This window comes from Planococcus sp. FY231025 (genome assembly GCF_052078085.1).
Lineage (GTDB): Bacteria > Bacillota > Bacilli > Bacillales_A > Planococcaceae > Planococcus.
Map to the genome: position 1 here is coordinate 1 of NZ_JBQJJG010000006.1, position 92,798 is coordinate 92,798.

At 51.1% G+C, this 92,798-nt stretch carries 96 protein-coding genes, 1 tRNA gene, 1 rRNA gene and 1 riboswitch; of the genes, 79 read left to right on the forward strand and 19 right to left on the reverse strand.

Features of this window, described 5'->3' with window-relative positions:
- From rrf to tsaD, 6 genes are all read left to right on the forward strand, one after another.
- Positions 1 to 79: ribosomal RNA gene (gene rrf / locus ACTL32_RS09375) — 5S ribosomal RNA — on the forward strand; the annotation flags it as partial.
- Between the two features lie 11 nt (positions 80 to 90).
- Positions 91 to 163 (forward strand) — tRNA-Asp (locus ACTL32_RS09380).
- A gap of 149 nt (positions 164 to 312) precedes the next feature.
- Positions 313 to 765 carry a tRNA (adenosine(37)-N6)-threonylcarbamoyltransferase complex ATPase subunit type 1 TsaE gene (tsaE, locus tag ACTL32_RS09385; protein ID WP_441341216.1) on the forward strand — a complete coding sequence of 151 codons (453 nt, stop codon included), beginning with the start codon at positions 313 to 315 and terminating at the stop codon, positions 763 to 765.
- Complete coding sequence (gene tsaB / locus ACTL32_RS09390; RefSeq protein WP_441341217.1) at positions 762 to 1,457, forward strand: tRNA (adenosine(37)-N6)-threonylcarbamoyltransferase complex dimerization subunit type 1 TsaB; 696 nt, start codon at positions 762 to 764, stop codon at positions 1,455 to 1,457. Before tsaE ends, tsaB begins: the two co-directional genes overlap by 4 nt.
- Entirely contained in the window at positions 1,454 to 1,909 is a 456-nt protein-coding gene (gene rimI / locus ACTL32_RS09395; protein ID WP_441341218.1) for a ribosomal protein S18-alanine N-acetyltransferase, read from the forward strand. Before tsaB ends, rimI begins: the two co-directional genes overlap by 4 nt.
- Positions 1,902 to 2,921 (forward strand): tRNA (adenosine(37)-N6)-threonylcarbamoyltransferase complex transferase subunit TsaD, encoded by a 1,020-nt coding sequence (tsaD, locus tag ACTL32_RS09400; protein ID WP_441341219.1) that lies wholly within the window; start codon positions 1,902 to 1,904, stop codon positions 2,919 to 2,921. Before rimI ends, tsaD begins: the two co-directional genes overlap by 8 nt.
- 364 nt (positions 2,922 to 3,285) lie before the next feature.
- Here tsaD and ACTL32_RS09405 read toward each other — a convergent pair whose 3' ends face one another.
- A complete protein-coding gene (locus ACTL32_RS09405) occupies positions 3,286 to 5,226 on the reverse strand; it encodes an ABC-F family ATP-binding cassette domain-containing protein (RefSeq protein ID WP_441341220.1) in 1,941 nt (646 codons plus the stop codon).
- Positions 5,227 to 5,355: 129 nt separating this feature from the next.
- Here ACTL32_RS09405 and ACTL32_RS09410 point away from each other — a divergent pair, with 129 nt between their 5' ends.
- From ACTL32_RS09410 to tatC, 3 genes are all read left to right on the forward strand, one after another.
- Positions 5,356 to 5,988 (forward strand): redox-sensing transcriptional repressor Rex, encoded by a 633-nt coding sequence (locus tag ACTL32_RS09410; RefSeq protein ID WP_441341221.1) that lies wholly within the window; start codon positions 5,356 to 5,358, stop codon positions 5,986 to 5,988.
- Between the two features lie 90 nt (positions 5,989 to 6,078).
- Positions 6,079 to 6,273, forward strand: coding sequence for a twin-arginine translocase TatA/TatE family subunit (locus ACTL32_RS09415; RefSeq protein WP_441341222.1), 195 nt, complete (start codon positions 6,079 to 6,081; stop codon positions 6,271 to 6,273).
- A gap of 12 nt (positions 6,274 to 6,285) precedes the next feature.
- Complete coding sequence (tatC, locus tag ACTL32_RS09420; RefSeq protein WP_441341223.1) at positions 6,286 to 7,056, forward strand: twin-arginine translocase subunit TatC; 771 nt, start codon at positions 6,286 to 6,288, stop codon at positions 7,054 to 7,056.
- Between the two features lie 18 nt (positions 7,057 to 7,074).
- On the opposite strand, the gene ACTL32_RS09425 is transcribed toward tatC, so the two are convergent.
- On the reverse strand, positions 7,075 to 7,866 hold the full coding sequence (locus ACTL32_RS09425; RefSeq protein ID WP_441341224.1) for a CPBP family intramembrane glutamic endopeptidase: 792 nt from the start codon (positions 7,864 to 7,866) through the stop codon (positions 7,075 to 7,077).
- 195 nt (positions 7,867 to 8,061) lie between these two features.
- Between ACTL32_RS09425 and groES the strand changes: the two genes are divergently transcribed.
- On the forward strand, positions 8,062 to 8,346 hold the full coding sequence (gene groES / locus ACTL32_RS09430; RefSeq protein WP_204892118.1) for a co-chaperone GroES: 285 nt from the start codon (positions 8,062 to 8,064) through the stop codon (positions 8,344 to 8,346).
- A gap of 318 nt (positions 8,347 to 8,664) precedes the next feature.
- Positions 8,665 to 10,296 carry a chaperonin GroEL gene (groL, locus tag ACTL32_RS09435; RefSeq protein ID WP_441341225.1) on the forward strand — a complete coding sequence of 544 codons (1,632 nt, stop codon included), beginning with the start codon at positions 8,665 to 8,667 and terminating at the stop codon, positions 10,294 to 10,296.
- 93 nt (positions 10,297 to 10,389) lie between these two features.
- Here groL and ACTL32_RS09440 read toward each other — a convergent pair whose 3' ends face one another.
- Together ACTL32_RS09440 and ACTL32_RS09445 are read right to left on the reverse strand one after the other, a co-directional pair.
- Positions 10,390 to 11,559, reverse strand: coding sequence for a tyrosine-type recombinase/integrase (locus ACTL32_RS09440; RefSeq protein ID WP_441341226.1), 1,170 nt, complete (start codon positions 11,557 to 11,559; stop codon positions 10,390 to 10,392).
- Positions 11,560 to 11,572: 13 nt separating this feature from the next.
- On the reverse strand, positions 11,573 to 12,166 hold the full coding sequence (locus tag ACTL32_RS09445) for a helix-turn-helix domain-containing protein (protein WP_441341227.1): 594 nt from the start codon (positions 12,164 to 12,166) through the stop codon (positions 11,573 to 11,575).
- A 94-nt stretch (positions 12,167 to 12,260) separates the two neighbouring features.
- Between ACTL32_RS09445 and ACTL32_RS09450 the strand changes: the two genes are divergently transcribed.
- The 25 genes from ACTL32_RS09450 (at position 12,261) to ACTL32_RS09570 (ending at position 32,782) form a co-directional block, all read left to right on the forward strand.
- Positions 12,261 to 12,497, forward strand: a complete 237-nt coding sequence (locus ACTL32_RS09450) for a helix-turn-helix domain-containing protein (RefSeq protein WP_441341228.1) — start codon at positions 12,261 to 12,263, stop codon at positions 12,495 to 12,497.
- Positions 12,494 to 12,826: a hypothetical protein gene (locus ACTL32_RS09455; RefSeq protein WP_441341229.1), complete on the forward strand. Its 333-nt coding sequence runs from the start codon at positions 12,494 to 12,496 to the stop codon at positions 12,824 to 12,826. The genes ACTL32_RS09450 and ACTL32_RS09455 overlap by 4 nt, the downstream gene beginning before the upstream one ends.
- Before the next feature lie 25 nt (positions 12,827 to 12,851).
- Positions 12,852 to 13,334 carry a hypothetical protein gene (locus ACTL32_RS09460; RefSeq protein ID WP_441341230.1) on the forward strand — a complete coding sequence of 161 codons (483 nt, stop codon included), beginning with the start codon at positions 12,852 to 12,854 and terminating at the stop codon, positions 13,332 to 13,334.
- A gap of 106 nt (positions 13,335 to 13,440) precedes the next feature.
- On the forward strand, positions 13,441 to 15,963 hold the full coding sequence (locus ACTL32_RS09465) for a DUF927 domain-containing protein (protein WP_441341231.1): 2,523 nt from the start codon (positions 13,441 to 13,443) through the stop codon (positions 15,961 to 15,963).
- 335 nt (positions 15,964 to 16,298) lie between these two features.
- Positions 16,299 to 16,643 carry a hypothetical protein gene (locus tag ACTL32_RS09470; protein ID WP_441341232.1) on the forward strand — a complete coding sequence of 115 codons (345 nt, stop codon included), beginning with the start codon at positions 16,299 to 16,301 and terminating at the stop codon, positions 16,641 to 16,643.
- Between the two features lie 19 nt (positions 16,644 to 16,662).
- A complete protein-coding gene (locus ACTL32_RS09475; RefSeq protein WP_441341233.1) occupies positions 16,663 to 17,262 on the forward strand; it encodes a hypothetical protein in 600 nt (199 codons plus the stop codon).
- Between the two features lie 56 nt (positions 17,263 to 17,318).
- Positions 17,319 to 17,669 carry a YozE family protein gene (locus tag ACTL32_RS09480; RefSeq protein WP_441341234.1) on the forward strand — a complete coding sequence of 117 codons (351 nt, stop codon included), beginning with the start codon at positions 17,319 to 17,321 and terminating at the stop codon, positions 17,667 to 17,669.
- A 379-nt stretch (positions 17,670 to 18,048) separates the two neighbouring features.
- The gene (locus tag ACTL32_RS09485; protein ID WP_441341235.1) at positions 18,049 to 18,273 is read left to right on the forward strand and encodes a hypothetical protein; all 225 of its coding nucleotides are present in this window, start codon (positions 18,049 to 18,051) and stop codon (positions 18,271 to 18,273) included.
- Positions 18,274 to 18,302: 29 nt separating this feature from the next.
- On the forward strand, positions 18,303 to 18,923 hold the full coding sequence (locus tag ACTL32_RS09490; RefSeq protein WP_441341236.1) for a hypothetical protein: 621 nt from the start codon (positions 18,303 to 18,305) through the stop codon (positions 18,921 to 18,923).
- Between the two features lie 2 nt (positions 18,924 to 18,925).
- Entirely contained in the window at positions 18,926 to 19,321 is a 396-nt protein-coding gene (locus ACTL32_RS09495) for a hypothetical protein (protein WP_441341237.1), read from the forward strand.
- Positions 19,322 to 19,337: 16 nt separating this feature from the next.
- The gene (gpG, locus tag ACTL32_RS09500) at positions 19,338 to 19,694 is read left to right on the forward strand and encodes a phage tail assembly chaperone G (protein ID WP_441341238.1); all 357 of its coding nucleotides are present in this window, start codon (positions 19,338 to 19,340) and stop codon (positions 19,692 to 19,694) included.
- Positions 19,695 to 19,698: 4 nt separating this feature from the next.
- The gene (locus ACTL32_RS09505) at positions 19,699 to 19,788 is read left to right on the forward strand and encodes a hypothetical protein (protein ID WP_441341239.1); all 90 of its coding nucleotides are present in this window, start codon (positions 19,699 to 19,701) and stop codon (positions 19,786 to 19,788) included.
- Positions 19,789 to 19,924: 136 nt separating this feature from the next.
- Positions 19,925 to 24,346: a phage tail tape measure protein gene (locus ACTL32_RS09510; protein WP_441341240.1), complete on the forward strand. Its 4,422-nt coding sequence runs from the start codon at positions 19,925 to 19,927 to the stop codon at positions 24,344 to 24,346.
- A gap of 108 nt (positions 24,347 to 24,454) precedes the next feature.
- Complete coding sequence (locus tag ACTL32_RS09515) at positions 24,455 to 24,667, forward strand: hypothetical protein (RefSeq protein WP_441341241.1); 213 nt, start codon at positions 24,455 to 24,457, stop codon at positions 24,665 to 24,667.
- Entirely contained in the window at positions 24,636 to 24,956 is a 321-nt protein-coding gene (locus ACTL32_RS09520; protein ID WP_441341242.1) for a DUF771 domain-containing protein, read from the forward strand. Before ACTL32_RS09515 ends, ACTL32_RS09520 begins: the two co-directional genes overlap by 32 nt.
- A 9-nt stretch (positions 24,957 to 24,965) precedes the next feature.
- Positions 24,966 to 25,244 (forward strand): hypothetical protein, encoded by a 279-nt coding sequence (locus ACTL32_RS09525; protein WP_441341243.1) that lies wholly within the window; start codon positions 24,966 to 24,968, stop codon positions 25,242 to 25,244.
- Between the two features lie 353 nt (positions 25,245 to 25,597).
- The gene (locus ACTL32_RS09530; protein ID WP_441341244.1) at positions 25,598 to 25,918 is read left to right on the forward strand and encodes a DUF771 domain-containing protein; all 321 of its coding nucleotides are present in this window, start codon (positions 25,598 to 25,600) and stop codon (positions 25,916 to 25,918) included.
- A gap of 200 nt (positions 25,919 to 26,118) precedes the next feature.
- Positions 26,119 to 26,793: an NYN domain-containing protein gene (locus ACTL32_RS09535; RefSeq protein ID WP_441341245.1), complete on the forward strand. Its 675-nt coding sequence runs from the start codon at positions 26,119 to 26,121 to the stop codon at positions 26,791 to 26,793.
- Between the two features lie 366 nt (positions 26,794 to 27,159).
- Entirely contained in the window at positions 27,160 to 28,134 is a 975-nt protein-coding gene (locus ACTL32_RS09540; RefSeq protein WP_441341246.1) for a tRNA dihydrouridine synthase, read from the forward strand.
- A 226-nt stretch (positions 28,135 to 28,360) separates the two neighbouring features.
- On the forward strand, positions 28,361 to 29,206 hold the full coding sequence (locus ACTL32_RS09545) for a DegV family protein (protein WP_441341247.1): 846 nt from the start codon (positions 28,361 to 28,363) through the stop codon (positions 29,204 to 29,206).
- A gap of 205 nt (positions 29,207 to 29,411) precedes the next feature.
- On the forward strand, positions 29,412 to 30,353 hold the full coding sequence (locus tag ACTL32_RS09550) for a sensor domain-containing diguanylate cyclase (protein WP_441341248.1): 942 nt from the start codon (positions 29,412 to 29,414) through the stop codon (positions 30,351 to 30,353).
- A gap of 128 nt (positions 30,354 to 30,481) precedes the next feature.
- Positions 30,482 to 31,342 carry a glycerophosphodiester phosphodiesterase gene (locus ACTL32_RS09555; RefSeq protein WP_441341249.1) on the forward strand — a complete coding sequence of 287 codons (861 nt, stop codon included), beginning with the start codon at positions 30,482 to 30,484 and terminating at the stop codon, positions 31,340 to 31,342.
- 278 nt (positions 31,343 to 31,620) lie between these two features.
- A complete protein-coding gene (locus ACTL32_RS09560; RefSeq protein WP_441341250.1) occupies positions 31,621 to 31,782 on the forward strand; it encodes a hypothetical protein in 162 nt (53 codons plus the stop codon).
- Positions 31,783 to 31,945: 163 nt separating this feature from the next.
- Complete coding sequence (locus ACTL32_RS09565; protein ID WP_441341251.1) at positions 31,946 to 32,155, forward strand: hypothetical protein; 210 nt, start codon at positions 31,946 to 31,948, stop codon at positions 32,153 to 32,155.
- 192 nt (positions 32,156 to 32,347) lie between these two features.
- Entirely contained in the window at positions 32,348 to 32,782 is a 435-nt protein-coding gene (locus ACTL32_RS09570; protein ID WP_441341252.1) for an SRPBCC family protein, read from the forward strand.
- Between the two features lie 195 nt (positions 32,783 to 32,977).
- Here ACTL32_RS09570 and ACTL32_RS09575 read toward each other — a convergent pair whose 3' ends face one another.
- The gene (locus tag ACTL32_RS09575) at positions 32,978 to 33,460 is read right to left on the reverse strand and encodes a DUF1641 domain-containing protein (protein ID WP_441341253.1); all 483 of its coding nucleotides are present in this window, start codon (positions 33,458 to 33,460) and stop codon (positions 32,978 to 32,980) included.
- Positions 33,461 to 33,480: 20 nt separating this feature from the next.
- A complete protein-coding gene (gene fdhF / locus ACTL32_RS09580) occupies positions 33,481 to 36,402 on the reverse strand; it encodes a formate dehydrogenase subunit alpha (RefSeq protein ID WP_441341254.1) in 2,922 nt (973 codons plus the stop codon).
- A gap of 309 nt (positions 36,403 to 36,711) precedes the next feature.
- On the opposite strand from fdhF, the gene ACTL32_RS09585 reads away from it, so the two are divergent.
- The 13 genes from ACTL32_RS09585 to ACTL32_RS09645 all read left to right on the forward strand — a co-directional run bounded on the left by ACTL32_RS09585 (position 36,712) and on the right by ACTL32_RS09645 (position 47,756).
- Positions 36,712 to 37,095 (forward strand): DUF2294 domain-containing protein, encoded by a 384-nt coding sequence (locus ACTL32_RS09585; protein ID WP_441341255.1) that lies wholly within the window; start codon positions 36,712 to 36,714, stop codon positions 37,093 to 37,095.
- Positions 37,082 to 37,873, forward strand: coding sequence for a formate dehydrogenase accessory sulfurtransferase FdhD (fdhD, locus tag ACTL32_RS09590; RefSeq protein WP_441341256.1), 792 nt, complete (start codon positions 37,082 to 37,084; stop codon positions 37,871 to 37,873). The genes ACTL32_RS09585 and fdhD overlap by 14 nt, the downstream gene beginning before the upstream one ends.
- A gap of 255 nt (positions 37,874 to 38,128) precedes the next feature.
- On the forward strand, positions 38,129 to 39,415 hold the full coding sequence (locus tag ACTL32_RS09595; RefSeq protein WP_441341257.1) for an L-lactate MFS transporter: 1,287 nt from the start codon (positions 38,129 to 38,131) through the stop codon (positions 39,413 to 39,415).
- A gap of 267 nt (positions 39,416 to 39,682) precedes the next feature.
- Positions 39,683 to 40,702 (forward strand): ThiF family adenylyltransferase, encoded by a 1,020-nt coding sequence (locus ACTL32_RS09600; protein ID WP_441341258.1) that lies wholly within the window; start codon positions 39,683 to 39,685, stop codon positions 40,700 to 40,702.
- Positions 40,703 to 40,811: 109 nt separating this feature from the next.
- On the forward strand, positions 40,812 to 42,056 hold the full coding sequence (locus ACTL32_RS09605; RefSeq protein ID WP_441341259.1) for a molybdopterin molybdotransferase MoeA: 1,245 nt from the start codon (positions 40,812 to 40,814) through the stop codon (positions 42,054 to 42,056).
- On the forward strand, positions 42,044 to 42,547 hold the full coding sequence (gene mobB / locus ACTL32_RS09610; protein ID WP_441341260.1) for a molybdopterin-guanine dinucleotide biosynthesis protein B: 504 nt from the start codon (positions 42,044 to 42,046) through the stop codon (positions 42,545 to 42,547). Before ACTL32_RS09605 ends, mobB begins: the two co-directional genes overlap by 13 nt.
- 5 nt (positions 42,548 to 42,552) lie before the next feature.
- A complete protein-coding gene (locus ACTL32_RS09615) occupies positions 42,553 to 42,993 on the forward strand; it encodes a molybdenum cofactor biosynthesis protein MoaE (RefSeq protein WP_441341261.1) in 441 nt (146 codons plus the stop codon).
- Complete coding sequence (gene moaD, locus ACTL32_RS09620; protein ID WP_441341262.1) at positions 42,990 to 43,223, forward strand: molybdopterin converting factor subunit 1; 234 nt, start codon at positions 42,990 to 42,992, stop codon at positions 43,221 to 43,223. Before ACTL32_RS09615 ends, moaD begins: the two co-directional genes overlap by 4 nt.
- Complete coding sequence (locus tag ACTL32_RS09625; protein ID WP_441341263.1) at positions 43,220 to 43,831, forward strand: molybdenum cofactor guanylyltransferase; 612 nt, start codon at positions 43,220 to 43,222, stop codon at positions 43,829 to 43,831. The genes moaD and ACTL32_RS09625 overlap by 4 nt, the downstream gene beginning before the upstream one ends.
- Positions 43,800 to 44,816 carry a GTP 3',8-cyclase MoaA gene (moaA, locus tag ACTL32_RS09630; protein WP_441341264.1) on the forward strand — a complete coding sequence of 339 codons (1,017 nt, stop codon included), beginning with the start codon at positions 43,800 to 43,802 and terminating at the stop codon, positions 44,814 to 44,816. The genes ACTL32_RS09625 and moaA overlap by 32 nt, the downstream gene beginning before the upstream one ends.
- A 401-nt stretch (positions 44,817 to 45,217) precedes the next feature.
- Entirely contained in the window at positions 45,218 to 46,198 is a 981-nt protein-coding gene (locus ACTL32_RS09635; RefSeq protein WP_441341265.1) for an ATP-binding cassette domain-containing protein, read from the forward strand.
- Positions 46,195 to 47,037, forward strand: coding sequence for an ABC transporter permease (locus tag ACTL32_RS09640; protein WP_441341266.1), 843 nt, complete (start codon positions 46,195 to 46,197; stop codon positions 47,035 to 47,037). Before ACTL32_RS09635 ends, ACTL32_RS09640 begins: the two co-directional genes overlap by 4 nt.
- Before the next feature lie 200 nt (positions 47,038 to 47,237).
- On the forward strand, positions 47,238 to 47,756 hold the full coding sequence (locus tag ACTL32_RS09645; protein WP_441341267.1) for a DUF1456 family protein: 519 nt from the start codon (positions 47,238 to 47,240) through the stop codon (positions 47,754 to 47,756).
- A 57-nt stretch (positions 47,757 to 47,813) separates the two neighbouring features.
- Here ACTL32_RS09645 and ACTL32_RS09650 read toward each other — a convergent pair whose 3' ends face one another.
- Both ACTL32_RS09650 and ACTL32_RS09655 read right to left on the reverse strand, forming a co-directional pair.
- Positions 47,814 to 48,314, reverse strand: coding sequence for an SRPBCC family protein (locus tag ACTL32_RS09650; protein WP_441341268.1), 501 nt, complete (start codon positions 48,312 to 48,314; stop codon positions 47,814 to 47,816).
- Positions 48,315 to 48,366: 52 nt separating this feature from the next.
- Positions 48,367 to 48,699, reverse strand: coding sequence for an ArsR/SmtB family transcription factor (locus tag ACTL32_RS09655; protein ID WP_441341269.1), 333 nt, complete (start codon positions 48,697 to 48,699; stop codon positions 48,367 to 48,369).
- A gap of 329 nt (positions 48,700 to 49,028) precedes the next feature.
- Here ACTL32_RS09655 and ACTL32_RS09660 point away from each other — a divergent pair, with 329 nt between their 5' ends.
- From ACTL32_RS09660 to ACTL32_RS09680, 5 genes are all read left to right on the forward strand, one after another.
- On the forward strand, positions 49,029 to 49,874 hold the full coding sequence (locus ACTL32_RS09660) for a DUF6544 family protein (protein WP_441341270.1): 846 nt from the start codon (positions 49,029 to 49,031) through the stop codon (positions 49,872 to 49,874).
- A gap of 215 nt (positions 49,875 to 50,089) precedes the next feature.
- Positions 50,090 to 50,196: riboswitch (SAM riboswitch) on the forward strand.
- 73 nt (positions 50,197 to 50,269) lie between these two features.
- Complete coding sequence (locus ACTL32_RS09665) at positions 50,270 to 52,126, forward strand: bifunctional homocysteine S-methyltransferase/methylenetetrahydrofolate reductase (RefSeq protein WP_441341271.1); 1,857 nt, start codon at positions 50,270 to 50,272, stop codon at positions 52,124 to 52,126.
- On the forward strand, positions 52,107 to 55,547 hold the full coding sequence (gene metH / locus ACTL32_RS09670) for a methionine synthase (RefSeq protein ID WP_441341272.1): 3,441 nt from the start codon (positions 52,107 to 52,109) through the stop codon (positions 55,545 to 55,547). The genes ACTL32_RS09665 and metH overlap by 20 nt, the downstream gene beginning before the upstream one ends.
- 282 nt (positions 55,548 to 55,829) lie before the next feature.
- A complete protein-coding gene (locus ACTL32_RS09675) occupies positions 55,830 to 56,837 on the forward strand; it encodes an LLM class flavin-dependent oxidoreductase (RefSeq protein ID WP_441341273.1) in 1,008 nt (335 codons plus the stop codon).
- 48 nt (positions 56,838 to 56,885) lie between these two features.
- Positions 56,886 to 57,008, forward strand: coding sequence for a hypothetical protein (locus ACTL32_RS09680; RefSeq protein WP_441341274.1), 123 nt, complete (start codon positions 56,886 to 56,888; stop codon positions 57,006 to 57,008).
- A gap of 66 nt (positions 57,009 to 57,074) precedes the next feature.
- On the opposite strand, the gene ACTL32_RS09685 is transcribed toward ACTL32_RS09680, so the two are convergent.
- Positions 57,075 to 58,100 (reverse strand): NADP-dependent oxidoreductase, encoded by a 1,026-nt coding sequence (locus ACTL32_RS09685; protein ID WP_441341309.1) that lies wholly within the window; start codon positions 58,098 to 58,100, stop codon positions 57,075 to 57,077.
- Between the two features lie 154 nt (positions 58,101 to 58,254).
- Between ACTL32_RS09685 and ACTL32_RS09690 the strand changes: the two genes are divergently transcribed.
- Positions 58,255 to 59,376, forward strand: a complete 1,122-nt coding sequence (locus ACTL32_RS09690) for an NADH-dependent flavin oxidoreductase (RefSeq protein WP_441341275.1) — start codon at positions 58,255 to 58,257, stop codon at positions 59,374 to 59,376.
- A gap of 272 nt (positions 59,377 to 59,648) precedes the next feature.
- On the opposite strand, the gene ACTL32_RS09695 is transcribed toward ACTL32_RS09690, so the two are convergent.
- Both ACTL32_RS09695 and ACTL32_RS09700 read right to left on the reverse strand, forming a co-directional pair.
- A complete protein-coding gene (locus ACTL32_RS09695) occupies positions 59,649 to 60,050 on the reverse strand; it encodes a DNA-3-methyladenine glycosylase family protein (protein ID WP_441341310.1) in 402 nt (133 codons plus the stop codon).
- A 3-nt stretch (positions 60,051 to 60,053) separates the two neighbouring features.
- A complete protein-coding gene (locus tag ACTL32_RS09700) occupies positions 60,054 to 60,536 on the reverse strand; it encodes a DNA glycosylase (RefSeq protein WP_441341276.1) in 483 nt (160 codons plus the stop codon).
- 138 nt (positions 60,537 to 60,674) lie between these two features.
- Between ACTL32_RS09700 and ACTL32_RS09705 the strand changes: the two genes are divergently transcribed.
- The 4 genes from ACTL32_RS09705 (at position 60,675) to nagB (ending at position 64,821) form a co-directional block, all read left to right on the forward strand.
- Entirely contained in the window at positions 60,675 to 61,412 is a 738-nt protein-coding gene (locus tag ACTL32_RS09705; RefSeq protein WP_441341277.1) for an SDR family oxidoreductase, read from the forward strand.
- Positions 61,413 to 61,526: 114 nt separating this feature from the next.
- Positions 61,527 to 62,660 carry a M20 family metallopeptidase gene (locus tag ACTL32_RS09710; RefSeq protein ID WP_441341278.1) on the forward strand — a complete coding sequence of 378 codons (1,134 nt, stop codon included), beginning with the start codon at positions 61,527 to 61,529 and terminating at the stop codon, positions 62,658 to 62,660.
- 248 nt (positions 62,661 to 62,908) lie between these two features.
- On the forward strand, positions 62,909 to 64,078 hold the full coding sequence (gene nagA / locus ACTL32_RS09715) for an N-acetylglucosamine-6-phosphate deacetylase (protein WP_441341279.1): 1,170 nt from the start codon (positions 62,909 to 62,911) through the stop codon (positions 64,076 to 64,078).
- Entirely contained in the window at positions 64,075 to 64,821 is a 747-nt protein-coding gene (nagB, locus tag ACTL32_RS09720; RefSeq protein WP_441341280.1) for a glucosamine-6-phosphate deaminase, read from the forward strand. The genes nagA and nagB overlap by 4 nt, the downstream gene beginning before the upstream one ends.
- A 274-nt stretch (positions 64,822 to 65,095) precedes the next feature.
- On the opposite strand, the gene ACTL32_RS09725 is transcribed toward nagB, so the two are convergent.
- On the reverse strand, positions 65,096 to 65,686 hold the full coding sequence (locus ACTL32_RS09725) for a YdhK family protein (RefSeq protein ID WP_441341281.1): 591 nt from the start codon (positions 65,684 to 65,686) through the stop codon (positions 65,096 to 65,098).
- 139 nt (positions 65,687 to 65,825) lie between these two features.
- On the opposite strand from ACTL32_RS09725, the gene ACTL32_RS09730 reads away from it, so the two are divergent.
- From ACTL32_RS09730 to ACTL32_RS09780, 11 genes are all read left to right on the forward strand, one after another.
- Entirely contained in the window at positions 65,826 to 66,797 is a 972-nt protein-coding gene (locus ACTL32_RS09730) for a F510_1955 family glycosylhydrolase (RefSeq protein ID WP_441341282.1), read from the forward strand.
- A gap of 36 nt (positions 66,798 to 66,833) precedes the next feature.
- The gene (locus tag ACTL32_RS09735) at positions 66,834 to 68,240 is read left to right on the forward strand and encodes a sensor histidine kinase (protein WP_441341283.1); all 1,407 of its coding nucleotides are present in this window, start codon (positions 66,834 to 66,836) and stop codon (positions 68,238 to 68,240) included.
- Positions 68,209 to 68,898, forward strand: a complete 690-nt coding sequence (locus ACTL32_RS09740) for a response regulator transcription factor (RefSeq protein WP_441341284.1) — start codon at positions 68,209 to 68,211, stop codon at positions 68,896 to 68,898. Before ACTL32_RS09735 ends, ACTL32_RS09740 begins: the two co-directional genes overlap by 32 nt.
- A gap of 515 nt (positions 68,899 to 69,413) precedes the next feature.
- Positions 69,414 to 70,382 (forward strand): YncE family protein, encoded by a 969-nt coding sequence (locus tag ACTL32_RS09745; protein WP_441341285.1) that lies wholly within the window; start codon positions 69,414 to 69,416, stop codon positions 70,380 to 70,382.
- Positions 70,360 to 71,040 (forward strand): response regulator transcription factor, encoded by a 681-nt coding sequence (locus ACTL32_RS09750; RefSeq protein WP_441341286.1) that lies wholly within the window; start codon positions 70,360 to 70,362, stop codon positions 71,038 to 71,040. Before ACTL32_RS09745 ends, ACTL32_RS09750 begins: the two co-directional genes overlap by 23 nt.
- Positions 71,037 to 72,425 carry a sensor histidine kinase gene (locus tag ACTL32_RS09755; protein WP_441341287.1) on the forward strand — a complete coding sequence of 463 codons (1,389 nt, stop codon included), beginning with the start codon at positions 71,037 to 71,039 and terminating at the stop codon, positions 72,423 to 72,425. Before ACTL32_RS09750 ends, ACTL32_RS09755 begins: the two co-directional genes overlap by 4 nt.
- Before the next feature lie 168 nt (positions 72,426 to 72,593).
- The gene (locus ACTL32_RS09760; RefSeq protein WP_441341288.1) at positions 72,594 to 73,091 is read left to right on the forward strand and encodes a FixH family protein; all 498 of its coding nucleotides are present in this window, start codon (positions 72,594 to 72,596) and stop codon (positions 73,089 to 73,091) included.
- 145 nt (positions 73,092 to 73,236) lie between these two features.
- A complete protein-coding gene (locus ACTL32_RS09765; protein WP_441341289.1) occupies positions 73,237 to 73,854 on the forward strand; it encodes a TetR/AcrR family transcriptional regulator in 618 nt (205 codons plus the stop codon).
- Between the two features lie 135 nt (positions 73,855 to 73,989).
- A complete protein-coding gene (gene pdhA, locus ACTL32_RS09770; protein ID WP_441341290.1) occupies positions 73,990 to 75,057 on the forward strand; it encodes a pyruvate dehydrogenase (acetyl-transferring) E1 component subunit alpha in 1,068 nt (355 codons plus the stop codon).
- The gene (locus ACTL32_RS09775) at positions 75,048 to 76,028 is read left to right on the forward strand and encodes an alpha-ketoacid dehydrogenase subunit beta (protein ID WP_441341291.1); all 981 of its coding nucleotides are present in this window, start codon (positions 75,048 to 75,050) and stop codon (positions 76,026 to 76,028) included. Before pdhA ends, ACTL32_RS09775 begins: the two co-directional genes overlap by 10 nt.
- A gap of 22 nt (positions 76,029 to 76,050) precedes the next feature.
- Positions 76,051 to 77,277 carry a dihydrolipoamide acetyltransferase family protein gene (locus ACTL32_RS09780; RefSeq protein WP_441341292.1) on the forward strand — a complete coding sequence of 409 codons (1,227 nt, stop codon included), beginning with the start codon at positions 76,051 to 76,053 and terminating at the stop codon, positions 77,275 to 77,277.
- Positions 77,278 to 77,569: 292 nt separating this feature from the next.
- Here ACTL32_RS09780 and ACTL32_RS09785 read toward each other — a convergent pair whose 3' ends face one another.
- From ACTL32_RS09785 to ACTL32_RS09795, 3 genes are all read right to left on the reverse strand, one after another.
- Entirely contained in the window at positions 77,570 to 77,896 is a 327-nt protein-coding gene (locus tag ACTL32_RS09785) for a four-helix bundle copper-binding protein (RefSeq protein WP_441341293.1), read from the reverse strand.
- 131 nt (positions 77,897 to 78,027) lie between these two features.
- On the reverse strand, positions 78,028 to 78,288 hold the full coding sequence (locus ACTL32_RS09790) for an SHOCT domain-containing protein (RefSeq protein ID WP_441341294.1): 261 nt from the start codon (positions 78,286 to 78,288) through the stop codon (positions 78,028 to 78,030).
- A gap of 14 nt (positions 78,289 to 78,302) precedes the next feature.
- Positions 78,303 to 78,587: a hypothetical protein gene (locus tag ACTL32_RS09795; protein WP_441341295.1), complete on the reverse strand. Its 285-nt coding sequence runs from the start codon at positions 78,585 to 78,587 to the stop codon at positions 78,303 to 78,305.
- 183 nt (positions 78,588 to 78,770) lie between these two features.
- Between ACTL32_RS09795 and ACTL32_RS09800 the strand changes: the two genes are divergently transcribed.
- Positions 78,771 to 79,319, forward strand: coding sequence for a GNAT family N-acetyltransferase (locus tag ACTL32_RS09800; protein ID WP_441341296.1), 549 nt, complete (start codon positions 78,771 to 78,773; stop codon positions 79,317 to 79,319).
- Between the two features lie 47 nt (positions 79,320 to 79,366).
- On the opposite strand, the gene ACTL32_RS09805 is transcribed toward ACTL32_RS09800, so the two are convergent.
- Positions 79,367 to 79,552 (reverse strand): CsbD family protein, encoded by a 186-nt coding sequence (locus ACTL32_RS09805; protein ID WP_441341297.1) that lies wholly within the window; start codon positions 79,550 to 79,552, stop codon positions 79,367 to 79,369.
- Between the two features lie 104 nt (positions 79,553 to 79,656).
- Here ACTL32_RS09805 and ACTL32_RS09810 point away from each other — a divergent pair, with 104 nt between their 5' ends.
- A complete protein-coding gene (locus tag ACTL32_RS09810) occupies positions 79,657 to 80,268 on the forward strand; it encodes a 3'-5' exonuclease (RefSeq protein WP_441341298.1) in 612 nt (203 codons plus the stop codon).
- A 53-nt stretch (positions 80,269 to 80,321) separates the two neighbouring features.
- On the opposite strand, the gene ACTL32_RS09815 is transcribed toward ACTL32_RS09810, so the two are convergent.
- Complete coding sequence (locus ACTL32_RS09815; protein ID WP_441341299.1) at positions 80,322 to 81,128, reverse strand: metallophosphoesterase; 807 nt, start codon at positions 81,126 to 81,128, stop codon at positions 80,322 to 80,324.
- Positions 81,129 to 81,350: 222 nt separating this feature from the next.
- Here ACTL32_RS09815 and ACTL32_RS09820 point away from each other — a divergent pair, with 222 nt between their 5' ends.
- Genes ACTL32_RS09820 through ACTL32_RS09830 form a run of 3 tightly spaced genes read left to right on the forward strand, consistent with a single transcriptional unit; the run spans position 81,351 to position 83,933 of the window.
- Positions 81,351 to 82,076: an ABC transporter ATP-binding protein gene (locus ACTL32_RS09820; RefSeq protein WP_441341300.1), complete on the forward strand. Its 726-nt coding sequence runs from the start codon at positions 81,351 to 81,353 to the stop codon at positions 82,074 to 82,076.
- Positions 82,073 to 83,101, forward strand: coding sequence for an ABC transporter permease (locus ACTL32_RS09825; RefSeq protein WP_441341301.1), 1,029 nt, complete (start codon positions 82,073 to 82,075; stop codon positions 83,099 to 83,101). The genes ACTL32_RS09820 and ACTL32_RS09825 overlap by 4 nt, the downstream gene beginning before the upstream one ends.
- Before the next feature lie 22 nt (positions 83,102 to 83,123).
- Positions 83,124 to 83,933, forward strand: a complete 810-nt coding sequence (locus ACTL32_RS09830) for a class I SAM-dependent methyltransferase (protein WP_441341302.1) — start codon at positions 83,124 to 83,126, stop codon at positions 83,931 to 83,933.
- A 232-nt stretch (positions 83,934 to 84,165) separates the two neighbouring features.
- On the opposite strand, the gene ACTL32_RS09835 is transcribed toward ACTL32_RS09830, so the two are convergent.
- Entirely contained in the window at positions 84,166 to 84,522 is a 357-nt protein-coding gene (locus ACTL32_RS09835) for a DUF1801 domain-containing protein (protein ID WP_441341303.1), read from the reverse strand.
- Between the two features lie 12 nt (positions 84,523 to 84,534).
- The gene (locus ACTL32_RS09840; RefSeq protein ID WP_441341304.1) at positions 84,535 to 85,053 is read right to left on the reverse strand and encodes a helix-turn-helix domain-containing protein; all 519 of its coding nucleotides are present in this window, start codon (positions 85,051 to 85,053) and stop codon (positions 84,535 to 84,537) included.
- A 178-nt stretch (positions 85,054 to 85,231) separates the two neighbouring features.
- On the opposite strand from ACTL32_RS09840, the gene ACTL32_RS09845 reads away from it, so the two are divergent.
- The 4 genes from ACTL32_RS09845 to ACTL32_RS09860 all read left to right on the forward strand — a co-directional run bounded on the left by ACTL32_RS09845 (position 85,232) and on the right by ACTL32_RS09860 (position 92,752).
- Complete coding sequence (locus ACTL32_RS09845) at positions 85,232 to 86,536, forward strand: MFS transporter (protein ID WP_441341305.1); 1,305 nt, start codon at positions 85,232 to 85,234, stop codon at positions 86,534 to 86,536.
- 463 nt (positions 86,537 to 86,999) lie between these two features.
- Entirely contained in the window at positions 87,000 to 87,983 is a 984-nt protein-coding gene (locus ACTL32_RS09850) for an ornithine cyclodeaminase family protein (protein WP_441341306.1), read from the forward strand.
- Positions 87,984 to 88,173: 190 nt separating this feature from the next.
- On the forward strand, positions 88,174 to 90,930 hold the full coding sequence (locus tag ACTL32_RS09855) for an EAL domain-containing protein (RefSeq protein WP_441341307.1): 2,757 nt from the start codon (positions 88,174 to 88,176) through the stop codon (positions 90,928 to 90,930).
- A gap of 184 nt (positions 90,931 to 91,114) precedes the next feature.
- Positions 91,115 to 92,752, forward strand: coding sequence for a thiamine pyrophosphate-binding protein (locus ACTL32_RS09860; RefSeq protein WP_441341308.1), 1,638 nt, complete (start codon positions 91,115 to 91,117; stop codon positions 92,750 to 92,752).
- Positions 92,753 to 92,798 lie beyond the last annotated feature (46 nt).

Here is a 92,798-nt window from a genome sequence, read left to right on the forward strand (position 1 = left end):
TCCCGAACACGGAAGTTAAGCTCTTTTGCGCCGATGGTAGTTGGGGGTTTCCCCCTGTGAGAGTAGGACGTCGCTGGTCTGTTTTTTTTTGGTCCCGTGGTGTAGCGGTTAACATGCCTGCCTGTCACGCAGGAGATCGCCGGTTCGATCCCGGTCGGGACCGTATTTTTTTCAGAGTAAACACAGCGATCTGGCTGTGTTTATTTTTTTTGTATTGAAAAAACGCTCAATAGCACCGGCAAGCGGATTTTTTTGATTTAACGCTGCTTCTCCGCTACACTATGTACAGACTCTATAGAGGTGACGAAAAAAATGGATTATACAATTGAAGTGAATTCGCCGGAAGAAACGATGGCTTTTGCCGAAAAGCTGGCCGGATTTCTCAAGCCGCAGGATGTGCTGACGCTTGAAGGCGATCTAGGGGCAGGCAAGACGACATTCACAAAAGGCATTGCCAAGGGGCTCGGAATCAGCCGAATGGTCAATAGCCCGACGTTTACAATCGTAAAACAATACGAAGGCCATTTGAATTTGAATCATCTGGATGTGTACCGCTTAGAAGACAGCGACGAAGACATCGGTTTTGATGAGCTGTTTGAGAGCGATGCGGTATCGGTGGTGGAATGGGCGCAGTTCATCGAGGACTATTTGCCGAAAGAGCGTTTGGAAATCACGCTTACCCGGCAAGAAGAAGACCGCCGGTCCGTCCGGCTGCATCCGGTCGGCGCGCGCTACGAATTTTTGTGCAAGGAGCTAAACATATGATTTATCTGGGGATCGATACATCCAATTCACCGCTCGCGGTCGCATTGATGAAAGATGATACCGTATTGATAGAAGAAACAACGAATTTGAAAATCAATCATTCGCTGACGGCCATGCCGGCCATCGAAGAAATGATGAAAAAGGCAAAAGTGCCCCCGAAAGATTTGACGCATATAGCCGTTGCGGAAGGGCCGGGGTCTTATACAGGCGTCCGCATCGGATTGACGATTGCGAAAACGCTTGCCTGGTCACTGAAGATTCCTTTGCATACGGTTTCGAGCCTAAAAGTATTGGCAGCGAATGGACAGCATTTCGAAGGGCTCGTCTGTCCGGTTATGGATGCCCGGAGAGGCACGGCATTTCTTGGTTTGTACGAAGGCGTCGATCTGGCACCGGTTCTGGCCGACCAGCACAGCGACGTCCGCGAATTCCTTGGGAAAGTTAAGGAGTTTGGCCGTCCTGTCCTGTTTACCGGGATTGATGCTGCGGTCCATGAAGCAGTTATCCGGGAGACCCTCGGAGATCTGGCGCATTTCAGCGGTCCTCAAAACCGCTTGCCTCGGGCTTCCAATCTGATTTTATTGGCAAAGGGTTCGGAAGCGCAAAATATCCACCATGCCGTGCCGGAATATCAGCGGATCACGGAAGCGGAAGCGAATTATTTAAAAGGACAGGAAGGGCGGACGCCATGAGCAGCGATGTGACTTTCCGTAAAATGACGGAAGCGGATATCGATCAGGTTTACGAAATCGAGAAGCTGTCATTTGCGCTGCCTTGGACGAAAGAGTCTTTTTTTCATGAAATGAAATACAACGACCATGCCTATTATGTGGTGGCCGAAGTTGGCGGCCGGATTGTCGGCTACTGCGGGATGTGGCTGGTGCTTGATGAATGCCACATCACGAACGTGGCGGTCCTGCCGGAAGAGCGTGGGAAAAAGCTTGGGGAACGCTTGATGCGGGAAGCGATGGATGTCGCGAAAGCACAAGGGACGGTCCTCATGACGCTCGAAGCGCGTGTCAGCAACCATGTCGCACAAAATCTGTACCGGAAACTTGGATTTGAAAATGGTGGCATCCGGAAGCGGTATTATACCGACAACCAGGAAGATGCCATAGTAATGTGGGTGAAATTCGATGAGTGAAGATAAATACGTATTGGGAATTGAAACGAGTTGCGACGAAACAGCAGCTTCAGTGGTGAAAAACGGCGTGGAGATCATCTCGAACGTCGTTGCCTCCCAGATTGAAAGCCATAAACGGTTTGGCGGAGTCGTGCCGGAAATCGCTTCGCGGCACCACGTCGAACAGATTACGCTTGTTATTGAAGAAGCGTTGGCGCAAGCCGGAATGACGCCGGAAGGATTGAGTGCAGTTGCTGTAACGGAAGGACCAGGCCTAGTCGGCGCGCTGCTTGTCGGCGTCAATGCCGCAAAAGCGTTCGCGTTTGCGCATGGATTGCCAATCGTCGGCGTGCACCATATCGCCGGGCATATTTATGCCAACCGGCTGGAGCAGGAAATGGAGTTTCCGCTATTGGCGCTTGTCATTTCCGGAGGCCACACGGAGCTGGTCTATATGAAAGAACACGGCGATTTCGACGTCATTGGCGAAACCCGCGACGATGCAGCAGGGGAAGCCTACGATAAAGTTGCAAGAACGTTGGATCTGCCGTATCCGGGCGGTCCGCACATCGACCGTTTGGCGAATGAAAGCGACGGGGCGATCGACTTTCCGCGGATTTGGCTGGAAGAAGGATCATACGACTTCAGCTTCAGCGGATTGAAATCATCCGTCTTGAATTATATGCACAATGCCAAGCAGCGCGGGGAGACCGTATCTCCGGAACATGTAGCGGCGGGCTTCCAGAACAGCGTCGTTGAAGTCGTCACCGGCAAAGCGGTCCGGGCAGCCGAACAGTACAATGTCCGCCAAGTAATCGCCGCCGGCGGTGTGGCAGCGAACAAAGGCCTTCGGACATCGCTGGCCGCTGCGTTCGAGAAAAAGGGCATTCCGTTCTACATCCCTTCATTGCCGCTTTGCACCGATAATGCTGCGATGATTGCGGCTGCAGGAACTGTGATGTTCGAAAAAGGCATCACTGGGAACATGGCGATGAACGGCCGTCCCGGCATGGAATTAGGTTCTTGGAATTAAATGAAAAAGCCCGGATTTGCACCTTTAAAAGGTCAGCAAATTCGGGCTTTTTTGTATTTTACGGCATGCTTCGCAATACGAAGAATCTTTTATCTGTCAATAGAGAACATTTGTACTTATGCACAAATTGTGAATAAGCTGTTCATAACTATCGTGAAAACACTCTTATTTCTACATATTGTATGAATAGAATGGGAAAACTATGTGGATAACATTTTTCTTCTCTGTGGATATTGTGGAAAACCCTGTTGATAGTTGATTTAATCTTGCTTCTCTTGTTAGCAACTTTGTGGAAATAAATATTTTGCGAAAAGGTATTGACCTAGATGTAGAATAACAAAAAACCGCATACAAATGTATGCGGTCAGGCTTGCACTTTTTCCAATTGTTCTTGCAATTCGAGCCACTCGGCCATCTTTTCTTCATGGCTGGTCTTCAGCTTTTCAAGTTCGGTCTGGAGCGGAAGAACCCGTTCATGGTCCTGGAAAACTTCCGGGAGGCATAATTGCGCTTCGATTTCGGCTATCTGCGAATCGAGCCCTTCCATGGCCTGTTCGGTTTCTTCGCTTTGGCGCAGAAGTTGGCGTTCGAGCTTTTTCGCTTCCTTGTCGATCTGGGAAGTGGTCGCCACCGGAGCGGCTTTAACCGTAACAGAAGATTCAGCGGCTTCCAGCGCCTTCAGCTCGGCAATTTCAATCTTCTTTTCAATAAAGTAATCGTAATTGCCCAAGTACTCGGTTGCGCCTTCTTTCGTCAGCTCAATGACTTTTGTCGCCAGCCGGTTCATGAAGTAGCGGTCATGCGAGACGAACAGGATGGTGCCGGGATAGTCGATCAACGCATTCTCGAGCACTTCCTTGCTATCGAGGTCCAAATGGTTCGTCGGCTCATCGAGCAGCAGGACATTCGCTTTTTGCATCATCAGCTTGGCCAGCGCCACGCGGGCTTTCTCCCCGCCGGAAAGGGTGGAGATCGGCTTCAGCACATCGTCCCCTGAAAACAGGAAGCGGCCGAGTATGCCGCGGATGTCCTTTTCGTTGACGTGCGGGTAATCGTCCCATAATTCATTGAGCAGCACTTTATTGCCTTTCAGGTTGGCCTGCTCCTGGTCGTAATAGCCAAACTGGATGCCGGTGCCGTAGTGGATATCGCCGGCAAGCGGCTTCAGTTCCTTCATGATCGTCTTCAGCAGTGTGGACTTGCCGACGCCGTTCGGCCCGACAAGCGCCATGCTTTCCTGGCGGTACAGCTTCAAGGAGATGTTCTCGGAAACCGGCTCGCTGCCGTAGCCGATGGCTAGGTCCCGTACGTTCAGCACATCGTTGCCGCTCTGCTTGGCGATGGTGAAGCCGAAACGGGCGGATTTCTCGCTGCCGTCCGGCGCTTCCATCCAATCGGTTTTCTCCAGGACGCGCCGGCGGCTCTGCGCCATTTTCGTGGTCGAGGCGCGTACGAGGTTGCGCTGGACGTAGTCCTCAAGCTTCGCTTTCTCGCCTTGCTGCTTTTCGAATTGCTTCATGTCGAGTTCGTACTGCTTCGCTTTCTCGTCGAGGTAGCGGCTGTAGTTGCCGGTGAACTTCTTGACGCGGTGGCGGGACACTTCATAGACGAGCGTCACGACCTGGTCGAGGAAATAGCGGTCATGCGACACGATGAGGATGGCGCCAGGGTAGTTCTTCAGGTAATTCTCGAGCCAGCTCAGCGTTTCGATGTCGAGATGGTTTGTCGGCTCATCGAGTATGAGGAGCTGGGGTTTTGCCAGCAGCAGCTTGGCCAGCATCAGGCGCGTTTTTTGGCCGCCGGACAATGAAACCACTTTTTTGCCGTAGTCATCCGGGTAGAATTTCATGCCGTGGAGAATGGTGCGGGTATCGGCTTCGAACTGATAGCCGCCAGCGTCCTTGAAGCTATGCTGCAAGGCGTCGTATTCCTTCATGACCTTCCCGTACTGTTCGGCATCGTTGTAGACGCCAGGGTCCGCCATTTGCGCTTCAAGCCGGCGCAGCTGGGCTTCCTGTTCGCGGAAGTGGGTGAAGATGGTCATCATCTCGTCCCAAATCGTCGCATCGGACTCCAGGTCGGTCTGCTGTTCCAAATAGCCGATGGTCAGATCTTTCGGCATGATGATCTCGCCGCTGTCATAAGACATTTCACCGGATATGATTTTCAGTAGCGTCGATTTGCCCGCACCGTTGCGGCCGACGAGGGCAACGCGGTCGCGGTGCTGGACTTCCAGTTTGACGCCGGAGAGGATCTCGTCCGCTCCGAACGATTTATGGACTTGGTTTACTTGTAGCACTATCATGCAGGTCACCTCTATTCTCTATTAAGTGTAGCCGATGGGGCGCCCGTTCGCAATTGAGCCAGCTTTACATATGGGGGCGCCTAATGTAAGATAGTATCGATTTGAAAAGCTCCTCAGGAGGGACCTTGCATGCAACAAGAACCATCTAAAATTCCACAGGCCACCACCAAGCGCCTGCCGCTATATTACCGGTTTATCCAGAACTTCGCGAATGCGGGGCAGAAGCGGATTTCCTCCCAGGAACTGAGCGAAGCGATGAAAATCGATTCGGCGACGATCCGCCGGGATTTCTCGCACCTCGGCGCATTCGGCAAAAAGGGCTACGGCTATGACGTCCAGGACCTATTGGCGTTTTTCCGCAAGACGCTTGACCAGGATGAAGCGACGAATGTTGCCCTGATCGGCGTCGGGCATCTGGGAAGTGCGTTTTTGAAATATAATTTCCAGCGCAACCACAACACGAAGATCGTCCTGGCGTTTGATACGAACAGCCCGGCCGAAGGGGAGCAGATCAGCGGCATCGATACGTTCCATCCGGACCGCATCGAAGAGAAGATCGCCGAATACGGCATCGAAGTCGTCATCCTGACCGTCCCGTCGCGCTCCGCCCAGGAAGTGACCGACCGCCTTGCGAAGATGAACATCAAAGGGATCCTCAATTTCACGCCGGTCCGCATTTCGGTGCCGGACCATATCCGCGTCCAGACGATCGACCTTTCCGTCGAGCTGCAGACGCTGATCTATCAGATCAAGCAGCAATGACTTAAAACCTTCACATTTGAAGGGCTTCTCGAAATAGCCAAAAGAGCTCTAATGATGTAGAATAAAGCCATAATACAGGAGGTGCCTCGTATGCCAGGTCCAATGAGTATAATTGTTATTGGTATTGTTGCTTTACTAGTTTTCGGTCCTAAAAAGTTGCCGGAACTCGGGAAAGCTTTTGGTTCGTCTTTGCGTGAGTTTAAAAACGCTACAAAAGGACTTGTAGATGATGATGACGACAAAGTAGATCTGAAAAAGAAAGAAGAGCAAAAGGAAATACGTTAGGATGTTTGTCTGATGACAGAAAAAGAAATGACTTTAGTTGAACATATAGTAGAATTGCGAAAACGGCTCACCATTGTAGTCGTTTTCTTTGTATTAGCGTTGATTATCAGCTTTTTTCTTGCACAGCCATTGATCCAGTATCTGCAATATACGGAAGAAGCGAAAAATCTGACCTTGAACGCGTTCAAAATTACGGATCCGCTCAAGATCTTTATGCAAGTAACAATGATTTTAGCGTTGATCATCACTTCGCCCGTAATCATGTACCAGTTCTGGGCGTTTATCAGCCCTGGGCTTCTCGATAAGGAGCGGAGAGCGACGTTAAGCTATATTCCGTTTTCCTTACTGTTATTTTTAGGCGGAATCGCTTTTGCGTATTTGATCCTGTTCCCGTATGTAATCGGCTTTATGCTGAACATCTCTGACAATATGGATATCCAGGAAACGATTGGCATCAATGAATATTTCCAGTTCCTGTTCCAGATCACCCTGCCGTTCGGCCTGATTTTCCAGCTGCCCGTGTTGATGCTGTTTCTGACTCGGCTCGGCATCATCACGCCGATGCTGATGACGAAGTACCGCAAGTATTCATATCTTGGATTGGTGATCATTGCGGCATTCATCACGCCTCCAGACATCGTCTCGCATATGATTGTGACACTTCCGTTGATCGTCCTGTATGAGTTTAGTGGTGTCATTGCCAAAATCGGCTACCGCAAGTTTTTGAAAGCGGAACAACAACAACAAATTATCGAACAACAAGAAAGCCTTCCGCCGAATTGATTCGGGGAAGGCTTTTTTCTATTGGAGATTTTCCATCTGCTTAAGGAAGTTCTGGATTTTCTCCATATTCAGCTGGATAAGCATGACATAGCCGTTCAACAGGATATGCGCAATGATCGGCGTGATGATGCGCTTTGTCCGCTGGTACAAAAAGGCGAGAATCAGGCCAGTTGTGAAGTACAGCAGCAGGTGCGTGAATTCCATGTGGACGAGGCCGAAGACCAGTGCACTGATCAACGTCGCTATCCAGAAGTTTGTCGTCTGGTTGAGCGAGCCGAAAACGACGCGGCGGAAAACCAGCTCTTCAAGGACCGGCCCGAAAAGGACAACGGCCAGGATTGTCAATGGCACGGCTTCCGCAATCCGCACAAGCCCCATCGTGTTCTCGGAGCCCGGCTCGATGCCGATCGCAATCTCAATCATGGCAGCGAGCGATTGCCCGACTAAGAGCAGCAGGAAGCCGAGAAGCCCCCAGCCGACCGCCGCGAACGGGCCAGCTTTTTTGCCTTTCCAGATATCGAAAAAGCGTTTATCCCGCAGGATCAAGACGATAGCGGCAACGAACCCGATGCCCATCGAGGCCGCAATGAGCCAGCCGGAAGTGGAAAGCTTCGCCTCGGCGCGGGTCATGCCTTGGCCCATAAAATATTCCATGGTCGGTGTGATGAATAAAACCGGTGACAATTGGACGGCGATAAACAGCAGCAGAATGTAAAGCGGAGTTTTCTTCGTTCCGCGCTTCGCGCTGAGGCTCACTTTGCTTTTGCCGTAGCGGCCTGTATCTGCCTTAGCTTTAAAATTTATTTTCATTAAATTAAATTCCTCTCATAATAGCTTGCTCCCTCTATTGTAGAACTTTCATTTCCTTCACGCAAAGATTTAAAAAAGTAGAATGTTTTGACTTGCAAATGGCAGGTTATTTTATTAAACTGAGAAGTGGGTTAGCACTCAAAGAGTGAGAGTGCTAATGTAGAATATTTAGATAATCTGAGGAGGGTGTTTCAATTGTTAAGACCACTAGGAGATCGCGTAATCATCGAGCTTGTTGAAGCAGAAGAGAAAACTTCAAGCGGGATTGTACTGCCGGGTTCAGCGCAGGAAAAACCGCAGGAAGGCAAAGTGATCGCTGTAGGCAACGGAATCATCCGTGACAATGGACAGCGCACTGAGCTGGACGTCAAAGAAGGCGACCGGATCATCTTCTCGAAATATGCAGGTTCTGAACTTAAATACGAAGGCAAGGAATACTTGATCCTACGCGAAAACGATATCTTGGCTGTATTGGGCTAATAGTTTAATGCTGATATTCCGCAAAATAGCTGCGCTTGCCGCGGGCGAGCGCCGAGCCGCTTCGTCGCTTCGCGACTGTTTCTGCATCGCTACGCTAGCTTCGAAACATGAAAGAGCGTTGCAGGGTCTCGGCTTTCTCGCTATCCCGCAGGCAAGACTTACCCGAAGCTTGCGAGGGCAAGTCTTTGCGACGAAGTGCGCAGCACTGCAGGAGCAGTACGTACTTCTCCGCTATTTTGCTCCATATCTGCAAGCAAGATAGCCTTGCAGTAAACTCTTAAAATTATATTTTCCAATCGATAGAGGAGGAAACTTAACATGGCAAAAGAGATTTTATTCAGCGAAGATGCACGCAGCCAGATGCTGCGCGGTGTTGATAAATTGGCAGATGCAGTGAAAGTGACGCTTGGGCCGAAAGGGCGCAACGTGGTGCTTGAGAAGAAATTCGGTTCACCCCTCATCACAAATGACGGCGTAACGATCGCGAAAGAAATCGAGCTTGAAAACGCATTTGAAAACATGGGCGCGAAATTGGTGGCGGAAGTTGCTTCTAAAACCAACGACATCGCGGGTGACGGTACGACAACTGCAACGGTCCTTGCACAGGCAATGATCCGTGAAGGCTTGAAAAACGTTACAGCTGGCGCGAACCCTGTCGGCATCCGCCGCGGGATTGAAATGGCTGTAGATAGCGCTGTTGAAGGCTTGAAAGCTGTTTCCCAGCAAATCGAAGGCAAAGAATCGATTGCACAAGTAGCAGCGATTTCTTCCGGCGATGCTGAAGTGGGGAACTTGATCGCTGAAGCAATGGAGCGCGTCGGCAACGACGGCGTTATCACGCTTGAAGAATCACGCGGCTTCACAACGGAACTTGATGTGGTTGAAGGGATGCAATTCGACCGCGGCTACCAGTCTCCATACATGGTGACGGATTCAGATAAGATGGAAGCGGTTCTTGATAACCCGTTCATCCTTGTGACAGACAAGAAAATCGGCAACATCCAGGAAATCCTTCCAGTACTTGAGCAAGTGGTTCAGCAAAGCAAACCTTTGTTGATCGTTGCTGAAGACGTAGAAGGCGAAGCATTGGCAACACTTGTCGTGAACAAACTTCGTGGAACATTCAACGCAGTAGCTGTTAAAGCGCCTGGCTTCGGTGACCGCCGCAAAGCGATGCTTGAAGACATTGCAGCTTTGACTGGCGCTGAAGTGATCACGGAAGATCTTGGCCTTGAGCTGAAATCGACGAACATCGCTCAGCTTGGACGCGCAACGAAAGTGGTTGTTTCGAAAGAGAACACAACAATCGTTGAAGGCGCTGGCGACCAGGAGAAAATCGTTGCCCGCGTAACGCAGATCCGCAACCAATTGGAAGAATCAACTTCTGAATTCGACAAAGAGAAATTGCAGGAGCGCCTAGCGAAACTTGCTGGCGGCGTTGCAGTCATCAAAGTCGGAGCGGCTACTGAAACTGAGTTGAAAGAGCGCAAACTTCGCATCGAAGACGCTTTGAACGCAACTCGTGCAGCAGTTGAAGAAGGAATCGTAGCAGGCGGCGGTACAGCGCTTGTCAACGTATACAATAAAGTCGAAGAACTTCTGAACTCTACAGAAGGCGACGAAGCAACAGGCGTCAAAATCGTTCTTCGCGCTTTGGAAGAGCCAGTTCGCCAAATCGCAACAAACGCAGGCCTTGAAGGATCCATCATCGTTCACCGTCTGAAATCTGAAGAAGTCGGCATCGGCTTCAACGCAGCAAACGGCCAATGGGTCAACATGCTTGAGCAAGGAATCGTCGATCCAACAAAAGTAACGCGTTCAGCACTTCAAAACGCAGCTTCTGTTGCAGCGATGTTCCTGACAACTGAAGCAGTCGTAGCAGACATCCCGGAACCAGCTTCACCAATGGGCGGAATGCCTGATATGGGCGGCATGGGCGGCATGATGTAAAAATAACCCCGAAACCTTGATAACACAGGGTTTTCGGGGTTTTCTTTTTGTTTCGGGCAATAATCCGGCAATAATGGATTGCGCGGCAAGAATTTACTGGAGCTTTTCAGTCAAAGCTGAAAGGTGTTTGCTGAACAACTGTGAAGCCTGGCTCTTGGTATTTTTGGTCATGTGCGTGTAAATATTCATGGTGGTATTAATGTCCGTGTGGCCAACTCTGCGCTGGATCTCTCCAATAGGTACTTGAGCTTCAATAAGAAGGGAAATGTTCGTGTGCCTGAAGCTGTGAGGGGTTATGTGCTTTTCGGTATTCATCATCTTCATCAGTCGCTGCAGGCGAATGGCCACCTTTTTGATGGTTGGGGGATAGCCTTGCTCATCAGCAAAAATGAAGCCCTGATCATTATAAACTATTCGATTTTTCATTTTGATTTCTTTTTGCAGCTTCAGGTGTTCCTTGATCAAGCTGATGACGAATGGATCCAGGTCAAATTTTCGAACCGATCCTTTTGTCTTTGGCGTAAGGAGCTTGAAATCTTTTTTATTGTTGGTTGGGTTGTAGTAAGTTTTCGTCACGCTTATCTCATTTGTCAGTAAGTCCACATCAGTATCCTTCAAAGCCACTAGCTCTCCAGCCCGTAACCCGGAATAGGCCAGCGTGGCGAACATCATTAAATCTCCTGTGAGGCCTTTTTCTTTAGCAAGCAGTAACAGTTCGGCTAGCTCCTCGCGCTCCAAGAAGCTTTCGATTTCCTCTGAATCCTCCTGGACTTCATCACTTCTCATTCTTGGCTTCTCAAAATGCTCCGTTGGATTAAACTTAATCAGCTTCTTCTTGTGAGCATGGCTGAATATCATTCTCCCGGTAGAGTGGATGCTGTCCAGGTAGTTTTCACTGAACTTTAAGCTCAAGTCATCCAGTCTCTTCTGATATATGCTCATTGTAATGCTGCTGATCGGAAAGTATTCCCATTCATCCAGGAGGCGTTTGGCAGCAATACGGCGGGCCCGGACGCTGCTGATTTTCGCGCGCTTTTCATAATGGGAGAGCCATTGTGGGACGAAATCGCCGAATGTGGTCCGGGATTCTTTCACATAGGTGCCTTGCTTCAATTCCTCTTCAATCCGTCTAGCTTCATTCTTAGCAGCTGTCTTGGTGCGGAAACCAGATTTCCTGATCTGGGTATACTTCTTTGTTATTGGATCCTTGCCGGCACTGATAATGTATTCCCAGGAACCGTTCTTTTCTCGGAAATGGGCCATTGATGGATCACTCCTAATCTTTTTTAGCTGAAGGGAAAGTGAAGTTTTCATCAACTAGAATTTTAATCAAATGCCTATTATCCTCTTCTCCATTACTTAACTTCTGAATTAGGTAATTTTCAATTAAACTTTTTATTTTTGATCTGTCAGAATCACTTAAGATAATAGTTTTATACATTTTTTTATTATTCGCGTCCGTTAAATGAAAGAAAAGATCGTTTACAGGAAAATTAAAGTTCTTTGCATTTACCTTAATTCCGTTTTGTTCTTCGATAAATCCATTTAGTGAAGGTTTACCAAAATTGAACAGTTCAAAAAAAGAGTCTTTTTCTTCGAAATCCTCAATGGCCTCTTTATATTTTTCCGCTTTATATAACTCTTCATAGCCAGCTTCATGTAATAAAGTAGAATACTCTACCCCCAGTGCAGCAGCCAGTCTCTTTAAGATTTCAGGAGCCGGTTTTCTCACCTTATTACTTCTAGGATCAAAACCTCTTTCTAAAGTGCTTAAGTATGTGTGACTAATATCAGCCTCTTCAGCTAACTTTCTAATAGATTTCTTCTTTTCTTTCCTCAACTGTATTAAAAGTTTTGCAAAATCCTCCACATGCGCACCCTCTTTCAATATTTAAACTTATTGTAAATCAGGGTTGACAGAATTGCAATCTATACTTTACACTATGGAAAAGGAGGTGGAAATCGTGGTTTACAATAAGTTAAAACAAATTCGAATTCAACGAGGTATGTCAATAGCTGAACTTTCAAGAAGAACCAAAATAAGCAGGACAACAATTACGATATTAGAAAATGAAAAAAGCAATCCTACAGTAAAAACCATTCAAGCCATATCTAAAGCGCTTGAAAGTGATCCGGCGGATATTTTTTTTGCAGGTAGTGTAAATCATGAATTACATCGTGGATGGGGGACGCCTAAATGATCCAGGTGAGCATTGACGAAAAAGCTTTAGAGGAACTTTATCTCCAGAAGGTCGAAGAGCGTTTGAATCAGTTGGAAAGTCATCTTTTCTATATGAACTCAAAACAATTGCAGAACTATATGAATGTCAGCTGGTCAACCATTGAAAAACACTTTCTATATGATGAAAAGTTCGGGGCCATTAGGCTCGGCAGCCGGTGGCTTTTCAATAAGAAAATTGTAGACGAATATCTCGAGAACCATTACTGGCAAGTAAGGCAGAACGGCGGAGATATGCTGTCTTGGAAGGAAGTAAAAGACGGCAAAAGAAGAGAGAATTTACAATCGTAAAGAATGAAATCAAAGGGAGCGATAAATGATGACAATTAATAAATTCGAAGCATCAGCAGCGGTAGCAGCTAACGTAGAAAATACGACTTTCAAGCTGGAGATCATTGGGGTAGGAGCTGCCTTTCAAGCAACGATGACCGCTTTCGGTGACCAATTTCACGGGGTCAGCTATCAAGCAAAATCTGAAGAAGAAGTGAAAGCGGACTTCGAAAGTTTCAAAAACGGGTTTCTCAAGCTGCAGCGGTTAGTCGCAGAGGGTATTGATCGGAACGTTCCCGCTGAAAAGGCAATCACGTTAAAAGAAGCTCGGATTATGGCCGGCGTACATCCTGTGATTTTGGCAGAGCGTTTGGGAATCTCAGCTGGGTATTTAAAGCGTTTAGAAGAAGGGGAAGCAAAGCAAGGGCTTTCGTGGACTCAATCGTTAGTATGGTATCAATCAATTGCGCTTGAGGGTATGAAGATGGATTTTATCAATTGGGCCCTGGAGCAGCAAAAATGCACATAAAAAAAGCTCTTCACCCGACAGTGAAAAGCTGCAAACATTAACGATTACCTCTAAATTATAACTCGATTCTTCCATAAAGAGCAATAACAAAGGCGGTGAGGCATAGATGACAAAAATGCTTGAGGAAACTCGAAATAGAACCAATGAAATTCAAGAAATTCTTCCAGGTGCAAAAGCTATTCTCTTGACCGGCTACAAAGGAAATCAGGACTATACGCGAGCAAAGGCTCCAAAGAGTCGCGGCTGGGGGAAAAAGACCTTCTCAAGCTATGAGCCCCCAAGCGAAGAGAAGATTCAGACCCACCTAGGAGCAGCTGGATGGATTGGCGCCGCGCTATCTACGGCACACACCGTAGTAGACATTGATCCAATTAAGGATTTAGACGGCCGTATCCTAACAGCCGGGCATGACTTGGGGAATCGCCTATATGAGCTTTTGAAGGATACTGGGCACAGCTTCCATGCGATTCTAACACCTAACGGTATGCAATTTGTTTTCCACAGTGTTGAGGATAGCGGTATCAATAATGAAACCAAGGCTGTCACACCACTTGGCCTTTCGACCGACTACCGGACCGCAGGAGGGCAGATAGTATTTCCCACAGAACAAACTGCAGACCGCTATTTTATTCATAAGAGCGATCGAGAACTGGACGAGGTGCCTTTCTTCTTGTTGCCAATTGCACGTTCGCGTATTAATAAGCAGACCGGCGAAAGGAATTATCCGGTTTACCCGCTGCAGGACGGTCAGAGAAACAATGACATTAATCGCATGCTCTTTAACACCCGCCGAATGGCTGGGGAAAAGCTAAGCAAAGAACAACTTACACTCATCGGTGTTTATGTTAATCGCTACTTCACGGATCCGCCGATAGAGGATGAAAATGAACTTCATGCAACAATTCGCTCGGTACTTGGAGCGTCCATTGAAAAACGAAATCCAACGCAGCTATCAGCTGCAGAAGAATTTGACGAGTTGCCATCAGCGCCAACTACTCAGATTCCAAAACCTTTTAAGGTCATAAACGGAGCCCTCTTCCGGATTGTTGTTAAGGAAAAGCGCGGAGAGTTCATCCAGAGTGAAGAAATGGTATGCCGACAAGCGCCGATCATTACGAAAAGCTTCTCTAATGTTGAAATCAACCAGCTCTATTATGAACTTTCATGGTCTGAAAGAGGAAAAGTTTTTCAGGAGACAGTGCCGGCCGGAGAAATTGCGACTCGAAAAGAGCTGCTGAAACTAGCTGATAAAGGTCTTGGAGTAAATGACCTGAATGCAAAATTTCTAATCGACTACTTCGATAAGTACCTGACAGTCAACAATATTGATAAGCATAATCTAGTCAGCCGCTTAGGGCATATCAAAGGAGCATTTATCCACCCGCTGGATAGCCAAGGGTTGGAGATCCTTCCAGGGGATGTTGGAGAGCAACAGACACTCAGAGCTTTTCAGGCAGAAGGTACAAGCGCTGAATGGATTGAGAATGTATTCGACAAAATCAAGCCACACTCAAAAGCGACTTTGATGGTAATCGCTTCATTCGCATCAATTTTACTGAAAGATTTGAAGCTGAATCCGTTTATTATCGACCTGTCAGGCCAAACCAGTTTCGGGAAAACCTCTGCACTGCGCGTGGCTGCTAGTGTATGGGGGACAAGTTATCTCGTAAACGAGTGGAACTTAACCCGAATAGCAGCCGAAAGAAAAGCTGCCTTCCTCGGCAGTTTCCCCCTAATTCTGGATGATACAAGAAAAGCAGATGAGAGACACTTGAGGGACTTTATCTATAACTTCAGCGGCGGGCGGTCGAAAGGACGAGGATCGTTAGAAGGATCACAAGCAGAGGCTACATGGAATAATCTTATGCTTTCGACGGGGGAGGTACCTATTACCGTTTACGCGGATAAGGCAGGGGGAGCGGCGGCTCGAGTGCTTCCTATTACGGGGCTGCCGTTCGAAGGTGAGAATCACAGCTTCTTCACGGCACTTTATCAGTCCTTAGATCGCTTTTACGGTAGCATCGGCCTCGAGTTCTTGCGCCACTGGCAAAGTCAGAAAGCGGACTTGATTGAAGGGTATGAGAAATTCAATGTGTTCTTCCAGAAGAAAAGTAGTGGGAATGAGGTTCTTGCTAGAATATCCAGGCATTATGCGGCGTTGATTTTCACCGGAGAACTGCTTAATAAGTTTTTTGGAATGAATGTGGATTTGAAAGAGCTAGCTAATGTGCTTCTGGAGATCAGTGATGAGAACAAAGATACCGATAAGCCTATGCAATTGCTGGAAACAATCTTATCTGCGCTTGATGCAGACCGGAAATCTATCTCTGGAAGGTATGAACCGCTGAGGGACCTTAAAGCGATTTACAAGGATGAAACTATTTTTCTTCTTCCGGCATATGTGAAGGAAGTCTTACAAACCGAAACGCTCTCAATGCGCAAGGAGTGGAGAAGACGCGGGTTGACCTTAAGTAGCAGCCGTGAAGGAAAGGAAGTCGATTACAAAGTAATTTCCCATCTCGGTAAAACATATAAGGCAATTCCAGTAGATCCAAAGGTAGTCCAGGAGCTCGGGTTTGATTTCTCAGAAAGTGATAATGCTGAAGAGTTCTCAATCATCCCCCAATAGAATTACCATTATTCCCAAATGGGAAGAGTTCTAGTTAAAAAGGTAATGCCTTGAAAACCTTGAGGCTATTGGCTTCAAGAGAATATATTACCTTATTACCTTTATTACCTTTTTAAAACTATATGTATATCTTTAATGTACTTGTCTAATTAAAGATATAGACACCAACAATAACTGCTTATATGTATAGTGTTTTTTTAAAAAAATAAGGTAATTTGGTAATTCCACCACCGAAACCCTTGGCGCTCTAAGGCTGAAGCGGTTACCAGTGGTGGTAATCAGAGGTAATATCAACAGCTGAAAAAGGTAATGACGGCTGAAAAGGAGCGAAATAAATGAAACCCTCAACCGCATTGAGCAAGTACATCGATGAACTGATTACGAAAACGCCGGAGCTTTCGGCCATCGCAAGTGGTGAGAAGCAGCTAACTTGGGAAGATGGCACCGCGGTCCGCCGGCTGACGAAGTACGAAGAGACGGTTCGGATCGTCACTGCAATTCGAGAAGTCTATGACAGTCTGGACGGAAACTGCCAGCAATTCATGCAGGTCTACTACTGGCGTCCGGACAGATTGACCCTTGACCGTGCCAGTGTAGAAGTCAACAGCAGCCGAAGGACTGTTATCAAGTGGAAGGATGACATCGTCAGTGCGGTTGCCAAGAGGTTGGGCTGGCTTTAATCAAAGAGAGGTGAGGATTGTGAATAGATCAACTGAAGAAAATCAAGACGTTTTCACTGTGGATGAAAGCTTGGCTCTCTTTGCATGGGAATTAAGCAACTCGGCAAAGTCCCTGGAAGAGGCGAGCATTATGCGGAAGAATAGGGCCAGCTACTTCGCATCTCTCTATGATGACATCATCATCCACCAAAGCAGATACTCTGACGGATCCGATTCCTATTTTGGCAGTCCGTCGGTTGAACATAATGCGATGGACATCATGGATAAGAAAATGGCTTACGATACTCGGATAGCGAAACTGATGGACAAATATGGTCGCTTCCGTACATTTCTTCAACAGATCGACTCAGACGCTTCCCGGCTCTTCCGCAGCTACTTTGAGAAAGGGGATGTGTTGCCGGATGAAAATCTGAACGCGGCACTGAAGCGGTACTGTTCTTATTGGGATGAATACGACACGGACAGAGGCAGGATGTTGGATGAGGAAGCTTGGGATGACTTCCTGATCTATCGGCGGCAGCGGGCGGCGGAGGGAACTTTGGATAAGAAGAGGAAAGAGTTCTTTAGCTTTTCAAACACTTCAAGCTCGCAGGAAAGATGGGAGAACTCAACGCTTTAGAAGTAAATATTATACAAATTATTTTACTAATAAGTAATTAATAGGAGGCTAGAAGGATGGATTTTAAAGAGTGGTTGATCCAATACAAAGGACGCAATTCAAGGAGAGGCGACCTGGCCACCGATGTGGCGAACGACAGACGCTTTCCACGGGGATCAGACAGAGCTGTCCTGTATTACTATCTGAAGCGAGTACGTCATGCAATCCCTGAAGCTATAGCAGCATTCAATGAAGCATGGAGAGCTTACTCAGGCTGGCGTAAGCGGAACCTGGATGCTGTTGTGATCTCAGAGATTGCACGCTTAGAAGCGCGTATCCGTGAGCTTGAAGGTGTAGAGCAGGAGTGCAGAAGAGAGGAGTGGCCTGATGGATCCGAGGAAGTGGTTCGCGCAACAAAGAAAGCCTGAAAAGAAAGGCAAAGCGGAAGACAAGCGGGTCTCAAAGCTCGGACCGGTCGACATCTTCATCCAGGAGATTGAAGTCGGTCGAGAGGTTGTCATCCACTACACGGGAGTGGCCAAGCGGAATAGCTTCTCCGGCGTTCATGTCATGACGCTGCAAGACTATCAGGCGAACAACAATGTGGAATATCTGCAGGAGAGAATCGCTGAGAAAATATTTTTCACCTGGAGACCCCCCGTAAAAAGTTTTCAGCTTTAGAAAATTTCCAGGGACCGGGCAGGGGGTCGATATTTCAAATTTAACACCCGTTTTTTACATGAGGGGGGATTGGAAACAGATTCCAGTGAAAAAGCAAGGCGAAAACAACGAAAAGAGGTGAGAAAAATGGCAGCAGAAAACAATGGCGTGACACAAGAACAGTTGGATCAGGAGCATGCAAAACTGGTTGAATACCAGGAAACCCTTAATTTGATGTTATCCAAGGACGAAGTGACGGCGGAAGACTGGGAAACCCTGGACCTTATTTCGAAAGATCTGGAGCGAGTGCTTGAACTTTTAAATTCAACCGAGTCTACTCAAAATTCGGTACGAAATTTCTTCTTAAACTAACCAATAAACCATGAAAAGAGGTAGGGAAAATGGCTAAAAACAAAGGAATAAACCTTAATTTAGAAGAGGTATTTGTGGAAACAATCAAGGTAGTCAAGATTGCGCAACGACTTGAAGAAGAATCCCGGAAAGAAATTCCTGATGAGGAAAGACTAAGAATGGTCCTTAGAGAAAAGGAATTTGCAAGAACGGACGAAGAGCTAGATGAATTGGAAGCCGAGGAAATTCGGCTAAAAAGATGTCTACGCTTTAATACCTTTGAAAAAGTAGAGGTTCCTATAGAGAAAAGAGCCCTTGTGGAGAAGAATTATGAAATTGAAAAACAAATTGCTCACCAATTATTGCTAGAGCGTTATCAGAAGCTTGCAGAATACGCAAAGCAGTTTGAAGAAATGGAATCATTAATTGCAGAAATAATTGATCTCGAAGACAAAACGGCTGCAGCAAATTTTGTTCAACGTATTTTAGATGGCCACGTTGAAAAAGATCCAGGAGTTCGCAAAGGATTTGCTCCAGAACTGGGACGCTTAACGCGATTCTCTCATGGCTTTCCTCTAAAAAAAGTAAAAGAAAAAGTTTCAATTGCAAAAAAAGAAGTAAGTATTTATGCGGCAGCCGGTACTAAGCGGAATGAACAGGAGGCGAAGTAAGGATGAACCGTTACGAAAAAAAGAAAGCTCAAATTGAACGCAAGAAACTTTATAAAAAGTATGAAATGTGGGTGTATCCGCAGTCCGATCTAGGAGTAGACGTTTTGTCGGAAGCCGGTTTTTTCACAGAATATCATCTTTTTTATCAGGATGAATTTGAAACTGAAGAAGAGCGTTTGAAAAATGCTAAGGATTTAGCCAAGCAAGCTCTTGCTTATCAGTTTTCCCGTTTCTCCCATAGAAACGTTACGACAAAGACGTATAGAATCGTCTTAAATGGCTCAACCCCGGGATACGATCGAGATTTAGTAGAAAACCTTGATTACGCCATTCAAATTACAGAAGTACCAGTGGTGCAAGAGTCAGAATTGACCTTCGATGACATCAAAGCTTTATAAGAAATGAGGTAAGCGTATGAGAAAACTAGTTATCCGGCTTTATGTAGACGGCAAGGTAAGGAAATACACGGCCCCTCGTTATGTCAGCTGGAACACTTTCGATGAAACAATGGCGCTGCAGAAAGTATTCAATTCCAATATTTCAAATCAGGAACTGATTCTGAAATGCTTTTACCTTGTCTGCTCCATCTTCGGGCATCAATTCACTGTGGAACAGCTGCAGAAGGGCTATGACATCAAGGAAATTCTTAAGAAGACCAGCGAGGCCCTGGACTACGTAATCAGCACAGCCGACATTTCGAGAAAAGGAGAGGTGATCCCATTTGAAAACAGATCTAAAAGAAGCGCCAAAGCCAATTTTGAAAGAAGTTAGATGCATGAAATGCGATAAAAAGCTCGGAAAAATTAAAGGGAATGCAGAAATTAAATGTCCGAAATGCGCAAATTACAATCATTTCTCAAATTGATATCCCTTCAGAGGATCTAGAATCCCGTCAATAAATTAGAGACTCCAGAAGTCCTGCCGCTTTACTGTGGCCGGGCTTCTTTCTTTTTTGAAGCCAGTGAGTAAAGCGGCAACAAAAAAGAAAGAAGGTGAGAAGTATGGCAGCACCAATACAAGGGCTTTCCGTTTCCCTTGGCCTGGACACCAGCGGATTGGCGCAGGGGCTTAAACAAGCCAAAAGCAGTTTGCGCCTAGCGAATTCCGAAATGGCAGCCTCCATGAGCGCATTTGCTCAAGGGGAAAAGTCCGTGGCCAAGTACGAAACGCAAATCGGCTCATTAAGCCGAAAATTAGACGCTCAGAAAGCCGTTGTGAGCGCAGCACGGGCGCAGTTCGAGAGAATGGTCGCCACGCACGGAGAGGGTTCTGTACAAGCGCAGAGAGCCGCTACAGCGTTCAACACAGAAGCAGCTGCAGCAAACAACCTGGAGCGCCGTGTGGGAAGTTTAACCGATGAATTTCGGGATTTTGAACGGCAGCAGCAGAGCTCAAACTCTGCCCTCGGTCGGCTCGGCACTTCACTTGAGTCAATGGGCTCTCGCTTCACATCAGTAGGCGGCGGGCTGAAAAAAGCCGGTTCGGCTATGAGTATGTACATTACGGCACCGCTCGCGGGTATCGCCGTAGCCTCGGCCAAGACGGCCATGGACTTCGAGTCCCAGATGAGCCGTGTGGGCGCCATTGCAGGGGCGACCTCGGGAGAGCTCGAACAGCTTTCTCAATCGGCGCTCGATCTCGGAGCATCCACAAGCAAGTCAGCAAGTGAGGTAGCGGTCGCGCAGGAAGGTCTTGCTGCAATGGGCTTCACTACACAGGAGATTCTCGGGGCGATGCCGGGCGTTATTGCGGCAGCCGAATCTTCAGGGGCGGACATGGCCCAAACGGCGGACGTCATGGCTTCCGCGTTGAACGTTTTCGGATTGGAAGCATCTGAAGCGAACCGTGTGGCCGATATCCTGGCACAAACAGCCAACCAGTCGGCAGCGGATATCACGGACATGCAATACGCTTTGAAATATGCGGGCGGTCCTGCGGCGGCACTTGGCATTTCCTTAGAGGAGCTTTCCGGCAGTATCGGTCTTATGACAGATGCCGGGCTGACCGGAGAAAATGCCGGTACCGCATTACGAGGCGCGTTGCTGGGTCTTCTGGATCCATCAGAACAAAACTCCAAAATGATGCAGAAGATGGGCATAGCGATCACGGACAACGAAGGCAACTTTGTGGGCATCAGCAAATTGGTCGACAATCTCTCTAAATCAATGGAAGGTCAAACCGAAACGCAGAAAGCGGCTACCCTATCCAGCTTGGTCGGGAAAGAGGCCGTTTCCGGAATGCTCGCATTGATGTCAGCAGGACCGGCGCAGATCGACAAAATGACAACCTCTCTGGAGAACAGCGGCGGAGCGTCAGCAGAAGCAGCCGCCAAGATGAAAGACAACCTCAAAGGTGCGCTCGACGAACTCGGCGGAACTTTCGAGACAGCAGCCATCACGATCGGCACGATTCTGACCCCGGCCATCCACAAGGGTAGCGAAATGATTCAAGGGTTGGTCGAGAAATTCCAGAACGCTTCACCTGAAGCACAGAAAATGGTTCTCGCGGCTGGCGGTCTGGCTTTGGCTTTAGGTCCGGTCGCGCTGATCGCCGGCCAGGTAGGTCTTGCAGTCGGCGGGGTTATGTCCGTTGTGGGTCCACTTGCCACGGCCATGGCCGGAGCCGGCGGATTATCGGCATCCCTCGGCATCGCAGGAACCGCGCTGATGACTTTTGCTACAGGGCCGGTCGGCATTGCCCTTGCGGCTGTCGCAGGAATCAGTGTGGGTGTCGGACTACTGGCGAACCATTTACGGAAAGATGCTATTCCAGAGGTCGATCGATTCGGCAAAGGCGTATCTGAAAGTACACAAAAAGCTTTAACCAGCTTCTTTGAACTGTCCGATGGCGCTTCTCAGCAGCTTACGAATCTCAGAGTGAACGGCACACAAGTAACCGAATTGATGGCTGATGAAATTCTCACGAAGTATGAGGACATGAATGCGCAGATCCTCGAGGGGATGAAAAAACGTCACGCTGATGAGATTAAGGAAATGGAGACGCAGTTCCTGAACTCTTCTGTTTTGACCGCTGAACGAGAAGCGGAAATTCTTCGACAGCAAAATATCCGAAACGATGCCCAGGTGGTAGGTCAGCAGCATCTTGAGGACCGCATCCAGCAGATCATCGAGACAGCGGCCACAGAAAAGCGGGCCCTGACTGAATCGGAAGCATTGCAGATAGAAGAGATTCAGAAGCAGATGAACGAGAGCGCTGTACTCAATCTGACGCAGAACGAAAAGGATCAAAAAATCATCCTGGAACGCATGAAGAACCAGGCAAGCGAACTCAGTGCCTTGCAAGCGGCTGAAGTCGTAAAGAACTCTGCAAAACAGCGCGATGAAGTAATTGCGGACGCTGACAAGACCTACAACGATACAATCGCTTTCGCTATTCAGCAGCGCGATGAAACCGGGACAATCTCGGCGGAAGAAGCTCAGAAGATCATCAATGAAGCGCAGAAGAAACGCGATACGGTCGTTGGTCATGCCGAGGACATGCACGGCAAAGTCGTAGGCGAAGCTAAGAAGCAAGCCGAGGAACATGTCGATCAAGTGGACTGGGAAACCGGCGAGATCCTTTCGAAGTGGGATGTCTACAAAAATGGTGTTCTCAAGAAATTCAAGGACACGAATGAACAGTCGATGAAAGATTTCAGGAAGTGGGGCGAAGATTACAAGACCTGGTCCACAGGCGTACAAGCCACTTCAACTGCGTTCTGGAGAGGCTGGGCAGATGGCGTCAAGAAGAAATTCAAGGATACCAATGACAGCACAATGACAGACTTCCGCACATGGGGTCAGAATTACCAAACTTGGGCAGCAGACGTCAAAGCGAAAGCAAATGAAAACTGGCGCCAGTATGGTGAAGGAATCGTATCGAGGTTCCGGAAAACAAACTCTGATTCCCTCGCAGACTTCAAGCGTTGGGGCGGCAGCCTGAAAGAGTGGGCAGGAGATGCCAAAACAAGCGTCACGAAAACATTTGATTCGCTGGTTGAAGGGGCTAAGAAACTCCCAGGCCGCATCGGATCAGGTATCAAGTCAATGGCATCAAGTGTGGCAGATGGCGTGAATGCCGTCTCTAATAAACTGGCTTCCGGTCTTGGAAAAGGCGTCAACGGAGTCATCAGCGGAATCAACTGGGTGCTGAACAAAATCGGCTCTGACAGTCGCGTCAGCAGCTGGGTCGTTCCGAAATATGCACACGGCACTGACGGACACCCTGGCGGCCTAGCTGTCCTGGGGGACGGCAGAGGCTCGAATGCAGGCCGCGAATTGATTCACACGCCTAGCGGTGATCTTGCGTTAAGCCCGGCGAGAGATACGTTGATGAACCTGCCAAAAGGATCTCAAGTGCTCTCAGCGAAGAAGACGAAAGAGCTCCTCGGCAAAGTGCCGAAATATGCTACGGGCGTGGGCGATATGCTCGGCGACCTGTGGAAGGGCACGAAGAATCTCGGCAAGAAAGCGGTCGGCGCGGCCTTTGACGTTTGGGACTATGTGAAGAACCCGAAAGGACTTCTGAACTTGGCGCTCGGCGCACTCGGCATCAGCGCCCCGGCCGGCGGAACGCTTGCCGGAAACATGGCCAAAGCAGGCTACAACAAAACGAAAGATGCTGCAGTGGATTATGTAAAAGCTAAGCTGAAAGACTTCGGTTCTCAGAACGGGATTGGCTTCAAGCCACCTTTCCGGCTTTCTTCTAAACGCGGCATGCGTTTCCACCCGACTCTTAAAAGATGGCAGATGCACGAAGGGGATGACTGGGCGGCTCCGCTAGGAACATCGATTCCGGCACAAGCAGCAGGGACAGTTACCCAGTCTGCTTACCACTCCATTCGCGGCCGTTATGTGCGCGTCAAGAGCGGCAATATGGAACGACTATATCAGCACAATAGCCGCAACCTTGTAGGCGTTGGCGATACGGTAAGACCGGGACAGACCCTCGGAACAGTCGGATCAACGGGCCGTTCATCCGGACCACACTTGCACTATGAAGTATTGAAAAACGGGGTTCATGTGAATCCATACGGCTTAGAAACTGGTGGACTGGTTTCATCAGAACAAATGGTGAAAGTTGGCGAGAAGAATCGGGAAGAAATCATGATCCCGCTGCATCCATCGCGCAGAACCGATGCAATGAAACTCCTGGCGCTCGCAGGGAAGAAGATCCTCGGCCAAGATAAAGGCATTACGCGCCCGAGTCAATTGCCGAATGTAACCGGCGGAGAAACAGCGATGGAGAAATTCATGATGAAGAGTATCGAAATCTTGACTCAACAAAATCAATTGCTGATGCAGATACTTCAGAAGGATGCGAATTTGTATGTGGATGGAGATATACTGGCCGGCATCGTTGCACCAGGAGTAGACAACTACCAAGGTAGCAAACAAAGTCTGACCAGCATGATGAGAGGGTAATAAAGGTAAAGAGGGGCAGTCGTTCATTCGACTGCTTTTTCGTATGGAAAAAGGAGAATTCCATTGATAGGACGAATATAGAAACAACCAAACGTGAGGAGAGATGTCATGCAGCATTTCTGCAATACAAAAGATGTAAAGAAAGGAAGAGCAATTGTTCAAAAACACGTTGTTCCTCCAGAAGTTTTAGAGTCCATGTGGCAACTCTTCTTAAAGACTTCTGTTCCTCGGTTAATTGCTGAACACAAGAAACAGAAAGAGGAAGAAGCGAAAAAGAAAGGTACTGACAATGCAGAAACTGAACGTCGAACTTTCAATTGAGATACCAGCGGAGTATGTGCTAATTTCGAAGGTGGAATATGAAGAAATGAAAAGTAATGAACTGCGGGGTGTTTACTGGACGATGAAGGATTTAGAAGCAAGAACTAAGCGTAGCTCTCTGTGGTTAAGAGAAAACGTCTTGTACCCTTCAAAATTTAGAAAAGAGCTGGACAGTGATAATGGGGGATTTGTATTCTATCCGAGAGCTTCCGGACAGCCGTGGGCATTCCAAGCATCAAAGATGGCCGAGTTTTTAGATAAGAACTTCCATCGCATATTCAAGGAATGAGGTTACTAATTGAAATTCATAGAAGTTAAAATCGACATCAATCAAGACGAGATCCGGCAGCAACTGAACGAAAAGCTCGATGCAGCCATTCACCAGACGCTCTTTACCTGGGATATAGACCTGATGTCCAAAAGGACTTGCATGAGTAAGTCCTTTCTGGAGAACGAGTTCCTGCACGATCCACGAATGCGGCTGCTGGAGCGAAGGAAAGAAAAGGGCAAGCGCTATTGGTTTTACGAAGAAAGCTTGGCAGTTATGCGTCAGATTATGAATGAATGGCGTGGTTGACCGTTCTACTTGAAGTTGATGTTGAAAAGAAAAAAGCCCTTACCAATTAAGGTAAAGACTTTATTTGAGAGGGCCATATCTAAAATCACCACTCTCTGGCACCTACTTATGCAAGAGCTAAGGCGAAATAGATTATGGCGGTCATTCTACTTGCAACCGACTACACTTTGCGTCATGTTAGGAGCATCGACGCTAATGTTCAATACTCTAATTTAATTTTATAACGGCACAGAATAAAAGTGAAGTGATAGCTACTTAGTAAATCCAATTCGATTAAAAAAAATTCACGACTACTCATAAAAAGTAGCAATAATAAACGCGTGGACAGACGCCGAGCGAAAGAGAGTCAGGAGATGCAAAAACTGAATGTTAACCTTTCAATTGAAATTCCTTCAGAGTATGTGCTGATTACAAAGGTAGAATATGAAGAGCTGAAAAGTAATGAGTTAAAAGGAGTCTTCTGGACGATGAAGGACCTTGAACATCAAACACAACGAAGACAATTATGGTTAAAAGAGAATGTGCTTTATCCCTCGCGTTTTCGAAAGGTCCTCGATGCCGAGGATGGGGGATTTGTATTCTACCCGAAAAAGCCGGGGCAGCCTTGGGCATTCCAGGCATCAAAGATGGCTGCATTTTTAGATGAGAGCTTCGCAGAGATTTTTGAACTCTAAAATTGCAAAAAACGTCCTTATTTGGACTAAATTGGACTGTTTTAGACAATTTTCGAGTAAAAGTGTTGACTCTACAAATTGGAGAGTCTATTATAGTAATACAGAGCGAGATACCACGCTCAATGAATATTAATACTCATACCCTGTCCCCAATACTATACCTATGGACAGGGTTTTTTCCATATTAAGGGGGTCAAGTGGTGAAGAAAGTTGCTATTATTGTTGATGGTCAATTCTTGCTCTACCGATTAAAAGATGCTCTTCAATTAAAAAATTATCCGGATGGAGAGACGATAAATACATATTTAAAATCCATTGTGGAACCGAATGAAGACTTATATAGAATTTTCTTTTACCAAGGTGAACCGAGTAAACAGAAAAAGAAATTGCCTATATCGAAAAAAGACATAGATTTTAAAGATTCAGATCAAGCTGCAGCCTCTAATGAAATGCTAAACTGCTTAGCTAAAAAAGAGCTTATGGCGGTTCGGTTGGGAGAAACCCGATTTAGAGGGTGGAAGTTGAAGGACTATGTTCAAACTAAAATTGAACGAGCTTCTTTTAATGAACAAATTGCGGATGATCATTTCTATCCAGACTTCCAGCAAAAAGGTGTCGATATAAAAATTGGTCTTGATGTTGCATGGCTTGCAAGCAACAACCTAGTTGATATGATTATCTTAGTTACTGGAGATTCCGACTTTGTTCCTGCTATGAAGTTTGCGAGAAGAGAAGGGATTCAAGTAGCCATCCTAAAAATCGGCCCTAAAAATATTCATGAAAGTTTGGAAGTCCATAGTGATTTTATAAAAGAGCATACTGATGAAGCGATAAGACGAATTTTCACTGTGGAAGAAATTAAAGTAGGGCAATAATTGGGCAATAATGAAACAAGAATCAATACAATTCTGTAAAAGCAAAAAACGAAAACCTTCTATATAATAAGCTTTTCAGTAAGCTGTACAAAGCTATATTAACGCCTAGTCAATGGGCGGCATGATGTAATCCAGCTCCAAAACCTAAAAGCGCCAACTCCTCTACCGGGAGTTGGCGCTTTTTATGTGAAGAAAATCACGTCACTTTCCACAATCCCACGAGTCATGTAAACTATAAAAGGTTAAGATAAAACGAAACAATTCAGTCGATGAAATTAATATAGTTTGTTTCCAACATAGATGCATGAAAGATTTTGGATGAAGGGACGACCTTGCATCCCGCAATGAAAGGATTGAAATTTGGATATGAAAGAGAATTTTTGGCGTGAGTTGCCGCGGCCGTTTTTTATCCTGGCGCCGATGGAGGAAGTCACGAATGTGGTATTCCGCAAGGTAGTGGCGGAAGCGGCTCGGCCGGATGTGTTTTTTACGGAGTTTACGAATACGGAAAGTTACTGCAACCCGGATGGAGTTTTCAGTGAAGAAGGGCGCTTGACGTTCGAAGAAGATGAACAGCCGGTCGTCGCGCATATCTGGGGGAACATTCCGGAGCAATTCCGAGAAATGAGCATCGGGATGGCGAAGCGGGGCTTTAAAGGAATCGACATCAATATGGGTTGTCCGGTAGGGAACGTGGCTGCGAAAGGGAAAGGCAGCGGCATGATCCGTTATCCGGACAATGCAGCAGAAGTTATCCAAGCCGCCAAAGCGGGCGGATTGCCGGTCAGTGTGAAGACGCGTCTTGGCTATACGGACGTCGAAGAGTGGCGGGGCTGGCTAACCCATGTCTTGGAACAGGACATCGCCAATCTGTCGATCCATTTGCGCACGAAAAAAGAAATGAGCGCGGTGCCGGCGCATTGGGAGCTGATTCCGGAGATCAAGGCCTTGCGGGACAGAGTGGCGCCTGATACCTTGCTGACGATCAACGGGGATATTCCGGATTACCAGACCGGCGTGGAACTGGCCGAAAAACATGGCATCGACGGCGTTATGATCGGACGGGGGATTTTCCAGAATCCGTTCGCTTTCGAAAAAGAGCCGCGCGGTCACAGCGCTGGGGAAATGCTAGACCTGTTAAAGCTGCACTTGGATCTGCATGACAAATACTCCAACGAAGAAGAGCCGCTGCCATTCCGTCCGCTGCGCCGCTTCTTCAAGATTTATGTGAGCGGGATTCCGGATGCCGATGATTTAAGAAACCGATTGCTGAAGACGGATTCGACCGATGAAGTGCGGGCATTGCTTCAGGCGTTCGAGCAGCGGATTGCCGTTCGCTGAATAAAACCGGCTCTATCAGGAAAGCCTCACACCAATAAATGGTGCGGGGCTTTTTTGTGTGCAAAAAATGCCCCTGAAAGCAGAATAAGTTCAAATTATGTCAACGCTTACAAAAGTTTCAGCTTATATGACAGTTATCACTAGGCGCGCCTTGCTCCGTCAGGTAAATTATCCGTAGCAGAAAGCTGCTTCCGATACGGAATTGCATTTAAAGGAGAATTTATAGATGAAGAAAATAGCTTGGATTACGGACACGGCAGCGCAGCTGGATGAAGCGTTCATCGAAAAGCACGATGTATACGTCCTGCCCCTTAGTGTCATTTTTGCGGATGGCGAATACAAGGAATCGATCGATCTGACACAAGAGGAATTTTACGATAAACTGCGTTTGGCGAAAGTGTCGCCTAAAACGTCGCAGCCTGCCATCGGGGAGATGCTTTCCTTGTACGAAAAGCTGCAGTCGGAAGGATATGATCTTGCGATTGCGCTGCATTTGTCCAGCGGACTTTCAGGGACATTTGCGACGGCACAGTCGGCTGCGGAGATGGCGGACATCAAGGTGTATCCGATCGATTCGCTGATTGGATCGTTTCCGATGGTGAAGATGATCGAGACCGGATCCAGGCTGTTTTCTGAAGGAAAAGATGTGGAAGAAGTCGTCGCGACACTCAAGGGGATGGCGGCGAAATCGCATCTGTCCTTTATTCCATCAAGCCTCAACCAACTGCATAAAAGCGGGCGTGTGTCCGGGACGCAGGCGTTTTTGAGCAATGTCCTGAACATCAAATTGGTCATCACATTTGAAGACGGCAAAACGGTCATGAAAGAAAAGGTCCGCTCGAACAAGCGGGCAAAAAACTCCGTCATGGATGCACTCCGCGCGGATATGGCGGCGGGCAGCGTGCCCGAAGTTGCGGTCAATCACTGCAATAATGCCGCGGATGCAGAAATCTGGAAGAACGAGCTCTTGCAGGAGTTTCCGGATCTGAAAGTCCAAGTGGTGCAGCTGAGTGTGTGCGTAGGCGTGCATGCGGGTGAAGGGACGACCGGACTTAGCTGGGTGGCTTATTGAAGGGCCGGTTTGATTAATAAAACATAAAAAAACAGAACCCCGGATGGAGGCACCTTTGGGTGTAGCTATCCGGGGTTCCCGCTGCTTAAAGAGGAACCCCACTAGCCTGCTATGTTAAACTTTAGACAATAAAGAAAATATTGGATTGCTAAGAAGAGATATGCTCTTATTGGCAAACTAGAGATGATAACAATCGAGGTGCTTTATGGGAATGACATTTCAGGAACTGCAAATGTATGCGGATTTTGAGGAGCTGTCAAAGGATGTATTGGACCTGGCAAAAGAGATTCTGCCGGACCAATTGCTTTATTTGAGCTCAATCGATGGGACTCAGCAGATCATTCTTAAGATTACGAGTGACGAAACAACGATTCCGGTGAGGGAAGGCATGATGCTGAACCTAAATCAATCGCTGTGCCAGTTTGTCGACTTTGAAAAAAATCATCCGGCAATTTTCGAAGATGTGCGGGAAGAGGATAAATTGGCGAATATGAGAAACGTGCTCGACAAAGCCAATATCCGCTCTTATCTGGGTATTCCTATTTCTCTGGGGAACGGTGAAACGTTCGGGACTCTGTGTGCCATCCACGATGAAAAGAGCCAATTTGATAAGAAAAGCATCGATCTGCTGCAGCGGATTGTCCGGATGTTTTCCTATTATCTGAACCTTGAACGATTTGCCTATAGGGATTCGTTGACGGATTTGTACAATAGACGTTATCTTTCCCGGATATTTGAAGAGCAGAGGGAAGGGGAAGGAGTGATTTTCTTCCTGGATCTGGACGGGTTCAAAAAGGTGAACGATATCCATGGGCATGATGCAGGAGATTTGGTACTGAAGGAAGTCGCGTTAAAGCTGCAAAAGTTCGCGGCGGAGCATAAGGATGCCTTGGCGGTCAGGCTGGGCGGCGACGAATTCGTCGTGCATTTCTCAAGCATCGCCTCAAGCGAAGACATGCGTAAACGGGCGGAGCAATTGCTCAGCAGCTTGAGTAAGTGGGATACTGGCTATGAGCTCTCCACCAGCATTGGAATCGTCACGTACGAAGACAGCAGTTCAGATTTAAAGGAGCTTCTTAAAAATGCGGACGATGCTTTGTACCGTGCCAAACAGGCTGGAAAGAATACATTCAAAATTTTTGGCTGATCAGCACCGTTAAGATTCTAGTAACTGAGAAAAAATATGTATTTTATTTACACTTCTTAACGCTCTATTCATACCTCCTAAATATTCACTGCTTACAATAAGGGGGATACTACATAAGGAGTGATTTGATGAAGCGGATGGTTACAATTTTAGCGGTAAGCCTTGCGGCAGCATCTTTCAGCGGACCTGTACTTGCTGCTGAACACGGAGAAGTGAGCAACATGATTTCGAAGCAAGATCAGCAAAAAATGGTGAACGTGGCACACCGGGGAGCTTCGGGCCATGCGCCTGAAAACACGATGGGAGCCTTTCAAAAAGGGTTTGAAATGAAGGCGGATTACATCGAAATTGATGTTCAAATGACAAAGGACGGCGAGCTTGTTGTGATCCATGACACTTCGGTCGACCGTACAACAGATGGAACAGGCAAAGTGGGCAGTTTAACGTTCGAGGAAATCAGGCAGTTGGACGCGGGCAGCTGGTTCAGTGAAGCCTATGCGGGTGAGAAAATTCCGACCTTTGAAGAAGTAATCGATGCGTTTCGCGGTAAAGTCGGCATTTTAATCGAGTTGAAGGCACCGGAACTTTATCCGGGGATAGAAAAGAAAGTGGCGGACGCTTTGCTTGAAAGAAATATGGATGCATCGAACAACGGGAAAATCATCCTGCAATCCTTTAACCATGAATCCATGAAGAAATCCAAAGAGCTTTTGCCGAATCTTCCTCATGGTGTTCTGGCAGGAGCGGGATGGGCGAATGTGACGGAAGAACAATTGGCTCAGTTCGCTTCTTACGCCGATTATTTCAATCCCACGATGAGCATTGTGACGGATGAATTGGTCAGCGATGTCCACGAAACGGGAATGAAGATTTATCCATACACCTCAAGAAGCCAGGAACAGGCATTGCGTTTATTCGATTTGAATGTAGATGGAATCATTACCGATTACACGGAGCATGTTTACTACCATCCTGTAAAAAATAATTGATCCATTCCCCAAAGCATCGGTGTGAGAAACCGATGCTTTTTTTATTCAGTTACAACCGCAGAAAAGCATGGCATAAACCTTTTATGAACCGCCGAACGGTGAGAAGGGGACGACGCGATACCCAAATGCATTAAGATAGTCAGCCTTAATCCGGAAGTGATAAAATAAGGATAAATAAAAATTGGTGGATTATTCTGTTTACTTTAGTAGACAATTTAGAAGGGCTGATAACATTCAGAGTTGGCCGCCATCATCTCATTTTAAAGGAGTGTTCACTCATGGTTTTAGTCATTGTTCTTGCGGTGCTCGGGATTATCGGCATCATCTACGGGATGGCGAAGAACAACAGGAGAATCGTGATGGCTTCCATTGTCGGAATGATCATGCTGACCATCCTGCTCCTGGTCTACATGTATCTTTACGCTCAGAATCCATATTGAATGCCGTCGCGCTGGCTATCCGTTTTGGTGCGGCCGTTTCCGCGAAGTTATTTTTCAAGATCCGGGCGCTTCCGTGCTATAATAGGGAACTTAGGATGACCACGGCTTTTGCCCATAGCGGATTCGCCCGGCGCCTACCAATAAACCACAGAGGTGTAAACAGATGAACAAACGATGGACGATCGATAAAATCAGAGAATTTACAGAGAAAAACTCCGACAGCAAATTGCTGTCGACAGAGTACCACGGATTTTCACAGAAGCTGCTGTTCAAATGCTCATGCGGTAATAATTTCGAGAAGACCTTCACGAAATTTAACAAGAACAACCAGCGCAAATGCGACGTGTGCCAGCCGCCGAAAGAGCCGCGCTGAGCCTGATCCTGAACAAAGCACCGATTTCCGGACAATGGAAATCAGTGCTGTTTTTATTTTCTGAGGGTTCCCAAGCTGCAGGGTATAAATGCTATGATGGAGGCAGTGATGCGGGCATTTGGCCTTTGGGGCCAATATTTTCAGCGTTGATCATCGTACGATAGTTCGATTTTGAGGATGGGGGAAGCTTTCGTGGTAGATGTACTGACAGAGATAACAATTGACCGCCCTATTGCAGCCGTGGCCGAATATGCGGCAAATCCAGACAATGCACCTGAGTGGTATTCAAACATTCAATCTGCAAAATGGATCACACCGAAACCCCTTGTGTTGGGATCGCAGATCGCTTTTAATGCGTCCTTTCTCGGAAAGGAACTTGCGTATGTCTACGAAATTGCAGAACACGTGCCAGGGAAGAAAATGAGAATGAAAACCGCGAATGGACCTTTCCCAATGGAGACGGTCTACACATGGCAGGCTTTAGAAAACGGCGGGACTCGGATGACGTTGAGGAACAAAGGAGTGCCGACGGGGTTTTCGAAAATGGTTTCACCATTCATGTCGCTCATGATGAAAAGAGCGAATACAAAAGATTTAAAAAAGATCAAAGGCATTCTGGAAAATTAACGGAAAACAGAACTTCGCGTTTTTAGCAGTAGAAGGCAGTTTGATATCTAGCCAGATAATTTAAAGAGGCCGTGCATGGATTTGAAAATCCATGCACGGCCTCTTTTTGTAAATACATCCCTTAAAGAAAGTTGAGTTCCTTCATTATAAGTGGAAAATGCAGCGGACAGGTTCAGGGCCGGATCCGCCATTCAGTTATTTATCGCGCAATCCTTTTCCCATGCCTTTCAGGAAGTTCAGGCCGAACTTGATGGAGCGGTTGATGTCCGGGTCTCCCAACGCTTTCATCAATTGAAAAACACTGACTTTCTTGTCATTTTTCCGTTCAGCTTCCGCTTCTTTCAATCCATTGGCGACACTGGCAGCAAGTTTTTCCGACATAGCCGGGTCTATCGCCGTCAAGGCGCCTGCGGCACTCATCATGTTGTTGATCAGATTCGTGACCGGCTCGCGCGTTGCTTGGTGCATGACCACTTCCGTGATGCCTTCTTTTGCTCTGACCATAGCCAATACCGCATCGAGTATCCCGGCGTCGTTCAGATCACCGGTGATAGCCAAAAGCTTATTGAGGGCCTGGTCTTGTTCAGCGAGAAGGGCCTCTAATTCACTCAGTTTTTTCTGGCGGATTTCATCAGGCGTCAGTTCTTTTTTCTTTAAATGAGTTATCGGACTCGCCATAGGAGATCACCTTTCCATTTTTAGTCTGTCAAATGCACATAGCCTTCTCGCGCCCATTTCCGTTCGACTTCGATGCCGGAAGTGGGATTGCGTTTTTTATCGCGTGGATTCGATCTTGGCAATGGCCGTTTGCCGTGTTCTTTAAGAACTTCCATGCGGACTTTCGTCTGCTTATAAGCAGGTGTGTTGGTGCGCTGGTCGACTGCTGGCCCCGTCAGGAAGTTGATGGCCGATTCTTTCTTGACCGAATTCATCGGCAGGAAGAGTTCGTTGCCTTTGACGCGTGCAGTGACGATGACAGGCAGTTTCAATGCGCCGTATGGGGAAACCAAGCGGACGGTCGAACCGTCTTCAAGGCCTCGTTCCTTGGCGAGTTCCGGCGATACTTCAACAAACGTTTCTGGCAGCTTCGATTGGATGCCGGAAGATTTATTTGTCATATTCCCTTCATGGAAATGCTCAAGCAGGCGTCCGTTATTGATGTGGAGGTCGTACTCCTGCGGGAAGACGGCAGGTTCAACCCAATCTGACAAAGCGAAACGCGCTTTTTTGTCAGGGAAATTGAATCCGTCCACATAAAGCAGGGGAGTGCTTGCCCCGTCCAAACTGCCCCATAGGAAGCTGTTCCAGCCTTCCATGGAAGCGTAATCCGCTTGGCTGAATAACGGCGACAAACTCGCCATTTCCGCGAAGATTTCGCTTGGGTGGCTGTAATTCCAGCCGGCTCCGAGGCGGTTTGCGATTTCCTGGACAATCCACCAGTCCGCTTTGGATTGGCCGAGTTCCGGAAGTGCTTGGTAAAGGCGCTGGACGCGTCTTTCGGTATTCGTGAACGTGCCTTCTTTTTCAAGAGACGGCGCAGCCGGCAGAATGACATCTGCATATTGGGCTGTGCGGGAGAAGAAGATGTCCTGCACTACGAAAAAGTCGAGCTTCGACAGCACTTCATCTACATGGTTGGCGTTTGAATCGACAAGCGCCATATCTTCACCGACCACATACATCGCTTTCATGATGCCTTCATCGACAGCCTGCAGCATCTGGATATTGTCCATGCCCGGCTTGTCGTCGATTTTCACGCCGTATGCTGTCTCGAATTTCAAGCGGGCGTTTTCGTCGGTCACGTGCTGGTAGCCCGGAAGCCATCCTGGCAGTGAGCCCATATCACAAGCGCCTTGAACGTTATTGTGGCCGCGCAGCGGATAAGCACCCGCACCCGGACGGCGGTAATTGCCGGTAGCGAGCAGCAAGTTGGAAATCGCAGCGGAGGTATCGGAACCGCCGGTGTTTTGTGTAACGCCCATTCCCCAAAGGATGCACGTTCCATCAGCGTCACGGATCAATTCCGCAATGCGGATCAATTGCTCTTGGGAAATCCCGGTCTGCTGCTCCGCATAATCAAGCGTGTATTGCTCAAGCACGTCTTTGAATTCCCCGTAATGGTTGACGTTTTCGTCAATGAATTGCTGGTCGTGCCAGCCTTGGTCGATCATATACTTCGTGACAGCCATCAACCAGACTTGGTCTGTCCCTTGTTTTGGTGTAATAAAGATATCCGAGCGTTCAGCCATTTCGTTTTTGCGCATATCCGCAACAATCAGTTTCTGGCCATGCAATTTATGAGCCCGTTTGACGCGTGTCGCGAGGACCGGATGCCCTTCGGCCGGGTTGGCGCCGACAATGATGACGAGCCCAGCTTTCGCGATATCTTTGATGGTGCCGGCATCGCCGCCCATTCCGACTGTCCGGAACAAGCCGTCAGTAGCAGGGGATTGGCAATAGCGCGAGCAATTGTCCACGTTATTCGAACCGAATACTTGGCGTGTCAGCTTCTGGATGACGTAATTGTCTTCATTGGTGATTTTCGACGAAGAAATGACGCCGACTGAATCTTTGCCATGCTGTTCGCGGATTCCATTGAGTTTAGAAGCGACCAGGTCAAGCGCTTCTTCCCAAGTGGCTTCGACAAACTCGTCTCCTTGGCGGATCAGCGGCGTAGTGATGCGCTCTTCGCTGTTGACGAAGTCCCAGCCGAATTTCCCTTTGATGCACGTTGAAATCTGATTGGCAGGAGCTTCTGAAACAGGCTGGATCTTTAAAATTTTACGGTCTTTTGTCCATACTTCGAACGAACAGCCGACACCGCAGAACGTACAGACGGTTTTCGTCTTTTTCGTCCGGGTTTCACGCATTTTCGCTTCGGCATCGGATATTGCCAGGATGCCGCTATAGCCTGGTTCCACATCTTTCACAAGATCAATCATCGGCGTTAAAATTTTCTCAGGGATTGCCGTCATGAAACCGGCTTCCCCGAGCATCGAAGTTTCCATCAGCGCATTGCACGGGCAGACAGTGACACAGTGTCCGCAGCTGACGCATGAAGAATCGTTGATTTTTGCGCCGCCGTCCCAAAGGACGATCGGGCGGTCGCGCTGCCAATCCATTGTCAAGGTTTCGTTGACCTGGAGGTTTTGGCATGCTTCCACACACTGCCCGCAGGCGATGCATTGGTTTGGATCGTAGCGGTAAAATGGATTTGTGAGGTCGACTTCGTCAACTGAGCATTTCGGTTCAAAAGGATATTTTTGATGCTCGATTTCCATTAAGTCGACGGTATTATGTACCTTGCAGTTGCCGTTATTATTGTCGCAGACTGTGCAATACAGCAAATGATTTTCAAGAATGCGGTCCATCGCTTCAGTTTGCGCTTCTTTGGCGCGTGGGGAAGCCAGCTGGACATCCATGCCGTCAACCGCCATAGTGGAACAAGCCCGCTTCAGCTGGCCATCCACTTCCATGATGCAGGTGTCGCAAGTTTCAATTGGGTCAACTTCGGGCATGTAACAAATCTGCGGATGCAGGATTTTCTGTTCGTTGACCACTTGCAAAATGGTCTTTCCTTTTTCAAATGCATAAGACGAACCATTGATATTGATTGTCATAGAAGCCCCTCCTTTATGGTATCTGGAATGATTTTCGATGGGAAAATCGCCATTCGCTCCAGCCGCGAATTTTGTATGAAAAAAATCCACTATGAAAAATACACCTTGACAAGTGTATGTGATTCATAGTGGAATAGTGGTTTAACAGGACTTGCTAAATTTCCAATCCATTATTCAAGTGTGGTGAAAACGCTTCCGCAGGTCATTACGGAAATGCCTTCTTGTGGTATTAGTATAAACAATATATTATATTTGCACAATCAATTTATCAAAAACTTACAAATGTTCGATTTTGGAGGAGAAAGCCTTATGTCTAAACAAATCCATGAGTTCAATGACATCATCCGCAAACTTCGCAAAGACCTGTTTGGCAAAGGGCCGGAGCGGATCCATACCGTTTTTGTCAACAATATGGCCGTCTCTACACTGTATGGCAATTTGACTCCTTCCGAAGAGTTTATCGCCCGAACTGCCGAAGGAAGAGAAATGATCCATACGGCCAGAACGCGCATGATCCAGAGCGTTTATGCGGAAGCGGCACCTGAAGGGATGGAAGAATTGGTAGGGGCTAAGTTTGTCCACCTTTTTTCAGATATCAAAACGGATGCCGATATCGCGGTCTCCGTCTTTCTTTTCGACGGTCCCATCGCCCAAAATTCGGATCGGGAAGGAAAAGCGAATGAAACAAGATAAAATGCGCACGGTGCTGCGTTATGAAAAAGGGGCATTCATTGAAAAACAGGATAAAGTGGTGGTCGAGCAACCCCTGACCATAAAAATAAATGGCAAGGAATTTATCACCATCGTCAGCTCGCCGGAGTATCTTGAAGAAATGGCAATCGGATTTTTGACTTCGGAGCGCATCATCCCGAATTACAAAGACATACAGAAAATCGAGCTGGATGAAAAAAGGGGCATCGTCCACATTACCGCCCAAAAAGTCTATCCGTTTTTTGAGCAATTGCAGAACAAGCGGTTTATCAGTTCGTGCTGCGGCATGAGCCGGCAAGGATTCGTCTTTGCGCATGATGCCCTGACCGCCAAGAAGATGACGGATATCCGCGTCAAGCTGACGCCGGAAAATTGTTTCAGCCTCATGGAGCAATTGGCTGATTCCGCCCAAATGTTCAAAGAAACCGGCGGCGTCCACAATGCGGCGCTTTGCGACGCACAAGGGATCATCGTCTCCCGGATGGATATCGGCCGGCATAATGCACTGGACAAAATTTACGGGCATTGCCTCATCAACAACATTGATGTACGGAACAAAGTCATTGTCTTCAGCGGGCGCATCTCTTCTGAAATCTTGCTGAAAGTGGCGAAGATCGGCTGCGAAATCATTTTATCCAAATCGGCACCGACAGAACTTGCGTTGACACTCGCAGAAGAACTGGGCATCACCACTGTCGGTTTTATTCGCGGGGCATCGTTCAACGTATATACCAATCCTCAGCGAATTATTACGGAATAAAAAAAGTAGTGACAAAGAAACAGGCGGGATGCTATGATTCTAAACGTCGAAATATTTTGTTAGTTTTATGAGGGCTCAATCCCTTTTCCAGCTTTAATTTCCAGCCAGCCATCGTATGAAATTTTTTTGGAATGCTGGAAGAATGCGGGCTTTCGGTTGAAGCGCTTGTTGAATTAATCAGCATGTTCGTGATGAATCACTTCACTATCGCATCAAAAAAGCAATAGCTGAAACACATGAGGAGGAAAGTAAAACATGAAAAGGAAACCGAAAAACAGGTGGCTGATTGCTTTGTCCGCTGTCGGGATTCATATTTCCATTGGATCCGTTTATGCGTGGAGCAATTTTACAAATCCACTGATCGAGCAATTCGGCTGGTCCACCAGCCAAGTGCAGCTTACATTCAGTATCGCAATTTTATTCTTAGGGTTATCTGCTGCATTTTTTGGAAGTTTTGTTGAAAAATATGGTCCGAGAAAATCCGGCCTATTGGCAGCCATTTTCTTCGGAACTGGAATTATCGGTTCAGGTTTTGCTGTAAGCGCTTCATCTCTGCCGCTGCTTTATGTATTTTATGGCGCGCTTGGCGGAATCGGTCTTGGAATCGGTTATATCGCGCCTGTTTCCACGCTGGTCAAATGGTTTCCGGATCGCCGGGGCTTGGCTACCGGCCTTGCCATTATGGGATTCGGCTTTGCCGCTGCGATCAGCAGCCCCATCATGGAAGCGCTGATTACTTCCGTGGGAATCGAAAAGACATTTTACATTTTAGGAATTTCCTATTTGACGATTATGGTGCTGTCTTCGCTGTATCTTGAAAAACCGAAAGAAGGCTGGATGCCAGCCGGGTTTGAAGAAAAGCTGAACAGCGGACAAGTGGAACGCAAAGTGGATCTTGCCCAATTGACTGCCAATGAAGCAGTGAAAACAAAGCGATTCTACTATCTGTGGTTCATGCTGTTCATCAATGTGACTTGCGGTATCGCCATCCTTTCGGCAGCGAAACCTCTAGCAATCGACAGCATCGGCATGACAACTGTGCAGGCAGCCGCACTGGTCGGTGTGCTTGGAATTTTCAACGGCCTTGGAAGATTGGGCTGGGCAACGATCTCTGATTATATCGGACGCCCTAATACTTATACCGCATTTTTCGTGATTCAAATCGCCTTATTCGCGTTATTGCCATTCACCACAAATGTATTGCTGTTCCAAATCATGCTCGCCATTGTCTACACGTGCTACGGAGGAGGATTCGCTTCTATTCCGGCTTATATCGCAGATATCTTCGGTACAAAGCAGCTTGGGGCAATCCACGGCTATATTCTAACGGCTTGGGCAGCTGCAGGGCTGGCGGGCCCGATGTTCGCCGCCTACATGAAGGATCAGACCGGAAGCTACGAAGGCAGCCTGCTGTTCTTTGCCGGGTTGTTCATAGTGGCGCTCATCATTTCGATTGTCATCCGTGTTGATATCAAAAGAATCCGTTCAACCACGAAACGCAGTGCTGTCAAACCGGTTGCTAATAAAGTCGCCAGCGAATAAACTCTCTAAGAAAAAGCTTTAGTTCCACTTATAACAATAGCGGCGGCCTCGAAATCTTCTGATTTTGAGGCTGTTTTCAATGGACTGCTGGATCTACTTTTTGATTTTGTGGCTTTCTTGATAGGTAGTGGCGTAAAATAGCACTAATGATTTGGAAAACCCTCAGATTGCCTTCAGTTGGAAAAATAGGATCGGAATGCATAGAACCAATCCTTCCAGTACGTTTGGAGATGAAAGCAGAGGCGTTGGACGGAAGAGGTGTTGGAAATGTCGGAAAGATATTCAAGGCAGACTTTATTCAAGCCGATTGGGCTGCAGGGCCAGGCGGGGATCCATGAATCGGCCATTACCATCATCGGCTGCGGAGCACTGGGTTCTGCTATTGCGGAAACGATGACCCGGGCGGGCGTAGGGGAGATTCATCTAGTGGACCGTGACTATGTGGAATTTTCCAATCTTCAGCGCCAGCAGCTTTTTACCGAGGAAGACGCTGAAAAGATGCTGCCGAAAGTGGTTGCCGCAGAAAAAAGGTTGATGGCCATCAGGAAAGACCTACGGCTGCACGGATATCTGGAAAATTTGAGCGCTTCCCTGATGGAAATGCTGATCCAAAAAAGCACGCTTGTTTTTGACGCGACAGATAATTTCGAAACCCGTTTGTTGATAAACGACGCCAGTGTGAAATACGGAAAACCATGGATTTACGGAGCTTGTGTAGGGAGCTCGGGGGTTGTGTTCCCGTTTGTGCCAGATGGGAATTCCTGTTTTCGCTGTCTGATCCCGGTATTGCCGGCAGTCAACGATACGTGTGATACGGTTGGGATCATTTCGCCGGCAGTCCAGATGACCGCTGCTCTGCAATGCACGGAGGCGCTGAAATGGCTGAGCGGAAATCATGGAGCGATGAGAAAAAAGGTCCATCATTTCAATCTTTGGGATAATACGCAATTTGATATCGGAATTGCCCGTATAAAAAATAAAGCATGTGAAACATGTGGAGAAAATCCGGTTTTCCCTTCTCTTCAACAGACATCAGATTCCTTGTATGCCGTATTATGCGGCAGGGAAGCAGTCCAGATCCTACCGGATTCAAAGCGGACGATAACCTTGGACGACGCTGAAAATGCAGGTCGCCAGGTAGGAGCGGAAGTGAAACGGACGCCTTATTTCGTGCAGCTGCATGCACTTGGACATCGGATGGTCTTTTTTGGGGATGGCCGGATGATCATTCACGGCATCCGGAATATTACAGAGGGCCGCAGGCTTTATCATCAAATTTTCGGCTAAGCGATCCGGTGGCCAGCCAGTAAGTCTGATAGAGCGGCCAGGAAATAACCGATCGGCAAAACCCTGGAGCTTTGGCAGAAAGATCAAATGAATGTAGGAGTTGAAGCCAGTGGTAGAAAAGCGTACACCTATGCAAGTGGCAGTTGCCGTGAAAAATGTGATCGATCAGGCCGGCTCCTTGCCAACGGAAGTTGTAACCCTTGAAGAAAGCTATGGCCGCATTCTCGCAGAACCGCTGATTGCGTCTGCAGATGTGCCGCCTTTTAATCGATCGCCATATGACGGCTATGCTATCCGCTCAGCGGATACGGCAGGTGCATCCGGAGCATCCCGCATTCAATTCAACGTCATCGACCATATCGGCGCCGGCGAAGTTTCGGCGAAGACGCTCCATGCAAATGAAGCTGTCAGGATTATGACGGGAGCCCAGCTTCCTGCCGGAGCTGATGCAGTTGCCATGTTCGAGCAGACGGTCGAAAAGGGGGAAACGTTCACCATCCGCAAGCCTTTTGAAAAGCTTGAAAACGTTTCGCTGCAAGGGGAGGACGTTCGGAAAGAAGAAATCGTCATCGACAGCGGCAGTTTCGTCAATCCCGGCACCATTGCCTTATTGGCTACATTCGGCTATTCACAAGTAACCGTGGCGAAGCAGCCGGTCGTTGGCATATTATCCACAGGCACCGAACTGTTGGACGTAGGCGATGCGCTTGTCCCTGGCAAAATCCGCAACAGCAACGGACCGATGATTGTGGCTCAGTTAAAACGCATGGGCATTTCCTGCAAAATCTATGGCATATCAATCGACAACCTGGATGAAAGCTATGAAGTCGTCAGAAGAGCCGCTCAGGAAACCGACTGCCTGATTACGACCGGAGGCGTTTCGGTGGGAGATTTCGATTTTCTGCCGGCCATTTACAAGCGGTTGGGCGCGAAAGTCCTGTTCAATAAAGTCGCCATGCGCCCGGGCAGCGTGACAACCGTCGCCATAGCAGAGGGCCGCTACCTGTTCGGCCTGTCGGGCAATCCTTCCGCCTGCTTTACCGGCTTTGAACTGTTTGTGCGGCCAGCCTTGCTGAAAATGATGGGGGCAAAGAAAATATTTATGCCCCATACAACTGCGGTTTTAGCAGAAGACTTTGAGAAAGCCAATCCCTTTACACGGTTTATCCGTGCGGTATACGACGGCGAGACGGTCCGGCCTGCTGGATTCAATAAGTCGAATGCTGTATCATCAATCGCACGAGGGAATGCATTGATTGTATTGCCAGGCGGAACTCGGGGCTTCCAAAAAGGCGACCGCGTTGACGTCCTGCTCCTAGGGGTTGAAGAAGGGGCTGCACAATGGAAGGTCTGAAAATACTGCAGGTCGTGGGTTATAAGGACAGCGGCAAAACCACATTGATGCTGGAATTGGTCCGGCTTGCGGATGCCACAGGGAAACGGGTGGCGACGGTGAAGCACCACGGTCATAGCGGCGCACTCGAAATGCCTGCAGAAGGGACCGACAGCATGCGGCTTTTCAGGCAGGGAGCTGCTTCTTCCATCGTTTACGGCGACGGCGTAATCCAGCAGCACATCAGAAAAAAGGAGCCGGCAGTCGAAGGATTGATTGCTATGGCCGCTCAACCCGGCATCGATCTAGTATTGGTAGAAGGCTTTAAAACGGCTTCTTATGAAAAAATAGCAATGGTCCGCAGTGAAGACGATTGGGGAAAATTGAAAGACCTTGCCAATATACAGCTTGCCATTGTATCTGCAAGCGTCCATATCGATGGAGTGCAAACGATTGAGCGGGGCAATAGAGATTCCATAGCCGCTTGGTTCTCAAATTGGATGGAGGGTTGAAGGATATGAAAACATTTGAAATCGTAAAGGAAGCCATTAATCCGCAATTATACGCAGATATGGTCTTGCGCCCGGAAGCGGGGGCGGTGACCTTGTTTACAGGACATGTCCGTGAATGGACGAAAGGCATCCGGACGCTCTATTTAGCTTATGAGGCCTATATACCGATGGCTGAAAAAAAGCTTGCACAAATCGGAGCGGAAATCGAAGAGCGATGGGAAGGCACCCGAGTCGCCATTGCCCACCGGATCGGTGAATTGGAAGTCAGTGACATCGCTGTGGTGATTGCCGTATCGTCGCCGCACCGGAAATCCGCGTATGAAGCAAACGAATATGCCATTGAACGCATCAAAGAAATCGTGCCTATCTGGAAGAAGGAAATTTGGGAAGACGGGGAAGAATGGATTGGCGACCAGAAAAAGAAACCGGAAGGAGAGAGGCTATGATCACCTTGCATTATTTTGCCGGATTGCGTGAAAAGACAGGGGTTTCCAACGAACAAGTGGATTTCTCCGGCCGTACCGTTGAAGAATTATGGGAATGGGCATCCGAAAAATACCCCGGCATCCAGTCAGGCTCTGTACGGATCGCCGTGAATGAGGAATATGCTTTGCCTGAAGACCGGCTCCAAAACGGAGATGTCGCTGCTTTTATTCCGCCAGTCAGCGGAGGATGAACAGGACGGTTGGAGTATTGCTGGCCGGAGGACTATCGAGGCGTTTCGGATCGCCGAAAGCTTTTGCGGAACTGGATGGCAAACCGTTTTATGAATATGCACTAAAAGCATTGGAAGCGGCGAGTGATCATGTAGTCGTCATTTCAAGGCCGGAATTGGTTGCCAGGTTCCCGAGTGATTTGGATGTCATCACGGATCTTGAAATTTTTGAAGGCAAAGGCCCGCTTGCCGGTATAATGACCGCCATGACCGAAAGGCCGGCAGACCAGTATTTGGTTCTGCCATGCGATATGCCGTTTGTCGGCGCAGCAGAGGCCAAAGCGCTTAGGAAGTACGCGAAAAACAGCCATGACGTTACGGCTCTGCGCAATCAAGAAGAAGCCATTCCGTTATTCAGCATCTGGAATTCCCGCATTAAAGATGCGTTGGAAGCGGAGTTGAAAAGCGGACAATTGCGCGTCATGGAATTTATGGAGAAGGTTCAGACAGAATGGCTCGATAGCGCCGCTATCCATGGGAATCCGGCTGTTTTCCGCAATCTCAACAAACCGGAACAGGGAAAAGGAGGAGATGAACATGGCCATCATACCAGTGCAGGATCGCTATAAGCGGCCAATCCGCGACCTGCGGATTTCAGTGACGGACCGCTGTAATTTCCGCTGTTCGTATTGCATGCCGAAAGAAGTGTTCGGCGATGATTACGCGTTTTTGCCGAAACAGGAATTATTGACGTTTGAAGAAATCCAGCGGCTGACAAAAATATTCGCTGCTATGGGCGTCAAAAAGATCCGGCTGACCGGCGGTGAACCGCTCATGCGACGCGGCTTGCCCGATTTGGTGAAAATGATTCTCTCCGTAGAGGGCATCGAAGACATCGGCTTGACAACAAACGGCTTATTGCTCGGCGGACATGCTGAAAACCTTTACGCTGCAGGATTGCGTCGTTTGAATATCAGTCTGGATGCTTTGACTCCAGAGCTTTTTGGCGAATTGAACGGCCGCGGCGTGAAGCCGGATCTGATATTAAAGCAAATCGACTTCGCACAGCAGATCGGTTTTGACATCAAAGTCAATATGGTCGTGCAAAAAGGGGTCAACGAAAGCGAAATCCTGCCGATGGCAGCGTATTTCAAGGAGCGCGGCATCACGCTCCGGTTTATCGAGTTCATGGACGTTGGCAACGATAACGGCTGGAGCTTCCAAAAAGTAGTGACAAAAAAAGAGATTCTTGAAAAACTTCAAGCTGTCTATGATCTCGAACCAGTCGATGAAGATTATTACGGCGAAGTGGCGAAGCGCTACCGGTTCTCTGGCAGCGAATCGCAAGTCGGCTTTATCACGTCCGTGTCAGAATCGTTTTGTTCGACTTGCACACGCGCCCGCTTGTCGTCGGATGGTAAATTTTATACATGCCTGTTTGCCGATTCCGGATTCGATATCCGAGAATTGGTCCGTGCCGGCTTGGATGATGCGGAATTATTGCGCCAAATCAGCGCAGTTTGGCAGCGGCGCGACGATCGCTATTCAGACGAACGTACCGAACTTACTGCAAAAAACCGGAACAAAATCGGCATGTCGTATATCGGCGGTTGAATGCGAAGGAACAGAAAAAATTATTTAAAGAAGCCACAGCTAAAGAGATTCATTTTAAAATACTCTAACAGGCATGGTTTTCCTAATTGCCGAAAAGCTCCTCAATGAGGGGCTTTTTTTGATTCGGAAAAATAGCACGGACGAATATCAGCGTGCAAAGCAGGAGGTTTTATTCTAATAAAATAAAAGTCAAAATGTTTGAATCTGCCTAAAATAAATTGAATAATTAGATTATTGTTATTTACATTGAAATCTACAAGGTGTAAAATAAAATGAGAACAAACGTTCTTTTGCGGATGCTGAAAATGCACAATAAAAAACATTCCTACATATCCTTTGTTTAACCAGTGGACCCGGATTTCAAATGTGGAAGGGTGAGAGGTATGGAAGCAAGGAGCAAAATGCAAAGAACGCCGGAATGGGCGATTGAAGCAAAAGGGCTTGTGAAAGTTTTCGGCAAACAGCGTGCAGTGGATGGAGTGGATTTGGCTATCCCGAAAGGGGCGGTATATGGCTTTTTAGGGCCGAACGGTGCCGGGAAGACGACGACAATCTGCATGTTGGCTACCTTGCTGAAGCCGGACGAAGGCTATGCGCGGATTTTCGGCCATGATTTGGCAAAGGAAGGCGATGCCATCCGGAGCCGCATCAGTTTGACCGGGCAATATGCCTCGATTGATGAAGATTTGACCGGGATGGAAAACCTGGTCATGATGGCCCGGCTGATGGGATATGGACGCAGGGAAGCGAAGGTGCGGGCAGAAGAATTGCTGGAGGCTTTCGGTCTCGTGGATGCAGCGAAGCGGCAAGTGAAAAAATATTCAGGCGGAATGCGCAGACGCATCGATATTGCAGCCAGCATCGTGGTCACGCCGGATTTATTGTTTCTTGATGAACCGACAGCAGGGCTGGACCCGAGAAGCCGCAACCAGGTATGGGATATTATCCGGGCGCTCGTCGGCGCCGGGACGACCGTGCTGCTGACGACCCAATACCTGGATGAAGCGGATCAGCTGGCAGACCGTATAGCGGTCATCGACCAAGGAAAGATCATTGCAGAAGGCACGAGCAGTGAACTGAAAGCGTCAGTTGGCACCGGTACGCTGAATATCCAGCTGGTAAATGCTGCAGACCGGACAAGGGCAGTGGAAATACTGGAACAAAAACTTTCCGTCCCTGTCCATTTCACCTCAGACTCCACTTCGCTGACTGCCCAGATGAACGATTCTTTGGCGGTCGCCGATGCACTGGGCGAACTGGCGCGAGGAGGGATTGCCGTCAGTGATTTTTCATTCGGCCGGCCAAGTCTCGACGAAGTGTTCCTGACCTTGACCGGACATGCAGCCAGCCCCGGGAAAGAAGATGAGGAGGGGACACCATGATTGACTTTATCGAGCAAAGAGAGCGGGAGGCGACGGAACGGAGGCTTGGAGATTCCATCGCATCAAGCAAACGGCCAAAACCGCCGACCGCCTTCTCATCGACACTGACTTTTGCTGGGCGGGCGCTGCTTCGCATCAAGCATGTGCCAGAGCAGATGTTTGATGTAACCGTTTTTCCGGTCATTTTCCTGTTGATGTTCACTTATTTATTCGGCGGCGCCATTGCAGGCTCGACGGACGAATACCTCCAATTCCTGCTGCCTGGTATACTTGTCATGACCGTTGCCCAGATCACCATGTATACGGGCATCGATTTGAACAATGACATCCGAAAAGGCATCTTTGACCGGTTTCGCACGCTGCCCATCTGGCTGCCATCTGCATTGATCGGGTCGCTGCTGGTCGATGTCGTCCGCTACTCCATGGCTTCGGCCATTATGATCGTCCTTGGCTTTGGGCTGGGCTTCCGGCCGGAAGGCGGCGTGATCGGCGTACTGGCGGCGGTAGGGCTGATTCTGGTCTTCTCGTTCAGCTTGTCCTGGGTCTGGACCGTCTTCGGTTTGATCGTGCGTTCGGAGAAATCGTTGATGATGATCAGTTTCCTGGTATTGATGCCCTTGACATTTGTCAGCAACGTATTTGTTGATCCCCGGACTTTGCCCGCTTGGCTGCAGGGATTTGTTGAAATCAACCCGATTTCGGTCCTTGCTACGGCTGTACGCGGAGCCATGCACGGAACGGCGACATTGCAGCAGGTGGTTTGGGTGTTCATCGTTTCACTGATCATGACGGCCGTGTTTGCGCCGATCACGATTTATTTGTACCGAAATAAAAAGTGACTATGCCGCGTATGAAAAGGCGTTATCCAGGCAAACTCTTATGGAGTCCGCGTGGGATAATGCCTTTTTAATTTACCTGCCAAAAGGAGGATGCCCTTTGCACGGTCGATGCTTGGATAATACCGCAATTGTGCTATCATTAGATTTGATTAAATGCGAAAGAGGAACACCGTTGCTAAAGGAATAGAGGAGGATGACCGATGGACAATAACGATCTACTGATTCGGTTGAGATATGCGCTGGATATCAAAAACAGCGATGTAGCAGAAATCTTTAAGCTGGGCGACATCGACCTGTCAAAAGAAGACGTGCAAAAAGTACTGACGAAAACGCCGGACGATTACGAAGAGGAAGACGCAGGCATCTTTGAAGAAGGCAAAAACGATGATTACATCCCTGTGGATAATGCGATGTTCGAGTCGTTCCTGAACGGCCTGATCGTTTTCAAAAGAGGGAAGCAGGAGCCGAAGCCTGGGCAGCCGGAAAAGCCGCCGCTTACAAATGAACCCTCGAAAAACCTGTTGTTGAAAAAAGTGAAAATCGCGCTGCAATTGACGAGCGAGGACATGATCGACATTCTGGCGCTCGCCGGCGTCACTGTAACGAAAGGCGAGATGAGCGCGATGCTGCGAAAGCAAGGCCACAAGAACTACAGCATCTGCGGCGATCGCTATGCACGGAACTTCTTGAAAGGCCTGGCAATCAAGTACCGGAAATGATGGAGCAGCGACAAAAAAACAGCCTTCCCGCTATTCGGGGAAGGCTGTTTTGCTGTCTTACATGCTGTTCAAATGCTGTTCCAATCGGTCAAGGGTTTCGGTCATGCCTTCGACCATTCCCATATCCATCACTTTCTTCAAGTCTTCTTCAGAGTCGAACAAGGTACGGATGGCCAGGCGGGTGCCGTTGCCTTCTTCGATAAATTCAACCGTGATCTTCATGCTCGGGAAGCCTTCCGCATCGTTGCCGTTTTCATCGGAAAATTTGTCGATGTAGACAAGCCGCTCAGGAGCGGTGACTTCCTGGTATATAGATTTACCCCAAGCTTCATCCCCTTCAGGCGAACGCATGCAATAATGCCAGATGCCGCCCGGGCGGACATCCATTTGGTAATTAGTGGTCATCCAGCCAATTGGACCCCACCAATTTTTGATTTGCTCAGGTTCGGTGTATGCAGAAAATACAAGCTCTCTAGGTGCCATAAAAAAACGTTCTATCACCAGTTCCAGTCCTTCGACTCGCGTAAAGGTCTCGTTCGACCCTTTATTGACTGACATTGTGATTCCTCCTTATGGTTTGCTTGATTTCAGTGGCTCCACGACCCGGCAGTTACGGTTTGTTTTCCTCCTTTCGTTTTTTTTGGACTTCGTGTAAATAACCATCCAATCGGTCGAACCGGTCTTCCCAAAGATGGCGGTATGAATCGGTCCATTCCTGGATTTCCTGAAACGGCTCCGGGTTCAACTGGTAAACACGTCGATTGGCAATGGGGCGGACGGCGACGATGCCGGCTTCGCTTAGCACACGGAGGTGCTTGGAAACTTGCGGCTGCCGAAGATCCAGCTTTTCCGCGATTTCCCCCACTGTCAGCGGACCTTGCTTCAATAACTCCACAATGTTCCAGCGATTTGGTTCTGATAAAGAATGCAATAGTGTTTTCATAATCCCATTATACCTCTAAGAGAATATTCCCGTAAAGGGATATTTTTTGATAAGTCAATTTTTATATGTCTTCGAATGGCAGCAAAGATCAACAATTCTCTCCATCAAATAATAGTCTTTGAGAATTGGTTTAATTTCATACTTACATAATAATGAATCTCTTAGGTTCTGGCTAGAGTATTTGGTATTTATCTGTTTTTTTAACGTATATCTCATGTGTAATAACAGGAGAACCGATTCCATTGTCGTAATAGTATTAGATACAGAAAACCGAAGATGCTGCTGTTGGCCAACAAAAGTCCGTTTTAGATAAGGAAGGGGACTGAGTGATGAAATTCTTAATGTCAGCTCTAGTTGTGCTTGCCTCGATATTGTTTGTTGCTAAAAGGGCCAGCCGCGATTCACCAACTGAATCGCCGAAAGGAGAGTTGCTGAAGGGACTGGATGCGCCTTTGAAGGAAGTGGCTTCGGAAGAGCTCGCCGCTCTTCCATCGCCTGTGCGGAAATGGATGGAATGGAGCGGCGTTGCCGGCAGAGAAGAAATCCGCAGCGTTTATGCGAAGCAAATCGGCCGGATGAAGCTCAAACCCAAACAGGAAAAGTGGATGGCGTCTGAAGCACGGCAATACACCACTGCTGAGCCTCCCGGATTCATCTGGAAAGTGAAGATGAAAATGGGAAACGGGCTTTTGGTTACCGGCAAGGATGAGTTTCGAGAGGGCAAGGCGGACATGCGAATCAAAATGGGGGGACTCTTCCCTATCGGGAAAACCTGCAACAATCCGAAGGCTGACCAGTCGTCGATGCAGCGGTATTTAATGGAGCTAAGTGGCTTTCCGTCCGCTGCTTTGAGCAGGTATGTCGAATGGAAGGCAATTGACGCCCATACAGCGCGAGCAGAAATGGCATACAATTGGGTGGTAGGAAGGGCAACTTTTCATTTTGGTGCGGACGGAGAGCTACTTAAAGTTACGGCAATGCGCTTCAAGGACAGCGACGAGAAGGCAGAACTCGTACCGTGTACTGCCCATATCCGAAAATACCAGACAGTGGACGGGATCCGTCTGCCATCCGACATCGCAATCACCTGGGAGTTGGCCGAGGGACCGTTCACTTGGTATGAGTTTACGATGCGGGACGTGGCATTTAATGTGGCAAAGCCTGAAGGGTTTTAACAGGAAAGATGAGAAACGGCTGGTAAGATTTTATACATCGCTATGCGCATCGCAGCTATTTTGTGGAATTTCGTCAAAAAAGAAAATGAGTTGGAGTCAGATTTGGGTCTTAGTTGAAAGCTTATAACAGAAATTTCTTTCTTTTTAGACAGATTGCCTTGACCTGCGGCCGATATGGGGTTAATATTTTAGGATATAAAAAATTGAATAATAGATTCTTATCGAGAGAAGTTGAGGGACTGGCCCTATGACGCTTCAGCAACCAGCCGTTACCGGTCAGGTGCTAAATCCAGCAGGCATTTCCATGCCTGAGAGATGAAGAAGAACGAGTATGTTATCGTAAAGCCTTCTTTTTCATGGAGGGCTTTTTTTATTTGCATAGGAGGATGAGCGGCATGAAGTTATTGGAAGCGTTGAAGACAAGGGTATTGACGGCGGACGGTGCAATGGGAACGCTTTTGTATTCGTATGGCATTGAATACTGCAACGAGGAGCTGAACATCCAGCGCCCGGAAATCATTGAGAAGATCCACCACGACTATATCCGGGCAGGGGCGGATATCATCCAGACCAACACCTACGGAGCGAACGCGCATAAGCTTGCGCGCTACGGACTTGAGGAGCAAGTGAAGGACATCAACCGTGCGGCGATTGAAATCGCGAAGCGCGCCGCGGCGCCCGGCGGCCAATTTGTCTTCGGGACAATCGGCGGCATCCGGGGCTTCCGCAAAAGCGACGCGACGCTCACAGAGATCATCGCGATGGTCGACCAGCAGGCGCAGCACCTCCTGTCCGGCGATCCGGACGGCCTCTTGCTTGAGACGTATTATGATTTCGAGGAGCTTGCCGCAACCGTCACCCATCTGAAAACCCTCACGGAAACGCCGCTCATCGCCCAAGTGTCGATGCACGAGCCGGGCATCCTGCAAAATGGCATGTTGCTGAACGACGCTTTAAAGGAGCTGGAAGCGCTCGGTGCAGACATTGTCGGCGTCAATTGCCGCCTTGGTCCGCATCACACGATCCAGGCGTTCGAAGGCGTCGAGCTGCCGAAAAAGGCATTCTTGTCCGCCTATCCGAATGCGAGCCTGCTCGACGTCGAAGACGGCCGCATCGTCTATGAATCGGAAGCGGATTATTTCGGCCGCGCAGCTTTGCTGCTCCGGGAAGAAGGCGTACGCTTGATCGGCGGCTGCTGCGGCACGACCCCGAAGCATATTGCGGAAACGAAAAAACGCTTGCGGAACTTGGCGCCGGTGACAGAGAAGAAAGTGGCAGAGAGAAAGCCGATTGTCATCCGCGAAGCGGAAGCGCTGGACGTCAAGCCGCTCCACGAAAAAGCGAAGACTGAGCGGACGATCATCGTTGAGCTCGACACGCCGCGCCATCTGGATATCACCACGTTCATTGAAGGCTCGAAAGCGCTGGATGCAGCAGGTATCGATGCGCTGACGATGGCGGACAATTCGCTCGCTTCGCCGCGCATCTCGAACATGGCGATGGGCTCGATCCTGAAACAGGAAAACATCCGGCCGCTCGCGCACATCACGTGCCGCGACCGCAACCTGATCGGCCTGCAATCGCATCTCATGGGGCTTGATGCCCTTGGCATGCATGATATATTAGCGGTAACGGGCGACCCGACAAAAGTGGGTGATTTCCCGGGGGCGACGAGCGTCTATGACGTCTCGAGCATGGAACTGATCCAATTGATCAAGAAGCTCAACGAAGGCATTTCATTTTCCGGCAAGCCGCTGCGCAAGAAAGCGAACTTCTCGGTGGCGGCGGCGTTCAACCCGAACGTCCGCGTCGTCAGTCGGGCCGTCAAGCGCATGGAACAGAAAATCGAGAGCGGGGCGGATTATTTCATTTCCCAGCCGGTCTATACAAAAGAGAAAATCATTGAAATTTACGAGGAAACGAAGCATTTGGAGACCCCGGTCTTCCTTGGCATCATGCCGCTGACGAGCATCCGCAGTTCGGAATTCCTGCACAACGAAGTGCCAGGCATCAAATTGTCGGAAGATGCGCTCGAGCGCATGCGCGCATGCGGCGAAGACAAGGAGCGGGCGACAGCGGAAGGCATCCAGATTGCCAAGGAATTGATCGATACCGCAGCCGGGCTCTTCAACGGCATCTATCTGATCACGCCGTTTTTGCGCTATGAAATGTGCGTGGAATTGATCGATTACATCCGACAAATAGATTTGCAGAAAGCGAGCGATAACAGCCATGTCGAAACCTCTCATTGAACAACAACTCGAAAAACGGATCCTCATCATCGACGGAGCGATGGGCACGATGATCCAGAACGCCGACCTGTCGCCGGAAGATTTCGGTGGTGAAGAATTCGACGGGTGCAACGAGTACTTGAACATCGTCCGCCCGGAAGTCATCGAAGGCGTCCACGATGCGTATTTGGAAGCGGGGGCGGATATCCTCTGCACGAATACGTTCGGCGGCACGCCGATCGTGCTCGATGAATACGGCCTTGGCAGCCAGGCGCCTGAAATCAACCGGCGCGCTGTCGAAATCGCCAAAGCGAGTGCCGCGAAATTCTCTACGCCGGAATGGCCGCGCTTTGTGGCAGGCGCCATCGGACCGACGACAAAGACGCTGTCGGTGACCGGCGGGGTGACATTCGATGAAATGAAGGACAATTTCTACGTCCAGGCGAAAGCGCTCGTCGAAGGCGGAGCGGATCTGATCCTATTGGAAACGAGCCAGGACATGCTCAATGTCAAGGCGGCGACGATCGGCATCAAAGAAGCGTTCAAAGAGCTCGGGAAGGAATTGCCGATCATGGTGTCCGGCACGATCGAACCGATGGGCACGACGCTCGCCGGGCAAAGCATCGAAGCGTTCTATATTTCGATCGAGCATATCAAGCCGCTGTCGGTCGGCCTGAACTGCGCGACGGGGCCGGAATTCATGACCGACCATATCCGTTCGCTGTCCGAGCTATCGGACGGCTTTGTCAGCTGCTACCCGAATGCGGGGCTGCCGGATGAGGAAGGCCATTACCACGAAACGCCTGAATCGCTGTCGAAAAAGCTTCGCGGCTTTGCGGAAAAAGGCTGGCTCAATGTGGTCGGCGGCTGCTGCGGCACGACGCCTGCACACATCCAAGCGGTACGTGAAGCGATGGAAGGGATTCCGCCAAGAAAGCCGGAAGCGGAAAGCCATGGCCATGCAGTATCCGGCATTGAGCCGCTGCAATACGATGAAACGATGCGGCCGCTGTTTATCGGCGAGCGTACGAACGTCATCGGCTCACGCAAGTTCAAGCGGCTGATCATCGATGGCCAATTCGAGGAAGCGGCGGAAATTGCCCGGGCGCAAGTGAAGAACGGTGCACATGTCATCGATATCTGCCTCGCGAACCCGGACCGTGATGAACTCGAAGATATGACGGCATTCATGCAGGAAGTTGTCAAAAAAGTGAAAGTGCCGCTCGTCATCGATTCCACGGATGAAGATGTCATCGAAGCGGCGCTGAAATTCTCGCAAGGGAAAGCGATCATCAACTCGATCAACCTCGAGGACGGGGAGGAGCGCTTTGATGCCGTCATGCCGCTTGTGAAAAAATACGGCGCGGCTGTTGTCGTCGGGACGATCGACGAAGCCGGCATGGCGGTGACGCGCGAGCGGAAGCTCGAAATCGCGGAGCGCTCGTATGAATTATTGACCGGCAAATGGGGGCTCGAACCGGAAGACATCATTTTCGATCCACTCGTCTTCCCGGTCGGCACCGGCGATCAGCAATACATCGGCTCGGCTGTCGAGACGATCGAAGGCATCCGCCTGATCAAAGAAAAGCTGCCGCGCAGCTTGACGATCCTCGGCATCAGCAACGTATCATTTGGCTTGCCGCCGGTCGGCCGCGAAGTGCTGAACGCGGTCTACTTGTACCATTGCACGCAGGCGGGGCTTGACTACGCCATTGTCAACACGGAGAAATTGGAGCGCTACGCTTCGATTCCGGAAGCGGAAATCAAGATGGCGGATGAGCTGCTGTTTACGACAACGGATCAGACGCTTGCGGACTTCACCGATTTTTACCGCGACAAGAAAAAAGAAAAAAGCGAAGACGATATTCCGAAGACGGTGCCGGAGCGCCTGGCCTACTATATTTTAGAAGGCACGAAGGAAGGGCTCATTCCGGATCTGGAAAAGGCACTCGACATGTACGACACGCCGCTTGACGTTATCAACGGGCCTTTGATGGAAGGGATGGCGGAAGTCGGCCGTTTGTTCAACGACAACCAGCTAATTGTCGCAGAAGTGCTGCAAAGCGCTGGCGTCATGAAAGCTGCGGTTTCATTCCTTGAAGGCTTTATGGAGAAAAAAGCAGCAGACGATTCCGGCAAAGGGAAAGTGGTGCTCGCGACTGTCAAAGGCGACGTCCACGACATCGGCAAGAACCTGGTCGACATCATCCTCAGCAACAACGGCTTCAAGGTCATCGACGTCGGCATCAAGGTGACCCCGGCGACATTGATCGATGTCATCAAGAAAGAGAACCCGGACATCATCGGTTTGTCGGGGCTCCTGGTGAAATCGGCGAAGCAGATGGTGTTGACGGCGCAGGACTTCAAGGAAGCGGGCATCGATGTGCCGATCCTGGTCGGCGGCGCGGCATTGTCGCGCCGCTTCACCGAAACGAAGATCGCCGCGGAATACGACGGACCGGTCATCTACGCAAAAGATGCCATGCAGGGGCTGGATCTCGCAAACCGCCTGCAGAGCAGCGCCGGGAAAGCTGTGCTATTGGATGAGCTCGATGAACAGCAGGAAAAACGCAAGGTTTCGGAAGCGGCAAAAGCATCGAAGCAGGCGGTGGCAGTTGCCGTCCGTCCGGTGAAGACGGTCCGGGAAGATGTGCCGGTCTACAAGCCGCACGATTTGCGCCGCCATGTGCTGAAGGATTATTCCGTGGCGCATTTGTATCCGTACGTCAACATGCGGACGCTGATCGGCCACCACCTCGGCTTGAAAGGGTTCAACGAAAACACGCTTGCCAAAGGCGATCCGCGTGCGGTCGAGCTGCACGAACTAGCGACCGGCTTTTTGCAGTCAGGCATCTTGAAGCCGTCGGGCATGTACCAGTTTTTCCCGGCGCAATGCGACGGCGATGACGTCATCATCTATAGCCCGGCGGATGCCAAGACGGAAATCGAGCGCTTTACGTTTCCGCGCCAGTCGGCGGAGCCGTTCCTGTGCCTTGCGGATTATTTGAAATCTGTCGACAGCGGCGAAATGGATTATGTGGCATTTATGCAAGTGACGGCTGGCCACGGGGTGCGGGACGAGGCGGCGCGTCTGAAAGAAGCCGGCAAGTTCCTCGAAAGCCATGCCTTGCAGGCAACGGCGCTCGAACTCGCAGAAGGATTCGCCGAGCGCGTCCACCAGGAAATCCGCGACCAATGGGGCTTCCCGGACTCAACCGACTTCTCGATGCGCGACCGTTTTGCCGCGAAATACCAAGGGCAGCGGTTCTCATTCGGCTACCCGGCGTGTCCGAACCTCGAAGACCAGGCGAAACTGTTCGGCTTGATCAAGCCGGAAGACATCGGCGTCCAGTTGACGGAAGAATACATGATGGACCCTGAAGCTTCGGTGTCGGCGATTGTTTTTGCCCATCCGGATGCGCGGTATTTTGTGGTGGATTGAACGGATTGAAGGCTTGCGGACAGTATTCGGGTCCGAAAGGAAAGTATTTGCCGCCGAATAGAAAGTATTTCAACTGTATAAGGAAGTATATCCAAATAAATGTAAAAAGGGCGGCTCAAAATACACTGAGCCGCCCTTTTTACATGTTCATTTGTACGTTTTATAAATAAATCAGCTTGGATAGGGGAAATTCGGTTTTTAATTACATGCGAAGCTGACATTGGGGCTGTAAATCCGACTATGATAAACTTATGCCATTAGAGAATGTCAGGAGTGGGAATTGTGTTTGCTTTGAATATACTCGACTACTCGCCGATCGACGAAGGGGCGACGGCGCGAGAAGCGCTGCTGCAGTCGGTGGCGCTCGCGCAGGCCGCAGAGCGCTACGGCTTCAAGCGCTTCTGGGTGGCCGAACACCATAAAGTGATGTCGGTCGCCGGCAGCACGCCGGAAATGCTGATGATGCAGCTGGCCGCTTCGACGCAGCGCATCCGCATCGGCTCTGGCGGCGTCATGCTGCCGCATTACAGTTCCTATAAAGTCGCGGAGAATTTCCGCATGCTCGAAGCGCTCCATCCCGGCCGCATCGACCTCGGGATCGGCCGTTCACGCAGCTACCGCGACGTCAATGCGGCGCTCAATGAAAGCAAGGGCATCAAAGTATCGTATGAGCAGCAAATTCAGGATCTGCAGAAATACTTCATCGACGATACGGAGAGCACGCACCGCTTCCGGCAGCTCATCGCGACGCCTGTCACGGAAACGGCGCCGGAGATGTGGCTGCTTGGAACCGGCGAAGGCAGCGCGCGGCTCGCTGCCAAGAACGGCCTCGCTTACGCCTATGCCCATTTCGCCAAGCCGTCGGATACAGGCGTTCAGGCGGTTGCCGCATACCGCAGCAATTTCCGGCCGTCGAAGCTGTTGCAGGAGCCGAAGACGATCATTGCGATGTTCGTCGTCATTGCCGAAACGGAAGAAGAAGCCGAGCGCCTCGCGAAAGCATTCGACCTGTGGCTCCTGTTCGTGGAGTCCGATACGCCGCCTCCGTATTATCCGTCGGTGGAAACAGCGGAGCGCCGCGGCTTCAGCGCAAGCGAACAGGAGAAAATCGCACGCAACCGCAGCCGGATGATCATCGGGACGCCAGATACCGTCCGAGCGGAAATCGGACGGATTGCGGAGCTCTTCGATGCAGATGAAATCACCGTCATCCCGAACATTTCCGGTGCGGACAACCGGCTGGCGACGCTGCGGCTGCTCGCAGAAGCATTCGGGCTGCTGGGCGAATGAAACCTTTTCTTTGATTGCCGCGTATACTTTTTAAAAGGGGGATGCGGGATGAAAAAGAAAGAGAAGAAAGGCAAGGGCTGGATTTGGGATGTACTGGAATTTGCGGGAAACCTGGCGGAGTTGATATTCATTATCCCGCGGACTGTTTTTCGGTTTCTTAAAGATCTATAAAAGGATTACATCTATATATGCCATTTTGTCCACAGAAAAAGCCGTCCAGCTGGACGGCTTTTATTATTATAATTTAGCGAATTCCGGATCGGCGACTTTCACGAGCTGTTTGCCGAGGTTCGTGCCTTTGAACAGGCCGAGGAATGCATCCGGCGTGTTTTCAAAGCCTTCAACAATCGTTTCTTCGTATTTCAATTTTCCTTCCTGCAGCCATTTTTCAAGTTCGGCTGCACCCTTAGGGAAGTCTTTTGCGTAATCGCCGATTGTGAAGCCTTTCATCATCGAGCTGGTCTTGATGAATTTCCACTGCATCCGCGGACCGATGTCTTCGCCTTCTGAATTATACGATGAAATCGTGCCGCACAGCGGAATGCGGGCGTTATTGTTGAGTTCCGAGATGACCGCATCCGAGACGTCGCCGCCAACATTGTCGAAATAGACATCGACGCCGTCAGGTAGTGCGGCCTTTAAGTCTTCCACGAAGCTGTCTTTCTTGTAATTGACAGCTGCGTCGAACCCTAGTTCATTAATCAAGTAATCGATTTTTTCATCCGATCCTGCAATGCCCACTACTCGGGCGCCTTTCAGTTTGGCGATCTGGCCGACTGCCGATCCGACAGCTCCGGCCGCGCCTGATACTATGACGGTTTCGCCCGGCTGGGGTTTGCCGATATCCAGCAAACCGAAATACGCCGTCAAGCCGGTCATGCCAAGGATGCTCATCCGCGCCGTGATCGGAGCGGCGGCTGGATCGATTTTCTGCAGCCCTTTGCCTTTTGACACGTTGTACTCAGCCCAATTGAGATGGCCGCTCACAATGTCGCCTTTTTGGAACTCTTCTGAATTCGATTCAACAACTTCCGCGAGCACTCCGCCTGTGATGGCCTTGTTCAGTTCGAACGGCGCAATGTAGGATTTGACATCCCGCATGCGTCCGCGCATATACGGGTCGACCGACAAGTACAAGGTTTTCAATAAGATTCCGCCGGCGCCCAGTTCGGGAATTTCCTTTTCGATAAACGCAAAGTCTTCGTCGGCAGGCAGTCCCTCGGGACGGTTTGCCAAATGGATTTCTTTATAAGTTTTCGGGATCAATGAAATTCCTCCTTCAAAAGCAGATTCGAGAAAAGCGTACCACTGCCCATCAAGAGGGTCAAAAATTATCGTCTGCCAGGCAGGATTCTTGTCCTGGCAAGGGGTGTATGCTATTTTGATATACCTATAGACAAAGAAAAGAGGAATTCACATGAATCCAAACTATAAAGTATTATTCGAAGAAATCACTTTGCCGAACGGCGTGGTGCTGCAGGACCGCTTGGGCGTTGCACCAATGACTACTTATTCCGGCAATCCGGACGGCACAGTATCGGACGCGGAACTGGAATACTACAACCGCCGTTCCGGCATCGGCAGCCTGTTCGTTTCTGCCTGCATCGCAATCTCTGAAAACGGCATCGCGTTCCCGAACCAGTTTATCGGGTTTGACGACAAAGCCCTGCCGCGCTTGAAGTTATTGGCGCAGGAAATGAAAGCGAACGGCAGCAAGGCGATTCTGCAGATGCAGCACGGCGGGCGCCAAGGCCAGCCGGACTTGATCGCTGCCAATGAAACGGTGGCACCAAGTGCCGTGCCTGCGCCGGAAGGCAAACCGACGCCGCGCGCATTGACAGAAGCTGAAATCGACGACATCATCCGTGATTTCGGCGAAACGACGCGCCGCGCGATCGAAGCCGGTTTTGACGGCGTGGAAATCCACGGCGCCAACACGTATTTGATCCAGCAATTCGTCTCCAAGACATTCAATCAGCGCGAAGACAAATGGGGCGGCAGCCTGGAAAACCGTTTGAGCTTCTCGATGGCGGTTTTGGCCGAAGTGAAGAAGACAGCTGCGCTATACGCAGACGACAGTTTTATCATCGGCTACCGCTTGTCGCCGGAAGAAAACAACGAGGACTCGGTCGGCTACACGATTGAAGAAACAAAAGTGCTCGTCGAGAAATTGATCGAGAGCGGCATCCATTACATCCACGTGTCGTTATTCGAATTCAAGAAACAGCCGCGCGGTGCAGCAGAACAAGGCAGCATCGTCGAAATCCTGTCGAAGCAAATCAACGGCCGCGTGCCCTTTGTCGTGGTCGGCAGTGTCAAAAAACCTGAAGACGCTGTGGCAGCGCTCGAAGAAGGCGCCGATATCGTCGCAATGGGTCGCCAAGCGCTGGTCGATCCGGAATGGACCGAAAAAGTGAAACAAGGCAAAGAACAGGAAATCCATGAAACGATTCCGCAGGAGATGGTCGGCAAGCTCGACATCCCCGAATCGATGTGGAACGCCATCACTTCATATGGCATGGTGAAAGTGGAAAAATAAAAGAAGCGCCAGCGGCATGATTTTGCGTTGGCGTTTTTTTTGTGTAGTGAAAGAGGCAGGGGGAGCTATTACGTTTTCTATCATCGTTTCCGGCGTTTCTATCCTCGTTAGCAGGTGGTTCTATCGATGTTTTGATTGTCTCTATCTACGTTTTCAGCATTTCTATCGACGTTTCTGGCACTCCTATCGATGTTTAAAAAAATCCCCTGACCCAATCAAACCGCATGCAAAATAAAAACCGGACCTCCGCGCTTGCCGGAGGTCCGGTTTTTTCAATAAAGCACCCGCCACAAATAAAACGTCGCGTATGCTTTCCAATTTTCCCACGGAACAGCGAGCTCAAGGATTTCCGCTTTGGTCGGTTTGCGGTCGAGGCCGAGCTGGAATTTGATGGCGTTGATGAGGCCGACGTCATCGACCGGAAAAGCATCCGGGTAGCGGAGGCAGCGGAGCAGCACGTAATTGGCGGTCCACGGGCCGATGCCGCGGATGCGGATCAGCTCTTTCTCGATGGCGTGCAGGCTGCCGAGCGCGAGCAGCCCTTCTTTCGACAATTCGCCGCTCGCCATAAGACGCGCGACGCCGATGATGTATTCGCTTTTCTTGACGGTCATCTTGATGTCGCCCATATCTTCCGGCGACAATTCCGCAATTTTTTCATAGGAAGGGAAGATCCATTACGGTACGCCTTCATGTTCCACCGCTTCGCCGAAATTCTCGACAAACTGGCGCTTCAGCGTATAGGCGTAGCCCAGATTGATCTGCTGGCCCAGGATGCCCCAGCACAGCGCTTCGAACAAGTCAGGCAGCCCGATGTTGCGTAGGCCGTAATGGGCTTCGACAGTGCTTCGGAGAAGTGGATCGGTTTTCGCCATTTCATAGAACGGCGCAAGATCAGTGCCGAGGTCGAACCAGTCGCGGATATAGAGTTCAACGCCGTCCACCCGGACGCCGGATAAGAAATGCACCAGCAGCTGCCGGTTTTCATGCGCGCTGACTCGGATCAACAGGCGTTCGCCGCCGATCTCCAAGGCGCGGGTAATGGTTTCATTGTCAATCGCGTACATGCATTCTTTGGAATTCCGTTGCATATAGGCGAGGTTCGCCGCAAAGTCGAATTCCTGCGGCAAGTCGATCGTTAAAGGTTGATGGGCGTGCACGGGCGTTTCCACCTTTCAAGTGTTGTTCCTTCCAACATACCACATTGCAGGCGGATAGGTTTACAGCGGCAGGTGCAGAAGGTAGAGTTTACTTGAGGCAAGAGGCACCTACTAGAAGAAACGGAGTTGGAATAAAACATGGCAAACCAAAAAACAGCAATCATTACAGGCGCGAGCAGCGGCATCGGGCAAGCGACAGCAAAAGAGCTTGCCAGAAAAGGCTATTCGGTGATGCTCGCGGCACGCCGCGAAGATCGCCTGGTCCAATTGAAGCAGGAAATCGAAGCAATAGGCGGCACCGCCGAATTTAAAGCGACGGACGTGACGTCTGCAGACGAGATGCAGGCGCTTGCGGATGCGACAATCGAAAAGTTTGGCCGCATCGACGTCCTCGTCAATAATGCCGGCTTGATGCCGCTGTCGTTCATGAACAAACGGAAAATCGGCGAATGGGACCAGATGGTCGACGTCAACATCAAAGGCGTGCTGTACGGCATCGCAGCCGTGCTTCCGCAGATGGAAGAGCAGAAATCCGGGCACATCATCAATGTGGCGTCGGTTGCCGGGCATGACGTGACGCCGGGAAGCGCTGTCTACAGCGGAACGAAATTCGCGGTCCGCGCGATCACCGAAGGCCTGCGCCAGGAACTCGATCCGGAAATGGACATCCGTGCGACGATCATTTCACCGGGAGCGGTCGCAACCGAACTGTCGACACACATTACCGACCAGGACATCCTCGATATGTTCGCATCCGGCGGCGAGATGAAATTCCTGGAGGCGGTAGACATCGCCCGGGCAATTTCCTATGCCGTCGAACAGCCGGCGTATGTCGATGTCAATGAAATCCTGATCCGCCCGAGACAACAGAAATAACGGTTATACAAATTTTGAAAACGCCCATCCGCCACTGCGCCGGAGGGGCGTTTTGTGTTAGCCTGGTACCCGGAATCGGATCTATGGGATAATTGGGAAAAAGGAGTGTGGGGAATGAAAGCGTTTATTGATCAAAGGGAAGACGACATGCTCAAGCTGATCGAAACACTGGTCAACATCGACAGCGGATCTTATATGAAAGACGGCCTCGACCATGTTGGAAAAGTGCTCAGTGCGGAGTTCGCGGGAATCGGATTTGAAACAAACGTGCATGAACAAGTGCGCTTCGGCAATAACCTCGTGCTCCGGCATCCCGGTGCGAAGGAGCCGGAAATTGTCATGATCGCGCATATGGATACGGTGTTCGGCGAAGGGACGGCGGGGCAGCGCCCGTTTACGAGAAAAGGCAACTACGCGTACGGTCCGGGCGTCATCGACATGAAAGCGAGCATCGCCACGGCTTTGTATGCGCTGAAGGCGCTGCAGGAAAGCGGCAGTGAATCTTATAAGAACGTCGAACTCGTTTTCAATACCGACGAGGAAATCGGCTCGGTCGGCTCCCGGGAACTGATCGAACGCGTCGCCGGGACGAAAAAATACGCATTGATTTTGGAACCTGCGCAAAACGGCAATTTGGTCTCCGAGCGTAAAGGCGGCGGCAAATACTTTTTGGCTGTGCAGGGCAAATCCGCTCATGCCGGCATCGAACCGGAAAACGGCATCAGCGCCATCGAAGAACTGGCGAAAAAAATCGTCAAACTACATGCACTGACGGATCGTGAAAAAGGCATCAATGTCAATGTCGGCTTGGTCAAAGGCGGCACGTCGGTCAATACGATTGCGCCGTCTGCCGAAGCAGCGATTGATGTCCGGATTGAGACGCGGGAAGACGGCGAAGCGGTCGATGCGGCGATCAAGGAAATCTGCAGCTATTCAGAAGTGCCGGGAACCGTGCTCCGATTGACCGGCAATATCACGCGCCCGGCCTGGAATTTGACGGCGGAAGCGGAAGCGCTGATCGGCATCATAGCCGAGGAAGGAGCGGCCATTGGGCTGGATCTGAAGCACGAAAAGAGCGGCGGCGGTTCGGACGGCAACCTGACGGGGGCCATTGGCATCCCGTCGATTGATGGCCTTGGCCCGTGCGGCGCTGATGCCCATCAGGAATCCGAGTACTTGTATATCCCGTCGCTGGCCGAACGGACGCTGCTGCTGGCAAACGTCATTGAACGCTTGAGCCGAAAATAAAGCCGCAGCTGCTTCCGCGTACCACTCTATAGAAGCCAGGGACAGCGGCAAAAGCCACCGGCAAGCCGATGTAAAAGATTTGAAGCGCCATGGCGCGATGGGTATGATAAAAATAACCAAACCTGCTCTCCAGTTGGTTTGCCGGAGAACAGGATGAAGCACGTTTATTAATAAAAGTCCGATAATGACAGCGGCAAGGCCGGCAAGATCCTCGTGGTGTTCTCGGCTTTTCGCAAGGAGTGGTCGAAATGGAGAAATCTTTGCTGATTACCGGCATCACCATTGCGGATTCAGAAACCGACAGCTTTACCGGCGATATTTTAATAGAAGAAGGCAAGATCACCCAAGTGGCCGCTTCCATTTCCGCGGACGCTGATTTGCGGATCGATGCTGCTGGCAAGGATTGGAAAGCGGTGCCCGGGTTTATTGACGTCCATATCCACGGCGCTGCCGGGTTCGACGCCATGGACGCCACACCGGAAGCGCTGGGCGGGTTAGCCAGTGCTTTGCCGAGAGAAGGCACGACAGGTTTTCTGGCGACCACGATGACGCAATCGGATGCGGCCATTTCTGCGGCGCTTGAAAATGCCGCCCGATTCACGGCTAATGGCGCTCAAGCGGAAATGCTCGGCATCCACTTGGAAGGGCCGTTCATTTCCGCGAAACAGCCAGGAGCTCAGCCGCTCGAACACATCGTGGCGCCCAGCTTTCCGCAATTCGAGAGATGGCAGCGGCAAAGCGGCGGACGGATCCGGATGGTGACGATTGCTCCGGAGACGGAAAACGGATTGGCTTTTACCGAGCAGGCTGCAGCAGAAGGCGTGGTGGTTTCGATCGGCCATTCGGACGCAAGCTTTGCGGAAGCGAAAGCCGCAATGGCTGCGGGCGCGGGCCATGTGACGCATCTCTATAACCAGATGAGCTCGTTCCACCACCGCGAACCCGGAGTGGTCGGTGCGGCTTTGCTTGAAGACGGGCTGATGGTGGAAATCATCGCCGATTTTATTCACAGCCATCCGAAAGCGGTCGAGATGGCGTACCACCAAATCGGGGCGGAGCGGCTCGTGCTGATCACCGATTCCATGCGGGCGAAAGGGTTAGCGCCGGGAACGTACGACCTCGGCGGACAGAATGTCGAAGTCGGCGCGGATGGCGCGCGGCTTTCGAACGGCAGGCTCGCCGGCAGCATATTGACGATGGAAGACGCGGTGAAAAATATGCGGTCTGCGACGGGCTGCACACTTTCAGAATTGGTGGCGATGACTTCAGCCAATGCGGCCAAAGAACTGGGCCTCGCCAATAAAGGGAAGATTGAAGCCGGACGCGACGCGGACATTGCCATTTTGGACAGCGGATTGAATGTGCAGATGACCATTTGCTGGGGGAACATCGCTTATGCGAAGGAGCGAGTACAATGAATGTGAAATTGATCGAAGTGGCGGACTTCGAAGAATTGAGCAGTGCAGCAGCGGCAATCGTTGAACAGCAAGTCCTCAGCAACAGCCATTTTGTTCTGGGGCTTGCGACCGGCTCGACACCGATCGGGCTTTACGAAAAAATGGCGGAAGGCTTCCGGCAGCGCGGGGTTTCTTATAGACATGTGCAAACAATCAACCTGGATGAATACCGCGGGCTTGGGGACGGCCACCCCAACAGTTACCGCAGCTTCATGAACGAGCACCTGTTCAAGGCAATCGATATACCGCATGCGAATACCCATATTCCGGATGGCCGGGCGGTGGATGTTGAAGCGGAATGCCGGCGCTATGAAGCGCTGATTGACCGCATCGGGCCGCCGGATCTGCAGATTCTCGGACTCGGCACGAACGGCCATATCGGCTTCAATGAACCCGGAACGCCGGAGGGCAGCCTCACCCATTGCGTCGCCCTTACGGATTCGACCCGAGAGAACAACGCGCGATTCTTCGCTTCCCCGGAAGAAGTGCCGACGCATGCCATTACGATGGGCATCGCGTCCATTCTGAAAAGCAGGAAAATCCTGCTGTTGGCATCCGGGGCGAAAAAAGCGCCGGCAGTAATGCAGTTCATGGAACGGAGAATCACCGACAGCTTTCCGGCTTCGTTCTTGTGGAAGCATCCGGATGTCACATTGATTGTCGATGAAGAGGCCTATCAGCTGGTCCGGGAAAAGCGGCAATGAAACGCTGCGATCATCGCTTGTAACCGCCTTGATATGATAATGAAACCGGGAAATAGGCTGTGATTTGCAGCCCTTTTCTGGGTGAATGATCATAGAAAGCTGGAAACCGCTCATAGAACTCCGAAAACTGCTCATAGACTTTCCGGAACCGCTCATAGAATTCGGAAAACCGCTCATAGAATTCCAACAACCGCTCATAGAACATCGCCGGACAAAAAACTAGCGCTGCATACAAAACCCCCGTGCCATTCTTTCGGCACGGGGGTTTCTGGGTTTATTCGGCTGCCAGTTCGCTTTCGGTCACCCATTTGTGGTTGGTGACTTCCTGGCCGTCGGCTGTTTTAAAATCGACCATGTAGACGGTCGTCTCTTCGGCCGAGTCGATCGTGGCAGTCGCGCCGATCATGCCTTCCATGTGGTCGGCTGCAATGACGGCTTCATCGCCTGCTGCGAGCGGTTCGCTGCCAGGGTCCTCAAGTTCTTCATGGATGACCCATTTATGGTTCTCGACCGGTTCGCCGCCGGTTTCCGGCGTGTATGTGATAGCGTAGACCGTAGTATCGAATGCACCGACAATCGTCGCTTCACTGCCTTCCATGCCGTCCATATGGTCAGCGGTGATCACGGCAGTACTGCCTTTCGGATAGGTCGGATCGCTCGCTTCCTCGAGCCCTTCCGGAATCTCGCCGGAACCGGAATGGTCCATCGTGCTGTGGTCGCCATGGCTGGCATCTTCAGTCGTTTTTTCCGGAGCTTCGACTTCGGTTTCCTGGGTCATCTGCGGTTCGCCGGAATCGCCGCATGCTGCAAGCGTGAACGCTGCAACGGCTGATAAGGCGCTAAGTTGAAATTTCTTCTTTATCATCGATATCCCTCTCTCGCTGTTAGTGTCCTTCCACTATACCCAGCGTTTGTGCAGAATATGTGCAGAGGCGTCTGCACAGAAAATCGAAAGTTTTCCGGTATAATGGAGGGAGCAGAATACGGAAGGGTGGCAATTTCTCATGAACAGAAAGTTATGGATGGCGGTCTCGCTGTCGGCGTTGATCATTGCAGGCTGCGGGGCTGAAAACGAAAGCGAACCGGAACCGGCGGAGAATGAGGGCGGAACTGGAACTAAAACAGAAGAGGCGGCTCCGGACAGCCTGAAAGCAGATGATTTTGTCGTGGATTTCAGCGGTACGCTCGAGCACGTGCACGGCCTGGGCTACGTTGAAGGCGACGGGCTGTATTTCGCCTCGCACGAAGGATTGAAAATCTACCGCGATGGCAAATGGTTTGAAACGGACGGCATGCACAACGATTATATGGGCTTTAACGCAGTGGACCGCGGCTTCTACACATCGGGCCATCCGGGGCACGGCTCCGGCATGATGAACCCGATCGGCATCCAGCGCAGCATGGACGGCGGGCGTTCGCTCGAGCATATGGGCTTCCAGGGCGAGACGGATTTCCATGCAATGGCGGTGGGCTACCGCAGCCATCACATGTTCGTTATGAATCCGCAGCCGAATTCCGGCATGGGCGCTGGATTCTACCGCAGTGAAAACGAAGGGAAAGACTGGACCGAAACGGCGGCAGAAGGGCTGGAAGGCGAACTGTCCTTCCTGGCGATGCATCCGGATGATTCGCAAGTGATTGCTGCGGCCACATCGACAGGCGTTTACCTGTCGGAAGACGGCGGCGATTCGTTCAAGGCGCTGACAAGCGACGGACAATTCGGCACGGCGCTTTCATTCAGCGAAGACGCTCTGTACTACGCAAGCTATGAAACGGTCTCGGAATTGGTGGAATACAATTTGGAAAGCGGCGAAAAGGAAACCTTGCCGCTGCCGGAACTGCCGGAGGACGGCGTTCTTTACATCGCCCAGAAGCCGGATGAACTGGCAATCTACACCGTCAAAGGACAGGCGTTCATTTCCGGCGACCGAGGGGCCGAATGGACTCAGATCATGAAAGACGGGCAAGTCAAATAAAACCGCCGGCAACGGGGTTGCCTTTAAGAGGTGCTTATGTTCAATAAACTCTCATTGAAAATCGGCTTGTTGTTTTTCGTCTTCCTGCTGCTGATCGAAGCGCTGCTGTTTGCGACGCTGTACGCGACGCTCGTCAACCAGCGGGTCGATGAAGTGATGGAAAGCCTGCTCGCACGCGGCGAGACCCATAGTGCAGTGCTTGCCGACAATTTCGAGCCAATGACGCTCGAACATGTCGGCATGATGGAAGCGGAATCAGCGTTTATTGCAGTGATCACTGACGAAAACGGGGAGATCCTCATCAATTCCGATCCCTTGGAACCGGAAATGCTGGAAGTGCTCGGCCACATCGACTACGATTCGGAATCGCCTGAAGGCAAAGTGATCGAGAAAGAATGGGATGACAAGCGTTATATTGCGGCGGACAGCCCCATCACGATCGGCGGCGAACATGCTGGACATGTTTTCATGTTTTCGGATACGGCCGGCATCGAACGCATGGTGAAAGGGCTGCAGAACCAGTTTCTTGCAGCCGGATTGATCACCGTGCTGTTGACGGTGGTGACGGTGCTGCTGCTGTCGCGGTTCATCACTTTGCCGTTGATCCGCATGAAAGAAGCGACGGAACAGCTGAGCCGGGGAAATCATCGCGTCGATTTGTCGACGGACCGGAACGACGAGCTGGGGGAACTGGCGAACGCCATCACCTGTTTGTCGGGGGACCTGGACCGCCTGAAAAACGCGCGCAATGAATTTCTCGCGGCGATTTCGCATGAATTGCGGACGCCGCTGACCTATATCAAAGGCTATGCGGATATTTTAGGCCGGCCGGAACTTAACGAAAGCGAGCGGAAGGAATATGTCGGCATCATCCGCGAGGAGTCGGCGCATTTGGCGCGGCTGATCGAGAATTTATTTGAATTGGCGAAGCTCGACCGGCTCCAGTTTGAAATCAAGCGGGAAGCGGTCGATGTCGGCGGACTGCTGCAGTCGGCCGCCGCGCTCGTCAAACCGGCGTTTGAGCGCGACCATATCCGGCTCCAAGTGGATTGCGAAAGCGAAGGACTGGTGTATTGGGACCCCGAACGCATCCAGCAGGTGCTGCTGAACATCCTCGACAATGCCCGCAAGCATTCGGAGGCGGGATCGCAAGTGTCGATGAGCTGCACGGAAGAAAACGGCAAAGTCGTCATCCGCATCCATGACGAAGGCGAAGGGATTCCGGCGGAGGAATTGCCGTATGTCTTCGAGCGGCTGTACCGCGTCGAAAAATCACGGTCGCGCGACAGCGGCGGTTCCGGGCTCGGCCTGGCAATCGCCAAGGAGATCGTCAAGCTGCACGGCGGCGTGATCGAAATCGAAAGCAAGCTTGGATCGGGCACAGTGGCAGCGATCCGGCTGGAAAGGGGGGATGGCAGTGCGGAAAGTGTTGCTGGTCGATGATGAAAAACGGATGCTCGAACTCGTGGCGCTTTATTTGAAGCCGCATCATTACGTGTGCCTGAAAGCGCAAAGCGGCCGGGAAGCGCTCGCGCTCCTGGAAGAAGAGCCGGTGGACCTCGTCATCCTCGACGTCATGATGCCGGAGATGGACGGCTGGGAAGTATGCCGCGAAATCCGGCGCTTCTCGAATGTGCCGATCATCATGCTGACGGCGCGCGAGCAGGAGGAAGACGTCGTCAAAGGCCTGCGCCTCGGCGCGGACGATTACATGACCAAGCCGTTCGGCGAAGAGGAATTGCTCGCCCGGATGGAAGCTTTGCTGCGCAGGAGCGGACCCGTGAACCGGCTTGAGACGGACGGGCTCGTGTGGGACGAAGACCGCTTCGAGCTGGCGTACCGCGGGGAGCCGATTCGGCTGACGCCGAAGGAATTCGCGATGCTCGGCCTCCTCATGAAGCACCCGAACAAAGTGTTCGAACGGGACCGGCTGCTCGAACTTATCTGGGGATTCAACTCGGAAACCGAAGGGCGCACGGTCGACTCGCACGTCCGCAACATCCGCGAGAAAGTCCGCCATTCCGGCTTTCCGATCGATGACCATTTCCTGACGGTGTGGGGCATCGGCTATAAATGGGTGAACCACAAGGGGCTGCGCTGAACCGGGGCGCGGCTTTTATTGTCGAATTTTGTTGAACGAGCGTAAATGGTTCTGAGCGAGCGTAACGGATTTATGAACGAGCGTAAAATCTTCTGAACGAGCGTAAAAATTTCTGAACGAGCGTAGAACCTAGCCCACCCAAAGAAGTGCGCTTTTCGCGGAGCGAAAAGCAGGAAATCGAAGGAGGAGGCTTTGATTTTCGTGTCGAATTTTGTTGAACGCAAAGAAACAGGCCGTGAACGCAAATAAAAAAATTTAAGCGCAAATAAAAACTTCTGAACACAAATAAAATCAATTAAACGCAAATAAATCCTGTTGAACGCAAAGAAACGCGATGGCAAATGAAGGCAGCCTGCAATTTGGGCTGTCTTTTTTTATTGCTGAAGTGTTTCGGTTTTATTCGCCGAACCGTCTAGCGCCATTTCGCAATTTTCCGTGGAAATTGAGCGGAACTTCACATGGATTTCGCATTTCCGTTGTATACTTTCCACATGATGGAGCAAAGGATGATTGGAATGAAACACAAAATAGGGGCGCTCGGTGCGGCGGCGCTCATGTTGCTGCTCGGAGCATGTTCCGGGGAGAGCTACGACTGGCCGGAAGGCGAGAACCAGCTGTTCGTGTCGCATATTAAAGAGCCGGTGTTGACGGTCATCGGCAACGGAGAAGTGCAGGCGGAGCTCGAGCTGCCGTTCATCGCCTCGGACATGGTGATGGCGGACGGACGCCTTGTGCTCGCTGCTAAAGAAGAGGACGAACTGTATGCGCTCGACCTGGAGACGCAGAAGTTGAAACCGCTCGGCAAAGCGGGCGAAGGCATCACGAAGTTAGCGTATGCCGGCGGCAAGCTGTATGCGGCGTATGCGGATGCCAATCGGATTTCCCGGATTGCGCTGGCGCCGTTCGCTGTTGAAGAAACCGCAGAAACCGGCAGCCATCCGCATTCAATGGCTGTAGACGGAACGAAGCTGTATGTGACGAATGTCTACGGCCATACGGTGCAGGCGATCGATACGGAAACCATGGCGGTGGAAGAAAGCCTCGACATCATCGGCCGGCCGAACGGCATCGCCGTAATCGACGGCGGCATCGTCGTCGGGGGCCACGGCCCTTACGGCACGCTGAACGACAGCGTCTACCGCTATTCGTTTGATGAGGAAAAGACGGTCCAAACCGTGAAGACGGGGCTGATGCCGGTTGAAATCATCGCGGGCGGCGGAGACCTTTTCGTGCTGAACCATGGATCGCACGACGTCGTGAAGCTGGACGGACAAACGCTCGAGCCGGAAGGCAAAGTGGCCGTGGGCGACAATCCGTACTACGCGGTCCTGTCCGGCGGCAAATTATACGTCAGCAGCATGGACGCCGATGTGGTCACGGAAATCGACGCCGAAAGCTTTACGGTTACAAAAGAGATTCCGACGGCTTCCGGGCCGCACGCGATGGTGCTGGAGGGGGAAGATGATGAAAATCCTGGTGATTGATGATGAAGGGACAATGCAGGATCTGCTGCGGCTTATGCTTGAAGGTGCGGGCTACAGCGTCGCGGCGGCAGCAAGCGGCGAAGAGGGAATCCGCCGTTTGCAGGCGGAGCCGGTTGATTTTGTTATTCTTGATGTGATGATGGGCGGCATGGATGGCTTTGCCGCTTGTGCCGAGATCCGACGCTTCACGTCCGTGCCGATCCTGATGCTGACGGCCATTGCCGGAAGCGAAGCGGACAAAGTGAAAGGGCTGCGGGCAGGGGCGGACGATTACATGGTCAAGCCGTTCTCGAAACAGGAACTGCTCGCGCGCATTGAAGCGATCCTTCGGCGCACCCGGGCAATGGTCCCGGACGCGGAAGAGGAATGGACAAATGGTCCCCTCGCGCTGAACGAAAAGATGCGCACGGTGAAGGTCGGAGGTTCCCCAGTTGTGCTGACGCGGCGCGAATTCGATCTGCTGGCGTTTTTGCTGAAGCATCCGGAGCAGGTATTTTCCCGCGAGCAATTGATGGAGAAGCTATGGGGCGAACAGGCATATAACGTCACTACGCGGACAGTCGACACCCACATCAAGACGCTGCGGATCAAGCTCGGTGAAGCAGGCGGGGCGATCGAGACCGTCTGGGGCCTCGGTTATAAGCTGGTGAAGCGATGAAGCCTTACCGTTCCGTAAAAACGAAATTATGGCTTCTGTTCGCCGGGATTTCATTCGCCGGCATCGCGCTGTTGCTGTTTGTCGCATATTCGGTCTATGACGAAGTTTACGTCGAAGCGGAGCGCGGACAGCTCTACGACTTGGCCGAAGCGCTGCGCGAGGCGTATGTGGCGGGTGACGCAGCCGAACTCGAACGGATCCTCGCCTTTTTGGAAGGCGCGGGATTCGACGCGCTCGCCATCGATGATCCGATGGTGCTGGGGGCGGCCTTGCCGCTGCAAGCGCCGGAAGGGGATGTCATCATCAATTTCGAAGAGCGCGAAAAGCTGTCGCAAGGCGAAGCGGTGGTCGTCGAGCGGCGCAACGCCTATGTCGATGCGGATTTGATCGGGGTGGCGCTGCCCGTCATCGAGGAAGGGAATTTGCGGGCGCTCGTGTTCGCGTACCGGCCGGTATCGGAACTCAGCGAGGCATTCCTGAATGTGTTGCCGGTCCTGCTCGCATCGGGGGCGCTTGCGCTCGCAGCGCTTTACGCCATCCGCCGCCGCATCCAGAAGGAATTCATCGGGCCGGTGGTGGAGCTGCGGAATGCTTCGGACGCCATGGCGGCTGGCCGTTTTGAGGGCAGAGCGGCACCCGCTGTAAACAATGAAGTTGGCGACCTCACACGTTCGTTCAATGCGATGGCCGCTTCGATCCGCGAAGAAGATGAGAAGAAACGCGAATTCCTGCAGAACCTGTCCCATGAACTCCGGACGCCGCTTAGCTATATGAAAGGCTATAGCGAATGGCTGCAAGAGCCCGGTGCGGACCAGCTGCAAATCGCGGCCATCTTGTACCGGGAATCGGAGCGCATGGAACGCATGGTCAGCCAGATTCTGGATTTGGCGAAGCTTGAAGGCGGAGGCGGAGACATGGCCCATGACCTGCTGCCGCTGAGTGAAATCGTGCGCTCGGGCATCGAAAACACCGCCGTGAAATGGCAAGGGAAAAATCAGAGGCTCGAAGCAGCCCTGGACGAAGAAGTGCTCGTCTATGGCGACGAAGACCGGCTGCTGCAAGTGGTGGTCAATCTGCTCGACAACGCCATTGCCTATACGCCGGACAGCGGTGCGATCACGGTCCGCCTCGAAGCAGAAGGCCGCGAAGCCGTGCTGCGTATAACCGATACCGGACCGGGAATCGCGGCGGAGCATTTGCCTCATGTGGCCGAGCGCTTTTACCGGGCCGAAAGGGGCCGCACCCGGAACGGCGGCGGGGCGGGCATCGGCTTGTCGATCGTCAAAGAGATTGCCGAGCTCCACGGCGGCCGCCTGAACGTAACGTCGGCAGAAGGCGAAGGCACGCAGGTCGAGGTCCGGCTGCCGCTCGCCGAGCTGAGCTGATTCCGGCTGGGCATGGAAAGTTTGGATGAAAAGAGACATGGCGCCAATCGAGCCATGCCTCTTTTGAGTTGTCAGAACAATTTTATTCCGTTTATTTCACAAGCGTTTCACAATTGCCCATTAAGCTGATCGTATTGGAACAATTTCAGTTTAATGGAGGGTTTATTCATGAAGAAGTTATTGGTTTTGGGTGCGTTCGGCTTGCTGCTCGCTGGCTGCAGCGCGGAAGAGGAGCGCGCGGACAGCGCCTCGGCTGCGGAGCAGGAAGTGCATCCATTGGAAGTTGAAGTGCTGACCGAAGCGGCAGGCGAAACGGGCGAATGGACGCTCGAAGCATATGTGTCGCAAGGCGGTGATGCGGTGGACGATGCGGATGAAGTGAAGTTCGAAGTGTTCGAAGCCGGCAAGAAAGACGAAAGCGTGAAAATCGATTATACGGATGTGGAAGACGGCGTTTATTCCGTTAAGCACACGTTCGGCGAAGAAGGCGTCTATTATTTCATCCCGCACATAACGGCGCGAGGGATGCATACGATGCCGACGCAGCAGCTGGTTGTCGGCGACGTATCGGACGAGGAAATCCGCGCTGCTGAAGAAGCGATGGCGAAAGCGAAAGAAGCAATGAAGAACGGGCATGGCTCCGGCGAAGGCCATAGCGGCAACTGAATTTGAAGCTCGGAATAACAAAAGACGGCACCCGAATCCCCGCGATTCTGGTGCCGTTTTTCGTCGGCTGGAAGCGCCGCGCAGAATTTTCTTTTCTATCAAAAACCGCTTTATGCTAAAATAATGACACTTAGGGGGTGGGGACATGGCAATGGCGAAAAAGGACGGCATGACGGAGCGCGGCGGCCGGACGCGGGAAAAGATTCTCGGGGCGGCACGGGAAGCGTTCAGCGAAAACGGCTATAAAGAAACGACGGTATCGCTCATTGCAAGCCGCGCAAAAATCGGCTACGGCACGGTCTATGCCCATTTTCCGGCCGGCAAGGACGAAGTGCTGCTGGAAATTATGGAAGACATCATGGGCGACTTTTATGAAATCGCCACTGCCGAATACACCCCGACGTCAAAAGAGGAAGCGTTCCGTTTCACGCTGGCGAACACGAAGAGCTTTCTTGGGCTGGCATCGCTTCACCGCGACTGGCTGGCGCTGTTCTACGAAGCGTTCGGCCATTCCGAAATGGTCCGCGTCCGCTGGGATGAGATCACGGAGCGCTTTATCGCCCGCATCGCGAAAAACGTCGACATCGTAAAGGCGAAAGGGCTCAGCCGCAATCCCCATTACGATTCGCTGGTCATCGCCGGTTCGCTGTATTACCCGGCCGAGAAATACGTCTGGAAAATCGCACTCGGCAAAAACGTAAAGTCCGCTGAAGAAATCGCACACAATATTGTGGAACTGTATACATACGGCCTTTTCAAATAAAACCTTCCCTTGCGGAAGGTTTTTTATGATGGAATGAAAAATCCGGAAAAGAGAAGTTGACACCGTGTCAATCTATTATACAATTAATTAACAGAAAATAAAATTTATTCAAAAATCATTTGGGGAGGTCAGGAAATGTGGATTCAACAACAAGGGCTTCAAATCGAAACAACGGCTTATATCGATGAACAGGGCAAGGTGCTGCGCGATGATTTCAGCATAAGTGATGAAGAATTGATTGAAATGTATGGATGGATGGCGAAATCGCGGACGTTCGACCAGCGGGCAATGAAACTCCAGCGGCAAGGGCGCATCGGTACATATGCTCCGCTGCAGGGGCAGGAAGCGGCACAGATCGGCAGCGCATTCGCCATGCGGGAGGGCGACTGGGTGTATCCGAGCTACCGGGAAATCGGCGTATCGCTCGTCAAAGGCATGCCGATGTCGAATTTCTTCCTGTACACGATGGGGCATCTCGAAGGGCTTGCGCAGCAGCAGGCAAACGTATTTCCCGTGCAGATCATCATCGGCGCCCAATGCCTGCATGCAGTCGGCGGCGCCTGGGCGAGCCGCTACCAGGACGAAGACAGCGTGAGCATCGCCTATATCGGCGACGGCGGCACATCGGAAGGCGACTTCCACGAAGCGCTGAATTTTGCGGGCGTCTATAAATTGCCGGTTGTTTTTGTCGTCCAGAACAACCAATGGGCGATCAGTGTGCCAATCCATAAGCAGACGGCGAGCACGACGATTGCACAGAAAGCACTCGCTTACGGCATCACGGGCATCCGCGTTGACGGCAACGACGCCGTGGCGGTCTACGAGACGATGAAAGCGGCGATTGAAAAAGCGCGCAGCGGCGAGCCCGTCCTCCTCGAAGCGGTGACGTTCCGCCAAGGGCCGCATACGACGGCGGACGATCCCGCGAAATACCGGCTGCCGGACGAAGAAGCGCAATGGGGCGAGAAAGATCCCCTGGAGCGCATGAAGCGGTACATAACCGGGCTTGGCATTTGGGATGAAGCGCAGGACGTCGCGTTGTTCCGCCAGGCGGACGAGGAAGTGACCGAGGCGTTCAATATTGCGCTCGCTGAAGAGAAGAGCCAGGTCGCGGACGTGTTCGAGAACGTCTTCGAGCGGAAGACCAAGCAACTCGAAGAACAGCAGCTTGATGTGAAAGGGGCGGAATATTCATGGCGATGATGACGATGGTGCAAGCCGTGAACCGCGCTCTGCAATATGAAATGGAACAGGACGGAAGGGTTCTCCTGCTTGGTGAAGACATCGGCAAAAACGGAGGCGTGTTCCGGGCGACCGATGAGCTGTATGCAAAGTTCGGCGAAAAGCGCGTCGTCGATACGCCGATTGCGGAATCGGCAATCGTCGGTGCAGCCATCGGCATGGCGGCAAGAGGCTTGAGGCCGGTCGCGGAAATCCAGTTCATGGGCTTCATTTACGAGACAATGGACCAATTGGCGGCACAGGCGGCGCGTCTGCGATTCCGCTCAGCCGGAACCCGGACTGCCCCGCTTGTGGTGCGTGCGCCTTACGGCGGCGGCATCCGCGCACCGGAGCTGCATTCGGACAGTCTGGAGAGCCTGTTCGCGCATACACCGGGGTTGAAAGTGGTGATGCCGAGCACGCCGTACGATGCGAAAGGGCTTTTGGCTGCGGCCATCCGCGACCCGGATCCGGTCCTATTCCTCGAGCCGATGAAACTGTACCGGGCTTTCCAGGAAGAAGTGCCGGAAGAGGATTACACGATCGAAATCGGCAAGGCGAACGTCGTGCGTGAAGGAAGCGACGTCACGATCATCACATGGGGGCCGCCGGTGCATACCGCCAAAGCGGTCGCCGAACGGTGGCAACGGGAGAAGGGAGTGTCGGTCGAAGTAATCGACCTGCGCACCGTCTCGCCGATTGATGTAGAAACGATTGTAGCTTCTGTGGAAAAGACGGAGCGCGCCATCATCGTCCACGAAGCGGTGAAAACCGGCGGCGTCGGCGCGGAAGTGGCGGCGATCATCAGCGAGAAGGCGGTCTACAGCTTGTCCGCGCCGATCCTGCGGGTCACAGGTTTTGATACCCCATACCCGACGGCGATGGTCGAAGAAGACTGGCTGCCAAACGAAAAACGCATCAGTGCAGCGTTGACTGCCATTTTGGACGAATAAAACCGGAGACAGGAGGAACGGTATGCCGACCTATAATTTTACGCTGCCCGATATCGGAGAAGGGCTGCACGAAGCGGAAATCGTCCGCTGGCTAGTGCAGCCGGGAGATCAAGTGAAAGAAAATGAAAACATTGTCGAAGTGGGGACCGACAAGGCGGTCGTCGAGATTTCCGCGCCGGTCAGCGGCACCATCCAAGCGCTCGGCGGAGCGGAAGGGAGCCAGGTGAAAGTCGGCAAGACGCTTGTCGTTTTCACGGATGTATCGGATGAACGGGCGCATGGAAAAGCGGCGGAAGCGATCGAGCTTCCGGCGGTCCCCGTGTCGCACCGGGTGGAACGGAAGCATGGGGAGCGGATCTTGGCAGCGCCGTCCGTCCGGAAAGCGGCACGGGATGCTGGAGTCAATCTCCGGGAGGTGGCGCCGACCGGAAAAGGCGGGAAGATTCTTGCGGCGGATCTGCAGCGGCATCTGGGAGTGGGCGCTGGCCAAGTTCCCGGAACCGCACAAGCCGCACCGGTGTCCAAGATGCCGGAACGGTCGGCCTTTGCTGAAAATGCGGGAGCGCGGACCGAGCCGATTACGGGTACGCGCCGGGCAATTTTCAACCGGATGACCGCGGCAAAGCAGCACGCCGTCATGTGCACCGGCATGGATGAAGTGGATGCCACGGCGCTGGTCGCGCTGCGGAGCTCCTTGCTGCCGCATGCGGAAGGGCTCACATATTTGCCGTTCGTCATCAAAGCCGTCACGCAGAATTTGAAAAAGTACCCGGTCTTTAATTCCTCCGTCGACGAGGAGAATATGGAAATCAGGTATCACGAGGCAATCCACATCGGCATCGCGACCGCGACCGAACAGGGGCTGCTTGTGCCGGTCATCAAAAACGCCGACCGGAAATCCGTCCTCGAGATTGCGGCGGAGATCGCGGAGCTGACGCAGCGGGCGCGCGAGCGGAAACTGGCCCCGTCGGAACTGACTGGCAGCACGTTCACCGTATCGAGCACCGGCAACGGAGGCGGCTGGTACGCGACGCCGATCCTCAACCATCCGGAAGTTGCGATCCTCGGCGTCCACCAGATCAAGAAACAACCGATTGTGGTGAGTGACGAGATCTGCATCGGCCACTTGATGGGCATGTCGCTGACGTTCGACCACCGCATCATCGACGGCGAACCCGTCGGCCGGTTCATGGGCGGCGTCAAAGAACTGCTTGAAAAGCCCGAACTGCTCGTGCTGTCGGCGCGCTAGGGGAGGGGAATGGCGCAACTTTTTCTGAATGAGCATAACCGGCCGCTGAACGAGCGTAACGCCTTCGCGAACGCGCGTAAATTTCTCCAAGCGAGCGTAAAACAAGAATGCCAAAAGAAAGGGCGCTTTTCGCGGCGCGAAAAGCATGAAACCAAAGGGTTTGGGGCTCCGATTTTGGTGTCGAATTTTGTTGAACGCAAATAAAATGAAATGGACACAAATAAAAGCATCCCAACGCAAAAACACGAAAAAACCCCTCCGCGATGGAGGGGTTTTTGCATGGATGGATGCATTAAGCAACGCTTCTGCAAGCTTCTGCGCATTTGAAGCAGGCTTCTGCACAGCGCTGGCAATGGTCGTGGTCATGTTTCTGGCATTCGGTTCCGCATGCTTCGCAAATCGTCGCGCACACTGCCGCCAGTTCGGAAACAAACGGAGAGTTGCGGGTAATCGCATGTTCCAGGTACGCGCAAATATCTGCGCATTCTCGGTCGAGCCGGATACACTGGGCCATCATCTTCACGTCGTCTTCCTGCAAGCAAGCATCAAAACAGTGGTTGCATTCCGCCGCGCAATCGTGCAAGGCTTTGATCAGTTCTGCATGTTGTTCATGTGCCATCAATAAAACCTCCATTTTCAGATTTTAAGCTTCCTTCCTCTCATTCCCGGTGAAAAGGAAGCTAAACGGAAAATGGAGAACTCCACAGAAACTGCACATTTCAAAACAGTCGGTGCATCTGGGTTTACCGGCTACCCGCGTTTATCGTCTTCGAGTTCAAGCAGACGCTCCCGGTATTTTTCCGTGCCGATCTCCCCGCGGGCATAGCGGTCTTTCAACAGGTCGACGGCCCGGCTCGATTCGGGCGCCCGGCTGCCGTTGGCGCTTTTCCGGCTTACATACGCAATCGGCCAAACAATCAAAGCCAGGAAAATCAGCAAGACGATGATCCCGAAGATCATACCGAACCACATCAGGGCGTTTCCGCCGGAATTCGGTCCATAATTCCACATGCCTCTCACCTCCATTATTCTTTTCGGTGGTTCCTGTGCATTAAGTGCCGGCGGGCGGTGTCTTCGAGCTCACACATGCTGCGCCGGTATTCCTCTTCCGTGATTTCGCCGCTATTGAATTGCTCTTTGAGGAGCCGCGCCAGGAAATTCGCGTAATTGACTTTTTCCACTGTCGAGCCGATGCGCCGGGTGTAGAAAACCAATAGGAAAGCCAGGGCGAGCAAAGCGATATGGATCAGCAAAAACAAGCCGTAGCGAGGGTCTTCCCGCATAAGGGGAATAAAACCAGCAACGGGCATAGCGTCCGTCTCCTTTCTGCCAGATTCGTAAATTCCGCAAGGGAAGAGCCGCTTTTATTGCCTTCAGTGTACACCCAAATAGAGGAATATCTCTAGTTATCTAGAGGCGGAATTTTTAAAAAATAGTTTCGGCAGAAAGTAATTATGCTACGATAGAATTAGAATATAGGAGGTAATTACCATATGTTTATACATCGGATTGACGACGAATTATCATTGAAATTGCCGGAACTGCGGGATGCGGAACGGATATTCGAACTGACCGACAGTTCGCGCGCTTACCTGAAAGAATGGCTGCCGTGGCTCGATTTCACCACGGAACTCAAAGACACCCAAAGTTTCATCCAGTCCGGGCGCGGCAATTACGCAGAAGGCAAGTCGCTCGGTGTGGCGATCGTCTTCAAAGGGGAAATCGTCGGCATGGGCGGCTTCAACGATATCGACAGCTCGAACAGGATTGCGAAGATCGGCTATTGGCTCGGCGAAAGCTACCAGGGCAACGGCATCATGACGCGCGTCGCCCGGGCGCTCACCGACTATGCACTGAACGAGCTGAAGCTCAATAAAGTCGAAATCCGTTGCGCTGCCGGCAATTTGAAAAGCCGCAGCATTCCCGAACGCCTCGGCTTTGTGCAGGAAGGCACCATCCGGCAGGCGGAATGGCTGTACGACCACTACGTCGACCACGTCGTCTACGGCGTGCTGGCGGATGAATGGAATAATGAAACCTGAAAAAACCCCCCTTGCAGCCGATGCTGCAAGGGGGGTTCAGTTTACCATTATTTATTGAACCCTTTTTTGATGTCGCCGATTGTGTCTTGGATATTGCCTTTGGCTTTGTCTCGTTTGCCTTCAGCTTGGAGATTTGAATCACCTTTAGCATTGCCGACTTGGTCTTTCAATTCGCCTTTGCCTTTGCTGACTGCGCCTTTAAGTTTATCGCCAAATCCTTTGTCTTCTGCCATGATGAGTTCCTCCTTTTAATCGTACTACTCTTTATATAGCCTCAAAAAGGAAAAGTTAAACGTTTTTCGGTACAATAGAGGGAACCGAAAAAAGGAGGGACAGTATGGATAAACGAGATCCCAATCAAATCATCGACCAGAAACTGAGAGAAACACGGCCGCCGTGGCGCAGAAGGCAAGCGCCGGCACAGCCGAAAAAATATAAATCAAGCATGAAGATCGAAGAGAATTACGTCGTCCTCGATTTCGAGACGACCGGCCTGAAAGCGGGCAGCGATAAGATCATCCAGATCGGGGCGGTCAAGTACATCGGCCACAACCGTGAGGACACGATGTACCTGCTCGTCAACCCGGAATGCCATATCTCCAGCACGATCACGCGCATCACCGGCATTACGAATGACGACGTCAAGGACGCACCGGTCATCGAGGAAATCGCGCATGAATTGATTCAGTTCATCGAAGGGCTGCCGATCGTTGCGCACAACGCGCCGTTCGACATGGGCTTTTTGTATGCCCTTGAAGAAATCACGCCGATTCCCGAATACACGGTCATTGATACTGTGCGCCTGGCGCGAAAAGTGATCACCGAAACGCCGAACCATAAACTCGGGACACTTTCGCAATTTCTTGAATTGGAGCACAACGCGCATGATGCGCTCGGTGACTGCCTTGTCACAGCGGAAATCTACCAGTACTGCGCAGCGAAAATGTAACGAGACAGCCGCCGGCAAGGTGCCGGCGGCTGTTTTTTTATTCCTGCGAAGTTTTAATCGATCTCGATCATTTTGATCGTGGAGGCGATTTCCTCTTCGGCGGAATCGGTCAGCCATTCGGAAGGGTAATAGCCGAGGGGATTGCAAATCACTTCGATTCCTTCGTACGTTTCGTGGTAGCGCAGGTGGATGTGCCCGAAGATGTATTTTTTCACACCGTATTTCAGCGCAAGTTCGCCGTAGCGTTCGCTGCCCATCATGGCGTTGAAGAAATCCCAGCTGCCGATGTTCTTGACGCGCAAATAATGCCGGAACGGGATGACATGCGTCACCAGGATGATGTTCTTGCCTTCGTATTGCTGGAGCCAAGCTTCCAGCCGTTCGAGCGACCGGCGGGTCTCTTCCGCATCGGACTCCGGCCAATGGGCGTATTTCATGTCCGGCCAGTGGTAATCCTTGTAGGTGCCGGCCGCAAATTCCTCTTCAGAAAAGCCGTCGACGCCGAATGAATAATCGTACCAGCCGCCGTCGCCGATGATGACCCAGCCGTTCGCAAGTTCCACCGGCCCGTTCCCCAGATTTCCGGGGAAGCGCAGCAGCTTTTCATAGGCCGCATCGGAGTCCGGCGCATAGATGTCGTGATTGCCGTTGACAAACAATAACCGCGTCCCGGGGACCGCCTTCTGAAGCCGGTTCAAAGCGGCCAGTGCCTTGTCCGGATCGGCTGCGATATCGCCGCCGATGATGAAGATATCCGGCGCATGTTTAAGGATCCAATCGGCCAGCAGCCCCAAAATATCGCATTCCGTCTTCTTCCGGTTCAACCCTTCATGAATATCCGACAACACCGCAATCTTCACATTGGGCTCCTCCTTTTCGTCGTGAGCTCTTGACCTCAGTATAACGCAATAATGATAACTAATAAAACAATTCTGATAATTTTCGGGAATGGACTCCTCTTCTAGGACAAAATGTGTAAAATGAAAGCTAAGCAAGGCGAAAAGAAAAACGGATTTCAGCGGCTGCGTATTGCCGATTTACCAAAGTGCAAGGCGTTCATTTCCGGGAAGAGGGGAATTTCCATGAAGGATGCGGTCAACCTGCAGGGAGTCAGCAAGCGTTACGGCAAAAAGCAGGTCCTTGAAAATGTCGATATGAACATTGGGGAAGGGGCGATCTACGGGCTGATCGGGCCCTCGGGTTCAGGAAAGACGACGCTGGTCAAAATGATCATCGGCCTCACACTTGCCGACGACGGCTCCATCCGCGTGCTCGATGCCGAGATGCCGAATTTGAAAATGCTTGAGCGGATCGGCTATATGGCGCAATCCGATGCACTGTACCTTGAACTGACCGGGCGGGAGAACCTGGCGTTTTTTGCGTCGCTGTACCCGATGAAAAAAGCGGAGAGCCGCAAGCGGCAGGCATACGTCGCCAATATCGTCAACCTGACCGGCGAACTCGACAAAAAAGTCGTGGCCTATTCGGGCGGCATGAAACGGCGCCTGTCGCTCGCGATTGCGCTCGTCCACGACCCGGCCCTGCTGATCCTGGATGAACCGACGGTCGGGATGGATCCCGAACTCCGGCTGACGGTGTGGGATGAGTTTTTCGAGTTGAAAAGGGAATTCCAGAAAACCATCGTCATCACGACCCACGTCATGGACGAAGCGGAACGGTGCGATGTGGTATCGCTCGTGAGGAACGGCCGGATCCTGGCCACCGGTACGCCTGCGGAGCTGAAAGCGGCATACGGAGCTGCGGATCTGGAAGAAGCGTTCCTGAAGGCGGGGAGGGAGCATCCATGAGGGTCCTTGCAGTCATCAAGCGCATCATCAAGCAATTGCTGCGGGACAAGCGGACGCTCGCGCTGCTGTTTGTGGCGCCGCTTTTCATCCTGACGCTGATGTACTTCTTTTTCGGCGGGGAAACCGTGGTGCCGGACCTCGGTGCCGTGGACATCGACGAGCGGCTGGCCGAAGCGCTCGAAGAACAGAAAATCAACGTGATCGCTTTTGACGAAGCGGACCTTCAGGACGTCATCGACAACGATTTGGACGGTTTGCTTGTCTCGGAGGACGGCGGGCTGAAGCTGACGCTGCAAAACGATGAACCGGGCACCGCGAAAGCATTGCTCGCCAAGGTCAGCCAGACAGCCGCAATGCAGAGTTTCAGCCAGGGGATGCCGCCGGCCGGATTGGCCGAAGCGGACTATATTTACGGCAGCGAAGACACGGTGTTTTTTGATGTGTTGAGCCCGGTGCTCATCGGCTTTTTCGTATTCTTTTTCGTGTTCTTGATTTCAGGCATCGGACTTTTGAAAGAGCGGGTGTCGGGGACGCTTGAGCGGCTCATGGCGACGCCGATCCGCAAAAGCGAGCTTATCACTGCCTATTTGGCGGGCTTCGGCTTGTTCGCTGTCATCCAGACCGTCATCGTCGTGGCGTTTTCGATTTTCGTCCTGGATGTCGTGCTCGCCGGCTCGGTCTGGCATGTTCTGCTCATCAACCTGCTGCTGGCACTCGTCGCCTTGTCGCTCGGCATTCTGCTGTCGACGTTCGCTTCTTCCGAATTTCAGATGGTCCAGTTCATCCCGCTTGTCGTCGTGCCGCAGATTTTCTTCGCCGGCATCTTCCCGGTCGAAGGCTTAGCGGATTGGCTGCAGGCCATCGGCAAAGTCATGCCGATCTATTACGCAGCAGACGCTCTGAAGGCGGTCATGTACAAAGGGCTCGGCTTCGATGCAATCGCAGGGGATTTATTGGCCCTAGCGGTATTTGCCGCCGTTTTCATCACATTGAACATCTTTGCGCTGAAGCGCCACCGGGCGTGACGGAAAAAAAGGAGGAACTCCATTGTTAGGCTATTACAGTAAATTATCTTCCGAAGTCTATGATTTGGACAAGCCGGTCGGCAGTTCGTTCGGCGATGTGGAATATTACGCAGAGCGGCTCCTCGAGTGCGACGGTCCGGTCCTCGAGCCCGCGGTCGGCACCGGGCGCATGCTCATCCCGCTGCTCGAACAGGGCTTTGACGTCGACGGCTTCGATATGTCGACCGAAATGCTTGAAATCTGCTGGACCAATTGCAGTGAGCGCGGGCTCGATCCGCTCGTATTCGAAGCGTCGATGGAAACGTTCGACAGCGAACGCGATTACGGCGCCATCATCATCCCGACCGGCACGTTCCTGCTCATGCACGAACGCGAAGCGGCGATTCAGGCGCTCCATAACTTCTTTAAGCACCTGCTGGACGGCGGCAAGCTGATCGTCGACGTGATGCTGCCGGGCAACATCGAGCTCTACCGGGAAAACGTCCGGACCTGGACGACCCCAAAAGGCGAGGTCATTACAGTGGAATCGAAAAAAGTCGAAGTCGATTGGGTCAAACAGTATTCCGTCGGCCAGAACCGCTACGAGAAATGGCACGCCGGCAGCCTCGTCGATACCGAACTTGAACGCATCCCGATCCGCTGGTACGGCATCGACGAATTCAAGGATCTGCTCGAGAAGGTCGGCTTCACGGGCATCACCGTCTCAGCCGACTACGAATACGGCAAAGCCCCATCGCGCCCCGGCCAGACGGTCACATTCGAAGCCGTCGCGAATAAAAGCGGCGGGGAACATGCCGGTGAAAAGCTGATTCATCAGGAAGATGAGGACTGAACGGATTTTAATAAAAGTACAGATACTAAAAAAGAAGTCCAATCCATTGCGGATCGGGCTTCTTTTTCATTGCTCGGGAGATTTTCTGCAGAATCGTATTTTAACATTTGCTGAGCGTATTTATTGAATCGTTGTGCGTATTATAACTTTTGCTGTGCATATTTTAACCTGCGTTGAGCGTATTCCAAGATCCTCTCCCCCGAACAATAAAAAAACACCCGCAAAGGTGTTTTCATTTTTTATTAAACTCAATCGCTTCCCAGATCAGGTTCTTGAACGGTTCGGGCTGGATGTCGGCGGTGCGCTTGATGCGGATGTGGCGCATTTTCGTGCCGTCGCCTTCGAGGAGGCCGCCCCGGTCCTCTAGCTGTGCGCCTTTGTAGAAGCCGAAGTTGATGTGGGTTTTCGCCGGCTGCAGATAGCAGACAAGCCCGTCGTGTGAATAGCTCGGCTTCGACCATTTGATTTCTTCCACCATGTTGTCGGACGCTTCGAAGATCAATTCGCGCAATTTCCGCGCCGTTTCCTGTAGCGGACCGTCAAGTCCGTCGAAAAACGGATCGGCCAATGGGTTGTGCAGCTGTTTCATCAAATCGCCCCTTTACTTCATTTTAGATGATACGACTAAAAACCGGACGGGCTGATCCGTCAAGTTGAACCAATAATGCTTTTTCCGTGCATCGAACATCGTCGATTGCTGCGGCGCCAGTTCAGACTGCTTGCCGTCGACTTCGACAGTCAGCATGCCTTCCGTGACGAATAGAAACTCATAGCCGTTATGCGAAAAGGCGCTGCCTTTGTTCTCGCCGGGCTGCAGCGTCACCAGAATCGGCGAAAAATCCGCTTCCTGGATGCCTTCGGATAAATCCTTGTAATGGAAAAGCTCGAGGCGCCCCGCCCAATCTTCCTGTTCAGTACTGCCGGAGAAAAAAGCGCTTGGTGCGACATTCAGCGCATCCGCGATTTTCCGGAGCGATTCGAGCGTGACACCTGACTTTCCGCGCTCGACCTGCGACAGGAAACTGATGGAAACATCGGTCCGTTCGGCCAGTTCTTTCAGCGTCAGCTTGCGCTCTTTCCGAAGTTTTTTCAACGTGGTGGAGATAGGGCTTTCTGCCATAACCGGTTCCTCGCTTTTCTTTGCGGTATACCCTTATCTTAACGTTAAATAAAATCCATGCAAATGAAAAAATAGGCACATTTCCCGTATTGACAGAAAATTGATAAATGTCTAATATCGAAAACAGGAGTGAAAATTAAAGCCACACTTCAATTTTATTCAACAAGGGGGATTTGGGATGTCCAACAAACAAATGCGCCGCATTCTTATCGCGAGCCTGGTGGGAAGCTCGATCGAATGGTTCGATTACTTCCTGTACGGCACGATGGCGGCACTCGTCTTCAACCAGCTGTTCTTCGTTAACGAGGATCCGACGGTCGGCCTTTTATTAGCTTATGCATCATTTGCCTTATCATTTTTCATCCGTCCATTCGGCGGAATCGTATTCAGCCATATCGGCGACCGCATCGGCCGCAAAAAGACGCTCGTCTTGACGCTCAGCTTGATGGGGTTTGCAACGTTCGCCATGGGGCTATTGCCTACTTACCAGGCAATCGGTGTTGCAGCACCGATCCTATTGATCACACTTCGTCTGATTCAGGGATTGGGAATCGGCGGAGAATGGGGCGGCGCGCTCCTGCTTGCCACTGAATATGCACCGCCGGAACGCCGCGGCCTGTTCGGCAGCATTCCGCAGATGGGCGTCACCATCGGGATGGTCATGGGGACCTTGGCACTGTGGATCATGACGCTTCTGCCGGAAGCTTCGTTCATGACTTGGGGATGGCGCGTGCCGTTCGTCCTGAGCGCATTGCTTGTCGTATTCGGCTTGTGGATCCGCAAAGGCATCGACGAGACGCCGGAATTCAAGCGCGTACAAGAAGCGGGCGAAATTCCGAAATTGCCGATTGTCGAAACGCTCAAATATCATTGGCGCGCTGTATTGATCACAATCGGTGCGAAAGTCGTGGAAACGGCGCCGTTTTACATCTTCAGTACATTCGTTGTGTCCTACGCGACAGCTAATCTCGGTTTCACGCGTACGGCGACGCTGTCCGCAGTCATGATTGCGACAGTGGTCACGACCATCCTGATTCCGATCATGGGCCACCTGTCGGACAAGGTCGGCCGCAAGAAATTGTACATCACCGGCACCGTGGCGATGGCGCTGTTCGCATTCCCGTATTTCTGGATGCTGCAGCAAGGTTCTGTTGCGTTGCTGATTCTTGCAACCGTCATCGCACTTGGCGTTATCTGGGCGCCAATCACAGCCGTGCTCGGCACGATGTTCTCGGAAATCTTCGATGCGAAAGTCCGCTACACCGGCGTTTCGCTCGGCTATCAGATTGGGGCGGCAGTCGCAGGGGGGACAGCACCGCTGGTCGCAACCGCGCTGCTTGCCGAGTTCAATAATTCCTACGTGCCGGTCGCGCTCTACATCATCTTCACGGCGCTCGTATCCTTGCTTGCCATCTGGGCGGTCAAAGACGTCAGCGCGAAGAATGCCACAACAAAAGTCCGGGCGCAGGAAAGCCGCGCTTGATCATTCAGGATTTCATCTCTGAACGCTTCGGCAAGAAGGAAGTAATCAATAGATCCTCCACTTCAGGCGGACGCTTTCCGCGGGCTCGCGCCGAACTAACTCGGACTAGCGTCCGAGTTAGTTCGGCACTTCGCTATCCCGCAGGCAAAACCGGTGCTCCTGTCTCTGCATCGCTGCGCTAGCTTCGAGACATGAAAGGGCGTTGCATCGCTTCGCTGCTTCGTCGCAAACAAGTTGATCGAACTGCCTTCGACCAACTTGCTCGCCGCCTTCCGTTGCAGATCCAGAGGTTATCGGCTTGTACCTAGCAGGTCACGGCACGATCAGAATTCTAATCTCATCTTTTAGATGCAGATGACGCATCTGACCGGGCTCAAAAATCTCTTCTCATTCAACTTAGAATTTATTACAGTCTCAAGCGGAAACCGCTGTTTCCGCTTTTATTTATTTTAGGAGGGAATTCATGCTCATCATCACTGAACAGCAGATTCAAGAAACGTATAAAATGGCAGATGCCATCAACGATGTAAAAGCCATCCTTGCGGCGAACCTGCAAGGCAAGATCGACAATCCCCACCGTACCGTACTCGACTTCCCCGAACGGCAGGCTTCTGCCCTCTATATGCCAAGCGCCGATCGGGCCGGCCGCATCGCTGGCGTGAAAGTGGTGACGATTTTCCCGGAAAACCCGGCGCAGGGCAAATCGACGACCCAGGGCATGATTTTGCTGACGGACGCGGACAACGGCGAGCACGCCGCACTGATGACGGCGTCATATTTGACACGTCTGCGCACCGGCGCACTCAGCGCAATTGCAACAGACCGGCTGGCGCGCACCGACAGCCGGACGCTTACTGTAATCGGCACGGGCGCGATGGCGTTCGAGCAGGTGCTCGGCGTGCTCGAAGTGCGCAGCATCGAACGGATCATCCTGGTCAACCGCACACCCGAAAAAGCGGAAGCGTTCGGCGGGAAGCTGGCGGCGTTCGGTGTTGCGATTCCCTGGGAAGTGGAGACCGATGTCTCGAAGGCAGTCGGTGCAGCGGACATCATCTGCTGTGCGACCCGTTCGGACGAGCCGGTGTTTTCCGGAGCCGATCTACAGCCGGGCACCCACATCAACGGCGTCGGATCGTATTTGCCGAGCATGCGCGAAGTGGATGAAGCGACGCTGGCGAAAGCGGACAAAATTGTTGTCGACGATCTGGAAGGCGTCAAGAACGAAGCTGGGGAATTGATCCACGGAGCGCAAATCGGCGTCTGGTCATTCAGCGATGTCCACGCGGAGCTCGCCGAAGTTGCCGAAGGGCAAAAGCCAGGGCGCGATAGAGAAGATGAAATCACGTTTTTCAAATCTGTCGGCGCAGCATTTTTCGATTTGGCTGTCGCCAAAGGCGTCTATGCGAAAGTGCGGGCAGACGGGACTGGAATAGAAGTGGAAATGTAGTAGGGCGGCCTGTCCAAATGGGCCGCTTTTTTTATTTGGATTGTAATAATATGTAAATAAATTTAGGTCGAAAGTATTTAGGCTCTATGGTAAAATATAATAAATGCTATTGTAAATATTAGGCAATTGTTGTTGGGCTGGAAGGGATGGAAATCACACTGGTACAGCAGTAGGAATGGGGAGCATGTGCATGCAAAAAGAACAAACAAGATATTCGCGACTTGCGCATATAACAAAGTTGATCAACACGAAATTAGAACTCAGGGAAGTGCTGGAACACGTAACGGCAGCGATTTCAGAAGAGATCGTCCATTGCGACTCCGTCGGCATCTACTTGCCGGAAGAAAACGGCGATTTCCGCGGCTATGTCGGCAAACCGGAAATCATCAACGGGATGACGCTCGATATGCACGTCATCGATATGGAATACGATCTTCTGGCAAAAGAAGTGGTGGACACGAAAAAGTCCATCTATATCCCTGATACATCTAAAGACAGCCGCCCTGACCCGAGAGCTGTGGCCGGATTCAAGATCAAATCTTTGTTCGCATTGCCAATTATGTACGAAGATGAGCTGTTCGGGCTTGTGTTCCTTTTCGACTACGGCATTCCGATGGATTTGAAGGAGGAAGAAATCCAGACGGTCGAAGCGTATGTCAATATGGCAGGCGTGGCAATCCGCAACGCGACGAATTTGACGCGCAAGGAAAACCTCATTGCCGAGAAGCAGCTGTTGCTGGATTTGACCCGTGATTTGTCGATGTGCGCCACGATGCAGGAAGCGCTCGATATCTGCTTCTCGTATGTCGGGAAAGTGCTCAACAACCCGAACGTCGGCGTCCATCTGCTCGATCCTTTGCTCGACAAGCTGATCAAGCCGGCGAGCTTGAGCCGCGACAGCGACTGGACCGAAGAGCAATGGCTGGAAACGCATAAGAAGACGGACTTTGACCAGACGAATGATTTGGTGCTCCAGGAAGTGGTCCGGACGAAGAAGATGATTCTGATTCCGGATGTTTTCGCGGATTCGCGCCCGAACCATGAAGTCTGCACCAATTTCGGCATCAAGGGGATGTTCATGATTCCGCTCGTCGCCATGGGGGAAGTGCTTGGCGCACTGGCCATCGTCGAATTGGAGAAAGAGGAGCTCCACTTCAAGGAAGCGGACATGCAGCTGGCCCAATCGATTGCGGACGCTGCCGCTTCGACTTTGTCGAATTTATTGTACATGGAAAAACAGGAAATGCTGATTGAAGAACGGACTTCCGAGATCCGCATCAAAAACCAGGAACTTGAAAAAGTGGTGGCCGAGCTCGGCAGCCTGAGCCGTGAAAAAGCACTCATCCTGAACTCCGCCGGTGAAGGTATTTTCGGATTGGATCTGGCGGGCAGCATCACGTTCTGCAACCCGGCCTGCGAATCGATGCTCGGCTATGGGACCGGCGAATTGATCGGCAAATCCTACCGGGTGATCTTCGATATCAAAGAGTCGCAGCGGGATGAGGCGCCGCATTGCGAACCGAACCAACGCTTCATCAAGAAAAACGGCGAAAGCTTCCCGGTCGAATGCGTGATTTCGGCAATCAAGGAAGGCGACGAGTTTCTTGGGGAAGTGGTGACGTTCAAGGACATCACCGAACGGAACCAGCTGGAGAGCGAGATCAAATATCTTGCGTATTACGACAGCTTGACCGATCTGCCGAACCGCGTGCTCCTGAACGACCGGCTGAACCAAGCGCTGAGCGAAGCGCGCGGGAAAAAGCAGCAAGTGGCCGTCCTCTACCTCGATCTGGACCGCTTCAAGCTGATCAACGACAGCCTTGGCCACAGCTACGGCGACATGCTGCTGCGCGAAGCGGCAGAGCGCCTGAAAGTGAGCATACCGCCCAACGCGGTCATCTCCCGCCAAGGCGGCGATGAGTTTACGATCATCCTGACCGGCGTCAAGAGCAAGAAGGATGTCCTGAACGTGCTTGAACACGTCATGGGTGCGTTTGCGGCACCGTTCTTATTGAAGGAGAACGAAGTGTTCATCAAAACGAGCATCGGCATCAGCATGTTCCCGAAAGACGGCGATACAGCAGAAATGCTCATCAAGCACGCCGATGCGGCGATGTACAAATCGAAAGAAAAGTCGGGGACGTATTACCACTTTTTCGAAAGCGAAATGAACCACCGCAATATGGAGAGCATCAAACTGGAAAATGCTCTCTACAAAGCGCTTGACCAGGATGAGCTGGAAATCTATTATCAGCCGCAGATCGACAGCAAAACCGATACGATCATCGGAGCGGAAGCGCTGCTCCGCTGGAACCATCCGACTGAAGGCATGGTGTCGCCGGTGAATTTCATCCCGATTGCAGAAGAGACCGGCCTGATTGTGCCGATCGGCAAATGGGTGCTTGAGAATGCCTGCAAGCAATTGAAGGAATGGCAGCAGAACAATCCGGAGATGAGTGTGTCCGTCAATCTGTCAGGCCGCCAGTTTGAAGAAGACGACCTCGTGTCGATGATCAAGGGAATTCTGGAAGAGCAGGAGCTTGCGCCGGAATTCCTGCACATCGAGCTGACCGAGAACCAGATCATCAAAAACAGCAAAGTGACGATCAAAAAGATGAAGCAATTGAAAAAGCTGGGCGTCCACATTTCCATCGATGATTTCGGCACGGGCTATTCTTCGCTCGGCTACTTGAAGAACTTCCCAATCGATTTCCTGAAAATCGACCGGTCGTTCATCCAGGACATCATCACAGACGAGGACAACGCGGCAATCACCAATACGATCATCACGCTTGCCAAGAACTTGAATCTCCAGGTCATTGCCGAAGGCGTCGAAACACTGGAGCAGCTGGAGTTCCTGAAGTCGAAGGACTGCTTTATCATGCAGGGCTATTATTTCAGCAGACCGGTTGTCGCTGAAGAACTTGCCAAGAAATACCTGAACTGAGCTGTTTGAGGTAAATTAAGTTTTTAAACAATTGATATTCCGCAACACAGCTCCGCTTTGCGACGAAGCTAGCGAAGCGATGCAGGAGCAATCGTCTTTGCTCTGCCCAAAGCGGCCGAAGTGGTGTATTAAGTGACGATTTATAATTTAGGCTAATCTATCTTTAAAAAACAGGAGGAAAATTATGAAAGCCGTTCGTTCCGCATTAGAGTATTTAAAAGGGGTGGGTGTCACCCACGTGTTCGGGATTCCAGCAGGGTCGGTCAATGCATTTTTCGATGAATTGTATGACATGCCGGAAATCACGCCGGTCGTGACAAAGCACGAAGGGGCAGCCGGCTATATGGCGGCGTCCTATGCGAGGTATTCCCGCGGCCTCAGCGTCTGCATCGGCAGCAGCGGCCCCGGCGGCACCAATCTGGTGACGGGTGCAGCCAACGCCATGCGCGAGCATTTGCCGGTCCTATTCATCACGGGCGCCGTGCCGGTGAGCACAATGGGCCTGAACGCATCCCAGGAACTCGATGCGGATCCGGTCTTCAAATCCGTCACAAAATACTCCGTCACGGTCACCGATGCCAATGAGCTTTTGAACGAATTTGTCAAAGCGACTGAAATCGCGTTGTCGGGCGTTCCCGGCCCGGTCCATATCGCGATGCCGATCGACGTGCAGCAAGGCCAAGTCGGCGACGTGAAAATCCCGGCGCCGAAAAAACGGGACGATATGGTGCCGGACCTTGACGCAATCAAACGGGCAGCGAAAGAAATGGCCGCACGCGAAAGCGGCTATATCTTCGCCGGGCAAGGGGCGCGCAATTCTGTCGGCCAATTGATCGAACTGGCGGAACTCCTGGACTGGCCGATCATGGTATCGCCGCAGGGCAAAGGCATGATGAAATCAGACCACCCGCTGTTTGCGGGCATCTTCGGATTTGCCGGAAACGATTCCGCATCGAAACTCATCAACGAAGGCGAAGGCAAAACGCTGCTCGCCATCGGATCGAGCCTCGGCGAAACCGCAACGAACAATTACAACGCCAATATGGCAAAAGACCGGTTCCTCGTACAGATGGATTTTGACGCATCGGTGTTCAACCGCAAATACGAAGTCGATGTGCCGATTTTGGGCGACCTCCATCTGAGCCTGGCATTCCTGATCGAAGAGCTGAAAGCGCTCGGATTCGCGAAAAAAGCGGAAGGGACTGCTGAGGCGAATGAACCACAAGCGGATCTTACAGAATTCAGTACGAAAAACGTGTTCCTGAAAATGCAGGAACTCCTTCCAGCAGAGACGCGCTACACAATCGACATCGGCGAATTCATGGCTTATGTCATCCACCATATGGATGTGCTCGAGGAAGACACGTTCGACATCAACGTCCACTTCGGGGCGATGGGCAGCGGATTGAGTGCCGCGATCGGCTCGAAGTTCGCGGAGCCGGACCGTCCGGTTGTCGCCGTGACAGGCGACGGCTGCTTCTTCATGCACGGCATGGAAGTACTGACGGCGAAAGAATACAACTTGCCGGTGCTGTTCGTCGTCATGAACAACGCGCGCCTCGGCATGGTCTACCATGGCCACTCGCTGCAATACAAACGCGTCCATGCGTCGTTCGAACAGGAGCCGATCAACATCGCAGCCATGGCGGCGGCGATGAACATCCCGAGCTTCCGTGTCGAATCGATGGAAGAGTTGAACGGCAGCGTCCTTGAGCGCCTGACAAACATGAACGGCCCCGCTGTCCTAGAAATCGCGCTGGTCGACAACAACGTGCCGCCGATGGGCGACCGGGTGAAATTCCTTTCTTCTTTTGGTAAATAAGAAAAGCGCAAGCGCCCGTGTAGATTCGACGGGCATAAGACGCACT

Bases quoted from the DNA above. Each gene is read 5' to 3' on its own strand.
- tsaE (WP_441341216.1), top strand. From the start codon at position 313: ATGGATTATACAATTGAAGTGAATTCGCCGGAAGAAACGATGGCTTTT.
- tsaB (WP_441341217.1), top strand. From the start codon at position 762: ATGATTTATCTGGGGATCGATACATCCAATTCACCGCTCGCGGTCGCA.
- rimI (WP_441341218.1), top strand. From the start codon at position 1,454: ATGAGCAGCGATGTGACTTTCCGTAAAATGACGGAAGCGGATATCGAT.
- tsaD (WP_441341219.1), top strand. From the start codon at position 1,902: ATGAGTGAAGATAAATACGTATTGGGAATTGAAACGAGTTGCGACGAA.
- ACTL32_RS09405 (WP_441341220.1), bottom strand. From the start codon at position 5,226: ATGATAGTGCTACAAGTAAACCAAGTCCATAAATCGTTCGGAGCGGAC.
- ACTL32_RS09410 (WP_441341221.1), top strand. From the start codon at position 5,356: ATGCAACAAGAACCATCTAAAATTCCACAGGCCACCACCAAGCGCCTG.
- ACTL32_RS09415 (WP_441341222.1), top strand. From the start codon at position 6,079: ATGCCAGGTCCAATGAGTATAATTGTTATTGGTATTGTTGCTTTACTA.
- tatC (WP_441341223.1), top strand. From the start codon at position 6,286: ATGACAGAAAAAGAAATGACTTTAGTTGAACATATAGTAGAATTGCGA.
- ACTL32_RS09425 (WP_441341224.1), bottom strand. From the start codon at position 7,866: ATGAAAATAAATTTTAAAGCTAAGGCAGATACAGGCCGCTACGGCAAA.
- groL (WP_441341225.1), top strand. From the start codon at position 8,665: ATGGCAAAAGAGATTTTATTCAGCGAAGATGCACGCAGCCAGATGCTG.
- ACTL32_RS09440 (WP_441341226.1), bottom strand. From the start codon at position 11,559: ATGGCCCATTTCCGAGAAAAGAACGGTTCCTGGGAATACATTATCAGT.
- ACTL32_RS09455 (WP_441341229.1), top strand. From the start codon at position 12,494: ATGATCCAGGTGAGCATTGACGAAAAAGCTTTAGAGGAACTTTATCTC.
- ACTL32_RS09460 (WP_441341230.1), top strand. From the start codon at position 12,852: ATGATGACAATTAATAAATTCGAAGCATCAGCAGCGGTAGCAGCTAAC.
- ACTL32_RS09465 (WP_441341231.1), top strand. From the start codon at position 13,441: ATGACAAAAATGCTTGAGGAAACTCGAAATAGAACCAATGAAATTCAA.
- ACTL32_RS09470 (WP_441341232.1), top strand. From the start codon at position 16,299: ATGAAACCCTCAACCGCATTGAGCAAGTACATCGATGAACTGATTACG.
- ACTL32_RS09480 (WP_441341234.1), top strand. From the start codon at position 17,319: ATGGATTTTAAAGAGTGGTTGATCCAATACAAAGGACGCAATTCAAGG.
- ACTL32_RS09485 (WP_441341235.1), top strand. From the start codon at position 18,049: ATGGCAGCAGAAAACAATGGCGTGACACAAGAACAGTTGGATCAGGAG.
- ACTL32_RS09490 (WP_441341236.1), top strand. From the start codon at position 18,303: ATGGCTAAAAACAAAGGAATAAACCTTAATTTAGAAGAGGTATTTGTG.
- ACTL32_RS09495 (WP_441341237.1), top strand. From the start codon at position 18,926: ATGAACCGTTACGAAAAAAAGAAAGCTCAAATTGAACGCAAGAAACTT.
- gpG (WP_441341238.1), top strand. From the start codon at position 19,338: ATGAGAAAACTAGTTATCCGGCTTTATGTAGACGGCAAGGTAAGGAAA.
- ACTL32_RS09505 (WP_441341239.1), top strand. From the start codon at position 19,699: ATGAAATGCGATAAAAAGCTCGGAAAAATTAAAGGGAATGCAGAAATT.
- ACTL32_RS09510 (WP_441341240.1), top strand. From the start codon at position 19,925: ATGGCAGCACCAATACAAGGGCTTTCCGTTTCCCTTGGCCTGGACACC.
- ACTL32_RS09515 (WP_441341241.1), top strand. From the start codon at position 24,455: ATGCAGCATTTCTGCAATACAAAAGATGTAAAGAAAGGAAGAGCAATT.
- ACTL32_RS09520 (WP_441341242.1), top strand. From the start codon at position 24,636: ATGCAGAAACTGAACGTCGAACTTTCAATTGAGATACCAGCGGAGTAT.
- ACTL32_RS09530 (WP_441341244.1), top strand. From the start codon at position 25,598: ATGCAAAAACTGAATGTTAACCTTTCAATTGAAATTCCTTCAGAGTAT.
- ACTL32_RS09540 (WP_441341246.1), top strand. From the start codon at position 27,160: ATGAAAGAGAATTTTTGGCGTGAGTTGCCGCGGCCGTTTTTTATCCTG.
- ACTL32_RS09545 (WP_441341247.1), top strand. From the start codon at position 28,361: ATGAAGAAAATAGCTTGGATTACGGACACGGCAGCGCAGCTGGATGAA.
- ACTL32_RS09550 (WP_441341248.1), top strand. From the start codon at position 29,412: ATGGGAATGACATTTCAGGAACTGCAAATGTATGCGGATTTTGAGGAG.
- ACTL32_RS09555 (WP_441341249.1), top strand. From the start codon at position 30,482: ATGAAGCGGATGGTTACAATTTTAGCGGTAAGCCTTGCGGCAGCATCT.
- ACTL32_RS09560 (WP_441341250.1), top strand. From the start codon at position 31,621: ATGGTTTTAGTCATTGTTCTTGCGGTGCTCGGGATTATCGGCATCATC.
- ACTL32_RS09565 (WP_441341251.1), top strand. From the start codon at position 31,946: ATGAACAAACGATGGACGATCGATAAAATCAGAGAATTTACAGAGAAA.
- ACTL32_RS09575 (WP_441341253.1), bottom strand. From the start codon at position 33,460: ATGGCGAGTCCGATAACTCATTTAAAGAAAAAAGAACTGACGCCTGAT.
- fdhF (WP_441341254.1), bottom strand. From the start codon at position 36,402: ATGACAATCAATATCAATGGTTCGTCTTATGCATTTGAAAAAGGAAAG.
- ACTL32_RS09585 (WP_441341255.1), top strand. From the start codon at position 36,712: ATGTCTAAACAAATCCATGAGTTCAATGACATCATCCGCAAACTTCGC.
- fdhD (WP_441341256.1), top strand. From the start codon at position 37,082: ATGAAACAAGATAAAATGCGCACGGTGCTGCGTTATGAAAAAGGGGCA.
- ACTL32_RS09595 (WP_441341257.1), top strand. From the start codon at position 38,129: ATGAAAAGGAAACCGAAAAACAGGTGGCTGATTGCTTTGTCCGCTGTC.
- ACTL32_RS09600 (WP_441341258.1), top strand. From the start codon at position 39,683: ATGTCGGAAAGATATTCAAGGCAGACTTTATTCAAGCCGATTGGGCTG.
- mobB (WP_441341260.1), top strand. From the start codon at position 42,044: ATGGAAGGTCTGAAAATACTGCAGGTCGTGGGTTATAAGGACAGCGGC.
- ACTL32_RS09615 (WP_441341261.1), top strand. From the start codon at position 42,553: ATGAAAACATTTGAAATCGTAAAGGAAGCCATTAATCCGCAATTATAC.
- moaD (WP_441341262.1), top strand. From the start codon at position 42,990: ATGATCACCTTGCATTATTTTGCCGGATTGCGTGAAAAGACAGGGGTT.
- ACTL32_RS09625 (WP_441341263.1), top strand. From the start codon at position 43,220: ATGAACAGGACGGTTGGAGTATTGCTGGCCGGAGGACTATCGAGGCGT.
- moaA (WP_441341264.1), top strand. From the start codon at position 43,800: ATGGCCATCATACCAGTGCAGGATCGCTATAAGCGGCCAATCCGCGAC.
- ACTL32_RS09635 (WP_441341265.1), top strand. From the start codon at position 45,218: ATGCAAAGAACGCCGGAATGGGCGATTGAAGCAAAAGGGCTTGTGAAA.
- ACTL32_RS09640 (WP_441341266.1), top strand. From the start codon at position 46,195: ATGATTGACTTTATCGAGCAAAGAGAGCGGGAGGCGACGGAACGGAGG.
- ACTL32_RS09645 (WP_441341267.1), top strand. From the start codon at position 47,238: ATGGACAATAACGATCTACTGATTCGGTTGAGATATGCGCTGGATATC.
- ACTL32_RS09650 (WP_441341268.1), bottom strand. From the start codon at position 48,314: ATGTCAGTCAATAAAGGGTCGAACGAGACCTTTACGCGAGTCGAAGGA.
- ACTL32_RS09655 (WP_441341269.1), bottom strand. From the start codon at position 48,699: ATGAAAACACTATTGCATTCTTTATCAGAACCAAATCGCTGGAACATT.
- ACTL32_RS09660 (WP_441341270.1), top strand. From the start codon at position 49,029: ATGAAATTCTTAATGTCAGCTCTAGTTGTGCTTGCCTCGATATTGTTT.
- ACTL32_RS09665 (WP_441341271.1), top strand. From the start codon at position 50,270: ATGAAGTTATTGGAAGCGTTGAAGACAAGGGTATTGACGGCGGACGGT.
- metH (WP_441341272.1), top strand. From the start codon at position 52,107: ATGTCGAAACCTCTCATTGAACAACAACTCGAAAAACGGATCCTCATC.
- ACTL32_RS09680 (WP_441341274.1), top strand. From the start codon at position 56,886: ATGAAAAAGAAAGAGAAGAAAGGCAAGGGCTGGATTTGGGATGTACTG.
- ACTL32_RS09690 (WP_441341275.1), top strand. From the start codon at position 58,255: ATGAATCCAAACTATAAAGTATTATTCGAAGAAATCACTTTGCCGAAC.
- ACTL32_RS09705 (WP_441341277.1), top strand. From the start codon at position 60,675: ATGGCAAACCAAAAAACAGCAATCATTACAGGCGCGAGCAGCGGCATC.
- ACTL32_RS09710 (WP_441341278.1), top strand. From the start codon at position 61,527: ATGAAAGCGTTTATTGATCAAAGGGAAGACGACATGCTCAAGCTGATC.
- nagA (WP_441341279.1), top strand. From the start codon at position 62,909: ATGGAGAAATCTTTGCTGATTACCGGCATCACCATTGCGGATTCAGAA.
- nagB (WP_441341280.1), top strand. From the start codon at position 64,075: ATGAATGTGAAATTGATCGAAGTGGCGGACTTCGAAGAATTGAGCAGT.
- ACTL32_RS09725 (WP_441341281.1), bottom strand. From the start codon at position 65,686: ATGATAAAGAAGAAATTTCAACTTAGCGCCTTATCAGCCGTTGCAGCG.
- ACTL32_RS09730 (WP_441341282.1), top strand. From the start codon at position 65,826: ATGAACAGAAAGTTATGGATGGCGGTCTCGCTGTCGGCGTTGATCATT.
- ACTL32_RS09735 (WP_441341283.1), top strand. From the start codon at position 66,834: ATGTTCAATAAACTCTCATTGAAAATCGGCTTGTTGTTTTTCGTCTTC.
- ACTL32_RS09740 (WP_441341284.1), top strand. From the start codon at position 68,209: ATGGCAGTGCGGAAAGTGTTGCTGGTCGATGATGAAAAACGGATGCTC.
- ACTL32_RS09745 (WP_441341285.1), top strand. From the start codon at position 69,414: ATGAAACACAAAATAGGGGCGCTCGGTGCGGCGGCGCTCATGTTGCTG.
- ACTL32_RS09750 (WP_441341286.1), top strand. From the start codon at position 70,360: ATGATGAAAATCCTGGTGATTGATGATGAAGGGACAATGCAGGATCTG.
- ACTL32_RS09755 (WP_441341287.1), top strand. From the start codon at position 71,037: ATGAAGCCTTACCGTTCCGTAAAAACGAAATTATGGCTTCTGTTCGCC.
- ACTL32_RS09760 (WP_441341288.1), top strand. From the start codon at position 72,594: ATGAAGAAGTTATTGGTTTTGGGTGCGTTCGGCTTGCTGCTCGCTGGC.
- ACTL32_RS09765 (WP_441341289.1), top strand. From the start codon at position 73,237: ATGGCAATGGCGAAAAAGGACGGCATGACGGAGCGCGGCGGCCGGACG.
- pdhA (WP_441341290.1), top strand. From the start codon at position 73,990: ATGTGGATTCAACAACAAGGGCTTCAAATCGAAACAACGGCTTATATC.
- ACTL32_RS09775 (WP_441341291.1), top strand. From the start codon at position 75,048: ATGGCGATGATGACGATGGTGCAAGCCGTGAACCGCGCTCTGCAATAT.
- ACTL32_RS09780 (WP_441341292.1), top strand. From the start codon at position 76,051: ATGCCGACCTATAATTTTACGCTGCCCGATATCGGAGAAGGGCTGCAC.
- ACTL32_RS09785 (WP_441341293.1), bottom strand. From the start codon at position 77,896: ATGGCACATGAACAACATGCAGAACTGATCAAAGCCTTGCACGATTGC.
- ACTL32_RS09790 (WP_441341294.1), bottom strand. From the start codon at position 78,288: ATGTGGAATTATGGACCGAATTCCGGCGGAAACGCCCTGATGTGGTTC.
- ACTL32_RS09795 (WP_441341295.1), bottom strand. From the start codon at position 78,587: ATGCCCGTTGCTGGTTTTATTCCCCTTATGCGGGAAGACCCTCGCTAC.
- ACTL32_RS09800 (WP_441341296.1), top strand. From the start codon at position 78,771: ATGTTTATACATCGGATTGACGACGAATTATCATTGAAATTGCCGGAA.
- ACTL32_RS09805 (WP_441341297.1), bottom strand. From the start codon at position 79,552: ATGGCAGAAGACAAAGGATTTGGCGATAAACTTAAAGGCGCAGTCAGC.
- ACTL32_RS09810 (WP_441341298.1), top strand. From the start codon at position 79,657: ATGGATAAACGAGATCCCAATCAAATCATCGACCAGAAACTGAGAGAA.
- ACTL32_RS09820 (WP_441341300.1), top strand. From the start codon at position 81,351: ATGAAGGATGCGGTCAACCTGCAGGGAGTCAGCAAGCGTTACGGCAAA.
- ACTL32_RS09825 (WP_441341301.1), top strand. From the start codon at position 82,073: ATGAGGGTCCTTGCAGTCATCAAGCGCATCATCAAGCAATTGCTGCGG.
- ACTL32_RS09835 (WP_441341303.1), bottom strand. From the start codon at position 84,522: ATGAAACAGCTGCACAACCCATTGGCCGATCCGTTTTTCGACGGACTT.
- ACTL32_RS09840 (WP_441341304.1), bottom strand. From the start codon at position 85,053: ATGGCAGAAAGCCCTATCTCCACCACGTTGAAAAAACTTCGGAAAGAG.
- ACTL32_RS09845 (WP_441341305.1), top strand. From the start codon at position 85,232: ATGTCCAACAAACAAATGCGCCGCATTCTTATCGCGAGCCTGGTGGGA.
- ACTL32_RS09850 (WP_441341306.1), top strand. From the start codon at position 87,000: ATGCTCATCATCACTGAACAGCAGATTCAAGAAACGTATAAAATGGCA.
- ACTL32_RS09855 (WP_441341307.1), top strand. From the start codon at position 88,174: ATGCAAAAAGAACAAACAAGATATTCGCGACTTGCGCATATAACAAAG.
- ACTL32_RS09860 (WP_441341308.1), top strand. From the start codon at position 91,115: ATGAAAGCCGTTCGTTCCGCATTAGAGTATTTAAAAGGGGTGGGTGTC.